The sequence below is a fragment of the Suttonella indologenes genome (assembly GCF_900460215.1).
Classification (GTDB): Bacteria; Pseudomonadota; Gammaproteobacteria; order Cardiobacteriales; family Cardiobacteriaceae; genus Suttonella; species Suttonella indologenes.
In genome coordinates this window covers 380,001-495,343 of sequence record NZ_UHIA01000004.1, presented here as the reverse complement: position 1 = coordinate 495,343, position 115,343 = coordinate 380,001, and the positions used below count along the sequence as shown (strand labels likewise).

The 115,343-nt window shown below is 47.1% G+C and carries 106 protein-coding genes, 2 tRNA genes, 3 rRNA genes, 6 pseudogenes and 1 other annotated feature (2 of these 118 cut by a window edge); of the genes and pseudogenes, 60 read left to right on the top strand and 57 right to left on the bottom strand.

The annotated features are described in order from the left end of the window. Positions 1–553, top strand: the 3' portion of a protein-coding gene (locus tag DYC63_RS06490) for a S41 family peptidase (RefSeq protein WP_115218481.1). It extends 863 nt beyond the left edge of the window; the window shows 553 of its 1,416 coding nt (coding positions 864–1,416); its start codon lies off the left edge, out of view; it ends in the stop codon at positions 551–553. A gap of 71 nt (positions 554–624) precedes the next feature. Continuing rightward, entirely contained in the window at positions 625–1,185 is a 561-nt protein-coding gene (locus DYC63_RS06485) for a YceI family protein (protein WP_115218480.1), read from the top strand. A 175-nt stretch (positions 1,186–1,360) separates the two neighbouring features. Here DYC63_RS06485 and DYC63_RS06480 read toward each other — a convergent pair whose 3' ends face one another. The 16 genes from DYC63_RS06480 to DYC63_RS06405 form a co-directional block, all read right to left on the bottom strand. Continuing rightward, entirely contained in the window at positions 1,361–1,846 is a 486-nt protein-coding gene (locus DYC63_RS06480; protein WP_115218479.1) for an FKBP-type peptidyl-prolyl cis-trans isomerase, read from the bottom strand. Between the two features lie 80 nt (positions 1,847–1,926). After that, the gene (bamD, locus tag DYC63_RS06475) at positions 1,927–2,511 is read right to left on the bottom strand and encodes an outer membrane protein assembly factor BamD (RefSeq protein WP_115218478.1); all 585 of its coding nucleotides are present in this window, start codon (positions 2,509–2,511) and stop codon (positions 1,927–1,929) included. A 9-nt stretch (positions 2,512–2,520) separates the two neighbouring features. After that, positions 2,521–3,117, bottom strand: coding sequence for a peptidoglycan-associated lipoprotein Pal (gene pal / locus DYC63_RS06470; protein ID WP_115218477.1), 597 nt, complete (start codon positions 3,115–3,117; stop codon positions 2,521–2,523). A gap of 26 nt (positions 3,118–3,143) precedes the next feature. Next, positions 3,144–4,409, bottom strand: coding sequence for a Tol-Pal system beta propeller repeat protein TolB (gene tolB, locus DYC63_RS06465; RefSeq protein ID WP_115218476.1), 1,266 nt, complete (start codon positions 4,407–4,409; stop codon positions 3,144–3,146). Positions 4,410–4,493: 84 nt separating this feature from the next. Next, positions 4,494–5,591, bottom strand: a complete 1,098-nt coding sequence (gene tolA, locus DYC63_RS06460) for a cell envelope integrity protein TolA (RefSeq protein ID WP_115218475.1) — start codon at positions 5,589–5,591, stop codon at positions 4,494–4,496. Continuing rightward, complete coding sequence (locus tag DYC63_RS06455) at positions 5,578–6,036, bottom strand: ExbD/TolR family protein (protein ID WP_115218474.1); 459 nt, start codon at positions 6,034–6,036, stop codon at positions 5,578–5,580. Before DYC63_RS06455 ends, tolA begins: the two co-directional genes overlap by 14 nt. A gap of 2 nt (positions 6,037–6,038) precedes the next feature. Then, positions 6,039–6,734: a MotA/TolQ/ExbB proton channel family protein gene (locus DYC63_RS06450; protein ID WP_245888058.1), complete on the bottom strand. Its 696-nt coding sequence runs from the start codon at positions 6,732–6,734 to the stop codon at positions 6,039–6,041. Between the two features lie 204 nt (positions 6,735–6,938). Further along, entirely contained in the window at positions 6,939–7,676 is a 738-nt protein-coding gene (locus DYC63_RS06445) for an ABC transporter ATP-binding protein (protein ID WP_115218473.1), read from the bottom strand. Beyond that, complete coding sequence (locus DYC63_RS06440) at positions 7,676–8,611, bottom strand: FecCD family ABC transporter permease (RefSeq protein WP_115218472.1); 936 nt, start codon at positions 8,609–8,611, stop codon at positions 7,676–7,678. Before DYC63_RS06440 ends, DYC63_RS06445 begins: the two co-directional genes overlap by 1 nt. Before the next feature lie 25 nt (positions 8,612–8,636). Continuing rightward, complete coding sequence (locus DYC63_RS06435; protein WP_115219483.1) at positions 8,637–9,428, bottom strand: ABC transporter substrate-binding protein; 792 nt, start codon at positions 9,426–9,428, stop codon at positions 8,637–8,639. Between the two features lie 23 nt (positions 9,429–9,451). After that, complete coding sequence (locus DYC63_RS06430; protein ID WP_172459447.1) at positions 9,452–10,225, bottom strand: ChaN family lipoprotein; 774 nt, start codon at positions 10,223–10,225, stop codon at positions 9,452–9,454. 120 nt (positions 10,226–10,345) lie between these two features. Continuing rightward, positions 10,346–12,460, bottom strand: a complete 2,115-nt coding sequence (locus tag DYC63_RS06425) for a TonB-dependent receptor domain-containing protein (protein WP_172459446.1) — start codon at positions 12,458–12,460, stop codon at positions 10,346–10,348. A 610-nt stretch (positions 12,461–13,070) separates the two neighbouring features. Continuing rightward, a complete protein-coding gene (gene ruvB / locus DYC63_RS06420) occupies positions 13,071–14,081 on the bottom strand; it encodes a Holliday junction branch migration DNA helicase RuvB (protein ID WP_115219482.1) in 1,011 nt (336 codons plus the stop codon). Further along, entirely contained in the window at positions 14,081–14,695 is a 615-nt protein-coding gene (gene ruvA / locus DYC63_RS06415; protein WP_115218469.1) for a Holliday junction branch migration protein RuvA, read from the bottom strand. Before ruvA ends, ruvB begins: the two co-directional genes overlap by 1 nt. 65 nt (positions 14,696–14,760) lie before the next feature. Continuing rightward, positions 14,761–15,285 carry a crossover junction endodeoxyribonuclease RuvC gene (ruvC, locus tag DYC63_RS06410; protein WP_115218468.1) on the bottom strand — a complete coding sequence of 175 codons (525 nt, stop codon included), beginning with the start codon at positions 15,283–15,285 and terminating at the stop codon, positions 14,761–14,763. Continuing rightward, positions 15,285–16,019 (bottom strand): YebC/PmpR family DNA-binding transcriptional regulator, encoded by a 735-nt coding sequence (locus DYC63_RS06405; protein WP_115218467.1) that lies wholly within the window; start codon positions 16,017–16,019, stop codon positions 15,285–15,287. The genes ruvC and DYC63_RS06405 overlap by 1 nt, the downstream gene beginning before the upstream one ends. On the opposite strand from DYC63_RS06405, the gene DYC63_RS06400 reads away from it, so the two are divergent. Further along, positions 16,008–16,238: a hypothetical protein gene (locus DYC63_RS06400; RefSeq protein ID WP_147284939.1), complete on the top strand. Its 231-nt coding sequence runs from the start codon at positions 16,008–16,010 to the stop codon at positions 16,236–16,238. The genes DYC63_RS06405 and DYC63_RS06400 overlap by 12 nt on opposite strands. Positions 16,239–16,329: 91 nt before the next feature. Here the strand turns inward: DYC63_RS06400 and DYC63_RS13370 are convergent, their stop codons facing one another. From DYC63_RS13370 to DYC63_RS06365, 7 genes are read right to left on the bottom strand one after another with little or no spacing between them, the layout of a single operon-like run. Then, positions 16,330–17,478 carry a septal ring lytic transglycosylase RlpA family protein gene (locus tag DYC63_RS13370; RefSeq protein WP_115218465.1) on the bottom strand — a complete coding sequence of 383 codons (1,149 nt, stop codon included), beginning with the start codon at positions 17,476–17,478 and terminating at the stop codon, positions 16,330–16,332. Further along, positions 17,478–18,509, bottom strand: coding sequence for a lytic murein transglycosylase B (gene mltB, locus DYC63_RS06390; RefSeq protein ID WP_115218464.1), 1,032 nt, complete (start codon positions 18,507–18,509; stop codon positions 17,478–17,480). Before mltB ends, DYC63_RS13370 begins: the two co-directional genes overlap by 1 nt. Then, on the bottom strand, positions 18,506–19,642 hold the full coding sequence (gene rodA, locus DYC63_RS06385) for a rod shape-determining protein RodA (RefSeq protein ID WP_115218463.1): 1,137 nt from the start codon (positions 19,640–19,642) through the stop codon (positions 18,506–18,508). Before rodA ends, mltB begins: the two co-directional genes overlap by 4 nt. Next, positions 19,629–21,599 carry a penicillin-binding protein 2 gene (mrdA, locus tag DYC63_RS06380; RefSeq protein ID WP_245888055.1) on the bottom strand — a complete coding sequence of 657 codons (1,971 nt, stop codon included), beginning with the start codon at positions 21,597–21,599 and terminating at the stop codon, positions 19,629–19,631. The genes rodA and mrdA overlap by 14 nt, the downstream gene beginning before the upstream one ends. Then, positions 21,533–22,012, bottom strand: a complete 480-nt coding sequence (locus tag DYC63_RS06375) for a hypothetical protein (RefSeq protein WP_115218461.1) — start codon at positions 22,010–22,012, stop codon at positions 21,533–21,535. Before DYC63_RS06375 ends, mrdA begins: the two co-directional genes overlap by 67 nt. Then, positions 22,012–22,911, bottom strand: a complete 900-nt coding sequence (mreC, locus tag DYC63_RS06370) for a rod shape-determining protein MreC (protein WP_115218460.1) — start codon at positions 22,909–22,911, stop codon at positions 22,012–22,014. The genes DYC63_RS06375 and mreC overlap by 1 nt, the downstream gene beginning before the upstream one ends. Before the next feature lie 3 nt (positions 22,912–22,914). Beyond that, on the bottom strand, positions 22,915–23,964 hold the full coding sequence (locus DYC63_RS06365; RefSeq protein WP_115218459.1) for a rod shape-determining protein: 1,050 nt from the start codon (positions 23,962–23,964) through the stop codon (positions 22,915–22,917). A 120-nt stretch (positions 23,965–24,084) separates the two neighbouring features. Between DYC63_RS06365 and gatC the strand changes: the two genes are divergently transcribed. From gatC to DYC63_RS06345, 4 genes are all read left to right on the top strand, one after another. Continuing rightward, complete coding sequence (gene gatC / locus DYC63_RS06360; RefSeq protein ID WP_115218458.1) at positions 24,085–24,375, top strand: Asp-tRNA(Asn)/Glu-tRNA(Gln) amidotransferase subunit GatC; 291 nt, start codon at positions 24,085–24,087, stop codon at positions 24,373–24,375. A gap of 14 nt (positions 24,376–24,389) precedes the next feature. Then, positions 24,390–25,847: an Asp-tRNA(Asn)/Glu-tRNA(Gln) amidotransferase subunit GatA gene (gene gatA / locus DYC63_RS06355; protein ID WP_342769725.1), complete on the top strand. Its 1,458-nt coding sequence runs from the start codon at positions 24,390–24,392 to the stop codon at positions 25,845–25,847. 851 nt (positions 25,848–26,698) lie between these two features. Next, complete coding sequence (locus DYC63_RS06350) at positions 26,699–27,559, top strand: hypothetical protein (protein WP_147284938.1); 861 nt, start codon at positions 26,699–26,701, stop codon at positions 27,557–27,559. A 27-nt stretch (positions 27,560–27,586) separates the two neighbouring features. Continuing rightward, on the top strand, positions 27,587–28,138 hold the full coding sequence (locus tag DYC63_RS06345; protein WP_115218455.1) for a hypothetical protein: 552 nt from the start codon (positions 27,587–27,589) through the stop codon (positions 28,136–28,138). Positions 28,139–28,201: 63 nt separating this feature from the next. Here DYC63_RS06345 and DYC63_RS12635 read toward each other — a convergent pair whose 3' ends face one another. Further along, entirely contained in the window at positions 28,202–28,402 is a 201-nt protein-coding gene (locus DYC63_RS12635; protein WP_143324866.1) for a hypothetical protein, read from the bottom strand. Positions 28,403–28,467: 65 nt separating this feature from the next. Between DYC63_RS12635 and DYC63_RS06335 the strand changes: the two genes are divergently transcribed. From DYC63_RS06335 to DYC63_RS06305, 6 genes are all read left to right on the top strand, one after another. Continuing rightward, complete coding sequence (locus DYC63_RS06335) at positions 28,468–28,761, top strand: hypothetical protein (RefSeq protein ID WP_072281782.1); 294 nt, start codon at positions 28,468–28,470, stop codon at positions 28,759–28,761. A 302-nt stretch (positions 28,762–29,063) separates the two neighbouring features. Further along, on the top strand, positions 29,064–29,372 hold the full coding sequence (locus DYC63_RS06325) for a hypothetical protein (RefSeq protein WP_072281780.1): 309 nt from the start codon (positions 29,064–29,066) through the stop codon (positions 29,370–29,372). Between the two features lie 80 nt (positions 29,373–29,452). Then, positions 29,453–29,980: a hypothetical protein gene (locus DYC63_RS06320; protein WP_115218454.1), complete on the top strand. Its 528-nt coding sequence runs from the start codon at positions 29,453–29,455 to the stop codon at positions 29,978–29,980. A gap of 64 nt (positions 29,981–30,044) precedes the next feature. Next, positions 30,045–30,320: a hypothetical protein gene (locus DYC63_RS06315; protein WP_072281778.1), complete on the top strand. Its 276-nt coding sequence runs from the start codon at positions 30,045–30,047 to the stop codon at positions 30,318–30,320. Continuing rightward, positions 30,317–30,658: a hypothetical protein gene (locus DYC63_RS06310; protein ID WP_115218453.1), complete on the top strand. Its 342-nt coding sequence runs from the start codon at positions 30,317–30,319 to the stop codon at positions 30,656–30,658. Before DYC63_RS06315 ends, DYC63_RS06310 begins: the two co-directional genes overlap by 4 nt. A gap of 108 nt (positions 30,659–30,766) precedes the next feature. Beyond that, the gene (locus DYC63_RS06305; protein ID WP_342769724.1) at positions 30,767–31,333 is read left to right on the top strand and encodes a C39 family peptidase; all 567 of its coding nucleotides are present in this window, start codon (positions 30,767–30,769) and stop codon (positions 31,331–31,333) included. A 160-nt stretch (positions 31,334–31,493) separates the two neighbouring features. On the opposite strand, the gene DYC63_RS06300 is transcribed toward DYC63_RS06305, so the two are convergent. From DYC63_RS06300 to DYC63_RS06285, 4 genes are all read right to left on the bottom strand, one after another. Next, complete coding sequence (locus DYC63_RS06300; protein WP_115218451.1) at positions 31,494–32,543, bottom strand: metallophosphoesterase; 1,050 nt, start codon at positions 32,541–32,543, stop codon at positions 31,494–31,496. A gap of 83 nt (positions 32,544–32,626) precedes the next feature. Beyond that, positions 32,627–32,911 (bottom strand): BolA family protein, encoded by a 285-nt coding sequence (locus DYC63_RS06295; RefSeq protein ID WP_115218450.1) that lies wholly within the window; start codon positions 32,909–32,911, stop codon positions 32,627–32,629. Further along, positions 32,904–33,467: an inner membrane-spanning protein YciB gene (locus DYC63_RS06290; protein WP_115218449.1), complete on the bottom strand. Its 564-nt coding sequence runs from the start codon at positions 33,465–33,467 to the stop codon at positions 32,904–32,906. Before DYC63_RS06290 ends, DYC63_RS06295 begins: the two co-directional genes overlap by 8 nt. A 12-nt stretch (positions 33,468–33,479) precedes the next feature. Next, positions 33,480–34,163, bottom strand: a complete 684-nt coding sequence (locus tag DYC63_RS06285) for a ComFC family protein (RefSeq protein ID WP_115218448.1) — start codon at positions 34,161–34,163, stop codon at positions 33,480–33,482. A 149-nt stretch (positions 34,164–34,312) separates the two neighbouring features. On the opposite strand from DYC63_RS06285, the gene DYC63_RS06280 reads away from it, so the two are divergent. Next, positions 34,313–34,402 (top strand) — tRNA-Ser (locus tag DYC63_RS06280). Positions 34,403–34,484: 82 nt separating this feature from the next. On the opposite strand, the gene DYC63_RS12630 is transcribed toward DYC63_RS06280, so the two are convergent. Next, complete coding sequence (locus DYC63_RS12630) at positions 34,485–34,670, bottom strand: hypothetical protein (RefSeq protein ID WP_172459444.1); 186 nt, start codon at positions 34,668–34,670, stop codon at positions 34,485–34,487. A gap of 8 nt (positions 34,671–34,678) precedes the next feature. Between DYC63_RS12630 and DYC63_RS06275 the strand changes: the two genes are divergently transcribed. From DYC63_RS06275 to DYC63_RS06250, 9 genes are all read left to right on the top strand, one after another. Beyond that, the gene (locus DYC63_RS06275) at positions 34,679–35,911 is read left to right on the top strand and encodes a tyrosine-type recombinase/integrase (protein ID WP_115218447.1); all 1,233 of its coding nucleotides are present in this window, start codon (positions 34,679–34,681) and stop codon (positions 35,909–35,911) included. Continuing rightward, positions 35,899–36,564 carry a Fic family protein gene (locus DYC63_RS06270; protein WP_115218446.1) on the top strand — a complete coding sequence of 222 codons (666 nt, stop codon included), beginning with the start codon at positions 35,899–35,901 and terminating at the stop codon, positions 36,562–36,564. Before DYC63_RS06275 ends, DYC63_RS06270 begins: the two co-directional genes overlap by 13 nt. Before the next feature lie 37 nt (positions 36,565–36,601). Further along, complete coding sequence (locus DYC63_RS06265; protein ID WP_115218445.1) at positions 36,602–37,429, top strand: hypothetical protein; 828 nt, start codon at positions 36,602–36,604, stop codon at positions 37,427–37,429. Beyond that, a complete protein-coding gene (locus DYC63_RS13760) occupies positions 37,366–37,551 on the top strand; it encodes an Arm DNA-binding domain-containing protein (protein ID WP_425452130.1) in 186 nt (61 codons plus the stop codon). The genes DYC63_RS06265 and DYC63_RS13760 overlap by 64 nt, the downstream gene beginning before the upstream one ends. A gap of 224 nt (positions 37,552–37,775) precedes the next feature. Beyond that, entirely contained in the window at positions 37,776–38,399 is a 624-nt protein-coding gene (locus DYC63_RS06260; protein WP_115218444.1) for a GDSL-type esterase/lipase family protein, read from the top strand. Beyond that, positions 38,396–38,779, top strand: a complete 384-nt coding sequence (locus DYC63_RS12910) for an FAD-dependent oxidoreductase (protein WP_218564565.1) — start codon at positions 38,396–38,398, stop codon at positions 38,777–38,779. Before DYC63_RS06260 ends, DYC63_RS12910 begins: the two co-directional genes overlap by 4 nt. 51 nt (positions 38,780–38,830) lie before the next feature. Then, entirely contained in the window at positions 38,831–38,992 is a 162-nt protein-coding gene (locus DYC63_RS13150) for a hypothetical protein (RefSeq protein ID WP_245888054.1), read from the top strand. Beyond that, positions 38,977–39,732, top strand: a complete 756-nt coding sequence (locus DYC63_RS12905; RefSeq protein ID WP_245888052.1) for an NAD(P)/FAD-dependent oxidoreductase — start codon at positions 38,977–38,979, stop codon at positions 39,730–39,732. The genes DYC63_RS13150 and DYC63_RS12905 overlap by 16 nt, the downstream gene beginning before the upstream one ends. Before the next feature lie 199 nt (positions 39,733–39,931). Beyond that, positions 39,932–40,651: a hypothetical protein gene (locus tag DYC63_RS06250; protein WP_147284937.1), complete on the top strand. Its 720-nt coding sequence runs from the start codon at positions 39,932–39,934 to the stop codon at positions 40,649–40,651. Positions 40,652–40,698: 47 nt separating this feature from the next. Here DYC63_RS06250 and DYC63_RS06245 read toward each other — a convergent pair whose 3' ends face one another. Then, entirely contained in the window at positions 40,699–41,457 is a 759-nt protein-coding gene (locus tag DYC63_RS06245; RefSeq protein ID WP_115218442.1) for a DeoR/GlpR family DNA-binding transcription regulator, read from the bottom strand. Between the two features lie 318 nt (positions 41,458–41,775). Here DYC63_RS06245 and ltnD point away from each other — a divergent pair, with 318 nt between their 5' ends. From ltnD to DYC63_RS06200, 9 genes and pseudogenes are all read left to right on the top strand, one after another. Further along, on the top strand, positions 41,776–42,672 hold the full coding sequence (gene ltnD / locus DYC63_RS06240) for an L-threonate dehydrogenase (RefSeq protein WP_115218441.1): 897 nt from the start codon (positions 41,776–41,778) through the stop codon (positions 42,670–42,672). 3 nt (positions 42,673–42,675) lie between these two features. Then, the gene (otnK, locus tag DYC63_RS06235; RefSeq protein ID WP_115218440.1) at positions 42,676–43,920 is read left to right on the top strand and encodes a 3-oxo-tetronate kinase; all 1,245 of its coding nucleotides are present in this window, start codon (positions 42,676–42,678) and stop codon (positions 43,918–43,920) included. After that, complete coding sequence (otnC, locus tag DYC63_RS06230; protein WP_115218439.1) at positions 43,917–44,549, top strand: 3-oxo-tetronate 4-phosphate decarboxylase; 633 nt, start codon at positions 43,917–43,919, stop codon at positions 44,547–44,549. Before otnK ends, otnC begins: the two co-directional genes overlap by 4 nt. Before the next feature lies 1 nt (position 44,550). Then, positions 44,551–45,327 (top strand): 2-oxo-tetronate isomerase, encoded by a 777-nt coding sequence (gene otnI, locus DYC63_RS06225; protein WP_115218438.1) that lies wholly within the window; start codon positions 44,551–44,553, stop codon positions 45,325–45,327. A gap of 108 nt (positions 45,328–45,435) precedes the next feature. After that, positions 45,436–45,597, top strand: a pseudogene (locus DYC63_RS13145) (cyclase family protein); the annotation flags it as partial. Then, positions 45,591–45,796 (top strand): annotated as a pseudogene (locus DYC63_RS13140) (aquaporin); the annotation flags it as partial. The pseudogenes DYC63_RS13145 and DYC63_RS13140, both read left to right, overlap by 7 nt. A gap of 35 nt (positions 45,797–45,831) precedes the next feature. After that, the gene (gene denD, locus DYC63_RS06210) at positions 45,832–46,782 is read left to right on the top strand and encodes a D-erythronate dehydrogenase (RefSeq protein WP_115218437.1); all 951 of its coding nucleotides are present in this window, start codon (positions 45,832–45,834) and stop codon (positions 46,780–46,782) included. Positions 46,783–46,803: 21 nt separating this feature from the next. Next, positions 46,804–48,273, top strand: a complete 1,470-nt coding sequence (locus tag DYC63_RS06205; RefSeq protein WP_115218436.1) for a GntT/GntP/DsdX family permease — start codon at positions 46,804–46,806, stop codon at positions 48,271–48,273. Between the two features lie 47 nt (positions 48,274–48,320). Then, positions 48,321–49,670 carry an alpha/beta hydrolase-fold protein gene (locus tag DYC63_RS06200; protein ID WP_115218435.1) on the top strand — a complete coding sequence of 450 codons (1,350 nt, stop codon included), beginning with the start codon at positions 48,321–48,323 and terminating at the stop codon, positions 49,668–49,670. A 28-nt stretch (positions 49,671–49,698) separates the two neighbouring features. On the opposite strand, the gene queA is transcribed toward DYC63_RS06200, so the two are convergent. The 7 genes from queA to DYC63_RS06165 all read right to left on the bottom strand — a co-directional run bounded on the left by queA (position 49,699) and on the right by DYC63_RS06165 (position 56,930). Next, positions 49,699–50,757 (bottom strand): tRNA preQ1(34) S-adenosylmethionine ribosyltransferase-isomerase QueA, encoded by a 1,059-nt coding sequence (queA, locus tag DYC63_RS06195; protein WP_115218434.1) that lies wholly within the window; start codon positions 50,755–50,757, stop codon positions 49,699–49,701. Then, positions 50,754–51,653 (bottom strand): tRNA pseudouridine(55) synthase TruB, encoded by a 900-nt coding sequence (truB, locus tag DYC63_RS06190; RefSeq protein ID WP_115218433.1) that lies wholly within the window; start codon positions 51,651–51,653, stop codon positions 50,754–50,756. The genes queA and truB overlap by 4 nt, the downstream gene beginning before the upstream one ends. Before the next feature lie 104 nt (positions 51,654–51,757). After that, positions 51,758–52,147, bottom strand: a complete 390-nt coding sequence (gene rbfA, locus DYC63_RS06185) for a 30S ribosome-binding factor RbfA (protein WP_115218432.1) — start codon at positions 52,145–52,147, stop codon at positions 51,758–51,760. Next, a complete protein-coding gene (gene infB, locus DYC63_RS06180; RefSeq protein WP_115218431.1) occupies positions 52,147–54,774 on the bottom strand; it encodes a translation initiation factor IF-2 in 2,628 nt (875 codons plus the stop codon). The genes rbfA and infB overlap by 1 nt, the downstream gene beginning before the upstream one ends. A 17-nt stretch (positions 54,775–54,791) precedes the next feature. Further along, entirely contained in the window at positions 54,792–56,279 is a 1,488-nt protein-coding gene (nusA, locus tag DYC63_RS06175; RefSeq protein ID WP_115218430.1) for a transcription termination factor NusA, read from the bottom strand. A 20-nt stretch (positions 56,280–56,299) separates the two neighbouring features. Further along, positions 56,300–56,812: a ribosome maturation factor RimP gene (gene rimP, locus DYC63_RS06170; RefSeq protein ID WP_147284936.1), complete on the bottom strand. Its 513-nt coding sequence runs from the start codon at positions 56,810–56,812 to the stop codon at positions 56,300–56,302. 41 nt (positions 56,813–56,853) lie between these two features. Further along, positions 56,854–56,930 (bottom strand) — tRNA-Met (locus tag DYC63_RS06165). A 266-nt stretch (positions 56,931–57,196) separates the two neighbouring features. Between DYC63_RS06165 and DYC63_RS06160 the strand changes: the two genes are divergently transcribed. From DYC63_RS06160 to DYC63_RS13755, 12 genes are all read left to right on the top strand, one after another. Continuing rightward, entirely contained in the window at positions 57,197–59,341 is a 2,145-nt protein-coding gene (locus tag DYC63_RS06160) for a TonB-dependent receptor (protein WP_115218428.1), read from the top strand. 135 nt (positions 59,342–59,476) lie between these two features. After that, positions 59,477–66,325 (top strand): non-ribosomal peptide synthetase, encoded by a 6,849-nt coding sequence (locus DYC63_RS06155; protein WP_115218427.1) that lies wholly within the window; start codon positions 59,477–59,479, stop codon positions 66,323–66,325. Then, positions 66,325–71,685, top strand: coding sequence for an AMP-binding protein (locus DYC63_RS06150; protein ID WP_115218426.1), 5,361 nt, complete (start codon positions 66,325–66,327; stop codon positions 71,683–71,685). Before DYC63_RS06155 ends, DYC63_RS06150 begins: the two co-directional genes overlap by 1 nt. Then, on the top strand, positions 71,682–72,791 hold the full coding sequence (locus tag DYC63_RS06145; RefSeq protein WP_115218425.1) for a hypothetical protein: 1,110 nt from the start codon (positions 71,682–71,684) through the stop codon (positions 72,789–72,791). Before DYC63_RS06150 ends, DYC63_RS06145 begins: the two co-directional genes overlap by 4 nt. Beyond that, positions 72,788–73,825, top strand: coding sequence for a Gfo/Idh/MocA family oxidoreductase (locus DYC63_RS06140; protein ID WP_115218424.1), 1,038 nt, complete (start codon positions 72,788–72,790; stop codon positions 73,823–73,825). Before DYC63_RS06145 ends, DYC63_RS06140 begins: the two co-directional genes overlap by 4 nt. Beyond that, positions 73,755–74,588 carry a thioesterase II family protein gene (locus tag DYC63_RS06135; protein WP_218564564.1) on the top strand — a complete coding sequence of 278 codons (834 nt, stop codon included), beginning with the start codon at positions 73,755–73,757 and terminating at the stop codon, positions 74,586–74,588. Before DYC63_RS06140 ends, DYC63_RS06135 begins: the two co-directional genes overlap by 71 nt. After that, positions 74,582–76,300, top strand: a complete 1,719-nt coding sequence (locus DYC63_RS06130) for an ABC transporter ATP-binding protein (RefSeq protein ID WP_115218422.1) — start codon at positions 74,582–74,584, stop codon at positions 76,298–76,300. Before DYC63_RS06135 ends, DYC63_RS06130 begins: the two co-directional genes overlap by 7 nt. After that, positions 76,297–78,042, top strand: coding sequence for an ABC transporter ATP-binding protein (locus tag DYC63_RS06125; protein WP_115218421.1), 1,746 nt, complete (start codon positions 76,297–76,299; stop codon positions 78,040–78,042). The genes DYC63_RS06130 and DYC63_RS06125 overlap by 4 nt, the downstream gene beginning before the upstream one ends. Next, a complete protein-coding gene (locus DYC63_RS06120) occupies positions 78,039–78,617 on the top strand; it encodes an MptD family putative ECF transporter S component (RefSeq protein WP_072281789.1) in 579 nt (192 codons plus the stop codon). The genes DYC63_RS06125 and DYC63_RS06120 overlap by 4 nt, the downstream gene beginning before the upstream one ends. Next, complete coding sequence (locus DYC63_RS06115; RefSeq protein ID WP_115218420.1) at positions 78,610–79,302, top strand: energy-coupling factor transporter transmembrane component T; 693 nt, start codon at positions 78,610–78,612, stop codon at positions 79,300–79,302. The genes DYC63_RS06120 and DYC63_RS06115 overlap by 8 nt, the downstream gene beginning before the upstream one ends. A gap of 4 nt (positions 79,303–79,306) precedes the next feature. Continuing rightward, positions 79,307–80,644, top strand: a complete 1,338-nt coding sequence (locus DYC63_RS06110) for an ABC transporter ATP-binding protein (RefSeq protein WP_115218419.1) — start codon at positions 79,307–79,309, stop codon at positions 80,642–80,644. Beyond that, positions 80,641–81,396: a 4'-phosphopantetheinyl transferase family protein gene (locus DYC63_RS13755; protein ID WP_115218418.1), complete on the top strand. Its 756-nt coding sequence runs from the start codon at positions 80,641–80,643 to the stop codon at positions 81,394–81,396. Before DYC63_RS06110 ends, DYC63_RS13755 begins: the two co-directional genes overlap by 4 nt. Here DYC63_RS13755 and DYC63_RS06100 read toward each other — a convergent pair. The 13 genes from DYC63_RS06100 to DYC63_RS06040 all read right to left on the bottom strand — a co-directional run bounded on the left by DYC63_RS06100 (position 81,393) and on the right by DYC63_RS06040 (position 93,429). Further along, on the bottom strand, positions 81,393–81,890 hold the full coding sequence (locus DYC63_RS06100) for a hypothetical protein (RefSeq protein WP_115218417.1): 498 nt from the start codon (positions 81,888–81,890) through the stop codon (positions 81,393–81,395). The two genes, DYC63_RS13755 and DYC63_RS06100, sit on opposite strands and share 4 nt — an antisense overlap. A gap of 68 nt (positions 81,891–81,958) precedes the next feature. Further along, complete coding sequence (locus tag DYC63_RS06095; protein WP_115218416.1) at positions 81,959–82,243, bottom strand: RNA recognition motif domain-containing protein; 285 nt, start codon at positions 82,241–82,243, stop codon at positions 81,959–81,961. Between the two features lie 90 nt (positions 82,244–82,333). Next, positions 82,334–83,257, bottom strand: coding sequence for an ABC transporter ATP-binding protein (locus DYC63_RS06090; protein ID WP_115218415.1), 924 nt, complete (start codon positions 83,255–83,257; stop codon positions 82,334–82,336). Next, a complete protein-coding gene (locus DYC63_RS06085) occupies positions 83,254–84,387 on the bottom strand; it encodes a MalY/PatB family protein (protein ID WP_115218414.1) in 1,134 nt (377 codons plus the stop codon). The genes DYC63_RS06090 and DYC63_RS06085 overlap by 4 nt, the downstream gene beginning before the upstream one ends. After that, the gene (gene ubiB / locus DYC63_RS06080; protein WP_115219481.1) at positions 84,384–85,994 is read right to left on the bottom strand and encodes a ubiquinone biosynthesis regulatory protein kinase UbiB; all 1,611 of its coding nucleotides are present in this window, start codon (positions 85,992–85,994) and stop codon (positions 84,384–84,386) included. Before ubiB ends, DYC63_RS06085 begins: the two co-directional genes overlap by 4 nt. Beyond that, complete coding sequence (locus DYC63_RS06075) at positions 85,991–86,596, bottom strand: ubiquinone biosynthesis accessory factor UbiJ (protein ID WP_115218413.1); 606 nt, start codon at positions 86,594–86,596, stop codon at positions 85,991–85,993. The genes ubiB and DYC63_RS06075 overlap by 4 nt, the downstream gene beginning before the upstream one ends. Before the next feature lie 8 nt (positions 86,597–86,604). Then, entirely contained in the window at positions 86,605–87,366 is a 762-nt protein-coding gene (gene ubiE / locus DYC63_RS06070; RefSeq protein WP_115218412.1) for a bifunctional demethylmenaquinone methyltransferase/2-methoxy-6-polyprenyl-1,4-benzoquinol methylase UbiE, read from the bottom strand. Further along, positions 87,359–87,724, bottom strand: coding sequence for a gamma-butyrobetaine hydroxylase family protein (locus tag DYC63_RS06065; RefSeq protein ID WP_115218411.1), 366 nt, complete (start codon positions 87,722–87,724; stop codon positions 87,359–87,361). The genes ubiE and DYC63_RS06065 overlap by 8 nt, the downstream gene beginning before the upstream one ends. Next, entirely contained in the window at positions 87,721–88,374 is a 654-nt protein-coding gene (locus DYC63_RS06060) for an HAD family hydrolase (protein WP_115218410.1), read from the bottom strand. The genes DYC63_RS06065 and DYC63_RS06060 overlap by 4 nt, the downstream gene beginning before the upstream one ends. Then, entirely contained in the window at positions 88,364–89,350 is a 987-nt protein-coding gene (gene murB / locus DYC63_RS06055) for a UDP-N-acetylmuramate dehydrogenase (RefSeq protein ID WP_115218409.1), read from the bottom strand. The genes DYC63_RS06060 and murB overlap by 11 nt, the downstream gene beginning before the upstream one ends. Next, positions 89,350–90,954 carry a sigma-54-dependent transcriptional regulator gene (locus tag DYC63_RS06050; RefSeq protein WP_115218408.1) on the bottom strand — a complete coding sequence of 535 codons (1,605 nt, stop codon included), beginning with the start codon at positions 90,952–90,954 and terminating at the stop codon, positions 89,350–89,352. Before DYC63_RS06050 ends, murB begins: the two co-directional genes overlap by 1 nt. Positions 90,955–90,964: 10 nt before the next feature. Then, positions 90,965–92,707, bottom strand: coding sequence for a sensor histidine kinase (locus DYC63_RS06045; protein ID WP_115218407.1), 1,743 nt, complete (start codon positions 92,705–92,707; stop codon positions 90,965–90,967). Beyond that, complete coding sequence (locus tag DYC63_RS06040) at positions 92,701–93,429, bottom strand: 16S rRNA (uracil(1498)-N(3))-methyltransferase (RefSeq protein ID WP_115218406.1); 729 nt, start codon at positions 93,427–93,429, stop codon at positions 92,701–92,703. The genes DYC63_RS06045 and DYC63_RS06040 overlap by 7 nt, the downstream gene beginning before the upstream one ends. Positions 93,430–93,519: 90 nt before the next feature. Here DYC63_RS06040 and xth point away from each other — a divergent pair, with 90 nt between their 5' ends. Then, the gene (gene xth / locus DYC63_RS06035; protein ID WP_115219480.1) at positions 93,520–94,281 is read left to right on the top strand and encodes an exodeoxyribonuclease III; all 762 of its coding nucleotides are present in this window, start codon (positions 93,520–93,522) and stop codon (positions 94,279–94,281) included. 11 nt (positions 94,282–94,292) lie between these two features. On the opposite strand, the gene rluD is transcribed toward xth, so the two are convergent. Continuing rightward, positions 94,293–95,264: a 23S rRNA pseudouridine(1911/1915/1917) synthase RluD gene (gene rluD, locus DYC63_RS06030; protein WP_115218405.1), complete on the bottom strand. Its 972-nt coding sequence runs from the start codon at positions 95,262–95,264 to the stop codon at positions 94,293–94,295. Between the two features lie 46 nt (positions 95,265–95,310). Between rluD and DYC63_RS06025 the strand changes: the two genes are divergently transcribed. The 13 genes and pseudogenes from DYC63_RS06025 to DYC63_RS05970 all read left to right on the top strand — a co-directional run bounded on the left by DYC63_RS06025 (position 95,311) and on the right by DYC63_RS05970 (position 107,773). Beyond that, entirely contained in the window at positions 95,311–96,138 is an 828-nt protein-coding gene (locus tag DYC63_RS06025) for an outer membrane protein assembly factor BamD (protein ID WP_115218404.1), read from the top strand. Between the two features lie 24 nt (positions 96,139–96,162). Beyond that, on the top strand, positions 96,163–96,480 hold the full coding sequence (locus DYC63_RS06020) for a DMT family transporter (RefSeq protein WP_115218403.1): 318 nt from the start codon (positions 96,163–96,165) through the stop codon (positions 96,478–96,480). Beyond that, entirely contained in the window at positions 96,481–96,807 is a 327-nt protein-coding gene (locus DYC63_RS06015; RefSeq protein WP_115218402.1) for a DMT family transporter, read from the top strand. A gap of 325 nt (positions 96,808–97,132) precedes the next feature. After that, positions 97,133–97,306 (top strand): annotated as a pseudogene (locus DYC63_RS06010) (lipoyl protein ligase domain-containing protein); the annotation flags it as partial. Positions 97,307–97,427: 121 nt separating this feature from the next. Then, positions 97,428–98,654, top strand: coding sequence for a peptidase T (gene pepT, locus DYC63_RS06005; protein ID WP_115219479.1), 1,227 nt, complete (start codon positions 97,428–97,430; stop codon positions 98,652–98,654). 14 nt (positions 98,655–98,668) lie between these two features. After that, on the top strand, positions 98,669–100,057 hold the full coding sequence (gene dcuC, locus DYC63_RS06000) for an anaerobic C4-dicarboxylate transporter DcuC (protein WP_115218401.1): 1,389 nt from the start codon (positions 98,669–98,671) through the stop codon (positions 100,055–100,057). Positions 100,058–100,109: 52 nt separating this feature from the next. Further along, positions 100,110–101,063 carry a tRNA (adenosine(37)-N6)-dimethylallyltransferase MiaA gene (gene miaA / locus DYC63_RS05995; RefSeq protein ID WP_115218400.1) on the top strand — a complete coding sequence of 318 codons (954 nt, stop codon included), beginning with the start codon at positions 100,110–100,112 and terminating at the stop codon, positions 101,061–101,063. Between the two features lie 66 nt (positions 101,064–101,129). Then, positions 101,130–102,935 (top strand): aspartate--tRNA ligase, encoded by a 1,806-nt coding sequence (gene aspS, locus DYC63_RS05990; protein WP_115218399.1) that lies wholly within the window; start codon positions 101,130–101,132, stop codon positions 102,933–102,935. Between the two features lie 63 nt (positions 102,936–102,998). Then, positions 102,999–103,784 carry a glycosyltransferase family 25 protein gene (locus DYC63_RS05985; protein WP_115218398.1) on the top strand — a complete coding sequence of 262 codons (786 nt, stop codon included), beginning with the start codon at positions 102,999–103,001 and terminating at the stop codon, positions 103,782–103,784. Between the two features lie 86 nt (positions 103,785–103,870). Continuing rightward, positions 103,871–103,987, top strand: a pseudogene (locus DYC63_RS13750) (IS30 family transposase); the annotation flags it as partial. Positions 103,988–104,043: 56 nt separating this feature from the next. Then, on the top strand, positions 104,044–106,758 hold the full coding sequence (polA, locus tag DYC63_RS05980; protein ID WP_115218397.1) for a DNA polymerase I: 2,715 nt from the start codon (positions 104,044–104,046) through the stop codon (positions 106,756–106,758). Continuing rightward, entirely contained in the window at positions 106,759–107,448 is a 690-nt protein-coding gene (locus DYC63_RS05975; protein WP_115218396.1) for a GNAT family N-acetyltransferase, read from the top strand. Positions 107,449–107,461: 13 nt separating this feature from the next. Continuing rightward, positions 107,462–107,773 (top strand): YqfO family protein, encoded by a 312-nt coding sequence (locus tag DYC63_RS05970; RefSeq protein WP_115218395.1) that lies wholly within the window; start codon positions 107,462–107,464, stop codon positions 107,771–107,773. 190 nt (positions 107,774–107,963) lie between these two features. On the opposite strand, the gene DYC63_RS05965 is transcribed toward DYC63_RS05970, so the two are convergent. The 4 genes and pseudogenes from DYC63_RS05965 to DYC63_RS13530 all read right to left on the bottom strand — a co-directional run. Then, complete coding sequence (locus DYC63_RS05965) at positions 107,964–108,881, bottom strand: hypothetical protein (RefSeq protein ID WP_115218394.1); 918 nt, start codon at positions 108,879–108,881, stop codon at positions 107,964–107,966. Positions 108,882–108,989: 108 nt separating this feature from the next. After that, the gene (locus tag DYC63_RS05960; RefSeq protein WP_115218393.1) at positions 108,990–110,063 is read right to left on the bottom strand and encodes a hypothetical protein; all 1,074 of its coding nucleotides are present in this window, start codon (positions 110,061–110,063) and stop codon (positions 108,990–108,992) included. Next, positions 110,057–110,220 (bottom strand) — a sequence feature (16S ribosomal RNA rRNA prediction is too short). Its footprint overlaps the gene before it by 7 nt. Positions 110,221–110,247: 27 nt before the next feature. Continuing rightward, positions 110,248–110,365 (bottom strand): 5S ribosomal RNA (gene rrf, locus DYC63_RS05955). 27 nt (positions 110,366–110,392) lie between these two features. Further along, positions 110,393–110,539, bottom strand: a pseudogene (locus DYC63_RS13530) (ComEA family DNA-binding protein); the annotation flags it as partial. A 170-nt stretch (positions 110,540–110,709) separates the two neighbouring features. On the opposite strand from DYC63_RS13530, the pseudogene DYC63_RS05945 reads away from it, so the two are divergent. Beyond that, positions 110,710–111,876, top strand: a pseudogene (locus DYC63_RS05945) (IS256 family transposase). A 7-nt stretch (positions 111,877–111,883) separates the two neighbouring features. After that, positions 111,884–112,354, top strand: a complete 471-nt coding sequence (locus DYC63_RS05935; RefSeq protein ID WP_115218390.1) for an IS982 family transposase — start codon at positions 111,884–111,886, stop codon at positions 112,352–112,354. Positions 112,355–112,831: 477 nt separating this feature from the next. On the opposite strand, the gene rrf (DYC63_RS05930) is transcribed toward DYC63_RS05935, so the two are convergent. Then, positions 112,832–112,947, bottom strand: a 5S ribosomal RNA gene (gene rrf / locus DYC63_RS05930). 89 nt (positions 112,948–113,036) lie between these two features. Next, a 23S ribosomal RNA gene (locus DYC63_RS05925) occupies positions 113,037–115,343 on the bottom strand; it runs 551 nt beyond the window's last position.

The following is a 115,343-nucleotide window of genomic DNA, read 5'->3' as shown; positions in this document are numbered from 1 at the left end:
TGCCTTAAATCATCTACCGATAGTCGTCATCGTCAACGGCGGCACCGCTTCTGCCGCAGAGATTCTCGCCGGCGCATTGCAAGACAACCAACGCGCCCTGATTATCGGACAGCAAACTTTCGGCAAAGGCACCGTGCAAAGCGTTGCTCCGCTCTATCACGGCGGCGCCGTCAAACTCACTACCGCCCGATATTACACCCCTTCAGGCACCAGTATCCAAGCCGCCGGCATCAGTCCGCAAGTCATCTTATCGCCGCTCAAAGTTAATCAACAACGCCAAAGCAACAATGACAGCGAGCGCAATCTGCCCAACCATTTACCCAATCAGCATAGCGCTGCAAAAATAGAGGGCAGCGCTTCGAACCATAATGCTGCCGCCAATCTTGCCGAACAAGATTTTGCACTATATGAAGCCCTAAATATCTTAACCACCATGAGTATTTTACAAAACACCGCATCTGCGACGTCCACAGAAGAAAACCTGCCGAAAAGCACGCCTTTTAGCAGCAGCAGCGAAGCCCATCCTGCAATACCGAGCATTCCCGCATCATGAAAAAATCGCCATTATATTCAAGTCAAAAATAATTATCATAAGCCCTCTTTTTAAAACCATTGGAGAAACCCATGAAAAAAGCGCTCTTAAGCAGTCTCGTATTTGCTGCCGCCTTGGCAAATGCCGCCGAATACAAACTTGACCCTGCACATGCCAATGCAGGATTCGGTATCGACCATTTCGGCACCAGCACCAACCGTGCCGCCATTCATAATTTAGAAGGCAGCATGGAATTTGATTCGGAAAGCAAAACCGGCAAAATCGATGTTACTCTACCGGTGAACAACATCAGCAGCGGCAATCAACATTTTGACGAGCATTTAAAAAGCGCGGATATTTTCGATGTGGAGCAATTCCCTGAAATCCGCTTCGTATCTGAGAAATTCAACGTAAAAGACGACAAATTAGAAAGCGTGGAAGGACAATTGACCATGAAAGGCAAAACCGCGCCGGTAACGCTGAAAGCGGAAAAATTCAATTGCTACGACAGCCCGATGGCAAAAACCCAAGTTTGCGGCGGCGATTTCACCGCTACTATCGACCGCAGCCAATGGGGCGTGGATTATCTGATTGACAAAGGCTTTGCCAAAGAAGTCGATATCGTGATTCAAATCGAAGCTCTGAAGCAATAAAAGATTTATCACTCTCGCAAAAAAAAGGCTGCTATAGTCTCTTCAGATTAAAATGATATGCCTTAAAACAACATATTGAAATATTTTTCAATATGTTGAAAATTTTTATTGCCTCAATTTAATCTGAAGAAGCTATATAAGCGGCCTTTTTTATCGCCTTATTAAAAAAAGCGGATTAGTGATGATGTCCGCCGACGCCGTGAATATGTCCGTGCGCAATCTCTTCTTCTGTCGCGGCGCGAATATCCACTATTTTCACCTCAAAAGTTAAGCTTTTACCTGCCAAAGGATGGTTGGCATCCACTCTGACCGTCTTATCGTCAACGGCAATGACCTGCACCAACATCGGCTGACCGTTTTCCGTCTGCGATTGGAACTGCATGCCCACTTCAATCGTATCGACCCCTTGGAAATACTCGCGCGGAATATCCTGCACGGCTTCTTGGTAATACTCCCCGTAAGCCTCTGCCGGCGCAACGGTTATTGTCAATTCATCGCCGACCGTCTTGCCTTCCAAAGCCTTTTCCAAACCGGGAATAATGTTGTGATGACCATGCAGATACACTAATGGTTCTTGCGTAGAAGCGTCCAACTGATTGCCTTGTTCATCGGTCAATCGATAATGAATGCTGACTGCACTGTTATGGGTGATTTGGCTCATTGAGGTTTCCTTATGTTATTTGCCGCAAATGCGGCGTAGAAAGGCTCTTGCCGTGTAAGCGCGACAAGAGCGGTAAACATTTATTGAATCGCACTGACACCTTGGCTTTGCAAGACATCGGCATCTTCATTGCGTCCGACGGCACGTAATGCGCGAATCAATTTTTCCAAAGCCGGCACAGATTTCTCACTATGCGGCATATTGCGTAAAAAAGTACCTAAATAACGCACGGCTTGTGGATAATCTTGTTTGCTGTAATTGGCATCGCCAATCCAATATTGCGCCAATGCAGCTTGTTCTCCTTGCGCCCCGCCGGCTAAAAAAGCTTCAAAACTGCGAATTGCGCCATCGATATCTCCTGCGCGGTATAATTGCAAGGCATTGTCATAGCTGACGCCATGCGCTTCGCTCACTACCGTTCCGGCAGAAACCCGCTGATACAGACTGCCTGTGCCGCTGGCATCTACCGCAATCACACCGGTGGGAATTCTGGCTTGTTTAGCTTCGGACAATTGCTGTTGCAAACCTGCATTTTCCGCGCGTAAATCCACGACTTGATTTTGTAATTGTTGGATTGTCGCCGTGCTTTGGTCTAGTTTTTCTTGCAAACCGGAGGAACAAGCGCCTAACAGCATGCTTGCCGCAAAAATGGAAATCTTCTTCATCGCTTAATCTTAATACACAATCACCGCACGGCGGTTTTTCGCATAGCAGCTTTCATTAGAGCAGAAATCCACCGGACGCTCTTCGCCATAGCTTAATACGCGCAACTGGGCAGGATTCACACCTTGCTCGATAAAGACATTGCGCACGGAATAGGCACGACGTTCGCCTAAGCCCAAATTGTATTCGCGGCTGCCGCGTTCGTCGGTATGCCCTTCCAGTACCACGCGCGTTTGCGGATTTTCGCGCAGATAACGGGCATGTTCTTGGACCACCGCCACAGAACGCGAATCCAATTGCGAACTGTCATAAGAGAAATAAATCACGCGGTCTTTCGCACCTGCCTGAGGCCCACCAACCACATTCACGCCGTAAGTCGGATCCTCATAGAAATCGCCGTAAGACGCTCTTTGATTAGTTTGGACATTACCGTAAATCGTACTTTTGCCCGGCACGGTGTAGCCGTCCGCACCATATACCGTTCCCCCTGCACCGTAAATTTCATTAGGAGGCGCATTGCCATAAGCATCCACGCCATAAGGTTTGGAACAACCCGCGATAATCAGCGCCGCACCGAAAATCAAGGTAGCAGATTTATTTAATTTCATGATTTCAATCCCTTAAAAAAGTCAAATTAACGTGAATAAGGTGCCCAAGCAGGATCACGCAAACGCCCGCCGGGATCGGAAAGGGTCTGCACGACCTCTCCTTTTAAATTAATTAATTTCAATACGCTGCGTCCACCTTCCATCGCAGTGTACATCAGCATTTCTCCATTAGGCGCAAAAGTCGAACCTTCGTCCAAACGACCGCTGGTCAAAGCACTGAAACGTCCGCTGCCTAATTCGTATAAACCGATTTGATAGCCGCCGCCGCTTTGGCGCGTCAAAGCCAAATATTGACCGTCGGGCGACAATTCCGCATTACTGCTGTAATTACTGCCGACGACTACGCGCTCCGCGCCGCCGCCATTGCGTCCCATACGATAAATTTGCGGACTGCCGGCACGATCGGAAGTGAAATAAATGCTGGCGCCGTCGGGCGAAAACGCCGGTTCGGTATCAATGCCGGCATGATTGGTCAAACGCTTTTGCGCGCCGCTGCCCACATCGACGAGAAAAATATCCATATTGCCTTCGCCGGTCGATAAAGACACCGCCAATTGGCTGCCGTCCGGCGACCATGCCGGCGCACTACTGGTGCTGTCGCTTTGCAAAACCACACGGCGACCGCCGCCTTCTGCGCTTTGAATCACAATTTGCGCTTGATAATCGGCATAAGTCATATAAGCCAATTGACGACCGTCCGGCGACCATGTCGGCGAAAGAATCGGCTGATCGCTTGAGGCGATTTCTTGGCGGTTGCCGCCGTCAATATCCGAGACCACCAAAGCATAACGCCGCGAATTACTTCCGCTTTGTTCCAATACATAGGCAATGCGGGTCGCAAATGCGCCGCGTTTGCCAGTCAAAACTTCCAAAATGCGGTCGGCAGTGGCATGCGCTACCATACGATTACTCGCGCCGCGCATCTCTTCATTCATGACCACCGCTTGATCGCCCACTTGATTCATCACGAATTGCGCTTGCCCGGCATTGCCTAGCAAACGCCCCAGAACCACATATTGCGCGCCTAATTGCGCAAACTGCCCGTAATCAATCTCGTTCGGCGAATTGGGGCGATTGCTAAAACGATCCGGCGCAATCGGCTGAAAATAGCCTGATTTAAACAAATCGCTGGCAATAATATAATCCATCTGCTCCTGATCTCCGGGCACAGGCACAATGGCAATCGGAATTGCCGCACGCCGTTGTGCCGCAGGAATATCGATGCTGACCTGTGCAAAGGAAAAACCGGCAGACAATGCGATTGCCCAAGCCAAAAGGTTGCGTCTTTTCATAGATAATCCTCAATCAACAAAATTAATGAGCGTTGAAAATACAAAGGGTGAAATTGTAGCAGTTTCTAGTACGCAAAGAAAAGCTTAGAAACGAAATTCCACTCCTTCCTCCACAATCATGTCAAGCAAACGGCTGTCTTTGGGCATCGGCAAAGGCGAGGCTTTTTTCACCGCATCCAAGACCGAAGCGTCATATAAAGGATTGCCGCTTTTCGCGCTGACGCGCGCTTTCAAGACTTTGCCGTTACGGTCAAGGCTAATCACGACCTTCGCGCTCAAACCGTCCGGCACATTCAAAGGCATGACCCAACGCCCCCAGACTTTCTCCTGCACGGCTGTCGTAAAGGCGGAAAACGCCAAATCGCGCGCCTGCTGTACCGCCGCCGAATTTGCCGCTCCCGACTGCGCCTGCGCATTTCCATCATAGCTGGACAATTCCAAAGCCGGTGCGCTAATCGCATCGAGCTTGGCTTTTTCTTCCGCCGCCTTGGCTTTTGCCTGCGCTTCTTTTGCCGCCTTAGCGGCTTTTTCCTGCTTTTCTTTGGCGATTTTTTCGGCTTTTTCTCTTGCCGCCTTTTCTGCCTTTTCTTTTGCCGCCTGCTCTTGTTTTTCCTTAGCGGCTTTCTCCGCGGCGGCTTTCTCCACGGCGATTTTCTCCGCCTTTTCTTTGGCGACTTTTTCTGCCTTGGCTTGGGCTAATTTTTCCGCTTTTTCCTGCTCTGCTTTTTCTTTCGCTGCTTTTTCCGCCGCCGCTTTTTCTGCTTTTTCTCGTGCCGCTCGCTCTTTGGCGGCTTTTTCGGCAGCCGCTTTCTCTGCTGCTGCTCGTTCCGCCGCCTTGCGTACTTCTTCCGCTTTGCGTTTTTCTTCGGCAATGCGGCGTTTCTCCGCCTCTTCGGCGCGGCGCTTCGCCTCTTGCTCGGCGCGAATCTTGGCTAAACGCTCTTCTTCAATTTCGCGTTTGCGGTTTTCGATATGGTCAAGACGCGCCTGCAAATCCTGCGCGCTGACCATCTGCGCATCCACCGCCGTGCCGCCGGCAGTCTTACTGTTATGATGAGAAAAATTCGGCAGCAGCACATCTTTTTGATACCAAATGCTGGCAGCGGTCAAACCTACGCTCAGCACCACGCCGAACACGCCCGCCGCATTTTCCGCCAAAGCCCGTTTTTCACTCGCTCTCATTGCTCGGCTCTTGAGGCAATTGGCTGCTTAAATTCACTTGCCGCGCACCGGCGGCGCGCAAATAATCCACACCTTTAATCACATGGGCATAATCCACCGCCGCATCGCCGCTCACATAGACATCTATTTCAGGATGCGCCTGCAAATAGTCGGCGGCTTGGCTTTGAATATCCGCTTCGCTCATCGCCGTCGTCGGCTGAGCGCTGATATTGAGATAATAACTGCCGGCGGCATCGACGGTAAGCACCAATGGCAAGGTCAAATCTTCGCTTTGTCCCTGCTCTTCGCTATTTTGCTCGGAAACCTCGGGCAGATTGATTTCCACTGAACGTTGCATCAGCGGCGCGGCAATCATAAAAATCACAAGCAGTACCAACATCACATCGATATAAGGCACAACGTTCATTTCTGCTTTCATGCGCTGGGCGCGAACACGGCGAGCCATGATTACCGCCGTTTCAAATGCGCGCGCAATTGCAACTGCTGACGCTGCAAAATATTGCTGAACTCTTCGCGAAAGGCGTCATATTCCACGATTTTCTTCTCAGACAATGCCATGTAAGCGTTATAGGATAAAACGGAAATAATCGCCGCCATCAAGCCGATTGCCGTAGCAATCAAGGCCTCGGCAATACCGGGGGCAACGCTGTTGATACTACTTTGCTGCGCCGCTCCCAAAGCCATAAAGGAATTCATAATCCCATAGACGGTACCCAGCAAACCGATATAAGGCGCAGAAGAAGCGAAAGTGGCTAAAATGCCTAAATATTTTTCCTGTTTCGCCGCTTCGCGGATAATTGTGGCTTCCATCGCGCGCTGACAGTTCTGCACGGCTTTATCAGACCCAATCAAATCCGATTCTAAAAACTGGCTAAACTCATAAAAACCATTCACAAAAACGCTTTCAATCCCTTCCGTGTCCTGCGTTTCATAATTGGCATAAATATTTTGCAAATTCGTGCCCGAATTCCAAAAAGCCTTCTCGAATTGCCGGGTTTTTCTATTCAGGCGTGAAAATAAGACCGCTTTTTTACAGGTAATAAAAATCGAGACAAGCATCATCAAGCACAAAATCAGCATGATGATTTTAACGAAAACACTAGCATCGCCAATTAACTGCATGATGGATAATTCATTTTGCAAGGGAAAACTCCTTCTCTAGTCTTGCGCGGCAGGCAGTGTAGCGCAAACCGCTCTCAGAAAAAATAGGTGCGGATTGCCGTTTGCTAAAGCTGCTCCGACAGCAAAAAATTTAATGATTGATTTGATTATATATTTTAATTCTCAACAGGATTTATCGTTAAATGCGGTCAATGCCTTATGCCGATATTGTGCAATATCTTGTTTTTAGTTAGCGTAATCGGGAATGAAATTGCCGCTAGGCTCGCATAGGATACGCCAGTCATATAAATCGCTTAACACTTGCGCCTGCATGATTTCTGCCGTCGAACCGCTTGCCGCAATTTTCCCCTGCTTCATCAGTACAACGAAATCGCTGTAATGCGCGGCAAGATTGATATCATGCAGCACCATAATTACGGCGGGTTTGGGTGCGGTCAATAAGCGCAGCTGCTTCATCAAATGATGCTGATGGCGGATATCCAAATGGTTGGTCGGCTCGTCCATAAGCAGAATTTCCGCTTCCTGCAATAAGGCGCGAACAATGGCTGCACGTTGTTTTTCTCCGCCCGACAAGTTTTCCAAACGCTTGTTTTTCAAGCCGTCCAATTCAAAAATTTCCAGCCATTGCATCGCTCGCTGCCGATTCGAGGCAGGGCTTTGCCGATACCAGACAAGGCGCGGATAATGCCCCATTAATACGTATTCTAAGACCGTCATCGGCAACTGAAAATTTTCATGCTGCCCGACCCAAGCGCACCGTCCTTGTTTTAAAGCCAGCCGAAAAGGTTCTCCGCGCCAAATAGTCGCGGGCGATTGCAAAAGTTGTCTTAACAGAGTGGATTTTCCTGCGCCGTTCGCACCGATAATGGCGCTGATGCAATGATCCGGAAAACGGATTGCCGGCACATCTAAAATAACTCTTGTTCCTTTGCTTATCCGACCATGAGAAAATTGTAGGGACATTATTCGCGCCCTCTGTCCATAATCAGCCACAAGAAAAAAGGCCCGCCCAAAATTGAAATCACAATCCCGACAGGAAAATCAACCGGATAGACTACCCAACGCGAAAAAGTATCTGCTATCAGTAAAAATACGGCTCCCCATAATGCCGACAAGGCAATCAGACGGCTGCGTCCGCCGCCAATCACTCGCGCCAACACATTGGGCACCATCATCCCCACAAAGCCGATAATGCCCCCTAAAGAAACCGCCGCTCCCGTCATCATCGAGGCGCCGACAATTGCTAAGGTACGCGTTTTGGCAACGGTAATACCCATCGTTTGCGCCGCCTCATCGCCCAGCAGCAAGCAATCCAGTTGCCGCCCAAGAATGATTAACAATAAGCCTCCCGCCGCAATAGCGCTGCCGGCATAGGTCAGAGAAACAAAACCGGCTTCAGCAAAGCTGCCCGCCAGCCATGTCATTGCGCCGCGCAAAGCCATATCATCCGACATAAATAAAATAAGACTTACCACAGCAGCGCATAAACTGCTCAACACAAAACCCAAAACGAGCAGACCATATTTGCCGCCGCCGACCCAGCGATGAAGAAACAACAATAATAAACAAACGCTTAAAGCGCCCAAAAATGCCGCCAGCGGCACACCGATACCGCTCCAGCCCATGGCAATCATGACGACGACACCGATTGCCGCGCCCCCCGAAGTGCCGATCAAACTCGGATCGGCAAGCGGATTTTCAAACAAGGCTTGCAAAGCCGAACCGCTGGCAGACAGAGCAGCGCCTACCAATAATGCCACGGTGATGCGCGGCAAACGGATTTGCAGCATAATCTCATCAACGTTCAGCGGATTTTGCCACGTTCCCTCCCCCACTCCGACACAGAAAAAAATCAAGGGCGCCAGTATCAGCAAGGGCAATAAAAAAGGTTTTAACATATTGTTATCATAAAATTACACAACATCAGCGTGCTAATTGATGCAGGTTTTGAATACTTTCGGGCGTATGCAAGCCATAACGCAAAAACTCATCGGAATGCCAAAAAACGATTTTGCCGTTTTTCGCCGCAGGACTGGCGGACAATTCAGGGCGGGCAGCCAGTTTTTCTGCTCCGCCGAGGATTTCTTCATTATGTTTGGCAATAATGACGATATCAGGCTTTGCCGCCAGCCATGCTTCCCGCGACAAAGGCTTAAACCCCTCCACGCCATCAGCCGCATTAATGCCGCCCGCCAATCGAATTAAGCTATCCGCCACCGTGCCGCGTCCGGCAACATAGCGTCCGTCATAGCTGAGTAGGTAACGTTTGCCGCTTGCCGGCTGCGCTTTTAAAGCGGTTTTGAATTGATGCGCCAAGACCGCCGCCTGTTCTTTTTTATCAATCAATTCTCCGATGCGGATAATGCTGTTTTGATAATCTTCAATCGTTTCATTCTCTTGCACGTTTTCCGCCACAATGCCGCTTTGTCTGAGATTGGCGTAAATATTGGGCGGCATCGCCATAAAACTGCCGATAACCACATCAGGTTTCTGCGCCATAATCGGCTCTACAGACAAAGTGCGGTAAAAACCAATCGTCTCTTTGCCCTGATAAAGCGGGTTATGGTTATGGTCATGCACGGCAACTACTTTATCTGCCGCTCCCAACGCAGCCACAATATCGGCGCTGTCAGGCGTCAGCAGCACAATCCGCTGTGCCCAAGTGATTTGAGCGAACGACAAGGCACAAAAAGCTAATACGACCATTTTCTTCATATCGTTACCGCGCAGCATTCCAATCAAAAGAACCAAATATAATCGGCATGCCGCATATCCATCTCACTGCCTTCCTCGGTCAGCAACAGCGTTTTCACACCATCCGAAAAGCCCGCATCCTGCAAAAACAAAGGAATGCCCAACTGCTTGGAAACATGAATATTTCCTGCAATCAGCCATGTCGGTTTGGGCGCATTCAATAAGACCGTGCTCATCTTAAAATCTTTATATTGCTGCAGCGAGACCAAATCTTGCGGACTGCCGTGATGCGTATCCATCAATTGAGCCAAGCTATCGCGCACCGCCGGATGACCGCTGCGCAGACCTTGAGGCATAAAGCGACTTTGATTTGCCAATTCTTGACGCGAAGGACTGCCTGCCAACAGCGGCGCTTTCTGCTCTAACAAAGCATAGATTAAGGATTGATATTGCGACCAATCCCAGCGCATATTCCAATTAATTTTCTCGGCTAAAGAACGCTTTCCCGTACTGCCGCCACTGTGCAAATAGGCTTGCATATCGCCTACAGCCTGCTGCTGCTCAGGCACCAACATTTCCAAAACCACACTGCCGTTTGCGCGCGCCTCCGCCGTCTGCCGCAACAGCCATTCCTGAGCGGCATGATGCGCCGCATTATCATGCTTCTCGCCGATCAATACGATTTGCGCCTGCGACAGTATCTGCACCAAGCGGCTCGGCGAAAGGCTTTGACCGCTTTGGGTATCGATAATCCGCCCCAAGGGTTCGGCACAGACCGACTGCAACACAATTGCAAACATTAAAACAAATTTTTTCATTATCTTCCTAGGTAAATCCATACAAGCCGTCCCTTGCAAAGCAATTCCGCATCCGCATCCATTCAAATCATCAGAATAAATAATTCTATATGAATTGAATAAACATTCAGTCAAAACAGTCTAAAATTGCATTATAAAACCTGCATAGAAAGTTCTGCCGCGCCCCGTGCCTTTATTCGCCCAATCCGATTGCGCCCCCGTATTGCCCGTGCCTAATGTACCGCCGCTGCTCAGCGGATAGTTATAGATCGTATTAGTCAGATTATCGATATTGAAAAACAATTTGGCATTTTTATTCACATTATATTTGGCATATAAATCATAAACATTTTGCCCGCCTTTCACTTTAGTTGCCGTAGGAAGGCCGGTATCCGTATCCACGCCTGCAGGAACGGTATCGTCTCCCATGCGCGTTAAGCGCGCGCCGACAATTAATTTATTATCCAACCAGCGCGTACCGAGATCGACCGCTAACTGGCTGCTCGGTTGCGTACGAATCGTGCTGACCATATCTGCCAAATAATCAATCGGCAAATCCGTTTTATTGCGACTATAGGCGAGATTGATATAAGCGCGGTCAAAATCATAACCGCCTTCTATTTCCCAACCGCGGATTTTAGTCTTATTCGGCATATTGAAAAATATTCCGACGGGAGAAACATCCATATCGCCGTTTAAATAATCATCCAAACTGCATTTTGTATGGTCATCGCAGACATAAAATTGATCTTGGAAAATATAATTTTTTATACGACTAGTAAAATAATTTACTTTCAAACGCGCCGTATCATTATGGGTAAATAAGCCTTGTTTAAAGATATTAAATCCGATATCGTGATTATGCGATGTCTCGCTTTTCAAATAAGGATTAACCGAGTAGGGATTGTTTTTGATATTATTCACATACATGAATTCTTGCACGGTCGGCGCACGGCTGGTATGCGCATAAGTGCTATAGAGCTGCAACCAATCGTTTGCCTGATATGCCAAAGAAAAATAGGGATTGACATGACTTTCTTTATGAGAGAAATCCACATTGCCGCCGGCAGGAAACACAATCGCGCCGTTATCGAATGTTTCGGGCAAGAAACCGCCGTAACGGTAGCGCTCGTAACGAAGCCCGCCCCCTAAAGTCCATTTGTCGTGCTGAAATTCGGCTTCAGCAAATAGATTGCCCGTCTGCTGATAACCTTTGGCTAAAATGCCGTCGTAATGCGGCAAATCCGCATCACGCTCTTTAGATCCGTAACGCGTGCGTTGGATTTTTGCGCCATAATCAAAACTTAAATCCGCCTCGCCGATTTCAAATACACTGCGGTTAGTCAAACTAAACTGCCAAGTCGGATTATATGTCTGGCGGTTTTGATAGCCGTTATCATGGTCTTCCTTGGCAAAATATTGCCGCGAATCGCCGTAAGAAATATCCGCACGCAAATCGATTTTGTCGGACAGCGGATTGTAGCGATATTGGAATAAGCTGCTATTGGTTTTCACATCAATCGGCGTATGGTTATTCGTGCTGCGGCTTTGATTGGCAATATGGCTGAAATTAAAATAATGATAGCGATTAGGTGCATACTCCAATTTGCCCATAAAATTATGCGCATGCACGCCGCTTTCCATCGCAACATTGTCATTCAAACCATCGCCGGCAATCGTCTCGCCCGCACCGTTGCGATAACCGCCCTTAACCTTGCCGCCATATGCCGCCAAGACGCCGAACGAACCGCCATTGTCAAATGACTGCCGATGCGCCACCGCCGCCATACCGTTTGTACCGTAACCATTACTGCCATGTCGCAAAATCAGACGACCGCCAAAAGTATTGTCCCCTTGCACCAAATCACTAGGCACCAATGTGCGAAAATTCACGCTCCCTCCCAATGCATTGCCGCCCGAACTGCCATGCGACAAACCGCGCTCGACTTCCGCGCCCGCTATAAAATCTTCATTGATATAGACCGTATTGCCATTCCAACCATGCGCCGGATTGGTCTGATAAAAGGTTTGGCTGACACCGTCAATACTGGTGTTTACCCGCCCCGCACCTTCAAAACCGCGCAAATTGACCGCAATACCGCCCTGCCCGATATCATGCTGTGTAAATAAACTGGGGCTACTGCGCAAGACTTCGTTCAAATCGCGTCCGGTTTCGTTTTTTGCAATCACGGACACCGCAGCGGGTGTTGTATAAGGCTGATTGATGTAATCAGCACTAACATTAATCTCAGACAAGTGGATAACGGCTTTAGCAGCCTCTTCCGCCCACACTGAAGAACAGGAACAAACTAATGTCAACAAAGTAAAGTATCTCATTTTATTCGGTTTTTATTAAAGTTATATTAATTGTAATCCAAATAAAAATAATTATCAAGTAGTGGTAAAAATGAAGAAAATATTTCTTTGCCAATCAATCAAATTGTAGGCGGACTTCTAAGTAAAGATTGTTTTTCAGGGAAATTGGGCAAATGTTTCTTAATCTTTACAGGGATTAAGCAAGCAAAACGACAATGTATAGTCAAAGAATTGAAAAAGTATTACGGCGTTGGCTCGCTTTGCCGTACGCTCTTGTACTGTCTGCAGCTCGCCGCCTTGTACTACTTTTTCACTTCTCCGACTATATTCGGAGAAATGGAAAAATATAGCTTCTTCAGATTAAAATGAGACAATAAAAATTTTCAACATATTGAAAAATATTTCAATATGTTGTTTTAAGACGTATCATTTTAATCTGAAGAGACTATAATGCAAGGCGGCAAATGGCAGACAGTACGGCAAAGCAAACCAAAAGCTATTGCTGTACCATTCTTGAAAAATGGCGCTTAATATTTTTAAAAACAATTGACTAAATATTCCTATCCGGCACAGGCAAACCCAATTGCAGATAAGCGGCATCGCTTGCCATGCGTCCGCGCGGGGTGCGCTGGATAAATCCTTGTTGAATCAAATAAGGCTCGACCACATCTTCCAAAGTGCCGCGCTCTTCGCCCACAGCCGCCGCCAAAGTCTCAATCCCGACGGGCCCACCGCCGAAATGCTCAATCAAACGCGAGAGCATACGGCGGTCGAGTTCATCCAAACCGGCGGCATCAATTTTCAATAATTTCAAGGCTTCGTCTGCCATTTGGCGCGTAATCACGCCGTCACCGCGCACTTGGGCATAATCACGCACGCGCCGCAGCAAGCGGTTGGCAATACGCGGCGTACCGCGTGAGCGTTTGCCGACTTCCGCCGCGCCGCTGTCTTCAATCTCAATTCCCAGCAATTTCGCCGCACGCGAGACAATTTCCTGCAATTGGACGTGAGAATAATATTGCAGATGATGGCTAATGCCGAAACGATCGCGCAGAGGCGCCGTCAATAAGCCGGAACGCGTAGTAGCGCCGACTAATGTAAACGGCTGCAAATCCACTTTTATCGAACGCGCCGCCGGTCCTTCGCCAATCATAATATCGATTTGAAAATCCTCCATTGCAGGATAAAGCACTTCTTCAATCGCGGGCGAGAGACGGTGGATTTCATCAATGAACAAAACATCATTGCGTTCCAAATTAGTCAACAAAGCGGCTAAATCGCCGGCTTTTTCTAAAATCGGGCCGGAGGTTTGGCGCAGATTCACACCCAATTCGCCGGCAATAATTGCCGCTAACGTCGTTTTGCCCAAACCCGGCGGACCGAATAGCAGCACATGGTCAAGTGATTCCTGCCGCCCCAATGCCGCTTCAATAAAAATACTTAATTGCGCTTTCAGCTCGTTTTGCCCGATATATTCCGCCAAGCGTTTAGGACGGACGGCACGCTCAATCGCGCCCTCTTCATTACGCCCGGCGGCGCTAATTAAACGGTCGGAATCAATCATTTGCCACTCTGTAATTTCAATTGCAAGGCGGATTTAATCAAAGCCGCCGTATCGGCATCCGGCGATTGCTTGAGTGCACTCTCAACCAATTTTACCGCATCGGCCGGTTTTAATTCCAATGCCATCAAGGCTTCCACCGCTTCTTGCGCCGCCGTGACGCCTATAGGCAAAGGCGTATCCGCCGCACCTGCCATGCTCGTAAAAACGCTGCTGCCGCCGACACGGTCTTTTAATTCGATTAATAAACGCTCCGCAGTCTTTTTGCCGACACCGGAAAGTTTTAACAAAGCATTGCTATTATTCTCGCGCACAATAGCGATAAAATTTTCAACACTGAAACTCGATAAGACCAGCAAACCCAGTTTCGGCCCGATGCCGCTGATGCGGATTAATTCGCGAAACAATTGCCGCTGCGCAATGCTGGCAAAGCCGTAGAGATATTGTCCGTCTTCTCTTTGCGCATGATGAATGAACAATTCCGCCGCCTGCCCTTGCGGTAATTGCTCCAAAATGGAAATCGGCACGGCGATTTCATAGCCTACGCCGTTCACATTCATAATCACTTGATTACCCTGCTTATGCAGCACCAAACCTTGTAACCAGCCGATCATCGCTCTGCCTCTCTTTGTGCTTCAAGCGCATCGCCGCCCGTAAAAAAATCCTGATATTTCCGCATTTACTTCTCCCAAGCCGACAGCATGCCGCTTTTGCGCTGCATAATTGCCGTTTGCAGATAATGCGCATGCGTCAGGGCGACCGCCAAAGCGTCCGCCGCATCGCTTTGAATCTTACCCGTTTGATTGAGCAGCAATTTCACCATATATTGCACCTGCGTTTTATCCGCCGCGCCTTTGCCGACCACCGCCTGCTTAATGCTTTTCGCCGCATATTCCGAAATCGGCAACTGCGCCAATACTGCCGCACACAAAGCCACACCGCGCGCCTGCCCCAATTTCAAAGCGGAATTCGGATTTTTATGCACAAAAATCTCTTCTATGGCAAATTCTTGCGGACGATAACGCTGCACCAACTCGCCGATGCCCTGATGAATCATCATCAAACGAATAGGCATCGACTCTTCCGCCAAGCGAATGCAGCCGGAATCCACATAGCGAACCTGCTGCCCCTCCACATCTACAATGCCGTAGCCTGTTATTCGCGAACCGGGGTCAATGCCCAAAATGCGGCGAACAGCTGTCATTAACCAGCGTAATCCTCTGGGAATTCCGCATTGCTAACCACGCTTTGCACATCGTCTAATTCTTCTAGCATATCAATCAAACGCATGACCTTATCCGCATCTTGCGCACTTACCGGCGAGAGATTTTCCGCACGCATCGTTACCTCGCTTTCATCAGGCGTGAAACCGGCGGCGACCAAAGCCTCATACACGGCGGCATAATCGCTGGGGTCGGTAATCACTTCCGCACTGCCCTCATCAAACTCAATATCTTGCGCGCCGGCTTCCAAAGCCGCTTCCATCAAAGCATCTTCATCTGCCACGCTTTCAAAAAACAAGACGCCCTGCTCTTTAAATTGGAAAGCCACCGAGCCGGAAGTACCTAAATTGCCGCCGCATTTAGAAAAAGCATGACGCACTTCGCCGACCGTGCGGTTATTATTATCCGTCAAACAATCCACCATAATCGCCACGCCGCTTGGACCGTAACCCTCAAAGCGCACCTCTTCCATCTGCACGCCTTCCAGCTCGCCCGCGCCGCGCTTAATCGCACGCTCCATCGTATCTTTCGTCATGTTCTCCGCCTGCGCTTTGCTGATTGCCAAACGCAAACGCGGATTGGAATTCGGATCGGAACCGCCGCTGCGCGCCGCAATCGTCAATTCACGAATTAAGCGGGTAAAAATCTTGCCGCGCTTGGCATCTTCTTTTGCTTTTTTATGTTTAATATTTGCCCATTTACTATGACCAGCCATTTGAATATCCTTAAATTTCTAAAAAACATCTCTGCCAAAGCCTGCGCAGAAAGCAAAGCCCGGCTTGCGCACCATCGCCCTCAACACAGCCGAAGCGCGAAAGATTGCATAAAAAATGGGGCGCAAGTGTATCACGCCGCCGCAAAATCTGCTGCTTTTGGCAAAGAAAAAAGCGCGACCAGCGCGCTTTTCACAGCTTATATAGTTTCTTCAGATTAAAATGAGACAATAAAAATTTTCAACATATTGAAAAATATTCCAATATGTTGTTTTAAGGCGTATCATTTTAATCTGAAGAGACTATAAATGCCTATTTATGCGTCACAATACTGACTTTGGCAACACCGGCTTGCAATACGCCTAATTGCTGCGCCGCCGCCTTAGACAAATCAATCACCCGATCGCCGTGGAAAGGTCCGCGATCATTGATGCGTACAATCACGCTTTTGCCATTATTCAGATTAGTTACCTTCACTTGGCTGCCCAAGGGCAGATGCTTATGCGCGGCGGTCATATCATGCATATTATAGACTTCGCCGCTGGCGGTTTTGCGTCCGTGAAAACCGGGACCATACCAAGAAGCAGATCCTTCTTCCGAAAAATTTTCCGCCGTGCTGAGCGTGCGGTAAGTTTTGCCGCGCACGTTATAAGTGACGGATTTGGCAATCGCCGTACTTTGCGCAACGACTTTAGCCTGCTTTTGGCTAGCAGCCTGAGCAGCGGCTTGATTAACGGCTTTGCCGCTGTAATCCACCGCTGCAAAAGGATCTTGCTGAGTAAAATCAATCACTTTGACGATATTAACTTCCGCTTTGGCAGGTGCGGTAGGTTTTGCAGCTTCTGCTTTTACGGCAACGGCTTGTGCAGGTTTAGCCTGTGGTTTGACAGCTTCTGCTTTTACGGCAACGGCTTGTGCAGGTTTCGCCTGCGGTTTGGCGGCTTCCGCTTTTGCGGCAACAGCTTGTGCAGGTTTAGCCTGTGGTTTGACAGCTTCCGCTTTTACGGCAACGGCTTGTGCAGGTTTCGCCTGTGGTTTGGCGGCTTCCGCTTTTGCGGCAACAGCTTGTGCAGGTTTCGCCTGCGGTTTCGCTGCTTCTGCTTTTACGGCAACGGATTGTGCAGGTTTCGCCTGCGGTTTCGCTGCTTCTGCTTTTACGACAACGGCTTGTGCAGGTTTCGCCTGTGGTTTGGCAGCTTCCGCTTTTGCAGCAACAGCTTGCGCAGGTTTCGCCTGCGGTTTCGCTGCTTCTGCTTTTACGGCAACAGCTTGCGCAGGTTTCGCCTGCGGGGTATTGACTTGGGCAAATAGTGCCACGTCAGAATTTTTGGTGAAATCAATAGTTTTCACAATTTTGCGCGGGGCTTCGACAGGCGTGGCAATAGGAGCTTGCTGTGCATAAGCCGAGAGCGGGAGCAGGTAGGCTACCGCTAGCAAAGCGCTTAGACTTTGTTTTTTCATCAATAGATCTCGTTAATTGGACTCTTGATGGCAGCAGCCAAATTGCTCACCGCCATCGCATACATCGGCGAGGTATTATAGCGGGTAATCACATAGAAATTATTATAAATAATAAACGCCAATTCCTCTTGCTCGCCTTGCAGCACAAGGCTTCCCACCGTTTCCGCACTTTGAGAAGCCAACCAATTCATGAAATTTTGGTCAGATTTCAGGCTTTCGTCTGTGGATAAGTCCTGCAAATCATAAGCCGGCTTCACATTGCCGTCAAAAATGCTAAGACTCGGCTTTTGTGGCAATTGATAATACAAATCGCCATCTTTCTCCCAACCGCGGTTGGCAAGATAATTGGCAATCGAGCCGATGGCGTCTTCCGGACTTTGCCATAAATTAATCTTTCCGTCGCCGTCGAAATCTATCGCATCATTGCGGTAACTGCTCGGCATGAATTGCGCCATTCCCATAGCACCGGCATAAGATCCTTGAATTTGCAAGGGATTCCAATCTTCTTGCTGCGCCAGTAATAAGAAATGGTCAAATTCGCTGCAAAAGAATTCGGCGCGCGGCGGATAGTCGAAACAAAGGGTGGCGAGGGCTTGCAAAACCGGCGTATTGCCCGTGACTTTGCCATAGCGGGTTTCCACGCCGATAATCGCCGTAATCACCGCCGGATCGACGCCGTATTGCGCATAAGCGCGTTCTAAGGCTTCGCGGTGCTGGCGGTAAAAGGCTACGCCGTCTTCCAATCTTGCCGCATCCGAGAAAATGGTGGCGTATTCAAACCAAGGTTTGCTTTTTTCCGCCGGACGGCTGATTTTCGCCAGCACGTCTTCATCGCGATGAATCGCCATCAATAAAGACAGCAGATAGCGCGCATCTATCTGATGTGTTTCAGCCAATTGATAAATGCGTTCGCGGGCATCGGCATTTTGCGCGTAATTAGGCGGCATGTCGGAAGTTTCTTCGGCGCTTTGCGCATAAGTTCCCTGCGCCAAAGCCAGTGCCGCGATAAGGACTAAACGGAATGTGTTCATGAAAAATGCTCCTGTTTAGGGGATTGTTTGTAGCCGCCGATCAGATTAACGGCAATGGCAAAACCGGCCATAAGCGATAAAACCGAACTGCCGCCGTAGCTGATCAGCGCCAGCGGCAAGCCTACTACAGGCAAAAATCCGCTTACCATGCCGATATTAACAAAGATATTGATAAAGAAAGATAAAAAAATCGCCGCCACTAGGATACGCGCAAAGCGGTTATTCAGTCGCGTCGAGAGATACAGTCCGCGCAAAATCAGTAAGAGATAGGCGAGCAAGAGCAGGCTGACGCCGAATAAGCCTAATTCTTCCGCAATCACGGAAAAGACAAAATCCGTCGTCGATTCCGGCAGAAAGGATAATTGCGACTGCGTGCCTTCGCCGTAGCCTTTGCCAAAAACGCCGCCCGAGCCGATAGCGATTTGCGATTGAATGATGTGATAGCCCGCGCCGAAGGGATCGGCTTCCGGATTAAATAGCGTCAGCACACGCTCGCGCTGATAGGCTTTAATGCCGAACATCCAAAACAGCGGCAAGGCAATCGCCGCCATCACGGCACCGACCCCAATCAGCCACCAAGGCAAGCCCGCCAAAAACAGAGCGATAATGCCGGAAGCCGTGACCAGCAGGGCGGTGCCTAAATCGGGCTGATCTAAAATCATATAGGCGGGAACGGAGATAATTACCAGCGAAATCAAAACGGTAAATAAATTCGGCGGTCGCGCTTGCCGCGTCAAATACCAAGCCACCATCATCGGCACGGAGAGTTTTGCCAATTCCGAAGGCTGAATACGGGCAATGCCGATATTGAGCCAACGCTGCGCCCCGCCCGCATGACTGCCCATAAGCAGCACCAAGAGCAGCAAAATAAGGGTAAAAGCATAAACAACAGGCGTTATTTGGCGAATTTTACCGGCAGGCAGACATAAAAACAGCCCGAACAAGCCCCAAGCGGCGGCAAAACGAATTGCTTGACGCAGTACCGTACCGCCGCTTTCCGCCGCGCTGTTCAAAATGACCAAGCTGAAGCCCATCAGCAGGGCAAGCAGCAGTATCAACCACCAATCGATATAAAAAATCGCCGATTGCAGGATTTTCCATGTACTGCGCGGTCTGACTTCATCCATTGCCATTGTTATTCTCCGCCGCGCTGCCGAGTAAGTAGAAATCGCTGATTTGCCTTGCCATCGGACCTGCGGTCGAACTACCGCCGCCGCCGCGTTCCACCACAATGCTCAAGGCGATTGTCGGCGCATCGGCAGGGGCATAAGAAACGAACATGGCATTGTCTTGATGCTCGCGCGCCAATTGGCTGTTGGAAATGCGTTGATCGGTTTTAAAGGAAATCACTTGCACCGTGCCCGATTTGCCCGCCATGCGGTAGCGCAGACCTTGGGCAATGTTTTTGCCCGTGCCGCTGTGATGATGAATCACACGCTCCATGCTGTTTTTAGCAATTTGCCATGTCTGCGACTCATAAACAGGGATAATCTTTTCTTCCGCCCGTTCGGGGCTTTGAAACTGCATGCTTACGGGGTCGTAAATGCGCTTAAGCAGATAAGGGGTGAAACTTTTGCCGTCGCGGGCAATCAAGGCGGTCATGTATGCCAATTGCAAAGGCGTGGTGGTAAAAAAGCCCTGCCCGATGCTGGCATTGATGGTATCGCCGATATACCAATTGGTTTTGTAACGCGCTTCTTTCCAAGCACGGGTCGGCATGATGCCGCTGTCTTCGTCGGGCATATCAATACCGGTCAACCGCCCCATAGCAAAATGTTGGCAATATTGCGCCATGCGGTCGATACCTAATTGCTGTCCCAGTGAATAAAAATAAATATCGCAAGACTGAGCGACCGCACCCACGCCGTTCAAACTGCCGTGTCCTGTGCGCTTCCAGCAATGGAAAGGACGGGCATTGGGATTTTCCGCCAAACGGTATGCGCCGCCGCAATGCACATGGCTATGTTCATGCACCACCTGATAATGCAAACCCGCCAAGAGCATCATCGGCTTAATCACGGAACCGGGCGGATAGCGCCCTTTCAATGCGCGGTCATATAAAGGTCCGTGCGGATCGTCTAACAGCATTTTGTATTGCCGCTGGCTGATGCCTTTGGTAAACAAATTGGTGTCAAAACCCGGCTTCGATACCATCGCCAGCACTTCGCCGTTTTGCGGATTAATCGCCACGCAGGAGCCGCGATGCTCGCCCAGTACTTGATAAATAAACTGCTGCAATTTCAAATTGAAAGACAGGTAAATATCCTTACCCCGCTGTGCCGGCACTTCTTTTAACAGGCGCACCATATTGCCGTTGGCATCGGCTTCGACCTGCTGATAGCCCGATTTACCGCGCAACAGCGCTTCGTATTGCCGCTCGATTCCGCTACGCCCGATATAGTCGATGCCTTGATAATCATCGGGATCAATGCTTTGCAAATCTTTTTCATTGATGCGATTGGTATAGCCCAGAACATGCGCGCAGAGTTCGCCATAGGGATAGAAGCGCTCGTAATAAGGCTCAATCGCCGCGCCGGGCAGGCGGTACAATTGCAAAGCCAAGCGGTAATGCGCTTCTTCTTCAATCGAGTCTTTCAGCACCACGCTTTCATAGCGGCGACTGCGCCGATAGCGGCTACGAAATTGTTCGATACTTACACTATCCAAGCCCAAAATCAGGCTTAATTGCGCCAGCAGCTGTTCCAAATCCTCCACATGCGAGGGATTGACGACCACTTGATAACGCAGAATATTTTCCGTCAGGGCAATACCGTTGGCATCATAAATCGTGCCGCGCTCGGGCACCAGCGGCTTGATTCTGACCCGATTGGATTGGGCGCGCGTGCGGTAATAATCGTAGCGCTGCACTTGCAGGGTAAACATGCGCCCAAAGAGCGCGGCAATTCCTGCGCAGACCGCCAAAGCCGTTAAGGCAACGCGGCGCGTAAAAGAACGTTTTAAATAAGCCTCGTCTTTGCCTTCCTGTTTTTTATGGCTGAGCAAATCGGCATGGGCGAATTTTTTCACCGCCGCACCCGCCCGCCATAATGCTGCATAAAGATCAGGCTGATCATCCGCATCAGCGGCCAAGCCGCTAATTGCAGCAGAAAACACCACAGCCAGCCCGCTGGCGCCGGAATACCTTCCACGATATAAAGCAACAAGAATTTCAAGACGATAAATCCCGCCCCTAGAAAAATCACGCCCAGCAATTGCTCAAAGACCGACACCGTGCGCCAATAGGTGTGCAAAGGAAAAATCAGTAATGCCGTCAAGCCGTATAACACACCGTGAAAACCGATGCTGACCTGCGCGGACAAATCCAATAAAAAGCTAATCGGCAAAAAAGCCCGCCACAGCGGCAAGCGCGGCTGATAATAAAACAAATACAGCAAGACCATAACCGTAATATCGGGCAGCAACAGCCAAGGTCGGAAATAAGCGCCTACCGTCAGCAATAGCCAACAGACAAAGAAATACAACAGCAAGGGCAAGACAGGCATTATTGCCCCCCTAATTGCGCAGGACGTGGCGGACCGACAGGCAAAATCACTTCGGGAATAATATCGCGCTGATCCAACAATAAGACCTCAAGCATGGAAGACAGATGCGCTAAGGATTTGAGTTCAATCTGTAAAAAAGAATTACGCTGATCGCGCGACACATCCACCACTTCCGCCACCGGATAACCACGCGGAAAGACGCCGCCGAGTCCGGAGCTGACCAAGCGGTCGCCGATTTGAATATCGCTGTCCAAGCGGATATTTTCCACCGTCAAGGCGCTGCGCTCCGCCATGCCGCTGAGCAAAGCGCGTTGCTGGGTACGCTCGACATAGACCGGCACGCGACTGCGTCCGTCGCTAATCAGCATGACCCGCGCCTGATGCTCAAATACTTCCGTTACCTGTCCGACCAAGCCGAAAGGATCGATTACCGCCTGATGCTGATAGACACCGTCAGACAAACCTTTGTTAATCAATATGGTTTCGCGATAACCTTCGATATTGCTGTCGAAAATCTCCGCAATCATCACCGGCACCGTCACGCTGCCCACCGAATCCATCAGCATCCGCAAACGGCGGTTTTCCGCCTGATAATGCCCCAGCAACTGAATTTGCGTTCGCAACTCGCCATTTTGCGCGCGCAATTGCTGCACCTGCGCCGCCAAATCTTCCTTTTGCTGCCACTGCTGCCATTGTCGGCTCAAGCCGCTCAAAGGCGCATAGACCATGCGCTGCAAAGGCGCATAGGCATGGTCATGCAGTAATGCCTTCGGCTTATCCAGCCAAGGGCTATATTTATTCAATAATAACAATAAGAGACTCAGCGTTATCGCCGTCGCCCAAGCAGGAAGCCAATGGACAGAACGCTGTTCGTCATCTGCAGGAGGCGTGGCGAACATGAATTAAGTCATCAAGAAAGAAGCGACACCGCGTTGATCCAATAATTCCAAAACCTTGCCGCCGCCGCGCGCCACACAGGTCAAAGGATCATCCGCCACAATCACATTCAAGCGCGTTTCTTCCATAATCAGTTTATCCAAATCGCGCAGCAAAGCGCCGCCGCCGGTCAGCACGATACCGCGTTCCGCCACATCCGCCGCCAATTCGGGCGGCGTTTGTTCCAAAGCCAATTTCACCGCGCGCACGATGCTGCCTAGCGGTTCTTGCAAGGCTTCTAGCACCTCATTGGAATTAATCGTAAAACTGCGCGGCGCTCCCTCTTGCTGATTCGTGCCCTTCACTTCCAATTCGCGGATTTCCGCCGAAGGATAGGCGCAGCCGATTTCTTTCTTAATCCGCTCGGCGGTCGGCACGCCGATCACAATGCCGAAATTGCGCCGCACATAATCGATAATCGCGCTGTCGAAGCGGTCGCCGCCCGTGCGCACGGAAGCGGCATAGACAATGCCGTTCAGAGAAATCACCGCCACCTCGCTCGTGCCGCCGCCGATATCGACCACCATCGAGCCGTAAGCCTCATCTACGGGAATCCCCGCTCCGATGGCTGCCGCCATCGGCTCTTGAATTAAAAAGACATCGCGCGCACCCGCCGCTTCCGCCGCATCATGAATCGCGCGTTTTTCCACCTGCGTCGCTCCCGAAGGCACGCAGACCAAAATCCGCGGACTGGGGCGGAAAAAGCCGCCGCGTCCGTGCGCGCGCTTAATGAAATGATCCAACATCATGGAAGTAATCTTAAAATCGGCAATCACGCCGTCCTGCATCGGACGCACCGTGCTTAAATTATCCGGCGTACGTCCCAACATCTGCTTTGCCTGCGTGCCGTAGGCGACAATCTTTTTGCGACCATCTTGGGGATCTTGGGCAATCGCCACCACCGAAGGCTCATCTAAGACCACGCCTTCGCCGCGCACATAAATCAAAGTATTCGCCGTTCCCAAATCGATAGATAAATCACTAGAAAACAAACCGCTAAGAAACTTAAACCGCATAGACTGAGCCTCAAAAAATAGATTGCCCTTCTCGGGCGTGCAAAGACAAAGCGGATATGATACCTTTTTAAGCGTTTTTTTACATCATCTTGCGCAAGCAAGCGCCCGAGACTTTTACTTATGAATAGCTTAACACCTGAAATTATAGAAAAAACCGCCAAATTGGCACAATTACACATCAGCGACGAAGAAAAACAAGCCCTGCAAGCCGATCTCGCCGCTATTTTTCCGCTCTTCGACGCCTTGAACAAGGTCGAGATTTCCGCTCTTGAGCCGCTCGCCCATCCTTTAGATGCCAAACAACGCCTGCGTGCCGACCAAGCCGTTGCCCGCGATTTACTCGCCACCATCGAGAACAACGCGCCGCAATTTGAAGACGGCTTCATCACCGTGCCGAAAGTCATTGAATAAGGACAGCCATGAGCATTTTACACAGCAGCATTCGCGAACTTGCCGCCCAATTGGCAAACAAACAGCTTTCATCATTAGAACTGACCGAACACTATCTGCAACGCATCGAGGCGCATAATCCGCAGCTTAATGCCTACATCCGCATCACCGCCGAACAAGCGCGCGCCGATGCCCAAGCCAGCGACGCACGCCGCGCCAAAGGCGAGATCCGCTCGCCCCTAGACGGCATTCCAATGGCGCATAAAGACCTATTCTGCACCGCAGGCATCACCACCACCGCCGCCTCCAAAATGCTGGAAAACTTCGTGCCGCCGCACAGCGCCACCATAGCCGAAAACCTCGCACAAGCAGGCGCTGTCATGACCGGCAAACTCTCCATGGACGAATTCGCCATGGGCTCTTCAAACGAACGCAGCGCCTTCGGCGTAGTACATAACCCTTGGGACAGTAAAGCCGTGCCGGGCGGCTCCTCCGGCGGTTCGGCAGCCACCGTCGCCGCCAGACTCGTTCCCTACAGCACCGGCTCGGACACCGGCGGCTCCATCCGCCAACCTGCCGCCTACTGCGGCGTTACCGGCATCAAACCCACCTACGGCACCTGTTCGCGCTGGGGCATGATTGCCTACGCCTCCAGTCTCGACCAAGCAGGGCCTATCGCCCCCAGCGCGGAAGACTGCGCCCTTATCTTAAACGCCATGGCGAGCTTTGATCCCAAAGACTCCACCTCCAGCCAAGACACTCTGCGCGTATTCGACAACCTGCTCAACCAACCGCTCAACGGCGTAACCATCGGCATACCGCGCATCTATTTCCAAGGACTCGACAGCCAAATGGCGGACAACATCATGGCGGCGGCAAAAGTCTATGAAAGCCTCGGTGCAACGCTCACAGACATCGAACTGCAAAACACCGACATCGCCATTGCCAGCTACTACCTCATCGCCTCCGCCGAAGCCTCTTCCAATTTGGCGCGCTATGACGGCGTACGCTACGGACATCGCTGCGAAAACCCCGACAATCTGCAAGACCTCTACCGCCGCAGCCGCAGCGAAGGCTTCGGCGAAGAAGTCAAACGCCGCATTCTCATCGGCACCTACGCCCTATCCGCCGGCTACTACGACGCCTACTACGAACAAGCACGCCGCGCCCGCCGCGCCATCTTAAACAGCTTCACAGCAGCCTTTACAGAATGCGACCTCATCCTAGGCCCGACCACGCCTAGCCCCGCCTTTGCCATCGGCAGCCAAACCGACGATCCGGTCGCCATGTTCCTCGGCGATTTATACACCGTTGCCATCAACCTCGCAGGATTACCGGCAATCAGCCATCCGGCGGGCTTTATTCAACATCTGCCGGTCGGCTGTCAATTAATCGGACCGCATTTCAGCGAAGCGCGCCTGCTCAACCTCGCCCACCGCTTTCAACAAGAAAGCGATTATCACCGCCAAATTCCCGCCGCCTATGCGGCATAAACAAAAGCCCCGTGAGGGGCTTTATTTTGTCCGAATGCAGCGCCCAATCGGCATAGATCTATAGCCGTTAAACTTTAAAACAAGACGGAATTTCCTACGAAGAGCAAAGAAAGCAAAGTTTTGAGCAAAACTCGCTACGCAGAGCCGGCGAAACTGCAAATTTCCACAAAACCAGTTACGGAGCACTCAAAATCCCCTTTTGCCTTGCCGCAGACAGCGCAGGATTTTTCGGGAACAAGCGCGTCACTGTTTGAGCGAAGCGCAGCGTAGCGAGTTTGACGCGCGCCGAACCATAAAAATTAATTTGGCAAGCTGGCAAGGGGATTTTGCGAAGCAAAACAAGGCAAGGGGCTGCCTTTACGTTGCTTACTAGCGCTTCTTTGGTGATTGCTTTGCGTACTTTCTTTGGCAGCGCAAAGAAAGTACGGCACAGCGCAGCGTTAAAAATAAATCATAAGAATTAAGCAATGTCAGAAATCTGGACGTTTTCAGCATAAATAGATTTTTGGGTTGAATGGCTATAAAAACAAACTTATAAACCACACCATCACCCAAAACAGTCTCCGCATTAGGCGGATATAGGCAGTCAATTCTCGCGCACCTGCGCCAAGTTTTCATTTTCAAGTCTTCATTGCGGCAAATCCCAACAACGAACCGCCGCTTCCCCCGCATCTTTAATAGGGCAAATCTGCCCCGCCAGCGACAACGCACCACAGCAATGTATCTGATTATAATGAAAATTATACCCCTGGCTAATAATTAGGCAGAGCGCGCATTAAAAAATCTTTCCGGCATTCTTGACAATTACCAACGACAAAATTACGATGCAGAAAAAATATAGAGGAATAATTATGCGAAGAAAAATATGCCTTCCCATGGTGGCCGCACTCTGCACCATCACCGCCCAAGCCGAATTGCCGCTCTCTCTTGAAGGCGTATCGCCGCAGCAGCGCCGCATGAAATTAGGCTTGTCGATGACTTATTACAACCGCAATGCCGATGTCTATACCCAAGGCAGCAATTATTTTCTCACGCCACAAAATACGCTCATTGAAATCCCCACGCGCCTACAAACCGGCGAGCAAAATACGGATATGCTCTACGGCAATCTCAGCTTTCAATACGGTTTGAGTGAAAACACGGAAATTTACACCAATCTAGGCGCCTTTTGGCAACAAAACCGTTACACAATGAATAATCTCAGCCTTTCAGATAACAAAAGCGAGCTTGCCGAAATCACGCTGGGCTTAAATCATGTACTGTTACGCGATGGCGCTAACCCTATGTTGATTGGCGTTGTGGAAACCGCGGCCTTAGAAAAGATTGGCGGAGGAACCCACCATGGCAAGTCTTGGTTCGTGGGTATCAATGCCTACAAAGCTATTGACCCTGTTGTTTTTTCACTCAACGCAGGTTATCGCTTCCACCTAAAACATAATGACGATTATCGCTTGGGTAATTATTGGCTTGTCCGTCCCGGAGTTTCTTTTGCCGCTAATGACCGCGTCAGTTTCAATGCCAAATTGCAATGGATAGGAAAACAAGGCGACCGCATTAACGGTACCAAACAAGCATTTGAAACGAATAGTCGTGCCAGTATCGGCGTCGGCTATGCTGTTTCGGCACAAACATCACTCTCTGCTGATGCGCAGTGGCATCTCTCAGGTAATGAGGGCAGCAATATTACATTCGCTCTTCAGCATAGATTTTGATGTACTTCATAACCACAGGAGAAAATCATGAAAAAACTCATGCTTACCGCCGCCATAGCCACTTTTGCCAGTGCAAGCTATGCAGATGCTCAAACTTTTAGCCAGGTAGGAGATGCGCAAGCGTTTAATGCTGCGCTCTCAGCCATTAAGCAAACATCGCACACAGATGCTATTGCCGAGGCAATATTCGACAATCAATTCGCACTCGCTGCACTTAGCCCAGAGGAAATGAATGAAACCGAAGGCGCATTTGCTTGGGGGACTTTAGGAAATGGAATGTTAATTGGCTCTGCTTACAATGTATCCTTAAATAATATTATGCATTATTTAAAGTATGATGAATTTGCCAGCTGGGATTCTAATGCTCAATCCGCAGTATTGGGTGCAATATTAGGTGCGAGAGCATTTTTGCCTGGCGCTTCAGCGAACCTAAAAACATGGCAAACTTTAACAGCAAGGGAGAAATATGATTTACTTACACCAAAAGATAAGATAGAGGCTTTAGTAAGATATCATGCTTATAAAACAGATATAGTAATATTAGGAGCAACTTTTCCATACGAAAATTCCAACAATTAACATATAGGAGAGAGAATATCAAGGTGTAACCCTTGATATTCTCTACAGATAAAGATAATAACATCATTCGTAAATTATAGAAAATATGAATAATGGTTTTATATATTTAGCCACTGCATTTCTGTTATTGCTATGTTCTAAGATTGGCGTTACGCCTGTCGCCTTCAAAAAGAAAATGACAATAGTTTTTCTAGTAGGAATTTTTACATCTTTATTCTTTTTTATTGCAGTAAATAAATTCAAACTCTCAGTTTTTTTAGCCATTATTATAGCAAGTTTTATTATAACAGCCAGTTTTCACTGGTTGGCATTTAAGCGTTGGAATTGATATGGAACATCCTTTATTCACTCCGGGAAGCGTGGTTAGCTGCGTCTTATTTATTGTATTTTTCCTAGTTTTTATCGTGCATTGGGAGTTGAGCGACACTTCGGGGAAAGCACTTTTTAAAAGATTATTAAACTACATCGCTATTTACCTAGCACTCTCATATTTTGTCATCTTTTTCGCCTTTAAAAAATTCAGCTACGCCCCTATTTTTTTGCTAGGGTACTTCGGCCTACGCTATGCTGTTGACAGCTGGAGCGCTAGAAATAGCAACGAGGATTTTTTAAATAATAAATAAGCGCATAACCTACAAATTATCAGGTATTTTCAATATGCAAAAAATAACTCTTATTCATGAAGTTCTCATTATAATTGCTGTATATTCTGCCTTGATGCACGTCAGTCTCTCCCATCAAAAAACGCTCGTTAAATTATTCTGCCTGTCATTCGCTTTTTCCATATTTTCCCTATATCATTTAATGATGAGAGACAAATTATCTCCCGCTTTTGCCATGTTTAAACATCAAAGTATCAGTTCCGAGATACTGCTGCTGATATTTTCCGCCACTTCTATATTATTATTCATATTGATGAGGAAACATGAATAATTACCTCCCCGTTATCTGCCCTTTGCTGATTGCAATTGCCTGCCGGATTTTTATTTTCTCATTGCAATGTATCACAGCAGAAATCACCGCTCGAAAAGTGATAAAAATAGGGGTGATTTTAAGCATTATTTATCTTGTCATTACTTTCCCCATATTTATCTTGGCATTTGATTTTTATATTTTTCCTATCGTTTCTCTTATTGTTATTTGGGTATATTTTATTTTTATGTCATTGCTTTATGAGGGCTATTTTGAAAGAATGAGAAAAGATGGTTCATTATTATTACTATATAAAAAATGAAATATTTATATTTATTTATTTTAGCATTTAATATCGCTTAAATCATCAGACAAAACCATTTTCTTTACCACGGAAAAATCATGAAAAAACTCATATTAACCATTGTCATTACTGCTTTTGCCGGCACTAGCTATGCAGATACTCAAACTTTTAGCCAGATAGGAGATGAACAAGCTTTTAACGCAGCGCTCTCAGCCATTAAGCAAACACCGCACACAGATGCTATTGCCGAGGCAATATTCGACAATCAATTCGCACTCGCTGCACTTAGCCCAGAGGAAATGAATGAAACTGAAGGTGCATTTGCTTGGGGGACTTTAGGAAATGGAGCCTTGGCTGGTGCAAGCTTTGGCGTTGCTACTGGTAATTTATACCACTATATTGCACATGGAAGTTTTGCGAGTTTAGAGTCAAATTTGATTTCAGCAACCGCTGGCGCAGCAACAGGCGGATTAACTGGTCTTGGTGCCGCTGCCGCTGGTAAAACATTAACCCAAGTTTTGACTGAAGATTTAAGTAGATTAGCTGCTTATCATGCAATAAAAACAGAACTTGCAATTAATGCAGCAACGTTTCCTTGGCAAGACTCAAATCCTAATAATCCATAAATAATAGGCGGTCAATCCTTAAAATGAGGATTGACCTTTTATCATTATTATTTTGAGAAATTTGATGATGGACGCAAATAACGAAATTACGGAACAACTTATTTTTATAACATCTATGGCATTAACCAGCTTAGGCATGACAATCGGGGCTGCAAAAAAACCTTTAAAAAATAAAAAACTTGCTATGTTTTTTGCAATTATCTGCATATCTTTATTCAATTTCGTATATATTAAACAATTCAGGTTTGACATATTATTATTTATCATATTCTCTATTATAGTTATCTCTATTTCTACACATTTTTTATTTAACAAAAAACCAAAGAAAGAGAATAAATGACTATGGTTGCTCATGGTGCAATTAGTGTAATCATATGTTTTATTACTCTTTTTATATTTTGCGTACATACAGAACTTTTAGATGAAAATGATAAAAACATAAGAAATAAAAAAATTTTAAAACTATCAGTCGTCTATAGTTTAATTTATTTATTTCTAACCTCACTGCTTCCATTTTTATTATTGCAATTTTTTAGCCTAATTCCATTTGGATTATTATTGTGGATATGGGCTAAATTTGGCATACAGGCAATGCTGAATGAAAAATTTTTCGATAGTGAACCACTTTCACCAGAATTAGAAAAACGCATTAATAGCAGAAAAAATTTAAAAAATTAAATATATCAAGAGAAGCACATGAGAATAAATTACTGGCTTATTTCATTTTTACTAGTCACTCAATTTTCTATTGCTCAAATCAGCATACAAGATTATTTTCCGCCAACCATGCATCCGCAGATAAAAAGTTGGAAATATCTGCGAGATGAGGGAATTATTAAGCAAAATCTGGATTATTCCTGCGGAGCAGCAGCAATTGCGACTTTGCTCAACCGCTATTATGGACAATCTTATTCTGAAGCTGATATTTTGGAACGATTACTTCAGGAAGCACAGGAATCTTGGCGGGCTTCTTTTGCCGACATGCAGAAAATTTTGCCTAATTTAGGCTTTCAGGCACAGGGTTATGCTTTGTCTTTTGAACAATTACAGCATTTACGTGCCCCCGTCATTGTGTATTTACGCTATCGCAATAATGAACATTTTTCCGTTTTATACGGCATTAATAGAGAAACCGTTTTACTCGCCGATCCTGCTTTAGGGCATTTATCTCTGAGCCGGGAACAGTTTTTAAGCGCATGGCAAACGCGTGAAAGTGAATTAAGCGGCAAGATTTTAGCAATTGTTCCTAATGCAAAGCAGATGTCTGTCGCTACGGACTTTTTCACAAATGTTCCGCAAAGAAAAAGCGCTATTGCACTGCAAATAGAGATGATGCAAAAATCTTATAGGTAAAGATGACTATATTTCTGAATCTTTCTATTATTCGCCTAATCTTAATAATAAGATTTTAGCAACTGTTCTCTCGTTTGTTCTAAGCAAAAAAAGCAGTATTTATTTTCTTCCTCTTCATTAGACATTAAAAACCTATATTGTTTTTGTGCTCTAATACAACTCATTTCCCGCTGACTTCGATAATCATCAACTCCGAGCGCGAACCTAGACGCAGGGGCGTGCCCCAATAGCCGAAGCCGCTGCTAGTAAAGAAATGCACGCCGCCGATTTCGCCATGACCATGGTCCAGAACATACATACTGCTGGTTATGAAATTGGCGGGGAAAATCTGTCCGCGGTGCGAGTGCCCCGACACCTGCATATCAATCGGCAGTGTGGCGGCTTCTTCAATATTGGTCGGGCGGTGATCGAGCACAAATACAGGCATTTGCTGATCAACTTGCGCCAATAATTCCGGCAAGGAAGGACGAGCGCGGGCATAGTCGTCATCGCGTCCGATAATCGCGATTTGATTGTTAAATATCGCCGTTTCATCGCGCAATACATGCATTCCCGCCTCGCGCAAAGCACGGTCATTGCCGGCGGTGTCGCCATAAAATTCATGATTGCCCAAAGTGGCATAAACTGGCGCCTGAATGCGCTTGAGAATCTGTGCAATGCCGTCGCGGTCATAATAATCAGGATTGTCATTGATAATATCGCCGGGCATCAGCACCATATCTACCTGCTCAGCATTGAGCATAGCAACCAATTTTTCCGCCATGCCTTTGCCGACCCACAAGCCAAAATGCGTGTCGGTAACCAAAGCGATTTTTAACGGCGCCAGCGGCTTATTCAGCTGAATTTGATAGCGCAAAATGGTCGGCGAATGCGCACTGAACCAAGCAAAGCCCAGTAATGCCAAAAAAGCGGTCGGCAATAGAGGTTTTAAATATTTATCATGACGACCGTGTCCCAACAAATGCAGTAAACCGATTGGCAAAGCGACCAAAAACCATAGCCAAGACAAAGCCAATACATTAGCGAATACGATAATGCCATGCGGCAAAAACCAACGCGCACCGAATAAACTATTGCCTAAGCCGAATAGCAAGACCACCGCATACCAACGCGGCTTATGTCCACTCAGCCATATATACGAACGCAGTAACACAAAAAGCAGCAATTGAAACAAACAAATCACTACCGCAAATAAAAGCCAACGCGGCATATTTTCCCCTTAATAAAAATTTCCGCCTAGGCGGATTCACATCAATGTTCTTAGAAACTATAAATATAAGCGCCGAAACGCGCTTATATTGATGCCGATGAGACCTGCTGCGGCGTCTTAGCCTCGATGGATAAGGCATGCACTTCCGTTCCCATCAAATCCGCCACCGCCGCATAGACGGCTTGATGCCGTTTTACCGCAGATAAACCCGCAAAAGCCTCGCTCACGATATATACCGCAAAATGCCCTGCCCCGCCTGCCGAAGCATGTCCGACATGCAAGGCGGAATCGTCGCGAATCTCTAAACATTGCGGCGCAAATGCCACGCGCAAAGCCTGATCCAACATCGCTATCCGCGCCTCACTCATTCTCGCCCTCCTTATCCTTACACAAATAAGCGCGCAGCAGCACAAATTGCGCAATTAAAAAGGCAATCGTCAACCCCATCAAGCCGAAAAACTTAAAGCTGACATAGATATCATTTGAAAAATTCAATGCCACAAAAACATTCAGCGCACCTTCAAACAAAAAGAAAATGACCCAAGCCACATTCAAGCGCGTCCATAAATGCTCGGGCATATCGAATGCGCTATGCAACATCTTTTTAGTCAAATTTTCCCTGCCCACATATTGCGAGCCTAAAAAGACCGCCGCAATCGCGATATTTAAAACCGTCGGTTTGAATTTGATAAACAAATCATTATGCACCGCCAAAGTCAGCACACCCAAAACCCAAATCACCAATACCGTCAGCCAATGGCGTTTCTCAATCGCGGTATTTCTCAACTTCATCCACAGCAATTGCACAGCCGACACCAGCATCAAAGCCGCCGTCGCCACATACATCGCCTGCTCCGCATAACCCAACACACGTGCCGACACATAAGCGCCGATAAACGCCACAACCGGAATAAAATCCTGCATATATCCTCTACATTAATCAAAAAGTGCAGCAGCAAATACCGCCGCATAAACCCTCTGCGCACCTGCATTTTTTAGCGTCCGCGCCGCCTCACGCATCGTTGCTCCCGTCGTATAAACATCATCCAACAATAGCACCGACGGCGGACTCGCGCCCTGCACCGAAAACGCCCCTCGAATATTCTTCCGCCTCAGCCTTGCCGCCAAAGAAGATTGCGGCGCTCGCCCTTGCTTGACTAACAAAGCCTTATTCATCGGCAAGTCGTAATGCTTTGCCATCGCCGCCGCCAAATAATGCGTTTGATTAAAACCGCGTTGCAGCAAACGCCCTCTTGAAATCGGCATCGGCAGCAACACATCGACAGCAGGCAGCGAGCACTGCGACATCATCGTCGCCATCAAAGCCAAAGCCCTGCGATTTGCCGCATATTTTGCCGCCAAAACCACATCACGCACCACATGCTCAAAACAGCAAACAATAAACAAAGCCTCAATTTCAGGCGGTTTGCGCAAACACGCTCCGCACACCTCCGCCTGCGGCAAAGGACGCGAACAAGAACGGCAATGCCGGGGAAAAGCACGCAATAAGGTCTGACAATCCGTGCATAAGGGCTCCTCACAAAAAGCATTGCAATGCAAGCAAGATTGTGGGAAAAACGCCGCAAACGAAGGCGCAGACCAAAAAGCAGAAAAATTCATGGCGCGCTATTGTAGCCGCAGCCCCAAAAGCAAGCAAAACCTTTTCCAAAATCTGAATAAAAATTCAGCAAAAACATTGCAAAGACGAAGAATCATAAAATAAGGCTAGACAAAAAAAACAGAACTCACTAAAATTGCGCCCTCATTACGGAAAGATGGCAGAGTGGTTGAATGCACCGGTCTTGAAAACCGGCGAGGGTTAACGCCCTTCCAGGGTTCGAATCCCTGTCTTTCCGCCATACCTTACCTCAAACGCCCTCAAGGCGTTTTTTTATTGCCTGTTTCATGGCTGATTTCATTGAATTTTTACCTCATACGCCATCAAAGGGCATCAAGTGCAAGCAGCATCTTTTGTTGGTATTTTTGTTGGTATCTTTTACCATAGTCTAAAAAAATACCAACAAGGGCAGTAAAAAGCGCGTGGGATAAGGCTTTGGGCAGGTATCGAGTCTTAGAAAAATACCAACAATGCCGAAATACCAACACCGCAGCCCATTTTTTACGCAAGGAATGACATGGGAAAATTAACGGCAAAGGCTTGCGAGAATGCCAAGCCGACTATCGACGGTAAGCCGAAGCGCTATGCAGACGGCTTGGGGCTGTATTTGGAAGCCGGCAGCAGGGGTAAATATTGGCGGGCGGCGTATCGTTTCGAGGGCAAGCAGAAAACGGCTGCTTTCGGCGTATATCCCGAAGTAAGCCTAGCCCAAGCAAGGGCGGCGCATGCAGTTTTCCGCCAGACTTTGGCGCAGGGCATTGACCCGAATGCACAGAAGAAGCAGGCAAAAGCCGAAGCCGGCGGTATCACTTCCTTTGCAAGCATTGCCGAAGACTGGCTGGAAACGACCGCCAAGGCGAAAAACTGGACGGATAAGCACCGCACAGACATCGCTTTAAACCTCAAGAATCACATTCTGCCCGCTTTTGGCAGGCTCAATATCGAGGCACTGACTGCGCCCGACATCATCGCCCACATCGCCGGCATTGCCCAGCCTTATACGGCGGAATACACCCTAGGCAATATCAAGCGTATCTGCCGCCATGCCTTTAACATGCGTCTGATTCCCTACAGCCCTGCGGAATTGCTTAAGGCGGGGGAATTACTGCCCGCACATCAAGGTAATCCCATGCGCCATATTGTCGAGCCCGAGATTATCGGCGAAGCCTTAATCGCCATTGAACGTGCGCCCGCCGCCTTGCCGGCAAGCCGTGCATTCCTGCGCTTACTGCCCTATCTCTTTTGCCGCCCGAGTGAACTGCGCCTTGCCCTATGGCAGGAATTGCAGGAAGACACGCTGCACATTCCCAAAGAACGCATGAAAAAGCGCCGCCCGCATCTGATACCGCTACCCCGCCAAGCGCAAGCCCTGATTGAAGAAATGCGCCTGCATAGCGCCCATACGCCCTATATTCTCGCTAACACCTTCGGCGGGCGGATAGCGCCGATTACCGAGGGCGCCGCCTATAAGATATTAAAATCAAACCGCATTAGGCAGGGGCAAAGCCTGCACGAACTGACAACCTTGCACGGCTGGCGGCATACGGCTTCAACCCTATTGCACGAACAGGGCTATCCCTCGCATCTGATAGAAATGCAGCTTGCCCATGCCGATAAAAACAGCGTACGCGGCACTTACAACCATGCCGATTACTTAGACGACCGCCGCGCCATGATGCAGGCATACGCCGATTATTTGGACGGATTAAAAGCGCAGGCGCTGGAAAAGGAGCAACAATGCAACACATAGGCACAGACAGGGCGTTATTTATCGCCCATAAGATGCGTGATGAGTTTATTTACAACATGGCAAAGGCAGAGGGCAACAGCCTGACTTTTGCCGAAACGCAGACCGTCATCAACGGCATATCCATCGGCGGAAAGCCCATGTTTGAACTGCATCAGGTAGAACATATCCGCGACGGCTGGAATGCCCTGATTGCGCAAGTGAAAGCGCAGCGTTTCGAGGTAAGCAAAGACAATTTCATTTACCTGAACAGCATTGTGGCAGAGGGCGAAAATCCCGAAACAGGCGGTTTTAGAACGCGACCGGTAAGTATCACAGGCACGGCATACAGCCCGCCGCTGCCGATGCTTTTAGCGGAAAAATACCGCGACATGATGCAAGCCTATGAACAAGCCGCCGACTACCGCAAAGGCTTTGTGCTATTCCTGCATACTGCCCGCAATCAATATTTTGCCGACGGCAACAAACGCACAGGACAGCTTATGATGAACGGCGAGCTGATGATGCAGGGCTATCCGCCGATAACCATATCCCCCAGCCAAGATACGCGCTACAGAGACGAGCTATTGCGCTATTATGAAAGCGGCGAGGCGGCGGCGATGGAAGCCTTTTTAATCGATTGCGCCAATGAACCGCGCTATGCCGTGATGTATTGAAATCAATATTAAAGCTACTACAGCAAGGAAAGTGAATATGTTAGACCCATTAACCAAAGCCAAACCATGGTTGAGTATTAAAGAAACTTCCCAAGTTTTAGGCAACTATTTCAACAAAGAAGTAAAAAAAAGTGACATATATAATTACGCACTTCAAGGATTACTGGAATTATCATTCATATTTAATGAAAGTGAAAAGGTTACAGCTTTAATGTGGAATATTATTGGCGGTAGGGAAGAATATGAATCTTACTACAGTCTATTTGATAAAAATAGGAATAAGAAAACAACTATTGAGATTGCAATTGATACAATAAAATCATTTAGCGACAATTTTTATATTGACAAAAATAAAATTAAATACAATTCAATCATTGAGTTGACTGCAAAAATCCCTACTCGATTCGCTATTACTGAATCTAGTTTATTATTATATGAAAACCTATACTATAAAAAAGATATTCCAACTAGAAAAAAATGCGGAATAAGAGATGCTTTATGGTTTAAGGATGACGAAAATTTTTACTGCTTAGGTTCTTATTCAAAAGAAGATAATAGGACATTTTTTGTATTTAACAATTCACTAGATGGTTTAATGACTGATAAAAATCAAATAGTATGCACACCAGCAGCGCTTGAAGAATTTATTTCTTCTTTATTGCCGCTTAAAAAAACAGAGGAATCAAAAAAATCCAGTAGCAAAACTATCAATACGCAGAACAAGGTTATTGCTGCACTTGTGCTTTACATCCTGAAAGACAATCAAGCCCTATGCGATAATCTAATCACAGGCAAGGATAAATACACAGCGGCAAATACCGACGCTTTCGCTACCATTATCAAAGCAAAGGCACCCTGTCATTAGGCTGTTATCCGCATATCAGCTTAAAACAGGCGAGACAGCTGCACCGTGATGCGCAAACCCTACTGCTAAAAGCCAACAATCTCTTAGTATTTTTTCTATCTTTTAATTACAAGCTATTTTAAATATTTCAATAGAAAGTTTTTAATCATATTTTGCATATTGTTTCAAAAAAAATTTACTCACTATTTAACAAATTCAATTTTCAAAATTGTATAGCTACATAAATAATAAACGATAATCACAATGTTATTTATTGGAATCAATACACTTTTTTATGGCAACCATTAAATTTTTGCTGTATCTTATCTTTAATCTATAAACCTGTTTTATTTAACAAAGGAATATTATGAAATTTCTCCATTTGATTTTTCTCACACTCAGCGCTTTGCTCTATGGTTGCGGCAATGACAGTCCTGACGGCCGCTATGTCAGCGGCGGCAGCACCGTGTTGGCTTTGGGCGATTCACTTACGGCGGGTTATGGTGCAGGGGCGGGCGAAGATTATCCGAGTCTGTTGGCGGCGAAAACTTCTTGGCATATTGTCAACGGCGGCGTGAGCGGCGATACCAGTGCGCAAGCCTTGGCACGTTTACCGGCTTTATTGGCGCAGCACCAGCCGCAATTGGTGATTATCAGCATCGGCGGTAATGATTTTCTTCGCCGACAGTCTGCCGGCGAAACGCGCAGCAACATCAAGCAAATCATTAAATTAGTGCGAGAAACAGGGGCGCAGATGATTTTAGTCGGCGTGCCGGGCTTGAATGCGGGTGCGGTTTTGGGCGTACCCAGAGACCATGAACTCTATGCCGAGATTGCCGCCGCTGAAAATATCACACTCTATCCTTCGGCTTGGGGCGATATTTTGCGCAAAGAGCATTTGCGCTCCGATCAAATTCATCCGAATGCGGCAGGTTATGCCTTATTCAGTGAGGAATTTTATGCTTTTTTGCGTAAGAAGAAATTTTTATGAGCTTGAAACAGATAGCGACTTTGCCTTGTACGGATTCGCCTAGCGGTTGGAATGCTTTATTACCGAAACGCGAGGCGATGGCGGCTTTAAGCGCTGCAGAGACTGCGAATTGGCTGATTATCGGCGGCGGTTTCGCAGGGCTTGCCGCTGCCAGACGTTTGGCGGAGCAGGCACCGCAAGCGCGCATTGCCGTGTTGGAAGCACATGTTATCGACGAAAATGCTTCGGGCAAAAATTCGGGTTTTGCGATTGATTTACCGCATTACAGCGATAATAACGTTACCGGCACCGCCGCCGCGCAAGCCGAGATTCAATTATTTCGCCGCACGCTCGAGCAATTAGAAGTATTAGTTCAGACGCATCATATCGACTGCGATTGACTTCAGGCAGGGCGTTATCATGCCGCCGTAACCGCCGATGTCGGCGCGCCCTTGCTGGCAAATTACCGCCGCAATCTCGAGCAATGGCAGGAGCCTTACCGCGACTGCGCTCGCGATGAATTGGCGCAGGCGTTGGGTACAGCTATTATCACAGCGCAATTTTTACCGTCGGCACTTATCTGCTCAATCCTGCCGCATTGGTACGCGGCTTAGCCGACACTTTGCCGGCAAATGTGCGTATTTTCGAGCAATCGCCGGTTATCCGCTGCAATTTCTCGGGCGATGAGAAAATCGTTTACACGCCGACAGGCAGCATTTGCTGCGGCGGTGTGATTATCGCCGTAAACAGCTTTTTGTCTGCCTTTGGTTTGTATCGCTGGCGGCAGGTGCCAGCGATACAAACGATGGTGCTTTACGCTACGTTGAGCGAACCTTTGAGCGATAGAGAGATGGCGCAGCTGGGCAGCGTCCGCAATTGGGGCATTACGCCTGCCCACGGCACGGTCGGCGCGACTTTGCGCTTAACCGCAGACCGCCGCCTGCTTAGCCGCCACGGTTTTCGCTATTCGCCCAAATTGCGTGAACAGTTAAGCGATATTAAGCAAGTGCAGCAATCGCATTTGGCGATGTTGGGTAAGCGTTTTCCGCAGATTCAGGCGACTGCCGCGCATACATGGCAGGGCTGGCTGCCGATTTCGCATAATCACATGCCGATTTTCGGCGAGGCGCAGCCTCATGTCTTTGTCGTTTCCTGCTGCAACGGTGCGGGATTGGTACGCCACAGCGCCGCCGGAAAATTGATTGCCGACCAAGCCTTAGGTATTGATAATCCTGATATTCGGACGTATCTTGCCGGCGGACAAGCCTCGCTCCTGCCGCCGCGTCCATTACTAGATATCGGGGTGCATTTGAGCGCGGCTTGGCAATTATGGCGCGGCAGAAGAGAGCAATAATAATCTGACTAATATTCTGTATATTCTTTCAAATTCAATAAGAGTTCTTGACAAAATAAAAGCAAGCATGAATAATGCGCGCCATCGCGGGTTTAATTTTCAACTTCCAGCGCGATGTAAAACTATCTGGTAAAGCGGATTTCCTCAACGCGCAAGGCAATTTCCGTTTCCCTCTTTAATGCGCGAAAAAGGAAATTCCATGAATATGTTTACTTATACGCCGTCTAACATTCATTTCTGCCCGGACTGTCTTAGCAATTCCGCACAATTATCCCCCACACATTATCTGAGCCTGAACGCCTTAATGCGAATGCAGGAACAGCATATTTCGCTAAACGCATTATTAAACAAAATGCAAGCGTATCTGCCCCAACTTTCCGACCCCCATATCTATAAAAAATCTAAAAAACAAGTGTATATGATTTTGAATAGCAAGACGTTGTCATTAAGCGAAAATTTAAAATACAGAACTCTTAAAAAACGACTTACCTTAATTAAAGCACTGTTTGCAAGCCTTGATATTCCAGAGGAAAACATTCAGCACGCTTGCGATGAAATTATTAAAAATATCAAACAAATATCCATAAAAACCGCCGAAGAAAGAATCGCTATAAGAAATAAAATCAGTGCCGGCCGCTTGTATTATTATTTAAAAAAAGATGTTACTTGGATTCAAACTTATGAATTTCGCAGCACGAATCAAGCCAGATTATTTTATCAGCTTTTCGAAATTCCATTGCCGCGCTATTTTGCGGCGCTAGAAGAAAAAGAGCGCATGGCAATGGTCAAGCGATTAGTGACAGAAAAAGGTAATAACTTTATTAAAAGTCAACATAGTTTCCGTGCAATATTACATGGCTATTATTTATGCAATAGCCATAATGATGAAAAAATTTATATTCCCTGCCCACAATATTAAGCTCTAAAAAGGCTGGATACTTCCAGCCTCACCTTCCTAAAAATCATTCAGACTAATAATAAATCCACATCCATATCGCGGATGGCTTCCTGCGCATTCAGCAGCAATTCCTTATCACAAATAATGCAATCGAAAACCGTTAAAGGACAAATCAAAAATGTCGCTACTTTGCCGTATTTGGAAGAATCCGATACCAAAATATTTTTATGCGCCGCTTGAATAATGGCTTTTTTGACAGGAATTTTATTTTCATCCGGCGTGGTCAAGCCTTTTAAATTCCAAGAAGAAGTGGAAACAAAAGCAATATCTATCGCCAATTGGGATAATGTTTGCGCCGCCAATGTGCCGACTGAAGAGCGGTTAAGTTTATTGACCGTGCCGCCGATATGAATCAGATTGGATTGTCCTTGCATCATCAAGAAATTAGCAATGACAAAATCATTGGTAATGACCAACAAGTCCTCGCGTGCGGCGATTTGCCGCGCAATTTCAAGGCTTGTAGTGCCGGCATCCAAATAAACCGTGACATTTTCGGGAATCAATTGCGCGGATTGACGACCGATATTTTCTTTTTCATCATGGAAAACCAAGAATTTATCGTCATGAGTGGCTTCATAAGGCAAATGCTCCAAAGCTTGAACGCCGCCTGACACCGAAACCACTCTACCTTCGTCTTCCAGTTTTTGGATATCGCGGCGAATGGTCATGTGTGAGACTTGAAGAATATCAGATAACTCGTTGATACTTATTATTTTTCTTTCTTTTATCAAATTAAGAATGCGTTTTTGTCTTTGTGCTGGAATCACGTTAAAACCTTAAATATTGTGAATTTGTGTGAGCTATTATAAAAAAACATTTTCTTTTATCAAAAAAATAGTTGTATTTTTAGATAACATTATAATAAAAAAACAAAAATTACTCAAAATCATTTCAAAATATGCACTAAGATACGATGGTCTTCCACCTTTTACTCTAGGCTGAGCGACGTTCTCACAAAACAAACTTTTACACAAAATAACATTTGACAACATTTTTTATCAGTGCTATTGTCTTGCCAAGTAGTAAATAAAAAGTAATTTTTCACTTACCAGATTATATTTTCACTCAAAAATCTAGGAGATGCTATGACTTACTCGGTCGCTGTTATTGGACTCGGCTCTATGGGCATGGGAGCCGCATTATCTTGCATCCATGCGGGTTTAGATACTTATGGAATTGATATCAATCAGATTTCATTAGAAAAATTAAAATTCGCCGGCGCAAAAGAAACGGCTGTGAATGCTAACAATTTTGCACAAAAATTAGATGCGGTCGTGATTTTGGTTGTGAATGCGACTCAAGCAAATATGGTCTTATTCGGCGAAAACGGCATTGCCAGGCAGCTCAAAAAAGGAACGCCGATCATGGTCTCTTCAACTATGGCTGCGGCTGACACACAAAGTATTTCACAAAAATTATCAGAATTGGGGCTCATTATGCTAGATGCTCCTGTGTCCGGCGGTGCGGCAAAAGCGGCGCAAGGCGAAATGACGGTCATGGCTTCCGGTCCGCAAGAAGCCTTCGATAAGCTGAAGCCTGTTTTAGACGCTACGGCCTCTAAGGTTTACAACATCGGCGAAGCAATCGGATTAGGCGCTACCGTCAAAATCATTCATCAGTTATTGGCAGGCGTGCATATCGCCGCAGGTGCGGAAGCGATGGCGCTTGCCGCAAAAGCGGGAATTCCTTTAGAGATGATATATGACGTCGTCACGCATGCGGCGGGCAATTCTTGGATGTTTGAAAACCGTATGAAGCATGTTGTTGACGGCGATTACACCCCGCTTTCAATGGTCGATATTTTTGTCAAGGATTTGGGCTTGGTAAACGATACCGCCAAATCTCTGCATTTTCCCCTGCATCTTGCCAGCACCGCTTATTCGATGTTTACCGAAGCCAGCAATGCCGGCTATGGTAAGGAAGACGACAGTGCGGTGATTAAAATCTTTAGCGGCATTGATTTACCTAAGAAAGGAGCGTAATTCATGTTAGGAGTGATTGCTGACGATTTTACCGGCGCAAGCGATATTGCCAGTTTTTTGGTCGAAAACGGCTTGTCTTGCATACAGATGAACGGCGTACCGAAGCAGGCACTGGCTGAAAAAGTCGATGCGGTAGTCATTAGCCTGAAATCGCGTTCAAATCCTTCAGACGAAGCGGTAGAGCAGTCTTTAAACGCCTTTGAATGGCTGAAAGAAAACGGATGCAAGCAATATTATTTCAAATATTGCTCGACTTTCGACAGTACTGACAAAGGCAATATCGGCCCTGTTACCGATGCTTTGTTAGCGGCATTGAGTGATGATTTCACGGTTATCACGCCTGCTTTGCCGATTAACGGTCGCACGATTTTCAACGGCTATTTATTTGTCGGCGACGTATTACTCAACGAATCCGGTATGCGCCACCATCCTATCACGCCTATGTCGGATGCAAATCTCATGCGTTTGATGAATGCTCAGGCAAAAGGCAAAACGGGATTAGTGGCTTACAGCGATGTCGTTCAAGGCGCCGAACGCGTCAAGGCGCGTTTTGCAGAATTGAAATCGCAGGGCTACCGCTATGCGGTGGTTGATGCGGCGGATAACAGCCAATTAGCGGTATTGGCAGAAGCTGTTGCAGATTTCAAATTGGTAACAGGCGGCTCTGGCTTAGGCGCTTATATGGCGGCATATCTTAGCGGCGGTAAAAAAGGCACGAATGCTTTCCTGCCTAAAAAAGCAAAAACCGTGGTGTTATCCGGCTCTTGCTCCCTTATGACCAATAAGCAAGTCAATGCTTATAAAGCCAAAGCTAACCATTTTTATCTTGATGTCGCGCAAGCGGTTAACAATCACGATTATGCCGATGAACTATATGAAAAAGTTATCAAACATTTAGACGATGAATTTGCGCCGATGATATATGCCACTGTTGCGCCGGAAGAATTGAAAGCCATTCAAGCCGAATTCGGCGGCAATAAGGCCAGTCATGCCATCGAGCAAACTTTTGCCAAATTAGCCGGTCGCTTAAGACGAGAAGCCCGCGTCGTGAATTTCATCAATGCCGGCGGAGAAACCTCAAGTATTGTCGTACAAGAACTTGGCTGCACAGGTTTTCATATCGGCAAACAGATTGCCCCCGGTGTGCCTTGGTTAAAAGCTTTGGACGATGACATTTATCTGGCGCTGAAATCAGGAAACTTCGGCACGGAAGACTTTTTCGCTTACGCACAAGGAATGTTTTCATGACTGAATTGGAACAAAAAGAATTAATGGTCAGCCTAGGGCGATCCTTTTATGAGCGCGGCTACACGGTAGGCGGCGCGGGAAATCTGTCCGTCCGCCTTGATGAAGAACGCATCTTGGTTACGCCGACCGGTTCTTCCTTAGGGCGCCTGCAAATCAATCGTTTATCCGTCATCGACAGCCAAGGCAAGGTATTGTCGGGCGACAAACCTTCCAAAGAATCGGTTTTTCATTTGGAAATGTATCGCCGCAATCCCGACTGCCAAGCCATCGTGCATTTACACAGCACTTATCTTACCGCACTGTCCTGTTTGGAAAATCTTGACTACGACAATGCCATCAAAGCCTTTACCCCCTACTACGTCATGCGCGTAGGAAAACTGCCTGTAATTCCTTATTACCGTCCCGGTTCGCCGCATATCGCTACGGAACTGGGCGAAAGAGCGCTGCTTGGCAAAGCTTTTCTCTTGGCGAATCACGGCGTCGTCGTTACGGGATCCGATCTTTCGGATGCGGCGGACAATGCCGAAGAATTGGAAGAAACAGCGAAATTATTCTTCATTCTTCAAGGACAAAAAATCCGTTATCTCACGGATGATGAAGTAAAAGATTTAGAAAACAGAGGAAAATGACATGCCTAAATTTGCTGCGAATCTCACCATGATGTTTAACGAAAAACCTTTTTTGGACCGCTTTGAAGCAGCGGCTAAAGCGGGATTCAAATACGTCGAATATTTATGGCCTTACGACTACCCTGCTGAAGAACTAAAAGCCAAACTCGATCAATTCGGTTTGAAACAAGTTCTGTTTAATACTGCCGCAGGCGACGTATCCAAAGGGGAATGGGGATTAGCCGCCATTCCGGAACGCGAAGCGGATGCCCGCCGCGATATTGATCAAGCCCTGGCATACGCCCTCGCCCTCAACTGCCCTACCGTGCATATCATGGCAGGCGTCGTGCCTGAAGGCGCAGACCGGGAAGCCTATAAAAAAACCTTTATCGAAAATATTCTGTATGCGGCGGATAAATTCAAAGCCCAAGGCATCAATATCTGCTTAGAAGCATTAAGCCCTGAAGTCAAACCCGGATATTTTCTCAAAAGCCAATACGACACCTTGGAAATTGTCGATTTAATCAATAAAAACAATGTTTTTGTTCAACTGGACTATTTCCATGCGCAAAATGTTGACGGCAATCTCGCCCGTTTGACCGACAAACTCAAAGGCAAATTTTCACACGTCCAAATCGCTTCCGTGCCGGATCGCCATGAACCCGACGAAGGGGAAATCAATTACCAATTCATTTTTAATAAATTGGATGAAATGGGTTATGAAGGCTATATCGGTTGTGAATATAAACCGCGCGGAGAAACAAACGCAGGACTTGAATGGTTTCAAGCATATAAATAGGCGCTATGCCGTCTGATAAAAAGCAAGGAGGTCATCCACTTAAATGAGTTACAACACTTCCAAAAACCGTTAAGCATTTTATTTTTATTCCAACATGAGGATTTTATTATGTTTGTTTATCTCTCGCATGTTCTTGATCCCGCTGATTTGGCATGGTCGGGCGAGCCGACGGTAAAAGTAGCGCGCTGCACCGACGTCAGCGCAGAACCCCCTTTCAGCAGTTTTTTAACCACCTTGCCCAATCATTGCGGCACACATCAGGTGTTGCCGGCGGCGTAATATCATTCGGCGGATTAACTGGATATGCCATTAATCTGGCAAGGGATTTTATGCCCAGATTATTACACAGCATGTTGCCGATAAAAAATAAAGGCTCATCGAATTTTGCCTATGCCTGGGTGCCGATTGTAGGACCTTGCTTGGTGCGGCATTAGCGGCTTTGCTATACAAACTTCTATTTAAACAATAGAAAAAACATCAAAAAAACAATAATTAGGAGAAACTATGAACATTATTATCACTGGCGGACAAGGATTTTTAGGCCAACGTTTGGCGAAAACGCTCTTGTCTCAAGACAAGATTAAGATTGAAGAATTGGTCTTAATCGATGTCATCAAACCGATTGCGCCCAATAATGATCCGCGAGTCCGCTGCATTGAAATGGATTTGCGCAATCCGGAAGGTTTAGATGCCATTATCACGAAAAATACCGATGCCATTTTCCATTTGGCGGCGATTGTCAGCAGCCATGCCGAACAAGATCCGGATTTGGGCTATGAAATCAATTTTCTCGCCACACGCAATTTGCTCGAAGTCTGTCGTCGTATCAAGCCCTCTATCCGCTTTATCTTCTCCAGTTCTTTAGCCGTATTCGGCGGCGAATTGCCCGATGTGATTCAAAACGCTACCGCGCTTACCCCGCAATCAACTTACGGCACGCAAAAGGCGATGAGCGAATTGCTGATTAACGATTACAGCCGCAAAGGCTTTGTTGACGGTTTGGTCGTACGCCTGCCCACTATTTGCATCCGCCCCGGCAAACCGAACAAAGCCGCCTCCTCTTTCGTCAGCAGCATCATACGCGAGCCTTTGCACGGCGAAAATGCCATCTGTCCGGTATCGGAGGATTTATTGCTGTGGCTATCCAGTCCCAACACGATTGTCGAGAATTTTATTCACGCGCTAACGCTGCCATCTCTACCGCCGCGCAGCTGGCATGTGATTAATTTGCCCGGTTTTATGGTCAGCGTCAAACAAATGCTGGCGGATTTGGCCCATATCAAAGGAGAGGAAATTTTAGAAAAAATCACGTTCGAGTTCGACGAAAACATCAATAACATCGTTGCCAGTTGGCCGGTAGAAATCAATTGTGCGCAAGCACAGGCACTCGGTTTTAAAGCTGATGCCGATTTCGCCAGTGTCATCAAGCAGTTTATTCAATTTGACATGAAATAATTTTAATTTATAGAGGTAGTTATGTTTTTAGGTCTTCCCATACCGGTCATCGGTTTATTAATAGCGGTCTTCGTGCTGGTCATACTGGTATTAAGAACCCGCGTACACGCTTTTATCGCCATGCTGATTGCCGCGGCGATTGCCGGCTTAATCGGCGGAATGAGCGTTAACGACACTTTAGGCGCCATCAGCAAAGGATTCGGCGGCACATTAGGCGGCATCGGCATTGTCATCGGCTTGGGCGTCATGATGGGCAGCGTGCTGGAAGCCTCCGGTGCTGCTGAGAAAATGGCATACAGTTTCATTAAATTCTTAGGTAAAAAGAAAGAAGAATGGGCTTTGGCGCTTACCGGTTACGTAGTCAGTATTCCCATTTTTGTGGATTCTGCCTTTGTGATTCTCTATCCTGTCGCTAAAGCATTGGCGAAAAACGGCAAACGTTCACTCTTAACCCTAGGTGTAGCGCTCGCCGGCGGTTTGGTCGTTACCCACCATACCGTTCCGCCGACGCCCGGACCTTTAGGCGTGGCGGGTTTGTTTAATGTCGATATCGGCGCGATGCTTTTGGTCGGTATGTCTTTTGCCGCCTTTCCTGTAATCGGCATGGTCATGTATGCCAAATGGTTGGATAAAAAATATCCTGATTTCAATCAGCAAGTCTTTAGCGATGAAGAATTGAAACAAAAATACGACGATTACATTGAAAGTCGCGAGAAAAAAGCTTTGCCGAGTTTAACGCTTTCTTTAATGCCGATCGTTTTACCGATTACCTTAATCTTTATCAAAGCTATCTTAGACTTGATTGCCAAAAGCAATCCCGACTTGAACAGCAGCGTTGTCTATCAATTTTTTGTCTTCATCGGACACCCGATGATTGCTTTAGCCATCAGCGTATTGATCGCCGTATATACGCTATTACCACACAGCAGCAAAAACGACACCGCCAATTATTTGGAAGAAGGCGTAAAATCCGCCGGCATCATCTTATTGGTTACAGGTGCCGGCGGCGCTTTAGGCATGGTCTTACGCGAAAGCGGTGCCGGTGATGCTTTGGCAAAAGAAATCGCGCAATTGCCTATTTCGCCGATTTTAATCCCCTTCATCGTTTCCACCTTAGTCCGCTTTATTCAAGGCTCGGGCACAGTTGCTATGATTACCGCCGCCTCGATTTCCGCACCGATTCTTTCGCAGATTCCCGGTGTAAACATGCTGCTGGCCGCACAAGCCGCCACTATGGGCTCACTATTCTTCGGTTATTTCAATGACAGCTTATTCTGGGTAGTGAATCGCATGATGGGAATTAATGACGTGAAAAAACAAATGATTGTTTGGTCAATTCCAACCACTATCGCTTGGGCAATTGGCGGTTCGCTGGTTATTCTCGCCAATTTAGTATGGGGAAATGACGGTTCGATTACCGACCTCATTCTGCCTTTGGGCGTATTAGGCGGCATCATGCTCTACGTCAAAACGCAAAAGTTGAAATCCTAATTCACACACAGCCCCTTTAAACGAAGGGGCTTTTTTCGGGAGATATCATGAATAAATACCGCAGCGCCATTATCAGCCTTTTAGCTATCGGCATTCACAGCGCAACACTTGCCGCAGATTTGGTGCAAGACACAAGCATCGTTAATGCTACCCTCATTGCCGAGCTCAGTCCAAACGGGCAAAAAATTTCCGCGCTTGCTCTGGAATACGAAGACAATTTGATTTCCGGCAGCCACCTTGCCCCTATTTTTGAAATTAATACCCTGCTTGATCAGCAAGAAACCGGCAAACGTAGCGTCCTCAATACCTACAGCAATAATAAAGCGGCAAAATCAGCCAGTCCGCAGGCAGGAAAATTTCTCATTTTGGAATTAGACGTCCAAGATGCCAATGCCAATTTATACCAATTGCAGATTGAAAATGAAGCTGCGCAAACTTTTCGTGCAAGAGACGAGCAAGGCAATATCGTCAACGTGGAAAAAGTGCAAGCCAACCGCGTACCGCAATATTACGGCGAACGCCTCGTCTATCGCATCCGCCAAAACGGACACCTCAAACTCCTTAACGGCAAAACCGTAGGCAAAAACCATATTGAAACGACGGCAGCGCAAGTTCTCATGCCCTATGTGCAAGATTTTACGCCGCATCACATCAGTGCAGCAGATAATCCCGACAACCGGCTTCATTACCGCCTTTACCAACCGCAGCAAGTCGGCGAAAAAACCTATCCGCTTACCGTTTTCCTGCACGGTTCCGGACAATTGGGTAAAGACAATACGGCGCAACTCTTATCCAGTAAAGGCGCGATTGCCACCTTGCAACAAGAACAAGGTTTTGTGCTGGCGCCGCAATATGCCTCCGTCTTCGATCCTTTCGACGATGCAAGCAAGGGGCAAACCGGCGGCATTCATTGGCAGACACAAAATCGTCTTGCACTACTACTCAAAATGATTGAGGAAACGATCGCCGCTCATCCCAATATAGACAAAAACCGCATTTACCTCATCGGATTATCGCGCGGCGCGGAAGGCGCACTAAAACTCTTACAGCAACGTCCCGATTTCTTTGCTGCCGCTCTGTTGCTCAGCGGACGCGAAGCGAACACAATTGAATGGATAGACGGACAAGCCGATGCCGAAAGTTTGGAACCCGTCAAACACATTCCTATGTGGTTCTTCCACAGCAAAGAAGATAAGACCGCGCCGGTAGAAGGCACACGCATCAACGTTGCCATTCTGCGTGAACTGAAAGCCCCCTTCCTGCGCTATACCGAATTCAGCACCATGCAAGCCGGAGATAACGGCATTCTCAGCAAAAATCCGCATAACACATGGGAAAGCGTTTTCGACAGTCCGGAAGTCATCCACTGGCTATTGACACAAAAACGGGAACAATAATCGACTGCCGAAGAACTGTAAGGCAGGTTTAGCTTTCTCTTTGATTATCTAAGCGCTGCGGTAAAAACATCGCATCGCCGTAACTGTAAAAGCGGTATTGCTGCGCAATGGCGTGGGCATAGATGCGACGCGTGTTTTCCATGCCGGCAAAGGCGCTGACGAGCATCAGCAAGGTAGATTCGGGCAGATGGAAATTGGTAAATAAGGCATCGACGACGCGGAAGCGGTAGTCAGGCGGTGTGATGAATAAATCGGTATCGCCTGCAAAGGCTTGCAATCTGCCGCTTTGCGCCGCGCTTTCCAAGGCGCGCAAACTGGTCGTGCCGATGGCAATCACGCGTCCGCCTCTGGCTTTGCAAGCCTCAACAGCCGCCACGTTTTCCTCGCTGACGCTCAGCCATTCTTTGTGCATGACATGGGCGGATAGGTCTTCATGACGCACAGGCTGAAAAGTGCCTGCACCGACATGCAGCGTAACTTCCGTACTGGCAATGCCTTTGGCACTCAAAGCGGCGAGCAAGGCGCTGTCAAAATGCAGTCCGGCGGTCGGTGCGGCAACCGCGCCAAGATGTTTGGCATAGACGGTTTGATAGCGTTCATCATCGCTTTCATCGGCTTGGCGTTCCAAATAAGGCGGTATGGGCATTTCGCCCAAGCGCTGCATGATTTCCGCCCAAGGGCTGTCGCTGTACAGATAAAACAGGGCTTCATTACGCCCCTGCACTTGCACTTGATAACCGCCGATATGCAGAGTCGCGCCAATTTTCGGTGCTTTGGAAGCGCGGATATAGGCGGCGACATGATGCGTATCTTGCAGGCGTTCAATCAAGAGTTCGATTTTGCCGCCGCTGGATTTTTCGCCGAAGAGGCGGGCGGGCAAAACGCGCGTATTGTTAAATACCAGCAGGTCTTGCGGCTGGATAAATTGCGGCAAATCGCTGACTTTTTGGTCGCTAAGCATCAGATTCTGCTCGTCTTGTACTTGCGCGACTAAGAGACGCGAGGCACTGCGCTCGGCAAGCGGATAACGCGCAATCAGTTTCTCAGGCAATTCATAGTGGAAATCCGATTTTTGATATGGGCTCATTGCCGCTCCTTGTCTGAATCGGGCAAACGGCAGAGACGCTGCGGATACAGCCGCCCCTTAGCCACTCGCCCGATGCCGAAAAAATCGCCCTCGTCATAAAGGGCATATTCGCCTTCATCGGCATCCGTTTCAATATCGTTGCCGTGGCGGATAAAGCGGATTTTTGCTGCAGGGATTGCCAATCGCGCCATATCATCCAAGCAGGCGCTAATCGGCAGCAGCAATCCGTCGCGCGTCTCGGGCGCTAAGGTTTCAATCGTTTGCAGACTGTGCGCCTGCGCAAGGGATAATTTGCCCACCGCCGTTCTTTGCAGTTGTTCAGCATAGGCGGCGCTGTCGAGCAAACGCCCGATGTCGCGCGCCAGGGCGCGGATATATGTGCCTTTGGAACAAGAGACTTCCAGCACAATCTGCTCTTCATGCACGGCTAAGAGATTAAGCGCATGCAATTGCACCAAACGCGGCGCCAGCTCGGGAATCTCGCCGCGGCGCGCCAATTCATAAGCGCGTTTGCCATGCACTTTGAGTGCGGAAAAAATCGGCGGCGTTTGCAAATAATCGCCGCGAAGGAAAGCGAGCAGATTTGTCCAATCTTGCTGCGCCAAATCCGGAATGGCGGCTTCGCGCAGGGTATCGCCCTCGGGGTCGTCAGTCGTGGTTTCGCGTCCAAAGCGGATAGTTACCACATAGCCTTTGTCCGCGCCTAAAAGATATTGTCCGAATTTGCTTGCCTCGCCGAAAAGCAGCGGCAATAAACCTGTGGCGAAGGGGTCGAGCGTGCCGCCATGCCCTGCTTTTTCCGCCTGATACAGCCACCGCGCTTTTTGCAGGGCGGCATTACTACTGATGCCGGCGACTTTGTCCAATAATAAAATGCCGCTTAGAGGGCGTTTCATATGAATATCCGCTTACACATCATGGGCGGCAGATTTGCCGCGCGTGGACAATAATAAGGCAGCAACTAATAAGAGCAGCTCCAATCCGCCGCGCCAATTCAATTTCACGCTTCATCCTCTTCAGATTCGTCTTCCGCCGGCAAATCCTTAACCAAATCGCCCAATAAATGTTCCATGCGCGCGCCGTATTCTACCGATTGGTCGTAAACGAAAGTCAGCTCCGGCACTTTGCGGATAGACAAACACTTGGCAAGATAATGACGGAATTGTCCGGCATGCTTATTGAGTGCCTTGACCAATTCCTCACGCTCCAGCGGATTATCCAGCACATGCGTTACATAGACTTTGGCATAGGACAAATCGCGCGTTACGTTAACACCGGTAAAAGAAAGCATCGAGGCATGGGGGTGGTCGAGAATTTCGCCCACCGCCTGTGCCAAATCGCGCCGCATTTGTTCGCCGATGCGGCGAGTGCGGTCAATTCCTTTACGCATTATAAAGTCCTCTCGACCGAGACGCGTTCATAGCATTCGATTTGATCGCCGACGCGCACGTCATTGTAGTTTTTCACGCCTAAGCCGCATTCTGTACCGGCGCGTACTTCGCTGACATCGTCTTTAAAGCGGCGCAGACTTTCCAATTCGCCCTCGTAAATCACAACGTTATTGCGCAAAACGCGAATCGGATTGTTGCGTTTCAATACCCCGTCTTCCACGATACAGCCTGCCACCGCGCCCAGTTTGGACGAACGGAAGACATCGCGCACTTCTGCCAAACCGATAATATCTTCGCGAATTTCCGGCGACAACATGCCTTGCATCGCCGCTTTCACATCGTCTAAGGCTTCGTAGATGATGCTGTAATAGCGCAAATCCACGCCCTCATCTTCGGCTAATTTCTTGGCATTGGTTTCGGCACGCACGTTAAAGGCGATAATGGTTGCCGAAGAAGCAATCGCCAATTGCACGTCGGATTCGGTAATCCCGCCGATGCCTGTAGAAACAATGCTGACTTGCACTTCATCGGTCGATAATTTGAGTAAAGAATCCGACAATGCTTCCACAGAACCTTGCACGTCCGCCTTAATCATCAGATTAACGGTGCTGACTTTGCCGCTATCGACATTATTGAACAGATTTTCCAGTTTGGCTTTCTGCTGCCGCGCAATCTTGATTTCTTTGAACTTGCCTTGGCGGAAGTTGGCAATCTCGCGCGCCTTGCGTTCGTTTTCAACGATAATCACATCATCGCCGGCATTCGGCGTGCCGGATAAGCCCAACACTTCAATCGGCGTCGAGGCACCGGCTTCTTCCAATTCCTTGCCGTGCTCGTCCAGCATCGCGCGGATACGTCCGTATTCCATGCCGGCTAACATAATATCGCCTTTTTTCATCAAACCGGATTGCACCAAGACTGTTGCCACACTGCCGCGTCCGCGATCCAAGCGCGATTCCACAACCACACCTTTGGCAACGCCGGTAGAAGCGGCGGTCAATTCCATTACCTCCGCCTGAATCAAAATCTGCTCAAGCAAATCGTCAATGCCTTCACCCGTTTTCGCGGAAACGTAAGAGAATAGATTCTCGCCGCCCCACTCTTCGGAAATAATGCCTTCCTGCGACAGCTCGGATTTGACCCGCTCGGGATCCGCCTCCGGCTTATCCATTTTGTTTACCGCCACAATCACAGGCGCATTCGCCGCTTTGGCATGCTGAATCGCTTCTTTGGTCTGCGGCATCACGCCGTCATCGGCAGCCACTACCAACACCACGATATCCGTTACATCCGCGCCGCGCGCCCGCATGGCAGTAAAGGCGGCGTGTCCCGGCGTATCCAAAAAGGTAATCCGACCGCGGGAAGTATCGACGCGATAGGCACCGATATGCTGGGTAATGCCGCCCGCTTCGCCGGCGACCACTTTGGTTTTGCGGATATAATCTAGCAAAGAGGTTTTGCCGTGATCCACATGTCCCATAATCGTGACTACCGGCGCACGCGTAATCACATCGGCGCTATTGCCCTCGGCCTCCGCCATGACCTGCTCTTCCAACTCGTTTTCCTTGAGCAGCACATATTTGTGGCCTAATTCATCGGCAATCAAAGCAGCGGTTTCTTGGTCGATGATTTGGTTAATCGTCACCATCGAACCCATTTTCATCATCGCCTTAATCAAATCGCCCGCCTTAACGCTCATTTTCTGCGCCAATTCGCCGACGCTAATCGTTTCGGGAATACGTACTTCGCGGCTTACCGGCTGGGCAGGTTTTTCAAATTTGCCGCCCTTGCGCTCGTTTTTGCGCCCTGTTTTACCGCCGGCGCCGCGTGCCGAACCGCGTTGCTCATCATCGCTGTTGCGCACCGCGCGTTTGCTGCTGCGGTCGGTACGACCGTTGGCATTCTTATCTTTGCTGCGGATATGGAAGCGGCTCTCCGCCTCTTCTTCATAACCCTCGCGACGCTCCACATCGCGCAGAGCCTCTTGGCGCTGACGCTCCAATTCCTCGCGCTCTTTAGCCGAACGCTTCTCGCGCTCCTCTTGCTTGCGCAATTCTTCGGCGGCATTTTTCTTCGCTTCTTCCGCTTCGCGCGCCGCGCGCTGTTTTTCCTGCTCGGCTAATTGCGCCTGCAAAGCGGCTTCGGCTTTCTCGCGCGCCTGCGCCTCTGCTTTCTCCGCCTTTTCCGCTTCTTCTTTGCGATTCTTACGCTCTAATTCTTCCTGCTGACGTTTTTCTTCCGCCGCCAAAGCCTCTTGACGCGCACGCGCTTCGTTTTCGCGCTGCTCCTCGCCTTGCTGCATGCGTTTCTGTTCCGCCATTTGCTGGGCAATTTCGCGCGCACTTAACTTCTTCGGCTCATTCTTTTTCACAGGCTTAGCCGCCGCTTTCTTATCGGCTTTTTTGCCCTCCGCTTTCGGCGCCGCCTTGCTCGGCGGACTCACGCTTTTCACAGCCGATGCGCCCTTGCCGCCTTTTTTCGTCATATGCTGAGAAATCTTTAATTTCTGCGCAGGCGTCAGCGTATCTGTCTGCGTTTTTTCTCCCAAGCCGGCTTCGTTGATGACCTCGAGCAAACGCTCTACGGGAATTTTTAATTGTTTGGCGAGTTCTGCTACTGTTGACATATTTCCTCCGCTATCGATTAGCGAAACCAAGGTTCGCGCGCTGTTAAAATCAAGGCTGCCGCCTCTTCCTGACCCAAGCCGCCGATTTCCATCAATTCATCTACCGACAACTCCGCCACATCTTCCTGCGTATTCACATCATTGGCGACTAATTTCTCCGCCAATTCCGCGCTTACGCTCTCCATTTCCGCCACAGGGGTCTGCATCTCCGCCTCAGGATCGCTTTCGGCGGCAAAGGCTTGCTGGAGCAAATAATCCGTTGCGCGCTCTAAAATCGTATCCACCGCGGCATCGTCCAAGCCCTCTAAAGCCAATAAATCTTCGCGTTCGGCATAGGCAAGCGCCTCGGCATCCGCATAGCCGGCAGCCGTTAAAGCCGCCACCAGCGACTCATCCAAGCCCAGCATCTCCGTCAGTACCTGCTCGCGCTCGCCCTGCAAAGAGGCTTGACGCTCGGCAAACTCTTTTTCCGACAAGACCGTGATTTGCCAACCGGTCAATTCGCTTGCCAAACGCACATTCTGACCACCGCGACCGACCGCCTGCGCTAATTTCTCTTCAGGCACCGCCACCTCGATGACCTTGCCTTCCTCGTCAATCGCCGTATCGGTAATTACCGCCGGCGCCATCGCCTTACGGACATAAGTTTCGGCATCTTCGTCCCATAAAACGATATCCACGCCCTCGCCGCCGACCTCATTCATCACGCCCTGCACGCGCGCACCGCGCATACCCACGCAGGCACCCACAGGATCGATGCGCGGATCGAAACTGCGCACCGCCAATTTGGCACGTAAGCCCGGATCGCGTGCCGCGCCCATGATTTCGATATTGCCCGAAGCAATCTCCGGCACTTCTTTTTGGAACAACTGGATTAAAAACTCGGGATCCACCCGGCTAATCTGCAACTGCGGGCCGCGCAAATCGGCATTTACCTTTTTCAAATAGCCTAAAACGCGATCGTCCACACGCAATTTCTCGCGCGGAATCATCTCACTGCGCAGAATCGTACCTTCTACGCCGCCGACATCGACAATCGCATTATTCTTCTCAAAACGCCGGACAATGCCATGAATCAAAGTGCCTTCCTGATCGATAAACTGCTGATAGACCTTTTCGCGCTCGGCTTCGCGTAATTTTTGGATAATCGTCTGCTTCGCCATCATGGCACTGATGCGTCCGAACTCTTCGTTTTCAATCTGAATTTCATGCACATCGCCGACCGACAAATTCGCTTCCGGAAACTCCAAGTGTGCCACCGTCTCGCACATCTGCGCATCGGGGTTTTCTAAAAAATCTTCATCATCAACCACATACCAAAGTCGGAACGTCTCATACTCCCCTGTTTTGCGGTCGATACTGACCCGCACTTCAATCTCTTCATCGGCAAAACGCTTACGCGTCGCCGCTGCCAATGCCGCCTCTAAAGCCTGAAAAATGGTATCGCGGCTGACATCCTTCTCATTCGACACCACTTCGACAATCGCCAATAATTCTTTTGACATAATCATAATTCCTTTAAGGGTTAAAACCGAGGTTCAATACGCGCTTTTTCAATCGCCGCAAAAGGCAAAACCTGCTGTGCGCCTGTTTTCGCCTGCGGAAAATGCAAAGTGATTTCCTGCGCCTGCTCGTCAACCGTCTGCAACACCCCTGTAAATTTACGCTGACCGTTAATCGCTTGACGGGTCTGCAATTTCAAAGTCTCGCCGATATAGCGCGTATACTGCGCCAAGGTATAAAGCGGACGATCCATTCCCGGAGAAGAAACCTCGAAGGTATAAGCCGTAGCGATGGGATTTTCCACATCCAAGACAGGATTGAGCTGATCGGTAATCTCCACAATCTCGTCGATACCGATGCCGCCTTCCGGCTTATCCACATATACCCGCAAAATAGAATGCACGGAATTATGATGATACTCCACGCCCCACCATTCATAGCCCATTGATTCCACAACAGGTTGCAACAATTCTGTTACTGCTTCTTCGCGCGTCATATTCTCCCCTCGGCTATCCGCCAAAAAAAATTCAGACAAGAAAAAAGCCCTTAAACAAGGGCTTTTCTTAAGAAACCTTTTGGAAGCGGGAGCTGGATTCGAACCAACGACCTTCGGGTTATGAGCCCGACGAGCTACCAGACTGCTCCATCCCGCAACTGATGAAGGCGCTATTATAAACAGATTATTTTTCATTGCAAGCAAAAAAGCAAAATCGACTAAAGCAACTTCACATCCATATGTGTAATCATATGATATTAATAAAAATATATAAAGAGGGTGCAGAATAAAAAAATTTAATATGTCTTAGCACAAATAACCTATTTGCAATTGACAATACTAAAATAAACAATAAAGATTATTATTGAAGGAAAAATTTAACTATGTTATATTCTTACAACGTTCAAAAACTGAGAATATAATATGAAAATTACCCCTCTTTCTCTCGCAATTTCAGTAATCTTGCCCAATCTTGCTGCTGCTCAAAAGGTAGAAAATACCAATAGCAGCAGCGTTAATACCATAGAGCTTGCTCCCATCACGGTCAATGCACGTTTTATCTCCGAATCTAGTTTTGACTTACCATTTACCACCAATCGCATTAGCGAACAAACACTCGAACAACATACAGACCACAGCTTAGAGTCTTTGATGCAACAAACTGCTGGGGTCGAAATTCATTCTTTTGGCAATCCACAATCAACGGTCAAAATTCGTGGCGTAGGACTATTAAGTAATGAGTCAGGAAGCTCAGACGATACAGCGGTGGTGATTTATCAAAATGGCGCGCCACAAGCCAATAATCGTCTCAGTTTGCCTATTTTTGATATGCAGCAAGTTGAAATTCTCAAAGGCCCTCAAGGCACTTTGTATGGACGAAATAGCTCCGCTGGGGTTATCAACCTTATGCCAAATCTACCTAGCGCTCAACAAGAGGGCAGTATAGATGTCAAACTGGGCACGCAACATTTCCAACAAGCGGAACTTATGTTCAACCAACCTATCAATGAACAATTAAACGCTCGTTTTTCCGCACATTATCAAAAACAAGCTCATGCTTTAGATAATACACAAAATGGCGGAAAGCCATTAGGTTATCCCAATAGTCGTGGCGCACGCTTAGGATTGAGCTATCAACCCACCGCTCAAGATGAATTACTTTTCACCGCTGAATATAATAAACAGGCACAACAATTTGCAGCGATCACACTATTAGACGGCAGCACTTCTACAGATATTGATGACAGTAAATTACTTGGCGATCAAGAAAATAGCAGTGCAACACTCAATTGGACGCATCAATGGGATAATTTTCAATTCTCTAGTACCACTAATGTTTTGAAAAATAATTACACTACTGGCGGTCCTGCTTATGATGACCGCGTTTTCCAAGTAGTTATGGGTCAAACATTTGACACCAATCGCCAAATGGGAAGCACACAAAGAAATGTGTTTCAAGAATTTCGCTTAGGTTCATTGGAAAGCGCACCTATTTTTTGGACAATTGGAGCAAATTATTTACACAGCAATCGCGATTTTTTCTTTGATTTTGTAGAAGATGAGACAGGTGGTCAAATTGGAGGGGCAATGTATGCGCGAATTGACCGTAAATATAAAACACGTAGCACAGGCATTTTTGGTGAAATAACTTATCCATTAACTGACAGATTCTCTATTACAGGTGGTTTGCGTTTTAACTGGGATAAACTTAATTATTCAGCAAGATGGGAAGGAAAAACACCCGGTTCAGGTATTAATACAGATGCACAAAGTTTAACCGATCGCTATATTACAGGTCGCCTTGGTTTAACCTTTGATATCAATGAGCAATCGAAAGTATATAGTATGTATGCACATGGCCATAAAACGGGTAGTTTTGGTGAATTTTCAACTAACATTGCTTCGGGTATTCAAGACACACCTTACCAAGCGGCAAAAACAAATAGCTATGAAATCGGCACAAAATGGCAAAGTGAAGATAATCGCTTAGAAGCATCAGCCTCTGTTTTCTACAATAAAACACGCAATGAACATCTTTATGTATTAATAGACCCGATGACAAGTTGGGCAAATACTACAGAGAATTTTGATACAACAAGCAAAGGTGCTGAATTAGAAGCCAGTTGGCAAATCAATGAACATTTCAAATTAGGTGGCAATATTGCTTATACCGATGCAAAAATCAGCAAAGTACCAGCGAATACATTATCTGCCGCCAAAGCAGGTAACCGAATTCCTGATACACCACGTTGGTCTGCAAGTTTGAGTGCAGACTATACAACACCAATTTATCTTTTTAACCAAGATGCCGATTTCAATGCCCATATTGATTATCACTTTACAGGAAAACGTGCAGAAGATGTAGGTAATAACTTCTTATTAAAATCTGCGCATATCTTAAATACGCGTTTTGGTATCTCTACTAACAATAGTGAAATTTATATTTGGGGTAAAAATCTGCTGAATAACCGTAGCCCAATTTATGGTTATCAATTTGCGCCTGATGTTCGCTTTGGTTCTATTCGTGAAGGACGAGCGGTAGGTGTTGGTTATCGCTATCGCTTCTAAAAAATAAGAATAATCCCAAAAAATTATACTCAATAAAAATATTATTCTCTTGTTGTGCAAAATTACGCAACAAGAGTGTTGTTTTAGCTTTTTAAACACTTATCACCTATTGTTTATTATCAAAAGGAATAAACCATGCTGACCGTCCCAACTAGTCCTATGCAACGCGCTTATTTTACTGGTATTAATTCCGATATCCCACTTGGTGGATTAGAATGCGTAGGATATCTTGAATTTCGCAATAAAAAGTTAGACATATCAAGATTAGAAAATGCGTTAAAACAATTAAGCAGAAATGCAGTATTCAATTGCCAATTCCTTGATCGAAATACAATTACACCTTCCACATACAAGGATATAGAAATCAAAAAAATTTATATTACTGATGCAGAAATTGACAACTATAGTACATTTTTTAGAGAACAATTTTTTAGCAATTCTATAGATATTACTAAAGGAAAAATGTTAGATATTGCATTATCAATTACAGAAACTCAAACAATCATTCATTTAGGATTCTCGCTAGCTGTCATTGATTTTCATGGGATTGCATTATTTTCTCATCAATTAGCAGAAAAATATAATCAACAAGATTGCTCAATCATTACAAATCTTAATACTGTTTATGAATCAGTTAGCCTTGATTTTACAGTTCATACACAACTAGAATCTAAAGTAGAAAAACTACCTTCTCCTCCACAATTATTATCACAAAACTTGCAGCCTAATCTGACTATTATCGACCGATATTCCTACTTTTATTCACAGGAACAATGGAAGTCTTTTGAAGAAGCAGCTAAGCGATATAATGCCAGTCCTGCTGCCTTATTTCTTGCTTTATATTCCCAAGCCTTAAGACATTGTTCTGAAAATGATGAATTTATTATTACCTTAGCAGGATTGAGAGTTAAACATTCTAAATATCTCTTAGGAATGCGTACGACCGCTTATTTACACCGCTCCTATCCTAATACTAACTTTGATGAATTAGTTAAACAAACACATCGAGATCTGCGTTTGCGTATGAGACAGAACATTGAAGCACCAGAAGAAATTTTATCTCAAGTAAAGCAGCATGGTCATGTTGGCATCTCTCCATATGTACTGACTTACGCCGCAAATCAACGTATTTTTGATGAATTAACAACAGAAACTTTAGGAACACCACATTGCTGGGGTCAAACACCGCAAGTAATCATGGATTGTCAAGTATTTAATATTGATGGAGAACGCATTGAAATTGGATTAGATGTTCGCAGAGATACATTGGATAAAAATATTATCAACACTATTTTAGAGGCAATTTGCCAACAAATCAATGATATTATTAACAACAAAACACCTAGTCTATTAATTAGTTCTCATACTGCTAGACAGCGTCTTGAAATTAATTCTTTACCACCTGCCTGTGATCCTAATTGGCTTTATAGTCCTTTTCGTAATAAAGTTACTGAACAACCTCATTCACCAGCTTTGTTATTCTCTCTATCCTATGAAACACCGACCATATTACAGAAATTTTATCCTGATATTATTTCTGACTCTCATGGAGAAATTAGTTATGCTCGTCTAGATGAGATGGCTAGACAAATTGCAGCTTTTCTAATAAATAAGGTACCTACTAATTCAGTCGTAGGAATTCACCTTCCCAAAGGTGCTGAGCAAATTATTGCAGTATTAGGAGTTTTGTATAGTGGCTGTACGTATTTACCTCTCAATATTCATATTCCAAAAGAACGTTTACAATATATTTGTCAATCTGCAAATGTGGCTTATATTTTAACTGAACAAGACTTTTCTGAAATTAGTACTTATTCTCCATTATTTGAACCACGCTTACCTTGCGAAACAGATATTAGACAAGCAGCAAGTTCATCTTTAGCTTATATTATTTATACTTCTGGCTCAACAGGCCAGCCTAAAGGAGTAGCAATTAGCCATTATTCAGCACTAAATACAATATATGCAGTTAATCAACAAAATAAATTTAATGCTCGTGATAGAATATTAGCTGTTTCTGCTTTAGAATTTGACTTAAGTGTATATGACATTTTTGGTTTATTAAGTTGTGGTGGCTCAATTGTTGCTCTTAATGAAAATGAGAAAAAAGATGCTTTTGCTTGGGGAGAATTAGTTAAAAAATTCGATATTAGCATTTGGAATTCAGTTCCTGCATTAGTTGAAATGCTATTAATAGCTAATGATAAATTACCTAGTCTGCGCCGCTATCTTTGTTCTGGTGATTGGATTAGTTATGATTTATTTGAACGTATTCAATTAGCAAGCCCTAATAGCATACTCGTTGCAATGGGCGGTGCTACGGAAGCTGCGATTTGGTCAAATATCCATATTATTTGTAATAAAGAAGATTTAAATAATCCATGGCAAAAAGTTCCTTATGGAAAACCTTTAGCGGGACAACAATATCGTGTGGTGAAAGTAATTAATGATTGTGATAAACCATCACAAATTTTTGATTGTGCAGATGGGGTTAGCGGTGAATTATGGATTGGAGGAGTTGGTCTTGCTGCTGAATATTATCGTGATGAAGTACGTACGAAAAAAAGCTTTATCCATACTGATGGTGGAGAAACGGCTAGTGCAATGCGCTGGTATCGTACTGGAGATATAGGGTTTTGGCATAAAGGAATTTTATATTTTCTTGGTCGCAAAGATAATCAAGTTAAAATAAATGGTTATCGAATTGAGTGTGGTGAGGTTGAACAAGCATTAAGCAAGTTATCTGAGGTGGATAAAGCGGTCGTTGTGCCTATTCGTGAACATCATGCACTTGGAGCAGTGGTTGTTGCACATGATGCTTTAACTACTGAAATGTTACAAAATACTTTAGCACGAACGTTACCTACCTATATGATTCCAGAACAATTTGTGTTTAGTGATACGCTTGTACTAACAAGCAATGGTAAGGTCGACCGAAAATGGGCAGAGAAACTATTATCACAACTATCATTTTCTAATCATATTCACCATACAGATCATTCCTCTAAGACAAAATTGCTTGAACAGTGTCGTGAGACTTGGCAAGTGATATTAGGTCTGAATCATATCCACAATGAAGATAATTTCTTTGCTTTGGGTGGCGATAGTTTAAGCGCAACTAAAGTTTGTGCGGAATTAAGAAAAAAACGAATTTCTGTAGGCGTAGATAAATTATTTACTCACCCTAACTTATCTGATTTTGCTCAAATATGTTCTTTAAACATAGAAAATACCTCTTCTAATATTAGCACAATAGATTGTAATACAGCTTTTCCGCTTACTCCTCTACAACGAGCTTATGCTTTAGGCTCAGATGGGGTAGTAGGGATTGTTTCTCAAGCTACTATTTGCTCATTTATTTTAAAAACAAGCGGTGAGCATCCAGTATCAATATGGTGCGAAAGTTTAAATCGACTTATTAATCAAACTCCAGCCTTAAGGTTAGTGAGAAAAAATGAGCATCAGCAATGTGTTGAAGCATCACCGCTTGAGCTAAAAATTCTCCCCAAAGGGGGATCTCTTAAACAATATCTATTACAAGCCTGTCCAAATGCTGAACAAGCACCTTGTATAGAAATGCTAATAGTAGAAAATGATCCTTTACATATTGGCTTAGCCATGAATTATCTTTGTCATGATGCTAGTTCTTTATTAATGATTATTGAAGCATGGATATCAGAAGTTTGTTTGGGCAAAAGCAATTTACCCAGTGATATTGAAGCATTTGTTCATTATGCTCAACATCAAGAATCTATCGCTAATAAACAAACAAATTTGTTATCAGATTATCCACCACCACAGTTGCCACTAAAACCCATTAAGCAGCAATATCACCTACCGCAATCTCTAACATTTACACTATCTGCGCAAGCTCGTAATGATTTAGAAAAATTAGCTAAACAACAGCAAATAACAGTAACAGCATTATTACTCCATGCCTTTGGGCAAGCTTTAGCGTACAGTTGCCACCAAAATGTCATTACGATTTGTCTGCCCGTTTCTTATCGCCCAGACGATATACCACAGGCATTAGGAAACTTTAGCCAATTACGACTTTGCCGATCTATACAAGGTGAAACAATTCAAAAACTCAATCAAGATTTGTCTCATGCTGTTAGTGGTCGCGCACCAGGATTTAGCCAAATCGCTTCTAGTGGAAGAGCAAGTTATCCCGTTGTTTTTACTAGCACTCTAGGTTCGGTAGCAGAAAGTATTTTTTCAGGAAAACAAAAGGTTGTTTGGGCACATACTCGTACTCCTGGCGTGTTATTAGATTGCCAAATTAGCCCTGCTGATAAAGGGATAAACATTCGATGGGATTATCTTGATGGCGTGATAGAGTCTAGTTTCTTTGCAACACTACAGCAGCAATTCATTGCTCAAATGCAAAATTTGGGCATTACTATGCAAATCCTTATTCCACCCTATGAACAAGTAATAGAAGCCTGCATTAGTGATTTATTGACTCAAAATCTTAAACCAAAAACTGAACTGTCCTCTGTTCTTAGTACTTGGCAAGATTATTACCCTGCTATCAAAAATTCTAATCCCGAATTAGATACTGATATTACCTATTTGAAACGGTGCTTATTAGGCGATTTATCTCCTATGAGCTTATGGCAACACCCTCATTTTTCTCCAGAAGCAATTCTACATCAGGTATTGATAGAAGAATCATTTTATGCACGTTTTTATCAGCAGCTAAAAATGCTTAATATCGTACAAAATCAAAAAGAGTGTCGCTGTTTAGTACTTGGTAGTGGTATTGGAATAATTTATCAAGAACTCATTAAACAAGCTCATCAGAATCAGCTTTCTCTACAATTTTATCCTATTGAACCTAGTGCAGAATTAGCTAAGCATAGTCATCAGCGAGGTGTATATCCGCTGACACCTGAAGAATGCCCCGCACCAGATATTATTGTCATTCCTGCCAGCTTGCATCGCGATAGTCGTATTGAAACACTATTGCGGCAGTTTATGCAATGCAATCCACAAGCACACATATTTATTATTGAAATCACAGGAATTAGCGCTGCAACACAGATATCCGCTTTGTTAGACCCCAGCTTGCTTAATCCTCATCTAAGCAGCATTCAGTCTGCACAGAAGTGGAAAGACTTTTTCATCAAGCTAGGTGTGATAATAGATGAAAGCCATGAATGGGCAAACTTACTTTATTGCAGCGCTCATATAAAAAATACCGCATTACCTGAATATCCTAGTCCTGTGCTTGATACCAATAAGGCCATATCTTTGTCAGATGACGCTCAAATTGCTGCCTTATGGCAGAAAGTCTTATCACTTAATCATTTACCAGGCGCTCAAGAAGACTTTTTCCAGCTTGGCGGAGATTCTTTAAAAGCAACTCAAATTGTTGGAGAACTACGTTCCAAAGGATATGCTAAATTGCGCTTAGCCGACCTTTTCAACCATTCTAAACTGCAAAACTTTGCTAGCTATTTGGCTACACAAGCGGTAGAAACTTCTATAAACACAACACCCCCTATTCTAAAAGTCAAACAGAGTTTTGCACTATCTGATGTGCAACAAGCCTATCTCGCAGGGCAATCCAAAGAACAAATCTTGGGTGGCGTAGGAGCACATTGCTATTTTGAATATCAAGCAGAAAATAATGCGCTAGATACACAAAAATTTGCCAATGCCTTAGCACAATTAGTACAAAGACATCCGATTTTACAAGCAGGCATTATCTATCAAAATGAACAAGCTTTAGGACAATTTGCCGCTGTTAATCCACCTAAAATTGAGTATTGCGATAATGTGCGAGAAAAAACCGCTCATGAAATCCCCGATGCCAGCATACAATCACCGCTCGTGCTACGTATTTCAACAGATAGACGTACTATTGGAATTGGCATGAATAACCTTTTGTTAGATGGTCAATCCATGTGGCAAATCTTACATGAACTCGATTTAGCATACGCAGGACAAACTTTGCCACTATTAGCGGTGGAAAATATCCCGAATTTACCACCAACCCTATTTGCACAAAACGCTCATTACAATATCCCTCCAGCTCCACCGCTGCCTTATCAAAACAGTCTGATGATGCTTGAAGTACCAAAATTTGCACGCTATCAAACAGATTTAGATAACAGCCTATGGTTGCCACTACAGCAACTGGCACGCAATGCACAACTAACCCCTGCAAGCCTGCTTACAGCGGCGTATGCCTTTGCATTAAGCAAGCAACTCTCTATAGAGACAGATTTTAGTCTCAATCTAACCACTTTTGTCAGACCAGAAGCTTATCAGCAATCGCTTGGAGACTTTACCGTATTACGTTTATTACCAATCAATTGGCAACTGATTCAACAATACGATTTACTAGCATTAGCACACCATATTCAAAAGACGCTTGCAGACTTACAAGATAGTGAGCATAACACCATTCATCTTTCGCGAGCTATCGTTCGTCAAACAGGCAATCCTATAGACGGCTTATTCCCTGTTGTACTGACTTGTGGGCTTGGACTAAATGGACAGCAACGCGCTGATAAATTTAGCTTTGGTCATTTGGTCTATGCCTGCTCACAAACCCCTCAGGTTACTTTAGACTTACAAGTATATGATGATGAAAGAGGTTTGCATTTAAGTGCAGATTATGTCAGTCAATTATTAACACCAACAATTATTGAACAAATTTTAGAGGCTATCCTAGAAACATTATGTGCATTGCTACCTTCTACGCAAGAAAAGCACGCACAACCGCTTAAAGCACGTTTGACACATCTTTGGCAAAATCATCTTGCGCTAGCATCTGATACTGTGCCTGATAATTTCTTCCGAGATGGCGGAGATTCTTTACGTGCAACACGCTTTATTCGAGAGTTGCAGCAGCAAATCCATCCAGAAATATCTCTGCGCACCCTCATACAACAACCAAACTTTAGCGATTTTCTTAGTGCCATTGAACAACTCGAGCAACATACTGAACAAACAGAAGAAGGAGTCTTGTGATGACCTTGCATGAATTAACAATACAACTTGACAGTCTAGGTATCCAACTATGGTTGGAAGCAGGAGAATTGCGCTTCAAGGCACCACAAGGTGTTTTTACACCAGAACTACGTGAGCAAGTCAAAGCTCAGCGTGAAGCATTGATTAACCATTTACAAGCCATTCATTCACCTCAAAGAGATGATGCTAACGCCTATAGCCCATTTCCTTTAACCGAAGTGCAATCCGCTTACCTTATAGGACGTACAGGAGCTTATGCCAATGGTAATACCGCTTGTCATGGCTATGCAGAGTTTCGCTTCAACAATCCACATGATTTTACCGCTCAAGACTGCCAGCAAGCATGGCAAAAAGTCGTACAAGCGCACCCCATGCTCAAAGTTCGCATTTCTGCAGAAGGCTGGCAGCATATTGATGAAAGCATTGATGTACCACTACACATTGAAACAGTAACAGAAAAATCAGATTTTGCATCTGCCCAGCAACAGATTCGTGAGCAATTACGCCACAAACAATACACAATTGAAAATCCTCCTTATTTCAATATTGTCTTAATTGATGGTGAAGAAGAGAAAAGTCTACATTTATCAGTTGATTTAATTCTGACAGATTTTTTAGGACTACAAACGCTATTAAATGATTTTATTCAAGCGCTACGCTTCCCTAATCAAAACCTAAGTACTCCTAGTCTAAGTTTTCGTGATTATCTTGCTTATCAGCAAAAACAGCAGGATAGTCCTTTAGGACAGCAACGTAAAGCACAGGCTTTGAGCTATTGGAAAGAACAAGTCGCTCAGCTCCCTCCAGCAATGATATTAGGAGGAAGAGCGATGAGTGAGAATAATCAAGCCACTGCACAGTATCGGCGGCGTGCTTTTATACTTCCCAGTAAAAAATGGCAAGTGCTTAATCAGCAGATTCGTAATGCTGGACTCACTCCTAATGCACTAGCACTTGCTATTCTTGCTCGTGTTGCACGTCGCTATGGGAATAGCGCACAATCCACTATCACCGCTACTTTGCTAGATCGTATGCCTATTTGTGAAGATGTCGGACGTATTGTTGGAGACTTCACTTCAACACTGTTGCTCACCATTGATGGCGGAAAAGACTCTCTATTGGAACGTGCGCATCGTATTCAAAACACTCTATTTACCGCATTAGAACATCGTGCGCTATCAGGCATGGAAATCTCTCGTTTATATGAACGTGAAACAGGCAATAAACAAACATTTAGTGATGTGGTCGTTACTTCAACCATTGGGGCAAGTATTTATTCTCAAGAAAGTCCTCTCGAAAACGATTTGACACTAGGACTGAGCCAAACACCGCAAGTACTACTAGACGTACAACTTTCTGACCATCAGCAAGATTTGGCGATTGTTTGGGATAGTCGCGAAGGTGGATTTCCAGAAGCAGTATTAGATTCTGCATTTCAAGATTTTACGCAAGCTTTCAATCGTCTTTGTGAGGAACCAGAATATTGGCAATATGACATTTTGCCTCGCCACTCATTAGTGCTACCCTCATTACCTAGCACTTCTCATCAAACTCTATTGCAAGATTGGCTGTCTTATGTCAAGACTCAGCCTCATCATATTGCCATTATTCATGGGGATAAATGCTTCAGCCATAGTGAATTGTTGCAAAAAGCACGTCAATATCGCGATTATTTATATGCACAAAAGCTGCAAGCAGGTGATGCTGTTTTCATACAATTACCGATGGGTTTCTCCCAAATTGCCGCTCAAATCGGAACACTATTAGCAGGAGGAGTTTTTGTGCCAATCTCGCCGCATGCACCTACAGATCGCATAGCGGCAATGCATAACATTTTGGAGCAAACACGCCCTCAACATCATTGCCACTATCTTGATCAAGACATTATTGGTCCTGAAACAGATGCAGAGGATTACAACGCAAACGTCGAAGAAATTGCCTATATTATCTTTACCTCTGGCTCAACAGGCACACCAAAAGGTGTTCCCATTACACATCAACAAGCCATGAATACCTTGTGCGCAATGCAAGAAATGTTAGCGCTCAATCATCAAGATAAGGTCTTTGCGCTCTCTCAGCCAACTTTTGATCTTGCAATTTTTAATGTTTTCTCTTTACTCAAAGTCGGTGGTTCGATAGTTATCCCTCAAGACAGCACAGGGCTTGATGCTAATGCTTGGTTAGAAGATTTGCATAAACATAGCGTTACTATTTGGAACTCTGTACCTGCACAAATGCAACTGTTATTAGAGGTCTGTGAGCGAGAAGCATCTTCCTTGCCCACAGCCTTGAGAGCGGCACTCTTATCAGGAGATTGGATACCTGTGCAACAACCACAACATTTAGCCAAATTTGCACCACAATGTCGCTTTATTGCATTAGGTGGCGCAACAGAAGCGGCTATTTGGTCAAATTATCATTTTCCATCCTCCACATTCAACAGCAATCAAGCAAGCATTCCATACGGCAGAGCTTTGCATGGACAAGCAATGCACATTGTCAATGAAGACTTAGAAGAAGCAGTGTATGGTCAAATTGGTGAAATTATGATTAGCGGAGCGAGTGTTAGCAATGGCTATCTCGGTGCACCAAATCAAGCTTTTTTTACTCACCCCGATACTAAGCTGCAAAGTTTTCTCACGGGTGATAGAGGGCGTTATTTACCAAATGGCGAAATTGAATTTTTGGGGCGTAAGGACAATCAAATTAAATTGCGTGGATATCGCATTGAACTGGGTGAAATAGAAGCCGTATTAAAATCTCTACCTGAAGTAGAAGATGCTATTGCCTTTGTAGATAATCAGCAACTTTACAGCGTGATTAAAGCAAAATCATCAGTCTCTCCTTTAAGCAAAGGTATTTCTCAAAAATTAAGCACTCAACATAAACAATTTTTACATCAGCTTGACCAAGAAACTTTCTTGGATATGTTTAAACAAATTAATGAAGCATCTTATTGCGCCATGTGTGCTATTTTACAAGGGAATATTAACCCTGCCCCCGGACATCTAGCACTGTTAAAACGTTGGAAAAAATTACTCAATAAACATTCTATTGAATATAACAATCCTAGCCTTGAGCAAGCGCAGCATTTATTAACATTAGCCCGACCGCTAGGAGATAAAATTTATTATGGAAAACAACAATTAGATTATATTGAGCAATGTATTATTGGTTTAACGGAATTAGTAGAAGGAAAATTAAATCCTTTATCATTACTTTTCCCAGAAGGAGAAATGGATGTTGCCAATGCTTCTTATGCAGATAATCTAATCAATCGCCATCTCAATGAATTACTTGTTTCAATTATTGAGGAATATGCCAAAAATTTATTGAAAAATAATAAAAAATTACGTCTTTTAGAAATTGGTGGCGGAGTTGGCGCAACGACACAGGTTATTATTCCCTTATTAGAAAAATTATCCACCGAACTTGCTTTAGATTATGATTATACTTTTACAGACATTTCAGATTATTTTCTGAATAACGCAAAAAGAAGATGGCCACAACTACATTGCCAACAATTTAATCTAAACCAAGATTTTCAGGCTCAAGGATTTGCCGCATCTTCATTTGATATTGTCATTTGTGCGAATGTTTTACATAACGCAAATCATATTCCAAAGGCTTTAGATGCTATTCATACATTGCTTGTACCAGAAGGTATATTAGCGGCAATTGATGCCAGTCGCCCTAATGCACCTTTAATGATTACAATGGAATTTAAAGAAGGATTGACGGACTTTACCGATGAACGGGCATCTCGTGAAGAAGTCTTTTTTGATTACACTGACTGGCAAAACGCATTAGCAAACTCTGCTTTTACAAGCACACATCTTTTCCCCGATGAAGATAATCCTCAATATAATCAACGTGAACAAGCGGTGAATCAGGCATTTCATCAAGTCGTGATTTTGGCTCAAAAACACCGCTTTTCTGACCAAGTTCAACCCTTCATGCTTGTACAGCAACTGCAAACCAAATTGCCTGCCTATATGATTCCAAGCGGTTTCACGATCCTCCCCCAACTTCCTCTCACCATAAACGGGAAAATTGACCGCAAACAATTGCAAAATCTGCTTGTAAAACCTGTCAATCAATCCCTTTCTTCTTCATCTTTTATTAGCAAAGCCACTACTTCTATGCTAAACGAAGCACAGCAGCAAGTAGCTGCCATTTGGCGAGAAGTATTAAATTTGGGAGAAGAAACCCCTCTTAATCCAGAAGACAATTTCTTTGCACTTGGTGGAGATTCTCTTCTATTAGCACGCTGTATCGGCATCTTACGCAAAAGGATTACTAGAGGAGAACAATTGATATGGGACAGCCTATTACGAGAAATTGTTGCTAAACCAACACTTGCACATTGCACGCAATGCTTTTTCCCAAATAACAGCCACCTCCTTGAAACTGCAAAAGAAGCAGAGCCTTCATCTCCATTACAATTATTATTGCCAGCGGTTGGTAAGCGCCATGATGAAACCTCTGCGCTTATTTTGGTTCATGACGGCTCAGGTGGAATCCAACCCTATCGCGATGTTATCACCGCTTTTGCACAATTATCGGAACGCCCTATTTGTCTTGGTCTAATCCGTACTAAAGATGATGGCTATTTAACCCTACCAGCCGAAACCTTATTTGAACATCTAGCGGAACGCTATGTGCAAGCCATCGTTGCAGCTGGATATAAACAGGTTTATTTACTAGGTTATTGTATGGGAGGATTGATTGCAGCTGTCATGGCAGAACGCTTACTGACTCGAGGTATACAAGTCGTCAATCTTAGCGTGATTAGTGCTTATCGCATTCCTTTCGAAGTAGAAGATAATGTTTTACTCGATTATGCTTTTGCCCGCCTATTAGGAGAAGATCCTGCTTTCATGGGACTTCATTTCCCACAAGATGAGCTAGGTGCATTGATTTCTAACGCTCGCCACCGCTTTCACGAACACTTATCTGATGGCGTTATGCAAACCCTTGCCACAGAATTTCCTAACATCGCTGCCGTGCTAAACACCATGCCGCATAGCACCATTGAACGTCTAACACAACTTGCTAATCATAGCCCAACCTTGAGTCTAAGCATTGATGAATTGCTTGCTTTGCGTGAAATCTATATTGCCAGCTTGCGTGCCGTTACTCGTTTTAATGACTCAGGCTATTTTGGAGACATTACTTTCTTGCGACAAAGCGGAGACATTCCATTCTTGCCACAATTAAAGGCTGATATGAGCCAATTTTGGCAAGAATATTGTCTTGGCACACTCAATATTAGAGACATTAGCGGCAACCATTTCAATTGCCTAACAGGTTCTAATGGGCAAGCGGTCGCCCAAATTATCGCGGAGAGCTGGCAATGAGTATTGGCAAAAAAAACACGGCTTTGGTTATTGGTGCCAGTGGTACAGTTGGACGTGCCTGTGTAGAAGCATTACTCAATCAGGGTTTCTGGGTTTGTGCTACCGCACGTCACCTTGAACGCTTAACCATACGCCATACGGCACGCCAAGAACGCTTACAAAAACTTGCTTTTGACATCACCAAAGACAATATCCCAATAAATGATGCAGGAGAACTGCCAAACATCGTCATTAACTGTGCAGGACCTGCCTATCAATTTAGCGAGCTTGTTTTAACACGATGCCTCGCGCAAAAAATTCCCATCTTGATAGATGTTGGAGCAGAACCAAGTTTGATTGATCACTATCAGCAAGCCTGCCAACAAAAGGATATGACCGTGATTATCGGCGCAGGAGTACAACCCGGTTTGGCAGGACTCAGTATTCGAGCGGTTGCACAACGACTACTTGGCGAACATAAATCAATCATCACACATATTGGTGGACTACAGACACTCACTCCCGCAGGACTTGCAGATTATCTATACGCGGTCAAAGCAGGACTAAGTCGTCCTGCGCAATGCTGGCAAGCACCGCAATTACACCCCATTAGCCATACTCTTGCACCACCACCATCTTTTCCAAGCACAGCAACGGCACACGCCAGTCTAGATGATGAAAGTCTTTTTGTGGCACACATAGAAGAACTAACACATTTGGAAAGTTACAATGTAATAGATGCTCCTGAATTAGCAAGACAATTGCAAGCTGCGATTGGCTCAGATAATCCAAGCGAATTACCGAGCTGCGAAGAACTTAATTTATGCCTATTTGGCAAAACGCCTTATTTTCGGATTCATACCAGCGGTAGCGCTCAACATCAGGGTCAGCAAAGCAATTTCCAAACACTTGCTTATTGCCAAGACAGCTACCGCCTAACAGGGCAAATCGCCGCACATGCGGCATGCTGGGCACAAGCAGGAAAATATCCAACTGGCATCAACTGGTTCTCTGCAATTGATTCAGCCTTACAAGCTTGGAATGAACTCTTACTTGAAAATAAAGAGTTATATATCAATTGGCAAGAGACAGCAGCACAAACAGAAATAGAAACAGGCACATTATGAACAGCAATAACATTTTAGTCATTGGCTCAGGTTTTGGTTCCTACTATGCCCATGCTATTGCCGCAGATAAGCGCTACTCATTAGCAGGTATTGTTGGAAAAGGCGGACAGTTAGGGCAAGCACTTGCCGCTCAAATGAACTGTCCTTACTACAACACTCTTGCTCAAGCATTGCAGTATAGCCAAGCACAAGCTGCGGTTGTAGCTGTAAGAGGACAAATGGTGGGCGGTGAGGGAGATAACATCGCACGCCAACTCTTACAAGTACATATCCCCGTATTGCAGGAGCTACCCATTCATTCACAAGATTTTTTGCAAACCTTGCGCATTGCCAAACAATACTCAACCCACTTTGCCATCAACCCTTTTTATGACCGCTTAGCCTCTATAATTCAACTCAAAAAAATCATCGCCTCTTTAAGCACACAAACACAGCTTATCAGTATTGAATTGCGCGCCACGATACAAACCTTTTTACAAAGCCAACTCGTCTTAGCAACATTGCTCAACCGCTCGCCAAGCCAATATCTTGGCGCACAAAAAATGGCAGCTCAGCATAAATGGCTTATTAGCAGCCAATGGGGAGACATAGCGGTGGATACGCTATTGCATCACCGCTTTAATCCACAAAGCCCTGATGATGGCTCACAGCCGCTATTTGGACTCACCTTAAGCACAAGTGATGGAGAACTTTTTCTACCAAGTCTTTGGACTAAGCCCTTATGGGAAAGACGGTTACAACAAACCCAGCAAAGACAATCAACTCAAAGCATTGATATTTACCCTAACCACGCCATTTTAAGCCATCTTCCTTTTGAAGACATTAGCCCCTCGCAGATGCGCACTCACTACATCTATCCTGCCATACAAGCGGCGATTGGCGCACTCTTGAATCCTGATGACAATCATCAACAGCAGCATCAGTGCCAACTAGCTGTCTTACGCCATGTTGAACGTATTACCCATGACATTGGCGCAGCTGAAAATGAACAATGGTCATACCCTCGTCATCTTTCTGTTTTTGATGGAATTTAGAAACAATATGAGTAGTATTATCGCATTAAACAAGGTATCAACGAGCAGTCGTCCAGCCATATTTATCTTTCCACACGCAGGTGGTAGCCCACGTTTTTTTCATTTTTGGGCAAAACTTCTACCTGATTACCCCCTATTTGGCTTGACTTATCCAGGGAGAGACCATCTTTTACAAGCTCCAGCACCAGAATCTTTACGAACTCTAGCGCATCAACTCGCCTTTGAAATTCATGCTCATGCTGCGCTAAAAACCAGTGCCTGCGTATTGCTTGTTGGACATTCAATGGGCGCATGGCTTGCTTATGAAGCCAGCATTTTACTCAAAGGCTGTTCGCAACGCATCATTACGGTGATTTCTGGGCAAAATCCGCCCAATCTTGTGCCGCATAGCAAATTACATCAAGCCCCTGATGAGCAATTGATTGCAGACATCAATCGCCAAAATCCAGCGGCACGTCATATTTGGGAAATCCCTGAGCTACGATCTTTATTTCTGCCCATTATTAGAATGGACTACCGCCTTTTAGAAACCTATCAACCTAGCGGCAAAAAAGTACGAGAATTAGCAGTTATTTATGGTAAAGACGACCATGAAATTTGCCAAGAGGCACTCCCTCATTGGCAACAATTTTCCGACTATACTCACCCTGACACGCCTGTTGATGGCGGACATTTCTATCTTTCAGCGCCCAATACGCAATTGCCCAATCTCCTCCACCAACTTGCCGAATCTCTCACAGCTGAACAGGATATATCATGTTGAAATTAAAACATACGCCATTATGGCAGCTACTGTCTCCGATTAAATATCGCATGAGTGTTGCCGCTTTATCACAAATACTAGCGAGCTTATGCTCCTTAATTCCCTACGCCGCTTTACTCGCCTTAAGTCAGGCTTTATTTAGCGGTGAAAAACAAGCGGCTTTACAAGCATTATTTTACTTTGTGATGGGTTTAGGATTGCATTCAGGTCTCGGTGCAATTGCCCTATGGCTGACTCATATTGCCGACCACCGCTTGCAAGCCCTGCTTCGCAGCAAGCTGATCAGCAAACTAGCAAAGCTGCCGCTTTCTTGGTTTAACCATCACGCTTCAGGCGAAATCAGACAACTCATACAAGAAGACGTTGAGTCCCTGCATCAACTGGTTGCCCATACCCTTGTCGAAATGTTAGCCGCCACGCTCACACCGCTGATGGGGATTGGCTTTTGTTTTTATCTTGACTGGAAACTAGGCATTGCCGCCACCGCTCCACTACTGCTGTACCTTATCCTATTTAGCCTCTGCGCACGTTATGATATGCGCGGCATCATGGAAGAGATAAACCGCCATTTACAAAAAGTCAGCGCCACGATTACAGAATACGTCAATGGCGTTGCCGTGCTGAAAATCTTTGCTAAAAGCGAGATGGGCTATAGCCGCTTTGACGAAGCCAGTAGTGATTTTTATCAACGCTTCAGCACACTGGTGCAACCAGCCATGCGCGCGCAAGGCATTGCTCTATGTGCCTTATCTGCCCCTGTTATCATTGTCATCATGAGTGCCACCGCTTTTCTCCCCCAAGCGCCTGCACCTGAGCATATCCTGATTGCCACACTCATTGCTCTTTTTGTACCCGGCACGCTCATGACGCTTGCACTTTCCTCGCAAGTACGTGCTGCCGCTCAAGGAGCAGCGCAGCGCATTTATGCTTTTTTGCAACAAGCAGAATTGACAAATGCCAAGACCATCGTGCCGCTCTCTGCCATTCCTCATCTGCGCGTAAGCAATCTTTCTTTTGGCTATGCAGAGCATCGTATTTTGGAACACATCAATGCCGATTTTCCACCCAAGACCCATAGCGCCATTGTGGGCAGCTCTGGTGCTGGCAAATCCACCCTTGCCGCCCTACTCGCACGTTTTCAAGATATTGAAGCAGGCAGTATTAGCCTTGATGGGCAAGAACTGCGCCACATTCCATTGAGCCAGCTTCAGGAAACCATCGGCATATTGGGACAACAAGCACCGCTCTTACATGCCAGTATCGCCGACAATATCAGGCTTGGTAAAAGTGCTAGCGAAGAGCAACTCATCGCCGCTGCCAAACGTGCCTGCATTCATGAGCGAATCATGCAATTAGAAAAAGGCTACGACAGCATAATTGGCACAGAAGCCAGACTATCTGGTGGCGAAATTCAACGTATTCATTTGGCTAGGCTGATATTACACGCCCCACCCATTATCATCTTTGATGAAGCCACCGCTGCGACCGACCCACTCACGCAGCAAATGCTTAGTCAAGCCATTGAGGAATTGACGCAGCAACACAGCATCATCAGCATCAGCCACCGTCTAGCCAGTATTGCTCATGCCGACCAAATTTTGGTGATGGACAAAGGCAGGATTGTTGAACAAGGTAAGCACAGCGAACTGCTTGCCAAAAAAGGACTTTACTATCAACTTTGGCATAGCCAACACACTTCGGAGCAAGTATGATTCAAGCACTTTTCCGTCTTGCCGCTTTTGGAGAGCGCCAACAATTTCGCCAATTTCTTCTCCTTGCCATTAGCACAGGCATCGTGCGAGGCATTGCCGTTATCCTGCTGTTACCACTCATGCAACACCTGCTACAAAGAGAGTATCAAGCCTTTTTATACTGGCTGCTGGCAATGATGATTGCCGCTGGAATCAGTGCCTATTTAGAAGCGGTGGCGACCATGCGTGGATTTGACGAAGCCATGAAACTCATTCATCTCATGCACAAGCAATTAGGGCGACATCTCATTCGCCTGCCAATTGGCTGGTTCGCCCCAGAAAAAAGTGCCTTTGCTGCACATATTGCCGTACGTGGTACTCTGCTCGTTGCGCAAAGCGCGATGGATATTCTGCTGCCGCTTATCATCAACATCTGCGTACCGCTGAGCGTAGCGGTCATTATGCTCTTTATTGATTGGCGCTTAGGACTGATCTTAATCCTTTCTACACCACTGATTTATGCGCTAACACATTATTCCACGCTGCGCCATGAACGCGCCGAACAAAACATTCACCATGCACATCAACAAAGCGGTGAAGCCATCTTGGAATATATTCAATGCCAAAGCCTGCTGCGCAGTAGCCATTATCACAGCGGTGATTATCCACCGCTCATTCAAGCCTTAAACGCTCAGCATCAAGCCCAACACAAAGCCTTATTTGCCTCTTTATGGGGAATGCTCAGCCAAAGCATCTTGGTGCAAACCTTGCTTGCCATCGTGGTCAGCAGCGCCTTACTCTTTGCCTTAAATGGCAGCTTAACTCCTGCCAAAACGCTTGCCTTGATTGGATTATGCGCACTCTTTAGCGGACCGCTCAAATTATTATCTGAATATGGTGCAGGGCTGAAACGCGCAAAAGCAGTGCTACTAGACATCGTCAATCTGTTAAATACGCCAAGCCTGCCAGAAGCCGAAAATCCTGAGCCAGCACCCAATCGTCATGACATCACATTGAGCAATGTGAGCTTTGGCTATCATAGCCATGCGCCTATCTTGCAAGGACTCAATCTACATATTCCCAGCGGTCAAATCACCGCTCTTGTCGGCGCATCAGGCTGTGGCAAAAGCACCATCATTCAACTTATCGCGCGATTTTGGGATATTGATAGCGGCAGCATCTCTATTGGCGGACACGACATTCGCCAACTCAGTCATCAAGAGTTGATGCAGCAATTTTCCCTCGTATTTCAACAGGTTTATCTCTTTGATGATAGCCTAGAAGCCAATATCCGATTAGGCAATCCTCATGCCAGTGAAGCCGATTTGCACACCGCCATCACGCTCTCTGGCGTTGATGAAATCATTGCCAGACTGCCTGAGGGCTTAAACAGCCGCGTTGGCGAAGGGGGCAGTGCTTTATCAGGCGGCGAACGTCAGCGTGTATCCATTGCTCGCGCCCTGCTCAAACGTGCGCCAATTGTCTTATTTGATGAAGCCACCGCTGCTCTTGATGGCAAAAGTGCGCAGATTGTTAGCGCGGCAATAGAAGAATTGGCAAAAAATGCCACCGTTGTCGTCATCGCTCATCAACTCAACACCATTCTCTCAGCCCATCAAATTGCCTTTATTGCACAGGGAAAAGTCTGCGAATGCGGCGACCATCACAGCTTAGTCGCACAAAATGGTCGCTATGCCCAATTCTGGCAAGCCCATTTATCTCCCAATGCACAAGTCCAACATAATCAAAAGGAAAGACCATGAACTCAGCCAAATCCTATATTCAACTCGGCATTTTTAGCGTCATTTATTTTTTCTTATACTTCTCTATCACCGCTTTTGCTGCCATTAGTCCAATTTTGATTGTGCCGCTTGCCCCGATAGCGGTCATTATCGCTGCCATTCCCTTTATGCTGTTTATTCGCCGCATTCATCAATTTGGGCTCATCACACTCATGGCATTGTTACTTGCACTCACCGCTGTATTGCTCGGTGATTATCCGCTCACGCTATTGAGCGCCTTAATCGCTGGCAGCATTGCCGACAGCATCGCGTTGCTTGCTCGCCGCCGAAAACAAGCCACACTCAATTATCTTGCCTATAGCATCTTTGCCCTATGGCAAAGCGGTGCCTTTCTGCCTTTTCTCTTTTTGCGCCAATCGATTATCAAAGATATTGAACAACGTTTTGGCGCAGAATATGCAAACAACATCGCCGCTATCTTTCAGCCGCTCACCATTGTTAGCATGCTGTGTTTGGTGCTCATCGCCGGCTTTATTGGCGCAATCATTGCCAATAAACTGATTAACAAACATTTTGCAAGAGCAGGTCATGCCTAAACGCGCTATCCGCTCACCATTTGATGTGCGCAGTCATTTATTTGCGCTTATCAGCATCAATCTTGCAGTGCTATCCAATGACAACCCCACATTTCTCTTTGTGATTTTTGGGCAAATCATTATCTTATTCTTACTCTGTCGCGCTTGGAAAGAAGCGGTAAATGTAAGCATCTGCGCCATCATCTTAGCCCTGCTATACCGCTTACTCAGCTTTCTTCCTAGCGGCAACTGGCATAGCGCACTTTACACCAGCCTACGCCTTAGCGCCCCTTTTCTCTGCGCCAGCTGCATGGGCTACTACTTCATCAAAGTCAGCCCCGCCAATTTACTACTTGCAGGGCTACACTGCTTACATTGCCCACGCGCCCTCACCACCGCTCTTGCGGTGATGCTTCGCCTCCTACCCACACTCAGCGACAATGCACGCGCCATTAGAGAAGCCATGCGCATACGCGGTCTCAGCTTTAGACAGGCTATCTTTCAACCGCTCAATATGTTGGAATATTTTCTAATCCCGCTGATTAGTGCCACCATTGTTTCAGGCGAAGCGCTCACCGCTGCGGCACTCAGTCGCGGACTGGGCAGCCCACATCGTCCAACCAGCATTTATCCTTTGACATTCACATGGAAAGACTGGCTACTTTGTCTAAGCTGCTGCCTACTCATCTTACTAAATAGAATATAAGCCTATGTCATTGATACAGATTGAAGACTTCAGCCTCACTTATCACAATCAACATCGCCCTAGCCTATCTCACATCAGCCTCAGCATTAAGAAAGGCGAAAGTGTGCTACTCACAGGCCACAGCGCCTGTGGCAAAAGCAGCCTGCTACGCGCCTTAAGCGGCATCGTGCCTCATATCTATCCTGCCCAATTAAGCGGCAAACTTAAGATTGCAGAACATATTCCTGCACAAACGCCAATCCATCAACTGGGGCGGAAAATTGGCATGATTTATCAAAACCCACGCATGCAATTTTTTTGTCGCAATGTGCGCGAAGAACTGGCATTTGCACGAGAAAACGCAGGTGAAAATCCACAAGAAATTCTGCTCGATATTGAATACGTTAGCCAAGCCTTAGCTATCGACACTCTACTTGAACGCAACCTTTGGACACTCTCTAGCGGCGAACGACAGCGTGTCGCCATTGCAGCGGCACTCGTGGATAAAGCCCCAATCCTACTGTTTGACGAACCTAGCGCAAATTTAGACACCGAAAGCATCGCACAGCTGCGCGACTTGCTTCCAAGTTTGAGCGAACGCGGCATCACCATGCTCATTGCCGAACACCGCTGCCATTTTTTCAAAGACAGGGTTCATCGCGTCATCACCATGAAACAAGGAAAAATCATCAACAATCAAAAAGCAAAAGACTATTGGCAAGAAACGCCAACTAAAACTCTTTTAAGCCACAAGCCCTCATCACCGCTTAAGCCCCACCTTGCTTATCATGCGCCCAATCAAGCCCCATTTGCTTGTGAAAAGGGCAGCATTAGCGCAATCATAGGTCAAAATGGCAGCGGCAAAACCACGCTATTACGCACACTCGCAGGACTCAACAAAACCGCCTACCCCATTATGCTCAATGGCAAAGCGGTAAAAGCCAAACAGCTCATGCAACGCAGCTTTCTTGTCATGCAAGACATACCGCGCCAACTCTTTGCCGCTAAAGTCTGCGAAGAAATCACCCTGCCGCAGCGCAAACTCAATCAGCAAGATAAAGAACGCCTTGAACACTATCTCAAGGTTTTTTCTATCGCGCATCAAGCTGAGCAGCACCCACAAGCCCTATCAGCTGGCGAGCAACAACGCGTTTTGCTTGCCGCTGCACTCTATGCACAACGAGACATTTGCTTACTGGACGAACCCACATCAGGGCTAGATGCTTGTAGCGCCGAGCAACTCTGCACAGAACTCAGAAAACTGGCAGATAAAGGCAATATGGTCATTGTCGCCACCCACGACCCTAGCCTGATCGCCTATGCCGACCACATCTACCGCTTGAACAAGCATCAGCATGATTGAAGTCTATTGGAGCAGACTCGCCCCACTCAGGCTATTATAGTCAAAGAATTGAAAAAGTATTACGTCGTTGGCTCGCCTTGCCGTACTATCTGTATTGTCTGCGGCTCGCCGCCTTGTACTACTTTTTCACTTCTCCGACTATAGAACGACATTGCCTAACAACAGAATGGCAAGCGGCACAATCTTACTACCGCTTAGAAGATAAACAGCGTTTTTTAACAGCACGACTCCTCTGCCGAGAAATTGCCGCACCTCATATTAATCACCCAGCGCAACATTTATCTATACACAAAAACAAACAAGGTGCGCCTTTTTTAACCTTGAACGCCTATCAGCATCAGCCTTTATTGCCTAATATCAGCATCAGCCATAGCGGTGATTATGTTGCCATTGCACTGGCTTGGCATATCGCGCTAGGAATTGATTTAGAATATGAAACACACTGTGATTTTGCCCAATTTAATGAAATTGCCCTACAACCGCATGAATACTGCAAGCTAACAGCATATTCACGCGCACAATTCTGGACAGCAAAAGAAGCGGCAAGCAAAGCATGGGGAACAGGATTGCAGATTAATCCATTGGCTATCCAAGTCTGCCCATTATCTGAGCATCGCTTCACCGCTTATACAGCATCTTATCCAATCGCCTTTGGACGATGGCTACAAACAAACACCGCTACTATTGCTTTAGCGCTCGTCATGCTGGAAGAACAGCAAAACATCAGTGCTCAAGAATGGCATTTTTACTAATTCAACAAACGATTTTTGCTTTCATTCTGTTCTTCAAAACTGCGATAGACTTTCATCACATAATCGCGATAGATGCACACATCAATCTGCTCAAAGCTGCGCAACAAATACATAAACTGTTGCATAATCATACCATTGCGATAGCTAATATATTGCTGCACTTCTAAGAAAATCAAATTATCTTCTTCATCTTCATAATGGCGCAATGAGCTGCACACATTGATGATTTCGCTATTTGCCTCATTCACCGCTTCTAAGAGATGCGCAAACAGCTCAGGCTGATAATCCCCAACCCTATCTACACAGCGGATATTTAGGCATTTTTTATCTTCCAAAATCTTAATCGTGGCGCGATATTCCGCAATCACCACATCAAAACTATTGTCTGTAATATTCGATACTTCATAAAAAGCATCTTTGAGTGCTTGACTCAAATAGCCAATGCTCATGTCTTCTTCGCGCACAATCAGCTGTGATTTTGTTTCTTCTGTCATAATTCTCCTCAACAATCAAAAAAACAGGCGGATAGACCGCCTGTTTTGTTTTTTTTACGTCAATCGCCTTATTCGGCGGCAAAAGCACGACGCGGCGGACGTGCTTCGCGCGGCTGCGCCTCATTGACACGCAATTTGCGTCCGCCCACTTCTTTGTCATTGAGCTCGACAATGGCTTTTTGCGCGGCTTGTGCGTCTTCCATTTCAACAAAGCCGAAACCTTTCGAACGGTTATTGTGTTCGCGGTCTTTGACAATACTGGCACGAGAGACTTCGCCGTATTGAGCAAACAATTCGCGCAGTTCATTTTCATCGGTGCGGTAAGACAGATTACCGACATAAATATTGGTCATTTCAGATCCTTTTTGTGCGTACAAACTCTACCAACCGAAACACTCACGCACGAAGCTCGACGGGATTTACCCAAATACAGGCAAATTCTTTTAAACACTTTCACGCACCTGCCGCAAAAACAATTCTTCCAGACGGTTCGTTTTATTGCGCAAGGATAGCACAGTTATGCCTTGAGCGCTTAATTCCGCAAATATTTTATTCAAACCGCCGGAAATTCCACGCGGCACGATAATTTCTACACAACTATCATCAATTATCCGCAACGCCGCTTCGGATAATTGCGGCACATGCGCCGGCGGCGCGGCAATATCCGCCACAAAAACTTCCTCGTCCAATTCTTTGAGCAAGTCTTTCATATTATTCTGATAAACGATTTCGCCGTGATTGATGATGCCCACATGGCGGCACAAATGCTCGGCTTCTTCCAGATAATGCGTGGTTAAAATAATCGTCGTGCCGGCGGCATTCATTTCCTGCAGAAACTGCCACATGCTATGACGGATTTCCAAATCCACACCGGCGGTCGGCTCGTCTAAAATCAATAATTTCGGCTCATGTGCCATGGCGCGGGCAATCATCAAGCGGCGCTTCATGCCGCCGGATAAGGCACGCGTCTGCTCGTTTTTTTTATTGTACAGTCCCAACTTATCCAAATAAAAATGCGCGCGTTCAGTGGCTTGACGGTAAGGAAGATTATAAAAACCCGCTTGATTGCGCACGATATTGAGCGGAGTTTCAAAAACGTTGAAATTAAATTCCTGCGGCACCAAGCCGATGCAGCGTTTGGCGGCTAAAAAATCCTCATCGATATCGATGCCGAAAATCTTAATGCTGCCCGAACTTTTGCGCACCAAAGAGGTCAGCATGCCGATGGTAGTGGATTTCCCCGCCCCATTCGGACCCAGCAGGGAATAGAAATCCCCTGCTTCCACGCGCAAATTCAATCCCTTAACCGCATGAAATCCGTTCGGATAGATTTTATGCAAATTGCGGATTTCAATTGCCGCCGTCATAAGGCTTTGACCGCCGTTTCCAAACGGTTCAAGGCTTCTTGCACCAATTCAAAAGAACAGCCGAAATTAAAGCGTACAAAGCCCGATGCGGCATAGTCTGCGCCGTCGGCAAAACCGAGACCGTACTGCTCGAAATAGCGCTGCGGATTTTCCACCGGCAAAGCGCGGCAGTCGATAAATGCCAAATAGGTCGCCTCGAGCGGCGCCACGGACAGCGGCGGCAAGGCGGCGATACGGCGCTCGATTTCCTGCGCATTGCGCTGCAAATAGGCGATTTGCGCCTGCCGCCATATCTCGCCCTCGCGATATGCCGCCTGCGCCATCACGCGCCCTAAGACGTTCACATCGGCAAAGCCCTGAGAGACGCGCATAAAATCCGCCCGCAAATCGGCATCGGCAATCACGGCGTAAGAAGCACACATACCGGCAATATTGTAAGTTTTGCTGGGCGCCATCAGGGTAACACTGCGTTTAAGCGCATCTTCGCTTAACATCGCAAAAGGACGATGGCGACTGCCGTTTAAAATCAAATCGCAGTGGATTTCATCGGAACAGACAATCAAATCATGTGCTTGGGCAATGCGCGCATATTCCTGCAATTCTTCTTCGCGATAGACGCGGCTTAAGGGATTATGCGGATGACACAGAATCAGCAAACCGCTGTCGGGGCGCGCCGCCGCTTCTGCCATGCCTGCAAAATCCATCGACCATTGTCCGTTTTCCCAGCGGGCAGGCACGCAATGATGGCGAAATTCCGGCATCATTTTGCTTTGATTGAAGAAAGGCGGATAAGTCGGCGTGGCGATAACTGCCGCCTGCTTGCCGCGCAATTGCGACAGTCCGCGGCAGAAATTCAAACCCGGCACGCAGCCCGGAATCGGTACCACCCATTCTGCCTCAATTTCCCAATCGTATTGGACGGCGCAATGTTCGACAAAAGCCCCGATATAATCGTCTTCATTATAGGGATAGCCCAATACCGCATGCTGCAAACGCGCCTGTGCGGCGGCAAGAATCTTGTCATCGACCGCAAAATCGGTATCGGCAATCCAAAGCGGCAGAATGTCCGTGCCGGCGTATTTATGCCATTTTTTAGAATCGCTGCCGCGTCTGTCCAGCGCTTTTATCATGATTTCCTCCCGAATAAACAATACACGCCCAACGCAGCCAAAGCGACGACGGCTGCCAATTGTCCGCCCTGCGGCTGCGCCGTAATCCACAATGCCGCGCTGCCGAGCAGCAAAATCGCAGCGCTGAGCTGACGGCTCTGCGCCGCTTGCTTGCGTTCGCGCTCCGCCGCCTGATGCTCGTTCGACAATTGCTGCTGCATCAGACGGTAGGTCAGCACCGGCATTTTAGGCAAAATATCCATATATTCATGCGCCTGCGTTCTTAAGCGTTTCAATGCCGCCCGCGGCCCGATTTGTTTTTTCATCCAATCTTCCAGCACCGGCTTGGCAGTCGTCCACAAATCCAAATCGGGATACAGCCGCCGCCCCAAGCCTTCGACATTAAAGAAGGTTTTTTGCAGCAGCACCAATTGCGGCTGAATGTGCATATCGAAGCGGCGCGCAGTTTGGAACAGACTGAACAGGAAAGCGCCGAAAGAAATATCTTTAATCGGTTTGCCAAAAATCGGCTCGGAGACTTTGCGAATCGCCGCCTCGAAATCCGTTACCCGAGTATGCGCCGGTACCCAGCCCGATTCCACATGCAATTCCGCCACGCGGCGATAATCGCGATTGAAAAAGGCGAGGAAATTCTCCGCCAAATAATGCTGGTCTTCAGGCGTTAAGGAACCCATGATGCCGAAATCAATCGCGCAATATCTCGGATTTTCAGGGTCTTCGATATCGACAAAAATATTGCCGGGGTGCATATCGGCATGGAAAAAGCTGTCGCGGAAAACCTGCGTGAAAAAGATTTCCACGCCGCGTTCCGCCAAGACTTTTTTATTGACTCCCGCCGCTTCCATCGCCGCCATATCCGAGATATTGAGATAGAACACCCGCTCCTGCACCATAACTTTCTGCCGGCAATAAGGCCAATACACCTGCGGCACATGCAAAATCGGCGAACCAGCAAAATTGGCTTTCACTTGGCTGACACTTGCCGCCTCGTTCATCAAATCCAGCTCATTTGCCATCGTGTTTTCAAATTCGCGTACCACTTGCAGCGGACGCAAACGCCGCGCTTCGCGGCTTTTCTCCGCCACGCGCGCCAAGGCGTACATCAAGCCGATGTCGTTCGCCACTTGTTTTTCCACATTCGGACGCAGTACTTTCACCACCACCTGTTCGCCGCTGTTCAGCACCGCACCGTGCACCTGCGCCACCGATGCTGAAGCCAAAGCCTCATCGTCGAATTGCGAGAATACCGCCGCAATCGGCTGTCCCAAGGCCTCTTCGACCATCGCTCTTGCCTCGCTGCCGGCAAAAGGCGGCACGCGGTCTTGCAGCAAATTCAGCTCGGCGGCAATATCGGCGGGGATTAAATCGGGGCGCGTGGATAAGGTCTGCCCCAATTTGACGAAAATCGGACCTAATTCCTGCAAACTCAGGCGCAGCCGCGCACCGCGGCTCAAACCCTCCTGATTGCGCCGATAATGGGCGGGATGCAGATAAGCACCGTAACGCACCCAGCGCAAGAGTCCCGATTTCGGCAAATACTCGTCCAAGCCGTAGAAAATCACGACATTGAAAATATCGTATAAACGTTTGATTGAGCGCAGCATCAGCGGGATTCCCATTGTGAAAGGCGCGTTTCCAAAGCACGCAGACGCGCTTGCAGACGCTCCAGCTCCGCCGTTTGCAGGGCAAATTCCGCTTGGCTGACAAAACCCGCCTCGCCCTGCACAAATTCCTGCAACCAAGATTCGGCTTTTTCTTTGGCGCGCTCACCCTGACTGCGTAACATCTGCAAAGCGCTTGCCGCCGCGCCGCCCAAACCATCGCCCAAACGCGCACGCAGCACCGCATCAAAATCCGGCGCAAGCTCCGCCATCACGCGCTGAAACTGCTGCGCGGCGTAAACATCGCCCTCGATATACAATTTATTCTGCTTATCCGCCGCCTTATCCGCACCGCGGAAAAGCTGCAAGAAACCGCCTAAATTGCCGCGCAAACGCACATCCGCTTCCGCCGCCGCTTCGCTTTCCTGCAATAGGGACAAACGCGCATCGTCAATACTAAACAGCCATGTTTGCGGCATATTTTCCAGTTGCACGCTCACGCGCCGCCCATTGATGACCGCCAATTTTTCCGCCGCCTGCGGATCGAGATTCAAGGCGGCATTGATGGCATGCTCCAGCATCGTAGCCTGTAATAATTTCTCCAACATTGCCGCTCCTATGGCTTCACGCCGCGATGAATCGCCACCACGCCGTTGCTTAAATTTTGATATTCGCAATCGACCAGCCCTGCGGCTTCAAACATCAATTGCAATTCCAATTGCGTCGGCATCATGCGGATAGACTCGGCAAGATATTGATAACTTTCGCTGTCTTTGGCAATCCATTTGCCCATCTGCGGCAAAAAGGTAAAGGAATACCAATCGTAAACCTTGCTGAACAGCGCCGATTTGGGATGCGAAAATTCCAGCACCAAGACCCGTCCGCCAGGTTTCAGTACCCGCGCCATTTCATTAAGCGCCTGCTGCTGATGGGTAACATTGCGCAGACCAAAAGCCATGGTAATCAAATCGATAGAATTATCCGCAAAGGGCAATTGCTCCGCATTGGCTAAGACAAATTCCATATTCTGCAACCAGCCTTTGCCGATTAAGCGCTCACGCCCGCGCGCCAGCATCGCCGCATTGATATCGGAAACAATCAAACGCCCCTCTATATCCGCACCTGCGCCCTCGCCGCACATGCGTTTTGCCAAGCGTTTGCTGATATCGCCGGTGCCTGCCGCCAAATCTAATACCGTTTCGCCGGCTTTCGCATCGCTTTGCCAGACAAACCAGTCCTTCCAAAAACGATGCACGCCGAAGCTCATCACATCGTTCATGATGTCGTATTTGCCCGCCACGGAATCGAAAACCGCGCCCACGCGCGCATTTTTTTCCGCTTCATCAATCTTTTGATAGCCAAAATGGGTTTCACTCATTATTTTGCTCCCGCGTTTTGCCCTCGAGCTCGAGAGCGTGTAAATATTCATGCCAATAGCGTTCCTGATGCGCGCACAAATCCTGCAAGACTTCCCAAGAAAAAATGCCGCTGTCGTGTCCGTCGCTAAAAACTAAGCGCACGGCATATTGCCCGACCGGATAAATATCGCGAATGCGCACCTCGCGTTTGCCGCCGATAAAGGTCCAAGCGCCGCCGTGTCCGCGCACTTCCGCCGAGGGCGAGCAAACGCGCAGATACTCCGCGCTTAAGGTATAGGATTTATCGGCATAGCCAAGTGTCAGGCTGCTGCCGTCTTTCGCCAAACGCAATTCCTGCGGTACTTCCGCCGCTATCATGCGTCCAACTCCCGAATCACTTCATGATGCGATGCAATCACGCGGCGCAGACGCGCCAGCATCTCCGGTGCAACCTTGCGTCCGTGCGCTAAAAGCAATACCTGCGCGCCCGCCGCCAATGCCGCCTCCGCGCCCGTATCGGAATCCTCAATCACCAATAATTGCTCCGCCGCCACGCCCAATAAGGCGGCGGCTCTTTGATAAGGCTCCGGATGCGGCTTGGGGTCTTTGACGTCGTCGCGGGTAATCACCACCGAAAAATATTGCAGCAAATCGGGGCGGGTATGATTCACATCGCGCAGCAGATTTTCCTGAAAATCGTTAGTTACTAAAGCCAGCGGATAGCCCTGCGCATGCAGGCTTTCAATCAGGCTCTCCACGCCGGGGATAAAGGGCAAATCCTCTGCTTCCAAGAGATGATAGACCAGCGGCAGCCAATGTTCTTCGATAAAACTCTCCGTCCGCTCGCCAAAATATTCCCGCAATACGGCATAACTTTGGTCGGCGCTCACGCCGGTCAGGCGCCCATGAATATCCGCCGGCAATGCCACGCCGAATTCCGCCGCCGCCTGCTCCAAACCGCGCGCATAAACGCGCTCTGAATCGAAAATCACGCCGTCTTTGTCAAAAGCCACTGCTTCAATCGTCATTCTTTACTCCTAAAATATCCGGTTCAATCACTAATTCAATCTCAAAACCTTCGCGCACCGCCGCCTGCACCGTCGCGGCATACTGCAAAATCTCCGCGCCGCTACCGCCATGGTTGACCAAGACCAAGGCATGTCGGGCGCTCATTTCGATATTGCCGATTCGTCTGCCTTTAAAGCCGCATTGCTCAATCAGCCAAGCGGCAGGAATTTTCACCACCTCGCCCGCCGCATAATGCGGTATGGCGCCGAAACGCGCGCTCAAGGCGGCAAACTGCGCAGGACTAATCAGCGGATTATGGAAAAAACTGCCGACATTGGGCTGCTGCTCGGGCGAGGGCAGTTTGCTACGGCGTAAGGCGCAGATATGGGCGAACATTTCAGGCAAGGTCTGCACCGCCTCGCTAATGCCGACGTATTGCCGTTGCAATTCTCCGCGTTTGTGCAGACGCAGATGCACCGCCGTAATCAAAAAACGCCCTTTCCAATCCTGTTTGAAGCGGCTGTTGCGGTAGCTCAAAGCGCAATCCGCCGCCGCAATCCGTACAAATTGCCGCTGCAAGGCATCATAGGCTTCCACCGCCGCCAAGCAGTTGCGGATTTCCACTCCGTAAGCGCCGATATTCTGCACCGGCGCCGCGCCTGCCATGCCGTAAATCAAGGCGAGGTTCTCAATGCCGTAATAACCTTGCCCGACCGCCCATTGCACCGCATCATGCCAGTTTGTGCCTGCCAAAACGCGCAGCAGTACGCTGTCTGCGCTTTCCTCGACTATCTCTATCCCTGCAAAACGCGGCTGCACAAGGCGCTGGCTAATCTCGCCGACAATAATCGTATTGCTGCCGCCGCCTAAAATATGGTCGCCCGTCTGATAAATCGCCGCTTCTTCAGGGCTTTCCAACTCAATCAGAGTCTTGGCAAAAGCAGGGGCGGCAAGAGTATGGCGGCTTTGCAAATCGACCGCGTGCAGGGTTTTCATTATTCGATGCCTAATTTTTTCAATTTGTAACGCATGGCGCGGAAGCTGATGCCGAGGTTTTCCGCCGCCCGCGTTTTATTGTTACCCGCCTCTTCCAAGGCTTTGACGAGCAGCTGGCGCTCGAGGTCTTCCATGTATTGCTCCAAATCATTGGGTATAAACATATCCTGCAAATGATTGTCTTCGCCGAATGTTTCCGCCGCCTGCTCGGATGCCGGCTCCCAAAAAGCGGAATTACCTTTACTTGGTGCTTCAGGCTTAGACGGTGCAGCGGCGGCTTTTTCAGGTTTGCTATTGTCAATGGACTGGGCAAAATCATCAAAGCTGAAATGAAATTTCGCTTCATTATCGCTTTCTGCGCTGTCCTGCTGATGCAGGGCGGTGGACAGACGAATATCCTCGGCTTCAATCGTATTGTCATTCATAAAGGTCAAAGCCCGCTCTAGGACGTTTTCTAATTCGCGCACATTGCCGGGAAAATGATAGGCGCAGAGTTTTTCAAAGGCGGCGGGCGAGAATTGCGCTTCAGGATAGCCGGCATTGCGTGCCAATCGCGCCAATAGAAAATGCGCCAATAAAGCGATATCGCCTTCTCTTTCACGCAACGGCGGCAAATCGATGCCGATGACATTGAGGCGGTAATATAAGTCTTCGCGGAATTCGCCTTTCTTCACTTTCTCCGCCAAATTATGGTTGGTGGCGGAAATAATGCGCGTATCGATGCTTTCTTCGCGGTCGCTGCCGATAGGACGCACCGCCCGTTCCTGAATGGCACGCAGCAATTTGACCTGCATCGGCAGGGGTAAATCCGCCACTTCGTCTAAAAACAAAGTACCCCCGCTGGCGGCGACGAATAAACCGTCCGTGTCTTGATTCGCGCCGGTAAATGCGCCTTTTTTGTAGCCGAAAAATTCGCTTTCGACTAGGTTTTCGGGAATCGCGCCGCAGTTAACCGCAATAAAGGGACCTTCGCTGCGGCTGCTTTGTTCGTGAATAGCGCGCGCCGCTACTTCCTTACCGGTTCCCGATTCGCCGTGAATAAAAATCGTCGCCTGAGAACGCGCCACGCGCGCAATCATTTCGCGCACCTCCACCATTTGCGGCGATTCGCCGATCAAATGCGTCTGCCGCCGTCCGCCGCCATTGGAAGCATCCGGCTCCGCTGCCTTCGCCGCTGTTTTGGCGGCATGAGTTTTCGCAGCTGCCGAAGGTTTTGCTGCTTCCTGCGGCTTGTATTTTTTGCCCGCCTTCAGCGCCGCCGCGCAGACCGAGCGCAATTGTTTGAGTTCAAAAGGCTTGTTGATAAAATCAAAGGCCCCCATTTTCAAGGCCTTAATCGCCATGTCCATATTGCCGTGCGCCGTCATAATGCAGACCGGCGTGTCGGGGTAATGTTTGTTGATGTGCAGCAATAATTCCAAGCCGTCGCCATCAGGCAGGCGCACATCGCAGAAAATCACATCATAAGCTTTCTCTTTGAGCTGTTTAATCGCACTTTTCACGCTGTACACGCTGTCGCAGACAATTTCCTGCGCCGTCAGCGCCATTTCCACCAATTCGCAAATATCGCGTTCATCATCAATAATTAAGGCTTTAGAGCTCATCTGTCATTCCTTAGATATTGTCATTTTCTGTCAAATAACGTTCCATGATGATACGGAAACTCGCTCCCTGCGCTCTATGCACATAAATAATATGCGCTTGATTGGCAAGACACATTTCCCGTACCAAATACAAACCCAGCCCCGTTCCTTCGTGACTGGAAGAGTAAAAAGGTTCAAAAATCCGTTCGCGCAAATTTTCCGGCACGCCGCGACCATTATCAATCACGTCCAAATAAATACTGCGTCCGCCTTCGCCGAGATGGGTTTGCATGATAATTTCTATATCTTTGCGTCCGCCGTGCTTCATCGCATTGAGCATCAAATTATGCAATATCTGCCCCAAATGACTGGGATCGAAAAATACGCTGCATTCTTTGGTTTCTTCCGCGTTGAGGCTAATCGGCGTCAGCTCCAAATCCTTGTCATTGCGCGAATTACTGATACTGTTGCGCAGAAAATCGTTTAAGGCTAAGAGCTGAGGAGAACTGGGACGGTCAGTAAACATATCCAAAATATCGCTGATAATCGCATTGATGCGGCGGCTGTTGGATTGAATCTTATGACATAAACCCTGCAATTTCTCGTCATCGGGGCGTGCTTCGGCAAGCAATTCGTTCGCGCTTTGAATCGAGCCTAGGGGATTGCGGATTTCATGGGCAATACCGGCGGTTAAGCGTCCCAGCGATGCCAGTCTGGTTTCGCGCACGCGCTGATAGATCGCCTCCGTATTTTCCAAAGAAATCATAATCAAAGGCGAATAGCCGGCAATCGGCAAAGGAGTAAAGGTGGCGGTATAGGTTTCGCCAAACAAATTCAGCGGCTGCAAATCATTGTGCTTTAAGTCCAGCCAGCGCGCCAACTGCCGCGCCAATAGCGGGCTTAACTGCTTGAGCGTCAAGGGCATTGATTCCTCTCTTCTAATCCGAAAACGCTCGCGCATGATGCGGTTCATCGCCACGATTTCATTACGCACGTTCAGCACAATCAAGCCGCTGGGCATTTCGGCAATAATCGATTCGTTCAAACTGCGGCTTTGCTCGTAAAAAGTGCGGTTGAGCTTTGCCATGATGCCGTTTTCGCGCGCATTATTCGCCAAATAGCCGACTAGGAACAAAATCAAACTCAGTGCTGCACACACCACCAACATGCCGATCAATTCGCCGTCATGTCTGCTCCACAAATCGAAGGCGCTCTGCCCGATGGTTTTCACATTGGCGCCGAAAAAATTCAAACGATCCATAGACCAGAGCAAATACACCAAAACCAGTTCCCAAAACACAAAAAAGGCATAGCTGGCGCATTGAAAAATATTTAATGTCAATAATGACAAAGCAAGGCTAACCAACATAAAAGGCACCAGCCACTGCCAGTTTTCCTTGAAATCCAAAGATACCAAAAACAAGACGGCGAAAAAGATATCGACTAAGGCATTAACCAAAAATAAACCTTCGTCGCCCTTGCCGCGCAAACTGTATAAAGTGATTAAGGATAATAAGACGATATAGGCGCAGCCAAAAAGCAAAATCGTGTTCTGCTCTACAAATTCGCTGCACCAAATAAACTGCATCTTGCCTGAAAGCAGTAAAGGCGCAAAAATCACGCACAAGAGCGCAAAGACCAAGCGCATCATATTGGCAACATGCATGATGCGGCGACGATAACGCAGACTCTCGCATTCCACCAAAGACCCCGTCAAGACGGGATTATTCGGCGTAATCACCACATTACGTTCCCGCACCAAACGCTCTACCATGTTTTGAATTCTCCATAATTTAACTGAACCGCCGTCATTGCCGCCACCGCCGCCGTATCTGCACGCAAAATTCTATTGCCGAGCAGCTGCGTCTGCCAACCCTTGCTGCACGCCAATGCCACTTCCTCGGCAGTAAAACCGCCTTCGGGACCAATCATCAGCGCCACCGAGTCTATCTGCGAGGGCAATTGTAATGCCGCCTCATCATGCGGGCTAAGCATAATATTGAGCGCGCAAGGCGCGTTCAGCGTCTCGTCAAGCGGCTGCGGTGCGCTTAAGACAGGCCATTCCGCCCGCCCACATTGCAAAGCCGCCGCCGTCAAAATCCCCTGCCAATGCTGCTGTTTTTTCAGCCAGCGTTCGGCGGATAATTCGCGCTCGCTGCGCGCCGTCATCAGCGGCACAATCGCCGTCGCGCCCAACTCCACCGCCTTTTGCAAGACCCAATCCTGCTGTTCGCCCTTAATCAAAGCCATATACAAATGCAGGGGCAAAGTCGGCGTGCAGGGATTATCCGCAATCGCGACAATCTCCGCCGCCACGGCTTTTTTATCGCATTGCGCGATAGCGCCCCGATAATTGCGTCCGTCGCCGCAGACCAGCTCCACCGCATCGCCGACGCGCATCCGCAGTACCTTGCCGACCTTATGCGCCGCCGCTTCCTCAAGCCAATTCAGCCCGAGCTGCGGCGGCTGCGAATGAAACAGGCGCACTAAACGCATAAGACCGTCCTAGAAATTGTCATTAATGAATCATCATGATTAAATGCAATCCGTCATTTTAACGTATTTACGAGGAATTATCTTATGCCTATGAAAATCGTGAGCTGGAACGTCAATTCCCTCAACGTGCGGCAATCCCAAGTACTGGACTATCTCGAAAGCCATCACCCTGCCGTGCTGGGCTTGCAGGAACTCAAACAAACGGACGAAGCGGTCAAACGCGAAGCCTTCATTCAAGCCGGCTGGCATCTCGTTACACAGGGACAAAAAACCTATAACGGCGTTGCCCTCATCAGCAAAAGCGCGCCGGAAAACGTCGTGCGCGGCATACCGAATAACGAAGACGACCCACAAGCGCGCGCCATTGCCGCCAGCTACGGTGATCTGCGGGTGCTGAATCTCTATGTGCCGAACGGCAAAGCCGTCGGCGATGAAAAATATCACTACAAACTCGGCTGGCTGGAAAAACTGCAAGCCTATGTCGCCCGATTGCTGCAAGAGTATCCGAAACTCGTCGTCATCGGTGATTTCAACATCGCTCCTGCCGATATTGACGTGCACGACCCCAAGGCATGGCAGGACAAAATCCTCTGCTCCGCGCCCGAGCGCCAAGCCTTGCAAGCCCTCTTCGATTTGGGACTGACAGATGCCTTCCGCGCCCGACACCCTGAAAGACAGCAATTCAGCTGGTGGGATTACCGCATGGGCGGACTGCGGCGCAATCTGGGACTACGCATCGACCTAACCTTAATCAGCCCCGCGCTGCAACTCATCGACGCCGATATCGACATGGCGCCGCGCGAACAAGAACGCCCCTCCGACCACGCCCCTGCTTGGGTGGAAATCCAATAAATGAAACGGACTTATTCCGCGCCCTGCTGCGCTCGCAATACCGCTAATAAACCCTGCATATCGGACGGAAGTTCGCATTCAAATTCCAGCCATTCTTCCGTCGCAGGGTGCAGCAAAGCCAATTTTTGCGCATGCAGGGCTTGACGCGGAAAACGCATCACCGCTTCGCGCGCCGCTTCCGCCGTTTGCTTGCTCGGAATCAGCCGCCCGCCGTAAAGCGTATCGCCCACTAAAGGAAAACGATTTTCCGATAAATGCACGCGGATTTGATGCGTGCGCCCTGTTTCTAATTTCACGCGCAGCAGCGTGAAATCGCCCAAGCGTTCTTCAATGCGGTAATGCGTAATCGCCTCACGTCCGTCGCTGCGTACCGTCATTTTCAGGCGGTCGCTCGCATGGCGTCCGATCGGCTGATCAATCGTCGCACCGGCGGTAACATAGCGATGCACCAAGGCGAGATATTCCCGTCCCATTTCGCGTTCTTGCAGCTGCCGCACCAAATGCGTGTGGGCGCGCAGAGAATGCGCCACCACCATCAAACCGCTGGTATCCTTATCCAAGCGATGCACAATGCCGGCGCGCGGCAATTGAGCGGTAGCGGGAAAATGATGCAGCACGGCATTGAGCAAAGTGCCGTCGGCATTGCCCACTGCCGGATGCACGACCATGCCCGCCGCCTTATTGATGACAATAATATCCTCATCGGCAAATACGACTTCAAGCGGCAAATCCTGCGGTAAATCCTGCGTCTGCTGCTCTTCCTCGATGCCGCCGCTAATCACATCGCCCGCAAATAAAGCCTGCTTGGGTTTGGCAGGGCGTTGATTGACCAAAATACTGTGCGCCTTCAAAGCCGCCTGCCAACGCGCGCGGGAATATTCGGGAAAGGCGGCGGCAAGGATTTGGTCGGCGCGCAAACCGTTTTCATCGGCGCCGACCGTATAAGAAATCTCGCGTAATACGCTGGGGCTGTGTTTATCCATAATTTAACGTTTATAATAGGGCTTTTCATTGTAACGGAGTTTCTACATGCGAGTGCGCCATTTTCTTCTGCTCAGCACCGCTTCAGCTATTCTCTTTGGCTGCAGTTCACTCAAACAAGACCGCACCATCGGCTGGAGCGCCAACCAGCTCTACGAAGCCGCCAAAGCGGAACGCGAAGGCGGTTCCTACACCGCCGCCGTGGATTACTACGACAAACTGCTGGCGCGCTTCCCCTACGGCTCTTTAGCGCAGCAAAGCATTCTCGACATCGCCTACGTGCATTACAAAAACTCGGAGCCAGATAAAGCCATCGAAAAACTCAACGAATTTTTGCACACCTATCCGCAACACCCTTATGCGGACTATGCCCTCTTCCTGCGCGGCGTCGTGGAATACGAACGCAACGTCTCCTTCTTCGACCGCCTGATGCCGACCAACCTCTCGCAAACCGACCCTGAAGCGCTGAAAACCGCCTTCAACACCTTTGCCGAAGTCGCCGACAAATACCCGCAAAGCGAATACGCCGAAGACGCGCGAGCGCGCATGGTCTTCATCCATAACCTCTTGGGCGAACACACGCTGGAAGTCGCCAATTACTACCTGCGCCGCGGCACCTATATCGCCGCCATTAATCGCTACAAACAAGTATTGGAAGAATACGAACAAAGCCAAAGCGCACCCTACGCCCTTGCTGCCATGAGCCGCGCCTACCGCGAAATGGGCGAAACCGCCCTCGCCCAAGATGCCGAAGCCGTGCTGCGCCTGAACTTTGCCGACAAACTGCAAGACAAAGAAATCCGACACTACCTCAACGGCGACATACACAAACAGCCCTCTTTCTGGCAACGCATCAACGCCAAGCCGAAAATTTAAATCGCCATTTCATTTTTCTTCCCAATGGCTTGGATTTATTTAATTAGCGCCGGCATCGCCGAAATCGGCTGGCCTCTGGGTTTAAAACTCGCTCAACAAGATGGCAAACGCCTACTCGGCACCGTTATCGCCGCCGCTTTTCTTGGCATCAGCGGTTTTCTGCTTTATTTGGCGCAAAAAAGCATTCCCATGGGCACCGCCTATGCCGTTTGGACAGGCATAGGCGCAGTGGGCGCATTTTTAATCGGCATCGTTTTTTTCAAAGACAACAGCCATTGGGGACGCTGGCTCGGCGCCTGCCTGATTATCGGCGGTGTCATTATGATGAAATTGGCGGGCTAAATGCATTGGGCATTTCTGCTTGCCGCCGGACTATTGGAAATCGGTTGGCCTTTAGGCTTGAAACTGGCGCAAAACGACGGCTATTTGCTACTAGGCTTATTGATAGCCGCAGGCTTTATGGCCGCCAGCGGCTACCTGCTCTTTCTTGCACAGAAAAAAATTCCCATGGGTACCGCCTATGCTGTTTGGACTGGCATCGGCGCAGTGGGCGCATTTTTAATCGGCATCGTCTTTTTTAACGATGCCGCCTCATTCGGACGTTGGATCGGCGCTGCGATGATTGTCAGCGGCGTCATCGTGATGAAACTGTCTGCGCCCAAAGCATAAATAATAACAGCGATTTTTGCTCTAATGCAGCCGACTTATAGTATATAGTCGAAGAATTGAAAAAGCATTACGGTGTTGGCTCTCTTGCACTACTTTTTTCACTTCTCCGACGATAGAACATGCCGACAGCATCGACTGTTTCAGCCAGCAATATGCAAGGCATTCAAGATATTTTGCAGCCTTTAAATACGCATTAAACAAGCTAAAAATATAGACCGGATTTTTTCGCAATTTAAAAAATCAAAATAAAAAATTGATGTATTGTTTTTAAATTTAAATAATAAACCATCATCAGAAGCGAATTTTAATTTATAGAGAAACGATTATGTATTTTGTTGATAATAAAGACACCACCGACCCTAGCATCAATATCTCTTTGGAAACGTATTTGGTGGAGAACCGCTTAAGCGATGAGCCGATGCTGCTGTTTTACATCAATGAACCCTCGATTATCATCGGGCGCAATCAAAACACGATTGAAGAGATCAATCAGCGCTTTAAAAAATTATTTTGACTATCTATCGCCTGAAGCCATAAGAGAAATTGTCATATTCTTTTATCATTGCTAAGATGACAATATCCTCATAAAAGCAAGGAGCCTGCATATGATTCACACAGAAATGACACAGGAATTAACACAACACCTTGATCGCTATGTGCGCATCAATACGATTTCCGACCCGCACAGCGACACGACGCCAAGTACCGCCTGCCAATGGGATTTGCTCAAATTGCTGGAACAAGAAATGCAAGCCATGGGACTAAGCGAGATTAGCCTTGACGATAAAGGCTATTTATTTGCCACTCTGCCGGCGAATACCGACAAAGCGATTCCCGTTTTAGGGTTGCTGGCGCATGTGGATACTTCGCCGGATTACAGCGGCGAAGCGGTCAAGCCTCAAATCATTCACAATTATGACGGCGACGATATTTTGCTTGCCGGCAGCGGCGAATATTTGTCGCCACGCGATTATCCTGCTTTGCAGGCTTTAATCGGACACCGCCTGATGACCGCAGACGGCAGCACGTTATTAGGCGCGGACGATAAGGCAGGCATTGCGATTATTCTCTGCGCAATGAAATATTTGCTCGCCCATCCTGAAATCGAACATGGCAAAATCCGCATCGGCTTTACGCCCGACGAAGAAATCGGACGTGGGCCGCATCATTTTGATGTGCAAGCCTTCGGTGCGGATATCGCCTACACTTTGGACGGCAGCAGCTTAGGCGAATTGCAATATGAGAATTTCAATGCGGCAAAAGTGGCACTGACCTTTCACGGCTTGAATATCCACCCCGGTTCGGCAAAAGACAAAATGATTAACGGCTTTGAGCGTGCGGTGGAATTTCATCAGGCTTTGCCGCCACATTTAAGACCCGAAAACAGCAGCGGCCGCGAAGGCTTTATTTTCCTGCACGATATTTCCGGCACTTTGGAAGCCGCGCATCTGCACTATTTATTGCGCGATTTCAGCGCAGAAGGCATGCAGGAGAAGAAAGCGGCTTTTCATCATACCTTCGCCGCTTTGCAGCAAAAATACGGCGAGGACTTCGCCAGCCTCAGCATCAGCGACCAATACCAAAATATGCATGAAAAAGTCTCTCAACACCCAAAATTGATTGAGATTGCCGAAGCCGCCATGAAGGATTTGGGCATCACGCCGCTATGCGAACCGATTCGCGGCGGCACAGACGGCGCACAACTGTCTTTCAAAGGTTTGCCGACGCCGAATTTATTTACCGGCGGTGCGAATTTTCACGGTCGCTTTGAATACGTTTCGATTGACGTGATGAATCTGTCTTTGAATGTTGTGCTCAATATCATTCAGCGTTTTGCCCATCAATAAATTAGGAGAAAACCATGTTTCCCATTCTATTAGGCGCAATTGCCATCTTTATTGTCGGTTATACGATTATCAAGGGCTACAATGCCAAAGGCGTATTATTTACCGCCGGCATCGCCTTATTGATTATCGGCGCTTTCAGCGGCAAAGCGCCAATTGATAAAGCCACAGGCATTTTCTTTCATGACATCAGCACCTATATTTACAATTTATTTTCCAGTCGCGGCGGTGGCTTGGGGCTGATAATCATGGTGCTCATCGGTTTTTCCGCCTATATGAGCCATGTGGGGGCAAACGGCGTGGTCATTCGCGTCTTATCCAAGCCCTTAAAGCATATCAAATCGCCTTATCTCTTATTGGTCGGCGGTTTTATCTTAGGTTCTTTCATGTCTTTTGCCATCAATTCCGCCACCGCCTTAGGCGTCTTTTTAATGGCAACCTTATTTCCGATTATGGTGCGCATGGGCATCAGCGTGCCTTCCGCCGCTGCGATTTGCGGCACCACAACCGTCGTTAATTTATCGCCCACTTCCGCCGATGTGGTCTTGGCGGCGGAAAAAGCCAATGCCGATTTAATCGCTTTTTCATTTAAAACCATTTTGCCGATGTCGATTATCACCATTATCGTGGTAGCGATTGTGCATTTCTTCTGGCAACGTTATTGCGACCGCAAAGAAGGACTATTGGGCAATAGCGACAATATGGCAATGCAGGCGGCACAGTCAGGTATCGAAGAAAGGCAAGCCCCTACGTTTTATTTCATTCTGCCCTTTATGCCGATTATCTTAATTCTGTTTTTTAACGGCAAATTAAGCATCGGCGACTATACCCTGCCCGAAATGTCTTTAGGCGCGATTGTGGTGCTGACAATTATTCTCACCGCCCTTATCGAATTTATCCGCAGTTTTGATACGAAAAAAACCTTCGAGGGATTGGAAGTTTGCTATCAAGGCATGAGCGAAGCATTTTCCGGTGTCGTCGTGCTCTTAGTCGCCGCCGGTATTTTTGCCCACAGCCTCAGCGTTATCGGCTTTACCAAAGCGCTCATCGATTTGGTCGGCGGATTCGGCGCGGCGGGATTAGTGATGATGATTGCTCTTGTGATTATTACCTTATTAGTCAGCGTTGCTGCCGGTTCGGGCAATGCCGCCTTCTTTGCCTTTGTGGAATTGGCACCGCAATTAGCCGCGCAATTGGGCATCAACCCCGCTTATCTGATTGCCCCTATGATGCAGGTATCCAATACGGGACGTTCCCTTTCTCCTGTCTCGGGCGTGATTGTGGCGGTCTCTGGTGCGGCAAAAATCTCGCCTTTGTTATTGCTTAAGCGCACCAGCGTGCCTTTGTTGGCGGGAGTTTTGGTCATTATCCTCTATTCCATTTTGTTTATTCCGATGGAAGTGTGATAATTCATGCAGCACCGGCTTTTCCGGTGCTGTTTTTTTTACGATATACACCATGCAAGACACCGCTCCATTACCATTAATCTGCCTGCTCGGGCCTACCGCCGTCGGCAAAACCGCCTTTGCCTTTGCTTTGGCAGAACATTTCCCCGTACATTTGATTAGCGTAGATGCCGCGCAAATTTATCGCGGCATGAACATCGGCACGGCAAAGCCCGATGCCGCGACCTTGGCACGCTATCCCCATGCCTTAATCGACATTCTCGAGCCGGAAGAGGTCTATTCCGCCGCACAATTCTGCCGCGATGCCCAAACACAAATCGCGCTTGCCCATCAGCAGGGCAAAATCCCCGTCTTAGTCGGTGGTACGATGCTGTATTTTCTGGCACTCTTTGAAGGATTGGCGGATTTACCCGCCTCTACCGCCGACAGCCGTGCCGCCATCGAAGCGCAATTTGCCGCCGACAACGGCAAAACCTTATATGCCGACTTAGAACAACGCGACCCGATTACCGCCGCACAAATCTCGCCTAATGACCGCCAACGCCTGATACGTTTTAGCGAATTAATGCTGCTTACCGGACAAACGCCGCAGCAATTATTTGCCGCCCAAGAAAAATTAGCCCCCGCTTGGCAAACCCTCGCCATCGGCTTTAATTGCGAACGCAGCCTATTGCACGAACGCATCGCCCTGCGTTTGCAAGACATGCTGGCGCAGGGATTCATCGAAGAAGTCGCCGCCCTGCGCGCTCGACCGCAATTAACATCAGAAAGCGTCTCCATGCGCAGCGTCGGCTACCGCCAATTCTGGGCACATTTGGCGGGCGAATGCAGCCAAGCGCAAGCCTTGGAAGCCGCCATTATCGCCACACGCCAATTAGCCAAGCGGCAAATCACGTGGATGAACAACCGCCTGCAAGCCGCTATCCCCCTGCAAATCCACAATCCCCTGCAAAGCGGTTGCACAGCGGCGCTGTTAAAGCAAGTCGAGGCATTTTTAAGCCAGTAAAGGCAGGTATTCAGTGCTACAATAAGCCGTTTTTTACAAGACTTTGTCCAAAATTTAGGAAGTACCATGAGTTTTAGAAGCCAATATGCCAGTGAAGTCACTGAAGCCCTTGACGGGCAAACCGTCCGCGTTGCGGGCTGGGTACACCGCCGCCGCGATCATGGCGGCGTGATTTTCATCGACCTGCGCGATCGCAGCGGACTGGTGCAAATCGTCATCGACCCCGACACCGAAGAAGCCTTCGCCAAAGCCGAGCAAGTGCGCAACGAATTCTGCTTATCGATTGAAGGCCGCGTGCGTCTGCGTCCGGCAGGCACGGAAAACCCCGACATGCCCAGCGGCAAAATCGAAATTCTCGGCAAAGTGCTGGACGTACTCTCCGAATCACCCACCCCGCCTTTCCAATTAGACGACATGAGCGAAATTTCGGAAGAAGTGCGCCTGAAAAACCGCACCATTGATTTACGCCGTCCGCAAATGCAAAAAAACCTCATTCTGCGCAGCAAAGTCGCCTCCTCTCTGCGCCGCTATTTAGACGACAAAGGCTTTTTAGACATTGAAACCCCGATGCTGACCAAAGCCACCCCCGAAGGCGCACGCGACTACCTCGTACCCTCGCGCACCCACCCGGGCAAATTCTTCGCCCTGCCGCAATCGCCGCAACTCTTCAAACAAATGCTGATGATGAGCGGTTTTGACCGCTACTACCAAATCGTGCGCTGCTTCCGCGACGAAGACCTGCGCGCCGACCGCCAGCCGGAATTTACCCAGTTGGATATCGAAACCTCCTTCCTAAACGAAGAAGACATCATGCAGCTGATGGAAAACATGATTCGCCAAATCTTCCAAGAACATCTGGGCGTCGAACTGCAAAACCCCTTCCCGCGCATGACCTATGCCGAAGCCATGCGCCGCTTCGCCTCCGACAAACCCGATATGCGTATCCCCTTAGAACTGGTGGACATTGACGATTTGGTTAAAGACAGCCAATTCAAAGTCTTTGCCGGCGTTGCCAAACAAGGCAACGGACGCGTTGTCGCCTTGAAAATTCCCAAAGGTGCAGAACTCACACGCAAAGCCATTGACGACTACACCGCCTTTGTCGGACGCTACGGCGCTAAAGGCTTGGCATACATCAAAGTCAACGACCTCAGCAATGTAGAAGGACTGCAAAGCCCCATCGTCAAATTCCTGACCAAAGAAGGCGGCAAAGAAGGTGAAATCGCCTTTGAAATCCTACAAAGAGTCGGCGCACAAAACGGCGATTTAGTCTTCTTCGGCGCGGATAAAACCGGCATCGTCAATGACGCCATGGGCGCTTTGCGCATTCAAATCGGCAAAGATTTAGACATGCTTACCTGCGAATGGGCACCGCTATGGGTAGTGGACTTCCCGATGTTTGAATTCGATGAAAAAGACGGACGCTGGTATTCCGTGCATCACCCATTCACCGCACCCAAAACCGACGATTTGTCCGAACTCGACAACAACCCGGGCGGCGTACTCTCGCGCGCCTACGACATGGTCTTAAACGGCACAGAATTAGGCGGCGGCTCTATCCGTATCCACCGCGCCGATGTTCAAGAACGCGTATTGAAAAGCCTCGGCATCGATAAAGAAGAAGCCCAAGAAAAATTCGGCTTCCTCCTCAATGCCCTGAAATACGGCGCACCGCCGCACGGCGGACTGGCATTCGGGCTTGACCGCTTGATTATGCTCATGACCGGTGCAAAATCTATCCGCGACGTAATGGCATTCCCGAAAACGCAAACCGCTTGGTGTCCGCTGACCGAAGCCCCTTCCGAAGCCGGCGATGCGCAATTAAAAGAACTGCATATCCGCAAACGCGAAAAACCGACAATGCAATCCTAAACCTCAAAAGCGCTTCTTTTTGAAGCGCTTTTTTAATATTATAAAAAAACTATAGTATAATTAATGAATATTTATTGCATACATGAAGATAGAGAGATTTATCATATTCGAAAACAATCTATTTTACAGCAATGCGCTGCACTTACAGATAATTATCAATTAATTTGGATAACAGATTTTCCTGTCGATTTTTTTACGGATAGTCAAAATGCACAATCCCCCTATGTACGCTATGATTTTCAGCAGTCAATTGGCGCAAAATCCTGTTTTTATAAACACTACGCAGCTTTTAAACAAATCGCAACTAGCGGTCAGGCAGGATTAGTAATTGAAGATGATGCTATTTTTTCTAAAAATCTACTTATTAAATCTCAGCACTTACTAAATTATTTTTCTGATAATGAAGCATTTTATATTAATATAGAATTTACCACGGATGATATTCCGTTATGGTATTTTTTTTATGATCTTGTAGAAATGAAAGGTACTAAACTAGCAGGAGCTTATTTAATCAGCCCAATAGCAGCAAAAAAATGCTATGAATATATCGATGAGCAACTACAAGAACACAAAGGAATTCACCTACCTGCAGATGCTTTTATTACAGAGCATTATGCAGATATTGGTATTCAAACCTATTGGTCTAAGCAAGCATTAGTTTTTCAAGGTTCAAAACTAGGAAATTTCTCAAGTGATTTAACTAATAACAAGTCTTCTATAAATAATTTTTATTTAAATTTATTTTTGAAAAAATATTTTCTTCATTTCATTAATAAATCACGTGCTTGTTTTAGGAAAAAAATTCACAAAAGAGTAATTTCACCACGAAAATTTATTAAAAAACAATAAAAAATGTTTGATACTCTTGTTTATGCAAAATTTTGATAAATTTGATAAGAATCTATGTTCATTTAAGTTAACCCATCTTATTCTTTCTGACTTATAGTCGGAGAAGTGAAAAAGTAGTACAAGGCGGCGAGCCGCAGACAGTACAAGAGCGTACGGCAAGGCGAGCCAACGCCGTAATACTTTTTCAATTCTTTGACTATAGTTGCCGTAACGGCGCTGCTTTATGCTAAAGTAGCGCCTTGTTTTTTCGGAGCAGGGCATGTTGGATTCTAATCGTTTGGTTGTTTTGGTAGATGGTTCTTCGTATCTATTCCGCGCGTTTCACGGTTTGCCGCCTTTAACGAATCGCGAGGGACAGCCGACCGGCGCCTTGCACGGCGTGATTAAAATGCTTGCCAAGCTCTATGAGGATTATCAGCCGGTGTATTTTGCCGTGGTCTTCGATGCTAAGGGCAAGACTTTCCGCCATGAGATGTTCCCCGCTTACAAGGCAAACCGCCCGCCCATGCCCGATGATTTGCGGGTGCAAATCGAGCCTTTGCACGAATTGATCCGCGCTTTGGGTTTTCCGCTGATTATGGAAAGCGGCGTGGAGGCGGATGATGTCATCGGTACGCTTGCCGCCCGCGCTTTGGCGCAGAATTATCAGGTGTTGATTTCTTCCGGCGACAAGGATATGGCACAATTGCTCAGCCATGCCGATATCAGCCTGATTGATACGATGAAAAACGAGGCGACCACCGCCGCCGATGTCGCGCAGCGTTTTAAAGTCGATGCGCTGAACGCCAATCAAGTAGTGGATTTTTTAGCGCTGGTCGGCGATACGGCGGACAATATTCCCGGCGTGGATAAGGTCGGGCCGAAAACCGCCGCCAAATGGCTGAAAGAATACGGCAGCGTGGAAAATATTATTCACAATGCCAGCAAAATCGGCGGCAAAATCGGCGACAATCTGCGCCAAGGAATTGAGCAACTGTGCCTGTCTTATCGCTTGGCGACAATTGATTGCGATGTCAATATCGCCACCGACATTGCCGATCTTGCCTTGTACAGCCCCAATCCGACCAAAATTGAGCAGCTCTGCAATCAATTTGATTTGAATGCGATTAAGCAGAAATACCTCAATCCGATAAAAGAGCAATCCCCTGCCCCCAGTCCTATGCAGGCGACGGAGCAGAATTATCAAATTATTGATAATATGCCAGATTTACAGAAGCTGATTGACAAATTCAGCCGACTTCCGCACTTCGCCTTAGACACGGAAACCACCGCTTTGAATTACATGCAGGCGCAATTGGTCGGCATCAGCCTCGCGCATCAGGCAGGCGAAGCTTATTATTTGCCGCTGCGCCATCAACTGACGCAAAACCTGCCCTATCAAGAAAGCCTTGCCGCGCTCAAGCCATTATTGGAAAACCCCGCCGTCGGCAAAATCGGACAACATATTAAATACGACCGCCATATTCTCGCCAAAGAAGGGATTGAATTGGCAGGTAATATCGACGATACCATGCTGATGAGCTATTGCCATAACAGCACCGCCACACGGCATAATATGGACGACCTCGCGCATTATTACCTGAATTATCAGACCACCAGTTTTGAAACGCTGGCCGGCAAAGGCGCAAAACAGCTGACTTTTGACCAAATCGATATCGAACGCGCCGCTCATTATGCCTGCGAAGATGCCGACATTACCCTGCGTTTATACGAACATTTTTCTCGCCAATTGGCGCAAAACGATTCGCTTGCCGCCCTATATCAAACAATTGAAGCGCCGCTGTCCGCCGTTTTATACCGCATGGAAGCGCGCGGCGTAAAAATCGACAGCAAGCGGCTTGTGCAGCAAAGCGCGGAAATCGAGATACAGCTCAAAGATTTAGAAAGCCGTGCCTACGATTTGGCAGGCAGCGAATTCAACCTCGGCTCGCCCAAGCAATTACAGGAAATTCTCTTTGAACGCTTGGGCTTGCCCGTCGTGGAAAAAACGCCCAAAGGTCAGCCCAGCACCAATGAAAGCACGCTGGAAATCCTCGCCCAAGAACATCATGCCGCATTACCAAAAATCATCTTGGAGCACCGCAGCCTCGCCAAACTCAAATCCACCTACACCGACAAACTGCCCGAACTCATTCAGGCGCACACAGGACGGATTCACACCAGCTACCATCAAGCCGTTACCAGCACAGGACGACTCTCCTCCTCCGACCCCAATTTGCAGAACATCCCCGTGCGCAGCGCCGAAGGGCGGCGCATCCGCCAAGCCTTTATCGCCGAATCGGGCTACTATCTCTTGGCGGCAGACTACTCGCAGATTGAACTGCGCATCATGGCGCATCTCTCAGGCGACGAAGGACTGATTCAAGCCTTTAAAGAAGGCAAAGACATTCACGCCGCCACCGCCGCCGAAATCTTTGGCGGCGACCCCGAACACATCGACCGCGAACACCGTCGCAATGCCAAAGCCATCAACTTCGGACTGATTTACGGCATGAGCGCTTTCGGACTCGCGCGGCAACTCGGCATCAGCCGCCAAGAAGCCGCCGGCTATATCGACACCTATTTCGCCCGTTATCCCAAAGTCCGCGACTACATGGACAATGCCCGCAGCGCCGCCCGCCAACAAGGCTATGCCGAAACCCTCCTCGGTCGCCGCCTCTACATTCCCGACATCAACAGCAAAAACCAACAGCGCCGCAACGCCGCCGAACGCCTTGCGATTAACGCACCTATGCAAGGTAGCGCCGCCGACATCATCAAACTCGCCATGCTGGCGATTGACCGCGAACTCGGCGACAATCCCGACTGCCGCCTGATTATGCAAGTGCATGACGAACTGGTCTTTGAAGTGCGGCAAGAAGCGGCGCCGCAGTACAGCGACATTATCCGCCGCCATATGGAAAACGCCCATGCCCTCTCCGTGCCGCTGATTGTGGACATCGGCATCGGCAGCAACTGGGACGAGGCACATTAAATGCAGACAAACGCATACGGACAAGCAATCGGGCAAAGCCTGAGGGATTTTCAGGCAGGCGAACTGCCGCAAGTGCAACTCTTGCAGGGACAATACTGCCGTCTGGAAAAAATCGGTACAGCGCATACAGAAGATTTATGGGCGGTTTATAACGATAAAACGCCGGCGCAAAATTGGACATATCTACCCCCAAAATACGGACCTTTTGCCGATAAAAATGATTTTTCCGCCTTTATGCAAGAAATGATGCAATCGCAAGACCCCTATCACTTCGCCATCATCGACCAAGCCGACGGCAAAGCATTAGGCACATTCTCACTCATGCGCATCGACCGCGCCAACCGCAGTGTCGAAGTCGGCGCCGTGATTTACGGCGAAGCCCTGAAACGTTCGCGCATCGCCGGCGAAGCGCAATTTCTTCTCGCCCAATACGTCTTTGAACAACTGCGCTACCGCCGCTACGAATGGAAATGCGACAGCCTCAATGACCCTTCGCGCCGCGCCGCCTTGCGCTTAGGCTTTCAATTTGAAGGTATCTTCCGCCAACACCTTGTCTATCACGGACGCAACCGCGACACCGCTTGGTTCTCCATGCTCGACAGCGAATGGGCGGCAAACAAAGCCCGCTTTCAGCGCTGGCTGGCAGCAGATAATTTCGACGTCCAAGGTCGGCAAAAAACCCCGCTCTAAACCTCAAATTCTTATGTATCAACTTATCACTTACATTCCCGAGGACGCGCTGGAAAGCGTCAAAGCCGCCCTATTCTCCGCTGGTGCCGGCACAATCGGCAACTACGCCCATTGCGCATGGCAAGTGCGCGGCGAAGGACAATTCCTGCCGCTCTCGGGCAGCAATCCGCATATCGGCGAAAACGGCGAACTCTGCCGCCTGCCCGAATGGCGCGTGGAAATGGTCTTGACCGAAGCATGCAAAGAAGCGGTCATCGCCGCCCTGCACGCCAGCCACCCTTATGAAACACCGGCTTTCAGCCTGATTAAACTGGATAATCCTTAAAATCTCTACAGCAATATAGTCAAAGAATTGAAAAAGTATTACGGATTTGGTTCGCCTTGCTCTACGCTCTGTACTGCCTGCAGCTCGCCGCCTTGTACTACTTTTTCACTTCTCCGACTATAGCTTTCACAAAAGACAGGATACCCAACAGCTTATCGCAGATGCGGGACATCAAAATCTGTCCAACATTCTATTGCAATAAAAATCGTGAAAAAATACCCTTACCACAAAGAGAAACAGGATAGTAGGAATAGCTATATTTTTCTTTACTCTCAAAAAATCTATTCTTCTCCCCCTCTTCATTGTAATCTGAACGAAGATTAGCCCCCAGACCTTCATACGCAGCATCATACTGAACATCATCTATAGTATATGCTCGAATTTCTAAAAAATAAATCTGAGTTAAAACTTCCCTAGGTAAGGAAGGAAATATAAAATGTAGAAAATAATCTCCTCCTTTATAATTCTCATCTTTTTCTGCTATTTCTTGATAAGATAATAAACTACAACAATCCGCTGGATAAAAATCTGTATAAGTTGCACCATCTCTTTTGATGATTGAAAAATTTTGCTCCCCTAAGTAAATATTGGCATCGGTTTTCGGATTATATGGTTTAGCATTAAGAGAATACATTCTTTGACGAAATGCACTTTCAACATATTCTCTATGATTTCCGTGAAATTCAAATTTATGACTTAGAAGAGCTTGAAAAAGTTCATCCAAATCTTTGTAAGACACCACCCATGGATAGCAAGTTTCTTTAGTCATTTTTGACGGTTTACCCCTCCAGTTGAATTTCAATCCGCAATGATCTTCAACTATTTTCACTCTATAGGGGAAGTTATGAATATTGTTTAGATTTTTATCTTCATCCCAAAGTTTGTCCATCTTATACTGCCAATACTGCTTCATAGCTTCGGCAAATATAACTTCTTTATCTATCTGCTGTTCTGGAACGCAGGAAAGAATGTCAATATATTTTCGGAGGATTTTCTCATCGTTAATTTCTTTCATTGCTTTAGGTTGTTTATCCAAAGTAAAAGCTGCAATGATTCCGCAAAAACAAATCACAAAACTAAATAATAGTAGCACCTTAGATTTTTTCATATTCTCCTCCTTATTAAAAATAATCACAGAATAAATTACAAAAAACACCTAATAATTACATAAACCACAGTTCCCACCCTAAAAAAAGTTAAATAAATATGAAGAAAATTATTCTTCACAGTACCTTTGTATGTAAGGCAATCCATTGCTATACTCAGAAAACACTCTTACATACATATTTTCATCAATATTATAAATATCAATGAAAGTTTTTTGCCAAGTGGTGAAAACTTTTCCATACTGTTTGTAGTTTATATATCTAGCATGATTCCTTGCTTTTAAGTCAGTTTCTACATCAGGTTTAGGTTTATCTTTCCAATATGTATCACTATATTGATTATCAAGAGAGCCCAGTGGATCATATTGAAAACTACAATTTATACTATCATCCATACGAATAAACGATTTATCAGAGAAAATAGTTCTCATAAGTCCAGCCTTAAACTCAGCTTGGTTATCTTTTGGGTGAAATTGTTCCACAACTGCATAGCGTCGGGATGGACTGATACTATTCCAATATTCTGGTGGATTAACGAATTCTCTACCATTTTTCCTTTCTACATCCTTTAGGCATATCTCCAACTGCTTCCATTGTCTAGGCACTGAAGCGGTGGTTCTGTCAATAATAATGCCGTCGCTATCTATTTTTGCAAAAACATTCTCCGCATTGATAGCGAATACGAGATTTGCAGGCAACCATTTGCTATGAATGTGCGTTTCTTTAACAGTTTCTTTATAGAAATCGTCATTTTTTAGGATTTTTTCTTTCACATAAAAGTCAATTTGCGGATTTTGCTTGATGGCGTTTTTCATATCATCAGATAAAGCATATTGATTTAACTCAGATAATTTTTTAGGTTTAGATAAGGAATAGACATCTACACTACACAACAAAATAGGTTGCTCTCTAGAAGGCTCAAGCCCTTCTTCAAATAGATTTTCTTTAATCTCATAATGATAAACCAGCCCCTTCAATCCTAATTTAGCGTATTCTTCCTTGAGCCTATAAACTTCTTTATGTTTAATTCCATTTTTTGTATCCGTCTTATAGATTTTTTCCATTGGACTTTCCAAGCTATATTTCTTCCATTCTGGTTCAAATACCCCCAAAAACCAAGCCGTTAATACTCCAGTAAGACAAATCACAAAACTAAACAATAATATTCCCTTAGATTTTTTCATATTCTCTTCCTTATTAAAAACAATCACAGAATAAATTACAAAAAACACCTAATAATTACATAAACCACAGTTCCCACCCTAAGTGCTGGCAAGTAAGGATAAGGGTTGCGCTCGTTGCGGGACTTAACCCAACATCTCACGACACGAGCTGACGACAGCCATGCAACACCTACAAAAAAATAAAAACCGACGCTGACCTACCCTCACATAGGGAAGCCCTACACTACCATCGGCGATGCTGCGTTTCACTTCTGAGTTCGATATGGGATCAGGTGGTATCACAACTCTACAAGATCCTCAATCTTGGCAAAATCACCGTTGGTTTCGCGATACTCTACGATTGTCTTAGCCTTCGCTTCTCCGATACCTTTCAACTGAGACAATTCCTTTACCGTCGCAGTATTGATATTTACCTTGGCAGATACCGCTGCCGATATGCCTAATAAGACTAAAACCCCTGCTCTTTTAGCTAACATCTTTTTAAACATTATCCTTACCTCTTATCTCTAAGTAATAATTGAACCAGCTCCAAGCTCCAAGTTGATACCGCCCCATAAAGTGTGTCTGATGAGAGGCAAAAGAAAAGGTCTCTCAAATTTTTGTAAGAATGTTTTAGCAAACGCAATCCAAAAAAGAGAGAGACCCTATGAACAGTTTACAACTAAGCCCAAAGCAGCTACAAGAAATTTGTCATGATTTTACCAACAAGCCCAATGGCATCAATACGCTACTATCTATTATGTTGAACAGCTTGATGAAAGCCGAGCGCAAGGACTTTTTAGTCTCAAATCATTGCCATGGTAATAAAGCTAATGGCTACCGAAGTCTACGCGGACTGGGTATTGGTGAGCAGATTGAGTTAGCGATTCCTAGAGATCGTTTAGGACAATTTAAGCCTCTTCTGCTAGAAGTCATGCGTGAGCAGCAGGATATGCTGAATAAGCTGTGTTTTGAGTTATATGCCAACGGCTTAACTACCCGTCAGATCGAAGGCATTACTGAAAACATCTATGGCAAAAAGCTTTCCAAAAGCGCGGTATCACGCATCACCGAAAGCCTGTATGAGGACATGAAAGCCTTTCGAGAACGACCGCTAGAGCCTAATTATCCCATCATCTATTTGGATGCCACCTACGTCAAAACCAAACGTGAGACCGTCTCTAGCGAAGCGTACTATGTTGTGCTCGGCGTGAAGCTGGACAAAACCCGCGAGGTGCTCGGTATCTACAACGCCCCCACAGAATCTGCCAGCACTTGGGACAGCATCTGCCAAGACCTGAAAGAAAGAGGGATACAGCGCATTGAGTTAGCTATCATCGATGACTTGAAAGGGCTGGATCAGAGGATTGAAAAACACTTTGCCTGCCGCATACAAAAGTGCGTACTGCACCTGAAAAGACGCCTACTCAGTCAAAGCAAAACCAGCCATAGAGCGGAGCTGGCACAAGATTTAAAAGACGTCTTCTGTGTGGGCAAACATGACAGTTTATCGGCATCTACTGAACGTGCTAAAGCCTGTTATCAGAAATGGAAGAAATACTACCCGCAAGCTCTTGCCATATTGGCTGATAAGGACAAGCTAAGCTACTATTTAACCTATCTGCATTATGAAAACGAGGTATAAAATATGATTTACACCACCAATCAAATTGAGCGGTTGAACAAATCCTTTAAACGCACTTTAAAGATACGCAACAGCATGCCCAATGTAGATTCTGTATTAACGCTGATGAGTAAAACTGCTATTGATATGGGTGAAACAACTTACCGTTACCCATTGAGCCGTTTTGCAGATTCATTACTTTTTAGCTAAACTGCCTATGCTGACTTTCTTGCAAAAAGACACACTTTTTGGGACGGTATCTCATGCAGTGTTTAATCATGTAGGAGAGCTAGTCAATTTCTGCCTAACGCCAGGCAATGTTGATGACCGTAAAGGCTTACGACAAATGGCAAACAAACTGTTTGGATTGTTGGTTGGGGATAGAGGCTATATCAGCAAAGAGTTAAGCGATTGCTTAGAAAAGAGATACAACATCACTTTACTGACAGGCAAGAAAAAGAATATGAAATCCTCGCCCCAAAATCCTGAACAAAAAAGGTTGTTAAAACAAAGATGTGTTGTTGAAACAATTTTTGATCAGTTAAAGAATCTATGCCAAATTGAACATACTCGCCATCGTTCAGAGAAGGGATTTTTGTTGAATCTGATTTCTGGATTAACGGCATATTGCTTGTTTCCGTATAAGCCGCAGATGTTTGGGAAGAATGCTTTGGCGGCTGCTAAATAGAGGTGGCTTATCCCGAAAACTCAGGTTAAGTAATAATTGAACCAGCTCCAAGCTCCAAGCTCTAAGCTCTAAGCTCTAAGCTCTAAGCTCTAAGCTCTAAGCTCTAAGCTCTAAGCTCTAAGCTCTAAGCTCTAAGCTCTAAGCTCTAAGCTCTAAGCTCTAAGCTCTAAGCTCTAAGCTCTAAGCTCTAAGCTCTAAGCTCTAAGCTCTAAGCTCTAAGCTCTAAGCTCTAAGCTCTAAGCTCTAAGCTCTAAGCTCTAAGCTCTAAGCTCTAAGCTCTAAGCTCTAAGCTCTAAGCTCTAAGCTCTAAGCTCTAAGCTCTAAGCTCTAAGCTCTAAGCTCTAAGCTCTAAGCTCTAAGCTCTAAGCTCTAAGCTCTAAGCTCTAAAAATTAGAACATAAACGTAAGAGATTTTAAACTTAACAAAAAGCAATAAATAAAAAAGCCCCTGTATTACTACAGGGGCTTCGAATAAAAACCTGACATTGACCTACTCTCACATGGGGAGACCCCACACTACCATCGGCGATGCTGCGTTTCACTTCTGAGTTCGGCATGGATTCAGGTGGGACCACAGCTCTATGGATGTCAGGAAAACCGGTTACTTCAATTTATGTATCGATCACTTTCTTACCGATACTTCAACGTAATTCTTTAAGCTTCAAAATAACTTGAGCGTTGTATGATCAAGCCTCACGATCAATTAGTACTCCTTAGCTGCATACATTACTGCACTTCCACATGGAGCCTATCAACGTCGTCGTCTTCAACGGATCTTTAGAGACCTTTAAGGTCTAGGGAGATCTTATCTTAGGAGGGGCTTCCCACTTAGATGCTTTCAGCGGTTATCCCTTCCGAACATAGCTACCCAGCAATGCCATTGGCATGACAACTGGTACACCAGAGGTTCGTCCATTCCGGTCCTCTCGTACTAAGAACAGCTTCCTTCAAATCTCCAACGCCCACGGCAGATAGGGACCGAACTGTCTCACGACGTTCTGAACCCAACTCGCGTACCACTTTAAATGGCGAACAGCCATACCCTTGGGACCTGCTACAGCCCCAGGATGTGATGAGTCGACATCGAGGTGCCAAACTCCTCCGTCGATATGGACTCTTGGGAGGAATCAGCCTGTTATCCCCGGAGTACCTTTTATCCGTTGAGCGATGGCCCTTCCATTCAGAACCACCGGATCACTAAGACCTACTTTCGTATCTGCTCGACTTGTCTGTCTCGCAGTTAAGCGGGCTTCTGCCTTTGCACTCTTGGTACGATTTCCGACCGTACCGAGCCCACCTTCGCACTCCTCCGTTACTCTTTAGGAGGAGACCGCCCCAGTCAAACTACCCACCAGACACTGTCTGAGATCCCGATTCAGGGACCGTCGTTAGAACATCAAAATACGCAGGGTGGTATTTCAAGGTTGGCTCCACAAAAACCAGAGTTCTTGCTTCATAGCCTCCCACCTATCCTATGCAACGTATTTCAATGTTCAGTGTCAAGCTGTAGTGAAGGTTCACGGGGTCTTTCCGTCTTGCCGCGGGTACACTGCATCTTCACAGCGATTTCAACTTCACTGAGTCTCGGGTAGAGACAGCGCCGCCATCGTTACGCCATTCGTGCAGGTCGGAACTTACCCGACAAGGAATTTCGCTACCTTAGGACCGTTATAGTTACGGCCGCCGTTTACCGGGGCTTCGATCAAGAGCTTGCACCCCATCAATTAACCTTCCGGCACCGGGCAGGCGTCACACCCTATACGTCCACTTGCGTGTTTGCAGAGTGCTGTGTTTTTGATAAACAGTCGCAGCGGCCTATTCTCTGCGGCCTCCAACAGCTATTCACCGTCAGAGGCATACCTTCTCCCGAAGTTACGGTATCATTTTGCCGAGTTCCTTTACCCGAGTTCTCTCAAGCACCTTAGAATTCTCATCCTACCCACCTGTGTCGGTTTGGGGTACGGTCAAACAATATCTGAAGCTTAGAGGCTTTTCCTGGAAGCAGAGCATCAACCACTTCGTCTCCGTAGAGACTCGTCATCACGTTTCAGTCTTAAATACCCGGATTTTCCTTGGTATTCAACCTATGCGCTTAAACACACGTCCAACAGTGTGCTGGCCTAGCTTTCTCCGTCCCCCCATCGCAATATTGTTCGGTACAGGAATATTAACCTGTTTCCCATCGACTACGCTTTTCAGCCTCGCCTTAGGGACCGACTCACCCTGCGCCGATTAGCGTTGCGCAGGAACCCTTGGGTTTTCGGTGTGCGGGTTTTTCACCCGCATTATCGTTACTCATGTCAGCATTCGCTCTTGTGATACCTCCAGCATTCTTCTCAAAACACCTTCATCAGCCTACACAACGCTCCCCTACCACACACGCTTTCGCGTGCATCCGCAGCTTCGGTATACAGTTTAGCCCCGGTAAATCTTCCGCGCAGGACGACTCGACTAGTGAGCTATTACGCTTTCTTTAAAGGGTGGCTGCTTCTAAGCCAACCTCCTAGCTGTCTTCGCCTTCCCACTTCGTTTCCCACTGAACTGTAATTTGGGGACCTTAGCTGGCGGTCTGGGTTGTTTCCCTCTTCACGACGGACGTTAGCACCCGCCGTGTGTCTCCTGTGGTAAAACTTTACGGTATTCAGAGTTTGCATCGGTTTGGTAAGTCGGTGTGACCCCCTAGCCGAAACAGTGCTTTACCCCCGTAAGTCAATCCACAAGGCACTACCTCAATAGTTTTCGGGGAGAACCAGCTATCTCCGAGCTTGTTTAGCCTTTCACTCCTATCCACAGGTCATCCCCGCATTTTTCAACATGCGTGGGTTCGGTCCTCCAGTTGATGTTACTCAACCTTCAACCTGCCCATGGATAGATCGCCCGGTTTCGGGTCTACACCCAGCGACTCAACGCCCTATTCAGACTCGCTTTCGCTTCGGCTTCCTTAATCAGTTAACCTCGCCACTGAATGTAACTCGCTGACCCATTATAC

Bases quoted from the DNA above. Each gene is read 5' to 3' on its own strand.
- DYC63_RS06485 (WP_115218480.1), top strand. From the start codon at position 625: ATGAAAAAAGCGCTCTTAAGCAGTCTCGTATTTGCTGCCGCCTTGGCA.
- DYC63_RS06480 (WP_115218479.1), bottom strand. From the start codon at position 1,846: ATGAGCCAAATCACCCATAACAGTGCAGTCAGCATTCATTATCGATTG.
- bamD (WP_115218478.1), bottom strand. From the start codon at position 2,511: ATGAAGAAGATTTCCATTTTTGCGGCAAGCATGCTGTTAGGCGCTTGT.
- pal (WP_115218477.1), bottom strand. From the start codon at position 3,117: ATGAAATTAAATAAATCTGCTACCTTGATTTTCGGTGCGGCGCTGATT.
- tolB (WP_115218476.1), bottom strand. From the start codon at position 4,409: ATGAAAAGACGCAACCTTTTGGCTTGGGCAATCGCATTGTCTGCCGGT.
- tolA (WP_115218475.1), bottom strand. From the start codon at position 5,591: ATGAGAGCGAGTGAAAAACGGGCTTTGGCGGAAAATGCGGCGGGCGTG.
- DYC63_RS06455 (WP_115218474.1), bottom strand. From the start codon at position 6,036: ATGGCTCGCCGTGTTCGCGCCCAGCGCATGAAAGCAGAAATGAACGTT.
- DYC63_RS06445 (WP_115218473.1), bottom strand. From the start codon at position 7,676: ATGTCCCTACAATTTTCTCATGGTCGGATAAGCAAAGGAACAAGAGTT.
- DYC63_RS06440 (WP_115218472.1), bottom strand. From the start codon at position 8,611: ATGTTAAAACCTTTTTTATTGCCCTTGCTGATACTGGCGCCCTTGATT.
- DYC63_RS06435 (WP_115219483.1), bottom strand. From the start codon at position 9,428: ATGAAGAAAATGGTCGTATTAGCTTTTTGTGCCTTGTCGTTCGCTCAA.
- DYC63_RS06430 (WP_172459447.1), bottom strand. From the start codon at position 10,225: ATGAAAAAATTTGTTTTAATGTTTGCAATTGTGTTGCAGTCGGTCTGT.
- ruvA (WP_115218469.1), bottom strand. From the start codon at position 14,695: ATGATCGGCTGGTTACAAGGTTTGGTGCTGCATAAGCAGGGTAATCAA.
- ruvC (WP_115218468.1), bottom strand. From the start codon at position 15,285: ATGACAGCTGTTCGCCGCATTTTGGGCATTGACCCCGGTTCGCGAATA.
- DYC63_RS06400 (WP_147284939.1), top strand. From the start codon at position 16,008: ATGACCAGCCATTTGAATATCCTTAAATTTCTAAAAAACATCTCTGCC.
- DYC63_RS06405 (WP_115218467.1), bottom strand. From the start codon at position 16,019: ATGGCTGGTCATAGTAAATGGGCAAATATTAAACATAAAAAAGCAAAA.
- DYC63_RS13370 (WP_115218465.1), bottom strand. From the start codon at position 17,478: ATGAAAAAACAAAGTCTAAGCGCTTTGCTAGCGGTAGCCTACCTGCTC.
- mltB (WP_115218464.1), bottom strand. From the start codon at position 18,509: ATGAACACATTCCGTTTAGTCCTTATCGCGGCACTGGCTTTGGCGCAG.
- rodA (WP_115218463.1), bottom strand. From the start codon at position 19,642: ATGGCAATGGATGAAGTCAGACCGCGCAGTACATGGAAAATCCTGCAA.
- DYC63_RS06375 (WP_115218461.1), bottom strand. From the start codon at position 22,012: ATGCCTGTCTTGCCCTTGCTGTTGTATTTCTTTGTCTGTTGGCTATTG.
- mreC (WP_115218460.1), bottom strand. From the start codon at position 22,911: ATGTTCGCCACGCCTCCTGCAGATGACGAACAGCGTTCTGTCCATTGG.
- DYC63_RS06365 (WP_115218459.1), bottom strand. From the start codon at position 23,964: ATGCGGTTTAAGTTTCTTAGCGGTTTGTTTTCTAGTGATTTATCTATC.
- gatC (WP_115218458.1), top strand. From the start codon at position 24,085: ATGAATAGCTTAACACCTGAAATTATAGAAAAAACCGCCAAATTGGCA.
- DYC63_RS06350 (WP_147284938.1), top strand. From the start codon at position 26,699: ATGCGAAGAAAAATATGCCTTCCCATGGTGGCCGCACTCTGCACCATC.
- DYC63_RS06345 (WP_115218455.1), top strand. From the start codon at position 27,587: ATGAAAAAACTCATGCTTACCGCCGCCATAGCCACTTTTGCCAGTGCA.
- DYC63_RS12635 (WP_143324866.1), bottom strand. From the start codon at position 28,402: ATGGCTAAAAAAACTGAGAGTTTGAATTTATTTACTGCAATAAAAAAG.
- DYC63_RS06335 (WP_072281782.1), top strand. From the start codon at position 28,468: ATGGAACATCCTTTATTCACTCCGGGAAGCGTGGTTAGCTGCGTCTTA.
- DYC63_RS06325 (WP_072281780.1), top strand. From the start codon at position 29,064: ATGAATAATTACCTCCCCGTTATCTGCCCTTTGCTGATTGCAATTGCC.
- DYC63_RS06320 (WP_115218454.1), top strand. From the start codon at position 29,453: ATGAAAAAACTCATATTAACCATTGTCATTACTGCTTTTGCCGGCACT.
- DYC63_RS06315 (WP_072281778.1), top strand. From the start codon at position 30,045: ATGATGGACGCAAATAACGAAATTACGGAACAACTTATTTTTATAACA.
- DYC63_RS06310 (WP_115218453.1), top strand. From the start codon at position 30,317: ATGACTATGGTTGCTCATGGTGCAATTAGTGTAATCATATGTTTTATT.
- DYC63_RS06305 (WP_342769724.1), top strand. From the start codon at position 30,767: ATGCATCCGCAGATAAAAAGTTGGAAATATCTGCGAGATGAGGGAATT.
- DYC63_RS06300 (WP_115218451.1), bottom strand. From the start codon at position 32,543: ATGCCGCGTTGGCTTTTATTTGCGGTAGTGATTTGTTTGTTTCAATTG.
- DYC63_RS06295 (WP_115218450.1), bottom strand. From the start codon at position 32,911: ATGAGTGAGGCGCGGATAGCGATGTTGGATCAGGCTTTGCGCGTGGCA.
- DYC63_RS06290 (WP_115218449.1), bottom strand. From the start codon at position 33,467: ATGCAGGATTTTATTCCGGTTGTGGCGTTTATCGGCGCTTATGTGTCG.
- DYC63_RS06285 (WP_115218448.1), bottom strand. From the start codon at position 34,163: ATGAATTTTTCTGCTTTTTGGTCTGCGCCTTCGTTTGCGGCGTTTTTC.
- DYC63_RS06275 (WP_115218447.1), top strand. From the start codon at position 34,679: ATGGGAAAATTAACGGCAAAGGCTTGCGAGAATGCCAAGCCGACTATC.
- DYC63_RS06270 (WP_115218446.1), top strand. From the start codon at position 35,899: ATGCAACACATAGGCACAGACAGGGCGTTATTTATCGCCCATAAGATG.
- DYC63_RS06265 (WP_115218445.1), top strand. From the start codon at position 36,602: ATGTTAGACCCATTAACCAAAGCCAAACCATGGTTGAGTATTAAAGAA.
- DYC63_RS06260 (WP_115218444.1), top strand. From the start codon at position 37,776: ATGAAATTTCTCCATTTGATTTTTCTCACACTCAGCGCTTTGCTCTAT.
- DYC63_RS12910 (WP_218564565.1), top strand. From the start codon at position 38,396: ATGAGCTTGAAACAGATAGCGACTTTGCCTTGTACGGATTCGCCTAGC.
- DYC63_RS06250 (WP_147284937.1), top strand. From the start codon at position 39,932: ATGAATATGTTTACTTATACGCCGTCTAACATTCATTTCTGCCCGGAC.
- ltnD (WP_115218441.1), top strand. From the start codon at position 41,776: ATGACTTACTCGGTCGCTGTTATTGGACTCGGCTCTATGGGCATGGGA.
- otnK (WP_115218440.1), top strand. From the start codon at position 42,676: ATGTTAGGAGTGATTGCTGACGATTTTACCGGCGCAAGCGATATTGCC.
- otnC (WP_115218439.1), top strand. From the start codon at position 43,917: ATGACTGAATTGGAACAAAAAGAATTAATGGTCAGCCTAGGGCGATCC.
- otnI (WP_115218438.1), top strand. From the start codon at position 44,551: ATGCCTAAATTTGCTGCGAATCTCACCATGATGTTTAACGAAAAACCT.
- denD (WP_115218437.1), top strand. From the start codon at position 45,832: ATGAACATTATTATCACTGGCGGACAAGGATTTTTAGGCCAACGTTTG.
- DYC63_RS06205 (WP_115218436.1), top strand. From the start codon at position 46,804: ATGTTTTTAGGTCTTCCCATACCGGTCATCGGTTTATTAATAGCGGTC.
- DYC63_RS06200 (WP_115218435.1), top strand. From the start codon at position 48,321: ATGAATAAATACCGCAGCGCCATTATCAGCCTTTTAGCTATCGGCATT.
- queA (WP_115218434.1), bottom strand. From the start codon at position 50,757: ATGAGCCCATATCAAAAATCGGATTTCCACTATGAATTGCCTGAGAAA.
- truB (WP_115218433.1), bottom strand. From the start codon at position 51,653: ATGAAACGCCCTCTAAGCGGCATTTTATTATTGGACAAAGTCGCCGGC.
- rbfA (WP_115218432.1), bottom strand. From the start codon at position 52,147: ATGCGTAAAGGAATTGACCGCACTCGCCGCATCGGCGAACAAATGCGG.
- infB (WP_115218431.1), bottom strand. From the start codon at position 54,774: ATGTCAACAGTAGCAGAACTCGCCAAACAATTAAAAATTCCCGTAGAG.
- nusA (WP_115218430.1), bottom strand. From the start codon at position 56,279: ATGTCAAAAGAATTATTGGCGATTGTCGAAGTGGTGTCGAATGAGAAG.
- DYC63_RS06160 (WP_115218428.1), top strand. From the start codon at position 57,197: ATGAAAATTACCCCTCTTTCTCTCGCAATTTCAGTAATCTTGCCCAAT.
- DYC63_RS06155 (WP_115218427.1), top strand. From the start codon at position 59,477: ATGCTGACCGTCCCAACTAGTCCTATGCAACGCGCTTATTTTACTGGT.
- DYC63_RS06150 (WP_115218426.1), top strand. From the start codon at position 66,325: ATGACCTTGCATGAATTAACAATACAACTTGACAGTCTAGGTATCCAA.
- DYC63_RS06145 (WP_115218425.1), top strand. From the start codon at position 71,682: ATGAGTATTGGCAAAAAAAACACGGCTTTGGTTATTGGTGCCAGTGGT.
- DYC63_RS06140 (WP_115218424.1), top strand. From the start codon at position 72,788: ATGAACAGCAATAACATTTTAGTCATTGGCTCAGGTTTTGGTTCCTAC.
- DYC63_RS06135 (WP_218564564.1), top strand. From the start codon at position 73,755: ATGACATTGGCGCAGCTGAAAATGAACAATGGTCATACCCTCGTCATC.
- DYC63_RS06130 (WP_115218422.1), top strand. From the start codon at position 74,582: ATGTTGAAATTAAAACATACGCCATTATGGCAGCTACTGTCTCCGATT.
- DYC63_RS06125 (WP_115218421.1), top strand. From the start codon at position 76,297: ATGATTCAAGCACTTTTCCGTCTTGCCGCTTTTGGAGAGCGCCAACAA.
- DYC63_RS06120 (WP_072281789.1), top strand. From the start codon at position 78,039: ATGAACTCAGCCAAATCCTATATTCAACTCGGCATTTTTAGCGTCATT.
- DYC63_RS06115 (WP_115218420.1), top strand. From the start codon at position 78,610: ATGCCTAAACGCGCTATCCGCTCACCATTTGATGTGCGCAGTCATTTA.
- DYC63_RS06110 (WP_115218419.1), top strand. From the start codon at position 79,307: ATGTCATTGATACAGATTGAAGACTTCAGCCTCACTTATCACAATCAA.
- DYC63_RS06100 (WP_115218417.1), bottom strand. From the start codon at position 81,890: ATGACAGAAGAAACAAAATCACAGCTGATTGTGCGCGAAGAAGACATG.
- DYC63_RS06095 (WP_115218416.1), bottom strand. From the start codon at position 82,243: ATGACCAATATTTATGTCGGTAATCTGTCTTACCGCACCGATGAAAAT.
- DYC63_RS06090 (WP_115218415.1), bottom strand. From the start codon at position 83,257: ATGACGGCGGCAATTGAAATCCGCAATTTGCATAAAATCTATCCGAAC.
- DYC63_RS06085 (WP_115218414.1), bottom strand. From the start codon at position 84,387: ATGATAAAAGCGCTGGACAGACGCGGCAGCGATTCTAAAAAATGGCAT.
- DYC63_RS06075 (WP_115218413.1), bottom strand. From the start codon at position 86,596: ATGTTGGAGAAATTATTACAGGCTACGATGCTGGAGCATGCCATCAAT.
- ubiE (WP_115218412.1), bottom strand. From the start codon at position 87,366: ATGAGTGAAACCCATTTTGGCTATCAAAAGATTGATGAAGCGGAAAAA.
- DYC63_RS06065 (WP_115218411.1), bottom strand. From the start codon at position 87,724: ATGATAGCGGCGGAAGTACCGCAGGAATTGCGTTTGGCGAAAGACGGC.
- DYC63_RS06060 (WP_115218410.1), bottom strand. From the start codon at position 88,374: ATGACGATTGAAGCAGTGGCTTTTGACAAAGACGGCGTGATTTTCGAT.
- murB (WP_115218409.1), bottom strand. From the start codon at position 89,350: ATGAAAACCCTGCACGCGGTCGATTTGCAAAGCCGCCATACTCTTGCC.
- DYC63_RS06050 (WP_115218408.1), bottom strand. From the start codon at position 90,954: ATGAGCTCTAAAGCCTTAATTATTGATGATGAACGCGATATTTGCGAA.
- DYC63_RS06045 (WP_115218407.1), bottom strand. From the start codon at position 92,707: ATGGTAGAGCGTTTGGTGCGGGAACGTAATGTGGTGATTACGCCGAAT.
- DYC63_RS06040 (WP_115218406.1), bottom strand. From the start codon at position 93,429: ATGCGTTTAGTGCGCCTGTTTCATTCGCAGCCGCCGCAGCTCGGGCTG.
- xth (WP_115219480.1), top strand. From the start codon at position 93,520: ATGAAAATCGTGAGCTGGAACGTCAATTCCCTCAACGTGCGGCAATCC.
- rluD (WP_115218405.1), bottom strand. From the start codon at position 95,264: ATGGATAAACACAGCCCCAGCGTATTACGCGAGATTTCTTATACGGTC.
- DYC63_RS06025 (WP_115218404.1), top strand. From the start codon at position 95,311: ATGCGAGTGCGCCATTTTCTTCTGCTCAGCACCGCTTCAGCTATTCTC.
- DYC63_RS06020 (WP_115218403.1), top strand. From the start codon at position 96,163: ATGGCTTGGATTTATTTAATTAGCGCCGGCATCGCCGAAATCGGCTGG.
- DYC63_RS06015 (WP_115218402.1), top strand. From the start codon at position 96,481: ATGCATTGGGCATTTCTGCTTGCCGCCGGACTATTGGAAATCGGTTGG.
- pepT (WP_115219479.1), top strand. From the start codon at position 97,428: ATGACACAGGAATTAACACAACACCTTGATCGCTATGTGCGCATCAAT.
- dcuC (WP_115218401.1), top strand. From the start codon at position 98,669: ATGTTTCCCATTCTATTAGGCGCAATTGCCATCTTTATTGTCGGTTAT.
- miaA (WP_115218400.1), top strand. From the start codon at position 100,110: ATGCAAGACACCGCTCCATTACCATTAATCTGCCTGCTCGGGCCTACC.
- aspS (WP_115218399.1), top strand. From the start codon at position 101,130: ATGAGTTTTAGAAGCCAATATGCCAGTGAAGTCACTGAAGCCCTTGAC.
- DYC63_RS05985 (WP_115218398.1), top strand. From the start codon at position 102,999: ATGAATATTTATTGCATACATGAAGATAGAGAGATTTATCATATTCGA.
- polA (WP_115218397.1), top strand. From the start codon at position 104,044: ATGTTGGATTCTAATCGTTTGGTTGTTTTGGTAGATGGTTCTTCGTAT.
- DYC63_RS05975 (WP_115218396.1), top strand. From the start codon at position 106,759: ATGCAGACAAACGCATACGGACAAGCAATCGGGCAAAGCCTGAGGGAT.
- DYC63_RS05970 (WP_115218395.1), top strand. From the start codon at position 107,462: ATGTATCAACTTATCACTTACATTCCCGAGGACGCGCTGGAAAGCGTC.
- DYC63_RS05965 (WP_115218394.1), bottom strand. From the start codon at position 108,881: ATGAAAAAATCTAAGGTGCTACTATTATTTAGTTTTGTGATTTGTTTT.
- DYC63_RS05960 (WP_115218393.1), bottom strand. From the start codon at position 110,063: ATGAAAAAATCTAAGGGAATATTATTGTTTAGTTTTGTGATTTGTCTT.
- DYC63_RS05935 (WP_115218390.1), top strand. From the start codon at position 111,884: ATGCTGACTTTCTTGCAAAAAGACACACTTTTTGGGACGGTATCTCAT.